This window comes from Streptomyces sp. NPDC048461 (assembly GCF_055587105.1).
This window is the reverse complement of the sequence record NZ_JBVJGW010000021.1, coordinates 1-111,051: the sequence shown is the minus strand read 5'-3', so window position 1 is coordinate 111,051 and position 111,051 is coordinate 1. Positions and strand designations below refer to the sequence as shown.

Genomic DNA, 111,051 nt, shown 5'->3' with positions numbered 1-111,051 from the left:
GTGAGGGTGTCCCCGGATCCCCCGGAGCCGCCGGACCCTCCGGGTATCACCCCGCACCCGGCGACGAGACACGCACCCATCGCGGTGGCGAGGAGGGTGCGGGAAAGCCTTGCTGCGCGGCGCCAGTCGGTCATGTCCACGCACCATTCCGCCCCACGGGGAACTGAAGTGTGAGGTGTACACAACATTCGGTGACGCCCAGGTGAATTGCCGGGGAAGCCGGCGGGTCCCGCGGTGCCGCGGGCGCCTCAAGATCGCGCTGATCAGGAACGTACGATCGAAAGCGTGACATTCGCCCAAGGTTCGAAGAACTCTTCCCGCCGCGGCGGCCGCTCCTCCACCATGGGCGGCATGCCCCTCAACGACATGCCGTGGTGGCGCTGGCGCAGCAACGTGCGCTCGGCGCTGCACATGCTCTCCGACCCGGTCTTCCACGAGGAGACCTGGCTCGCCGGCGCCGAAGGGTACGGGGACGTCACCGACGCCGTGTACCGGCTCGTGGAGGACACCTGGCTCGACAGCTGGTCGGCCGAGAAGTACGTCGGCACGATCTTCCGGGACTCGCAGGAGGCGGCCCTCGTCGACCTCTCCGTGCTGCGGGTGCTGCGGATCCTGCACCAGGTCGGCCCCGACGCACCCGTCTCCGCCTACCTGGAGCACCATGCGTGGCCCGAGGCGGTCCGCGCCGCGCGCGAGGCGCACGTACGGCTGGCCGCGGCGGACGGGGACGACCCCGACGAGCGGCCGCGGTCGCTCGAACTGCTGAGGATGGCGACCCGCGCGGTGTGAAAGGCTGTCGGGTCATGAGCGACCCGCAGCCCGAGGCCCCGGCCCAGCCCCTCCAGCAGTACGTCCTGACCGTGTCCTGCCCCGACAAGCAGGGCATCGTGCACGCCGTGTCGAGCTACCTCTTCATGACCGGCTGCAACATCGTGGACAGCCAGCAGTTCGGAGACCGGGGGACCGGGCTCTTCTTCATGCGGGTGCACTTCGAGGCCGAGTCCGCCCTGACCGTCGACAAGCTGCGCGCCAGCTTCGCCGCGATCGGGGACTCCTTCCGGATGGACTGGCAGATCCACCGCTCCGACGAGCGCATGCGGATCGTGCTGATGGTGTCCAAGTTCGGCCACTGCCTGAACGACCTGCTCTTCCGCGCCGGCATCGGCGCCCTGCCGGTGGAGATCGCGGCCGTGGTCTCCAACCACACGGACTTCGCGGAACTGGTCGGCTCGTACGGCATCCCGTTCGTGCACATCCCGGTGACGAAGGACACGAAGGCGGCCGCCGAGGCGGAGCTGCTGGAGCTGGTGCGCGCGGAGAACGTCGAGCTGGTGGTCCTCGCCCGGTACATGCAGGTGCTGTCGGACACCCTGTGCAAGGAGCTGAGCGGGCGGATCATCAACATCCACCACTCGTTCCTGCCGAGCTTCAAGGGTGCGAAGCCGTACCACCAGGCGCACGCGCGCGGCGTGAAGCTGATCGGCGCGACCGCCCACTACGTCACCGCCGACCTGGACGAGGGCCCGATCATCGAGCAGGAGGTCGAGCGGGTGGGCCACGAGGTCACTCCGGACCAGCTGGTGGCGATCGGGCGCGACGTGGAGTGCCAGGCGCTGGCGCGCGCGGTGAAGTGGCACAGCGAGCACCGGGTGCTGCTGAACGGCGCGCGGACGGTGGTCTTCGCCTAGGCGGCCGCCCGGGTGCCGCCGCCGGCGTCCGGGCAGGGGGAGGGGCGGGGCCGCGCGGCCCCGCCGTCGACCTCCCGGCCGCGCCGCGGACGTCAGGCGTCCGGGGCCTCCACGCCGCAGTACGACGCGAAGGCCGCCAGGATCTCGTCCTCCGAGATGCGGCCGTCGCCGTCGGTGTCCAGGGCGGTCGCCACCTGCGCGGCCTGCTCCGCGGGGGTGCCGAGCACGGTCAGCACCCGCGCCGTCGCCGGTGGGGTGGCTCCGGCGCCGTCCGGGTCCGCGACCGCGATCACGGCCCGCAGGAACGGCCGTGCGATCTCCGCGAACCGCTGCGGGCTGTCGCGCAGCCGCTTCGCCGCGCCGGTGATGAACTCCTCGCGGGACACCCGCTGGTCGCCGTCGACGTCCGCGATGCCCGCCATGCCCTGCCAGAAGGCCTCGGCGCCCGCGAAGACGGCCTGGCCCTTGTCGGAGCGTGCGGTGGTGCCGAATTCGGTCAGTACGGCCTTCGCGGCCGCGCTGAAGTCCTCCCGGTCGATATAGCCGGACCCGTCCTGGTCGAAGGTGGCGAATCGGGCGGCGATCTTGCGCTCGTATTCTGCGCTGTCCATGTTCGGCGTTCCGCCTTCACGTGTGCGGTGGGGTTCAGATCAAGACACTGCAGGAGCGTACGGCCTACGTGGCCTGCGCGTTAAGCGAAGCGGTCAAGGAGGTGGCGACATCGAACCCGCGCACGGGGAGCGCGGCGGGGCGCGTACACCTGTACCCATGTCCCCATGCTCGTACCACCGTTCACGCGGCGCCATGTCCTTATCACGCTCGGCGCATTTTCGGGGCGGGCTTCCCCCAAAACAGGCGCACAACGCCATGTGCCCACTACATTCGATGCGTCGACACACGGCTGGGGGCACTATGCCGAAGGACGCGCCACCGCGCTGGGACCGCCGCATGCAGCAGCGCCTCGCCCGCGGTGAGGCCGCCGCGCTCGGGGAGCTGTACGACCGCTTCGCCTCCCTCGTGCACGGCCTGGCGCACCGGGTGCTGGGCGACGAGAAGGCCGCCGACCGGACCACGCGCGAGGTCTTCGCGTACATCTGGGAGAACCCCGACGCCTACGACCCCAAGCAGGGCTCCATGCGGTCGTGGGTCGCCCGGATCACCCAGGGCCAGGCCGTGGCACGGCTCCGGCAGGCGGAGCGGGGCCGCGGCTCGCACGAGGAACTGGAGCAGAAGGTGCGCAGTGCCAGCGCCGCCGCCCGCGCCGACTTCATCGTCACCTCCATGCCCGCGCCCCTGCGCGCGGCGCTCGAACTCGCCTACTTCAAGCGGCGCGACTACCGGCAGGCCGCCGCCGACCTCCGGATCAGCGAGGACGAGGCGCGGCGCCGGCTGCGGCTCGGGCTGCAGCTCCTGTCGACCGCCCACACCCTCCCGCTGGACGACACCACCCCTCCCGGACACGGCCACCGCACCCATGGAACGCCCCGATGACCGGCCCCGCCGAGCGACCCGACGACGGGTACGAGCGGCCTGCGGGCCCCGCCCGGATACCGGGTCCGCGCGGCCCCGCCGACGACCTCGACCCGCAGTACGCGCCGCTGCCCGCGGAACCGCTGCCGGAGCCGTCGCCGCAGCCGCCCGTGCTCCCGGAGCCGCTCCCGGAACCCTTCCCGGAGCGGCCCGCGGCGTCCTCGGCGGCCGGGGAGCCGTGCGGTGAACCGGCGCCGGACCCCGCGGCGGCGGCCGTCCCGCCCACGCACGCCGTGCTGAAGTCCCTGCTCGGCGCGTGGGCGCTGGCCGCGTGCTCCGCGGAGGAGACGCAGGCGGTGGAGGAGCACCTCACCGAGTGCGCGCCCTGCGCCGAGGAGGCGCTGCGGCTGCGCGACGCGGTGGGCCTGCTGCACCCGGAGGAGACCCTCGACCTCAAGCCGCTGCTGCGGTCGCGGGTGCTGGAGGACTGCCTGGGCAAGCGGCCGGCCCGCATCCCGGTGCCGGTGTGGGCGAGCCCGTACGACACGGAGACGGCGCGGCTCGACGCGCTGCTCCAGGACTTCGGCGACTCGGAGTGGCACACCCCGGTACGGCTGAAGTGGTTCGAGGAGGAGGGGCGCCGCTCGCAGCGGACCACGGTGGCCGGGGTGATCGGGCACCTGCTGACGGTGGACGGCATGGTCGCGACGGCCCTGGGGCTGGACGATCCGCTGGGTCCCGACGCGCCGCCGGGCGCCGGCCCGGCCGCGCGGACGGAGCACTTCTGGGACGCGCCGGGGCACCCGACCACCCGGCGGGTCCGCGACCCGTGGCGGGAGCAGGGGCACACGCTGGTGCGCACGGTGTCCTTCGCCGGCGGGGGCGTGGCCGAACTGGCGGTGGACTACGGCGACTTCGCGCTGCCGCTCGGGGACGCGTTCCTGGAGCGGGCCTTCGAGTGCTGGGTCCACGCGTGGGACATCGCCGAGGCGGTGGACTACCCGTACGAGGCGCCTTCCGGGCCACACCTGCACCGCATGATCGACCTGGCGGCCCGGCTGCTGCCGGGGGCGCTGGCGCAGCGCCGCCGGGCGGGGCTCGCCGGTCCGGCGCGCGGCCTGGTCGAGGCGGGTGCGCCGGGGCGGACGCTGCACCTGGAGATCGAGGGCGCGGGCGGCGGGGGCTGGGACATCGCGCTGGACTCGCCGGCCGCGAAGCCGTCGGCGGAGCGGACGGTGGCGGAGATCGCGCTGGACGGCGTCGAGTTCTGCCAGCTGGCCGCGGGCCACATCTCGCCGGAGGAGGCGGCCGCGGGGCAGCACGGCGACCGGGAGGCGATCCGGGACGTCCTGTTCGCGGCGGCCTCGCTGAGCCGGCTGTAGCCGACGGTGCCGCGGCGGGGCCGTCCCCGGGACGCCCCGCCCCGGAGACGGCCCACGGCGCGGGTCAGGCGTAGCGTTCGCGCAGGCGGTACTTGAGGACCTTGCGCAGGGCCTCGTTGCGGGGGAGGGACTCCAGGAGCTCCAGCTGCTCGGGGAGCTTGTGGGTCGCCAGGCCCTCGGCGCGCAGGTACGAGGTCAGCTGCGGCAGGGTCAGCGGGGCCGCCCCCGGGGGCTGCTCCACGACGGCGCAGACGCGTTCGCCGCGCGCCGGGTCCGGGAGGCCGATGACGGCCACGTCGGCGACGCCGGGCAGCCGGTGCAGGAGGTCCTCGATCTCCTTCGCCGAGATGTTCTCGCCCTTGCGGATGATGACGTCCTTGCTGCGGCCGGTGAGGACCAGGTAGCCGTCCGCCGTCAGGTGCCCGAGGTCGCCGGTGATCAGGTAGCCGTCGGCGTCGAAGACCGCCGCCGACTGCTCCCGGTCGAGGTACCCGCGGCAGACGGCCTCGCCCTTGAGCCGGACCTCGCCGTCCGTGTCCGAGGGCAGCGGGGTGCCGTCGGGGGCGGTGACGCGGACGGACATGCCCGCCGGGGGGCGGCCCTCGGTCGTGGCCAGGTGGTCCGCCGTGTCGTCCGGCGCCCCCATGGTGATCATCGGGACCTCGGTCATGCCGTAGCCGTGGGTCAGCTGGCAGCCCATCTCGCGCACGACGGCGTGGTAGATCTCCGGCGGTTTGGGGGCGCCGCCGCCGGCGAGCAGCCGGAGGGTGGGGATGAGCTTCGTCGCGGGGTCCTTGCGCTGTTCCGCGAGGAACATGGAGTAGAAGGCCGTGGAGCCGCCGGCGACCGTGACGCCGTGGCGGCGGTAGCCGTCGAGCGCGTCCGGCATGGCGAACTTCTCGAAGAGGACGGCCGGGAAGCCGTACAGCAGCAGCATGACGGTGTAGTCGGGCCCGGCTATGTGCGCGAACGGGAAGGCCATCGAGCCCACGTCGGCCGGGCTCAGGTGCAGGGCGTGGGCGAGGCAGGAGCCGCCGGCGATCAGGGACCGGTCGGTGTGCAGGACGCCCTTGGGGTCGGAGGTGGTGCCCGAGGTCCAGTAGATCCAGCGGACGTCGGTGCCGGAGCCGGGCGGCGGGGGCAGGACGGCCGGGTCGCCGTCCGGGAGGTCCTCGTACGCCTCGAAGACCCCGCGGGCGCCGAGCCGTTCGGCCATTGCGGGGTAGTCGTGGCCGCGCCACACGCCCGGGACGGCGAAGAACTCCGCCTTGGACTCGCGGAGCGCGAAGCCGACCTCCCGGTCCCGGTAGAAGGGGATGACCGGGGACTGGACCGCTCCGAGGCGGGCGAGGGCGACCGACAGCAGCACGGTGCCGATGCGGGTGGGGAGCTGCCAGGCGACGACCGTGCCGGGGCGCACGCCCATGCCGTACAGGCCGGCGGCGACGCGTTCGGAGCGGTCGCGGAGCTCGCCGAAGGTCAGCCTGCGGTCGTCGGCGGGGTCCTCGGCGGCCTCGATGAGGACGGTGGTGTCCGGGGTGAGCGCGGCCCGGCGGTCGATCAGCTCCCACAGGGTGCGGGACCGGCTCAGTTCTGTCGCGGTGTCCGGCATCCCAGACCTCCCTTAGCTGACGGATAGTCAGATCCAGCGGAGAGCGTAGAGCGCCGGCGCTTGTCGGTCCAGGGGTGGCGGGGCTAGCTTGTTTCTGACGATCCATCAGATTGGGGAGACCTGTGGAACTGCCTCGGATCATCAGCGTCGACGACCACGTGATCGAGCCCGCACACCTGTTCGACGTCTGGCTGCCCGCCAGGTACCGCGACCGCGGCCCCAAGCCGCTCACCGCCGGCATCGGCGAGCTGCAGTACACGGGCGGCAAGTACGTCATCTCCATGGACCCCGACGGCCCGCCGACCGACTGGTGGATCTACGAGGACCTGAAGTTCCCGTACAAGCGCAACATCGCCGCCGTCGGCTTCGACCGCGACGACATGACCCTGGAGGGGATCACCCGCGAGGAGATGCGCCGCGGCTGCTGGGACCCCAAGGCGCGGCTGCTCGACATGGACCTCAACCACGTCGAGGCCTCGCTGTGCTTCCCGACCTTCCCGCGCTTCTGCGGGCAGACCTTCGCCGAGGCCCACGACAAGGAGGTGGCGCTCGCCTGCGTGCGCGCCTACAACGACTGGATGGTCGAGGAGTGGTGCGGCGACAGCGGCGGCCGGCTGATCCCCCTGTGCATCATCCCGCTGTGGGACATCGACCTCGCGGTGGCCGAGATCCGGCGCAACGCGGCCCGCGGCGTGCGGGCGGTGACCTTCTCCGAGATACCGACCCACCTCGGGCTGCCGTCGATCCACTCCGGGTACTGGGACCCCTTCTTCGCCGTCTGCCAGGAGACCGGCACGGTGGTCAACATGCACATCGGGTCCAGCTCCCAGATGCCCGCCGCCTCCCCGGACGCGCCGCCCGCCGTCCAGGCCTCGCTCAGCTTCAACAACGCGATGGCCTCGATGATGGACTTCCTCTTCAGCGGCGTGCTGGTGAAGTTCCCGACGCTCAAGCTCGCCTACAGCGAGGGCCAGATGGGCTGGATCCCGTACGCCCTGGAGCGCGCCGACGACGTCTGGCAGGAGCACCGGGCCTGGGGCGGGGTCCGGGACCTGATCCCCGAGCCGCCGTCCACGTACTACTACCGGCAGATCTTCTGCTGCTTCTTCCGCGACAAGCACGGCATCGCCTCGCTGGACGTGGTCGGCCGCGACAACGCCACCTTCGAGACCGACTACCCGCACGTCGACTCGACCTTCCCGCACACCAAGGAGGTCGCCCTCGACCACGTGAAGGGCCTCGACGAGGAGACCGTCTACAAGCTGATGCGCGGCAACGCCATCCGCATGCTCGGCCTCGACCTGGACCGCTGATGGACCTGACCTACACCGAGGAGGAGCAGGAGTTCCGGGCCCGGCTGCGCGCCTGGCTCGCCGTCGTGCTGCCCGGGCTGCCCGCCAAGCCGTCCCCCGACGACTGGCCGGGCCGCCGCGCCTACGACGCGGGCTGGCAGCGCCGGCTGCACGACGCCGGGTACGCGGGCCTGCACTGGCCGCTCGACGCCGGGGGCCGCGGGGCCACCCCGACCCAGCACCTGATCTTCCTGGAGGAGACGGAGCGCGCGGGCGCCCCGTACGTCGGTGCGAACTTCGTCGGCCTGCTGCACGCCGGCCCGACCATCGCCGCCGAGGGCACGGCGGAGCAGCGGGCGCGCTGGCTGCCGCCGGTGCTGCGGGGCGACGAGGTGTGGTGCCAGGGGTTCAGCGAGCCGGACGCCGGCTCGGACCTGGCGTCCCTGCGGACGCGCGCCGTCCGGGACGGCGACGACTACGTGGTCACCGGCTCGAAGGTGTGGACCTCGCACGCGGAGGTGGCCGACTGGTGCGAGCTGCTGGTGCGCACGGACCCGGACGCCCCCAAGCACCGCGGCATCTCCTGGCTGGCCATGCCGATGGACGCGCCCGGGGTGACGGTGCGGCCGCTGCGGACGCTGGCGGGGTCCACCGAGTTCGCGGAGGTGTTCCTCGACGAGGTGCGGGTCCCGGTCGCCAACCGGGTCGGCGCGGAGAACGACGGCTGGCGGGTCACCATGGTCACGCTCTCCTTCGAGCGGGGCACCGCCTTCGTGGGCGAGGTCGTCGCCTGCCGCCGGACCCTGGGCGAGCTGGCCCGCCGGGCCAAGGCGAACGGCAGCTGGGACGATCCGGTGCTGCGGCGCAGGATGGGCCGGCTGTACGGGGAGTTCGGCGCGCTGTGGCGGCTCACGCAGTGGAACGTCAGCGAGGCGGAACGCTCCGGCGGCGTCCCCGGCACCGGCGGCTCCGTCTTCAAGCTCGCGTACTCGCACGCCCGGCAGGAGCTGTACGACACGGCCGCGCAGGTGCTGGGGGCCGGGTCCCTCGTCCTGGACGAGGAGTGGACGCTGGACCGCCTCTCGTCGCTCTCGTACACGATCGCGGCGGGCACCTCGCAGATCCAGCGCAACATCGTCGCCGAGCGCATCCTCGGCCTTCCGAAGGGCCGGTGAGGGGCGTGCACTTCCAGCCGACCGAGGACCAGGAGGCCCTGCGCAGGGGCGTACGGGACCTCCTGGCGGGGCGGTACGGGCGCGGGGCGCTGCGGGCTTCGGCGGACGGCGCGGCGCCGGCCGGCGGGCCGGTGGTGGACCGGGGGCTGTGGCGGGAGCTGGGCGAGGCCGGGTTCTTCGCGCTGCGGCTCCCGGAGGCCGAGGGCGGGGTCGGGCTCGGGCTCCCGGAGGCGGTGCTCGCCTTCGAGGAGGCCGGGCGGGCCCTGCTGCCGGGGCCGCTGGTCGCCACGCACCTCGCCGCCGGGCTGGTCCCGGGGGCCGCGGCGGGGAAGGCCGTGGTCACCGCCTTCGACCTGGGCGGGGACCTGGTGGCGCACCTCGGGGAGGCGGACGCCGTCCTGGGGGCCCCCGGGGAGCCGGTCCCGGCCGGGGAACCGGTCCGCTCGGCGGACCCGCTGACCCCGCTGCACCGGGTGGCGGCGTACGGCGGCGGGGGCGCCGGCGTCTCGGAGCACCGCGCGACGGGGGCGCTGCTGACCGCCGCGCTCCAGGTCGGGAGCGCGCTGCGGACGCTGGAGCTGGCGGTGCGGTACGCGGCGGAGCGGGAGCAGTTCGGACAGCCGATCGGCGGGTTCCAGGCGGTCAAGCACCTCTGCGCGGGCATGCTGGTGCGGGCGGAGGTGGCCCGTACGGCGGTCTACGCGGCGGCGGTGACCGCGGACCCCGGGGAGATCGCGGCGGCCAAGCTCCTCGGCGACGAGGCGGCGGTGGCGGGCGCCCGGGACTGCCTGCAGGTGCACGGCGGGATGGGCTTCACCTGGGAGGCGGACGTGCACCTGCACCTGAAGCGGGCGTGGGTGCGGGCCGAGCAGTGGCGGACCGCGGCCCAGGCGGAGGAACTGCTGGCGGAGGAACTGCTCGCGTCGGGTCCGTAGCGCGCTGTGACGAAAACGGCCCGTGGAAAGCGCCGGGAGTACACGGTGAGTGCGCGGGGCAGGCGCGGGACGACGGAGGAAGGTACGGGAGAGACGGGGTGGGACGCATGTCCGATTACAGAGAGTTGATATCGGTTCGTGTCCTTCGTCCGACTCGTAACGGCCCGGAGTCGGGGGCCTGCTCCGGTACGCTCCCACGAATGCGAGCGGTTGAGCGGCGCGGGCGTCGCACAGTATGCACCACGCCTACTCCTTCGCGCGGGAATATGCCCGAAGCGCTTGTTGTGGTGACTGTACGTCAACCATGCTGCTCCGCAAGGGGATCACACTGGGTGATCCCGTCCTGTCGCGAGGCGAAGTGTCCGCCGGTTCGGATGGTGTGAGCGGTGCAGGTGCTTCAGGTTCAGCTGGAGGTAGGACCCGATCCCGCCGAGGTCGGCCGGGCGCGCCGGTGGGCCCGCTCCCGACTCGCGGGCTCGGGCATAGGGGACGACGAGCCGCTCGCCGAGACGCTGATCCTGCTGATCTCCGAGCTGGTGACGAACGCGGTCGTGCACACGGGCTGTCCGGCCGTGCTGCGGATGCTCTTCGGTGAACCGGGCGTGCGGGTCGAGGTCGCGGACGCGAGCGACCGGGCCCCGGCACCCCGGCAGGCCGCCGGGGACGACACGGGCGGGCGGGGCCTGGAACTGGTGGACGGCCTCGCGGACCGCTGGGGCTGGCAGCGCGAGGGCGCGGGCAAGCGGATCTGGTGCGAGATCGACCGTGCGGAGAAGGCGGCGGGGGACTGCGCCTCGGACGGACCGCCGGAAAATCACCCCTCCGGGCGGGAACCGCGCGTGTACCTCTAACGAGGTGTTGACGTTCCGTCACATCGTGATCACCCTGGTGGGGAGCGATTCGACGCGAGGGGACGCCAAGGACCTGCCTTGGCGAGTGCGGGTCGCGGGGTGGCGGCTGCCGTGCCGCGCTCGGGGCGTGCACGCGCGCCGCCGCCACCCGCAGTGCCTGCGGCTTGGTGGTCGCGTGCCGGGGACGACTGTCGCGGTCGCGCACTCCGCGTGGCGAGGTGTCCTCCGACCGCCGCATGGGGGGCGGTGCTACGGGGCGCACCCCTCCGCCTCGTACGGTGGCGGAGCTGCCGCCTCCATTGCCTTGAGGATCAGGTCCATGTCCTTGGCCGCCGCGATGCAGAACTCCTGATCCTTCTCCAGCTCGGACTGCGCCTTGCCGAAGTCGTCCCCGCTGTTTCTCGTTTCCCGAGTGAGGCGGGCGGGGACGACGAGCCAGTTCTTCGCGGCCTTGAACTCCCACTCGACATGCTGCGGGGCCTCGCGGACGAGCGCTTCGAACAGGGGCTTCAGTTCATCGCGTGGCTCGGCGAAACGCCAGCCCAAGTGTGCGACCTGCACATGGCCGAGGCGGGGATGGCGTTCGGGCTGCGATCTGAACCAGAAGAGAACGCCGAACCGGCTGAGTGCCTTCTTGGCCCGTGGGCCGCGCGCCGTGTCGGGTTGATTTCCCGCGGTGTTCTCGTTCATCTCCATGGCCTCGCTGTAGCCGGAGCGGTGCCACGGCATCGTGCGGTTTGGGTGCGGCGTGCGCGTCCCCCGGCGCGGGGTGGGGAGGGCCCGCGCCGGCGGACGGGGGGTCAGGCGACCGGCTGGGCCGTGAGGATGGTGAGGACCTGGTCCATCTCCGCGCGCCAGATGCGGTGCACGTTCATGCGCGTCGGCTTCGGGGTGTTCGGGAGCTGGAGGCGGAAGTAGCTCCAGAGGGTGTTCCGGTTGATGTCGGTGACCAGGCCGGTCGCCTCGCCCGCGGGGATGGCGAAGGCTATCTCCTGCGGGCGGTTGCTCCACCGGCTGGCCTTGTGGACCACGACGGCCTGCTCGGTGACGGTGACGAAGTAGTACGTGAGGAAGGCCTGGCCGATGAGGCCGAGCATGGACATCAGCCACACGCTGGGACCGGCGATGACCTGGACGGTGACCACGGGGCGGTCGGCCGGGTTGATCTGGGCGATGGCTTCCGCCACCTGCTGCTGCATGGTGGCCTTCTTGACGGCCATGGGGGACTCCTGAGCGGTACTGCGAGGCCCCCGGCGGTCGGGGGCACCGCAGGGTACCGGCCGGTCCCGGGGCCCGCCGGGGCGGGGCGGCGTACGGGAGGAGGAGCGGCGGGGCGGGTCAGAGGACGGCGACCGGGGCCACCGGGGTGCCCACCGCGCCGACGAAGGGCTCGGGCATCGCGGAGAGCAGGAACGCGTACCGGCCCTCTTCTGCACAGGCTGTGGACAACTTTTCGAGATTCCAGTTCTGGCCCTGGTGCATGCCCATCTCCACCAGGTCCAGCGCGTGGACCGGGAGCCAGAGGTCCTCGTTCTCCGGCGGGAAGATCTCGAAGGTCAGGGTGTCGTTCGCGACGGCCGCCACGTCCCGGGCGTGGAACCACTCCGGGGTGCGGATCGACAGGCCCGGGGAGGGGAAGCCGTACCCGTGCCTGTCGCCCGCCAGGTAGACCTGGACCTGGCCGGTGCGGACCAGGACGATGTCGCCCGCGCGGACGGTGATCCCGCCGAACTCCTCGGCCTCGGACAGGTCTTCGGGGGTCACCGCGTGCCCGCCCGGAAGCCGGTCCAGGCCCTTCGCGCGGGCGACGTCCAGCAGGACCCCGCGCGAGACGATCGGCCCGGCCTTGTCGATGCCGCTGAACTCGGCGCGGCCGTGCGCGGTGATCGAGGAGGCCGGGCGGCCGTTGTAGATCCGGCCCGAGTGGGAGACGTGGGTGAGGGCGTCCCAGTGGGTGCCCGCCTGGAGGCCCATCGTCACCGCGTCGTCGCTGCAGGCCACCGTGCCGGGCCCGAAGATCTCCTGGTTGATCTGCACCATCGTGTGGTGCGGGTTGATCCGGCCGGGGATCATGCCGACCTGTACGCCGTCCTCCTTCAGCGGCAGCGCCAGCGGGACGCGGCGGCCGGTGCGTATCTCGCCCGCGGCGGCCCGGACCACCTCGTCGGTGACGAGGTTCAGGGTGCCGATCTCGTCGTCGGCGCCCCAGCGGCCCCAGTTGTTGACGCGCTTGGCGATGTCGTGGAACTCGGGCGGCAGGGACATGGACCTCATCAGCTCCTTGCGAAGGCGGTGAACGCGGACCCCGACTGGGGCTTGTGCAGGGGCATCCGGCTGCCCCTAGAATCTAACGGTCCGTCAGAAATCGCGGGAAGGGGCCGGACGTGGGGAACTTCTTGGCAGGCAGGACCGTCGCCGTCACCGGCGCCGGCCGGGGCATCGGGCGGGCCGTGGCACTCGCCGCGGCCGCCGAGGGCGCCAAGGTCGTCGTCAACGACTACGGGGTGGGGATCGGCGGTGGCGAGCCCGCCAGCGAGATAGCCGAAGGCGTCGTGAAGGAGATCGTCGCCGCGGGTGGGGAGGCCGTCGCCGTCGCCGACGACGTCTCCACCATGGCGGGCGGCCAGCGCATCGTCGACACCGCGCTCGCCCGGTACGGGCGCCTCGACGGCGTCGTGTGCGTCGCCGGGATCCTGCGCGAGCGGATGCTGTTCAACATGTCCGAGGAGGAGTGGGACCCGGTGGTCGCCACCCACCTCAAGGGCACCTTCACCGTCTTCCGCGCCGCCTCCGCCGTCATGCGCCGGCAGGGGTCGGGCACCCTGATCGGCTTCACCAGCGGCAACCACCAGGGCTCGGTCGCCCAGGCCAACTACAGCGCCGCCAAGGGCGGGATCATCTCGCTCGTCCGCTCCGCCGCCCTCGGGCTCGCCAAGTACGGGGTCACGGCCAACGCCGTCGCGCCCGTCGCCCGTACCCGCATGTCGGCCAACGTGCCCATGGAGCTCAAGGAGATCGGCGAGCCCGAGGACGTCGCCGCGCTCGTGACCTACCTGCTCAGCGACCGGGCCGTGGCCACCGGCGGCGAGCGGATCACCGGGCAGGTCTACACGATCGCCGGACCGAAGATCGCCGTCTGGGCGCAGCCGCGGGAACTGCGCGCCGGATACGCCGAGGGCTCCTGGACGCCGGAGAAGATCGCCGACTTCCTGCCCGGGACGGTCGGCACCGACCCGATGCCCATGCTGGCGCAGCTGGAGGCCATGGCCAAGGCGGCGGCCGCCAAGGACCGCCCCAACGCGTAGGGAGCGCGATGGACTTCAGCTTCGGTACCGAGGACGAGGAGCTGCGCGCCCGGGCCCGTGCCTGGCTCGCCGAGCACCTGACGGGCCCGTATGCGGGCGCGGTGGGCCTCGGCGGGCCGGGCAGCGAGCACGAGGGCGTCCGGGAGCGCCGGGCGTGGGAGCGCGAGCTGGGCCGCGGCGGCTGGATCGGGCAGGGCTGGGACGCCCCGGCCGGGGCCTACGGGCAGCAGCGGCTCTCCCTGACCGGGCAGGTGGTGTGGGCCGAGGAGTACGCGGCGCTGCGCGCCCCCGGCCGGGTCGGCCACATCGGGGAGAACCTCCTCGCGCCCACCCTCCTCGCCTACGGGTCCCGGGAGCAGCGGGACCGCTTCCTGCCGGCCATCGCACGGGGCGAGGAGCTGTGGTGCCAGGGCTACAGCGAGCCGGGCGCCGGCTCCGACCTCGCGGGCGTCCGCACCGCGGCGGTGCGCGACCCCGCCGACGGGCTGTACCGGGTCACCGGGCAGAAGATCTGGACCTCCCTGGCGCAGGACGCCGACTGGTGCTTCGTCCTGGCCCGCACCGGCGCCGGCTCGCACCGCCACCGCGGGCTGTCGTTCCTCCTCGTACGGATGGACCAGCCCGGCCGCGTCGAGGTCCGGCCGATCCGGCAGATGTCGGGGACCTCGGAGTTCAACGAGGTGTTCTTCGACGGGGCCGTGGCGGCGGAGCTCGTGGGCCGCGAGGGGGAGGGCTGGACGGTGGCCATGGGCCTGCTCGCCCTGGAGCGGGGCGTGTCGACGCTGGTCCAGCAGATCGGGTTCGCCGCCGAGCTGGAGCGGGTCGTGGCCGCGTACGCCGGGTCCGCGCAGGCCGGGGACCCGGTCCTGCGCGAGCGCCTCGTACGGCAGTGGGCGGAGCTGCGCACCATGCGGTGGAACGCGCTGCGCACCCTGGGCGCCGAGGGCGGGCCGGGGGCGCCGAGCGTGGCGAAGCTGCTGTGGGGCGGCTGGCACCGGCGGCTCGGGGAGCTGGCGGTGGAGGTGCGCGGCGCGGCGGCCGCGGCGGGCCCGGGGGCCTGGGCGCCCGGGGTGCCGTACGAGCTCGGGCTCGACGAGGGACAGCGCCTGTTCCTGTTCACGCGGGCCGACACCATCTACGGCGGCTCGGACGAGATCCAGCGGAACATCATCGCCGAGCGCGTGCTCGGCCTGCCTAAGGAGTCCAGGTGAGAGGCGTCGTGTTCGACGGCAAGCAGGCCCGGGTGGTCGACGACCTGGAGATACGCGATCCGGGGCCGGGCGAGGTGCTCGTCGCGATCGCGGCGGCCGGGCTCTGCCACAGCGACCTGTCGGTGATCGACGGGACCATCCCGTTCCCGCCGCCGGTCGTGCTGGGGCACGAGGGCGCGGGGGTCGTCGAGGCGGTCGGCGCGGGCGTCACGCACGTGGTGCCGGGCGATCACGTGGCCCTGTCCACCCTGGCCAACTGCGGGGCGTGCGCGGACTGCGACCGGGGGCGGCCCACGATGTGCCGCAAGGCCATCGGCATGCCGGGGCAGCCCTTCTCACGGGGCGGGCAGCCGCTGTTCCAGTTCGCCTCGAACTCCGCCTTCGCGGAGCGCACCCTGGTCCGGGCCGTGCAGGCCGTCAAGATCCCCGACGACATCCCGCTGACGTCGGCGGCGCTGATCGGCTGCGGGGTGCTCACGGGCGTCGGCGCGGTGCTGAACCGGGCGAAGGTGGACCGCGGCGAGTCCGTGGTCGTCATCGGCACGGGCGGCATCGGGCTGAACGTCCTGCAGGGGGCCCGGATCGCGGGGGCCGGGACGATCGTCGCGGTCGACGCGAACCCGGCGAAGGAGTCGGTGGCCCGGCAGTTCGGGGCCACGCACTTCGTCGACGCCTCGGCCGTCCCCGACGCCCCGGCGGCGGTCCGGGAGGTCCTGCCGACCGGCGCGGACCACGTCTTCGAGTGCGTGGGCAACGTGAAGCTGATCCGCCAGGCGATCGACCTGCTCGACCGGCACGGTCAGGCGGTCCTGCTCGGGGTGCCCGGTTTCAAGGAGGAGGCCTCCTTCCTCGTCTCGTCTATGTACCTGGACAAGACGGTCATGGGCTGCCGGTACGGCTCCTCGCGCCCGCAGCGCGACATCGCCCTGTACGCCGAGCTCTACCGGCAGGGCCGGCTGCTGCTGGACGAGCTCGTCACCGAGGTCTACCCGGTGGAGGACTTCGCGAAGGCGGCGGACGACGCGCACCACGGGCGGGTGGCGCGCGGGGTGCTCACCTTCTGAGCCCCTTCCGAGCCGCCCGGAAACGGCTCGGCTCGTCCGGAAACGGCTTGGCTCGCCCGGAAACGGCTCGGCTCCCCCGTCGGCGGGTTCGCACCCGCCGGCGGAGGAGCCGGGTACCGCGTCACGGTCAGTCGAGGACGTCCGGGATCGGGTCGGTGTTGCTGCGCTGCAGCGCGGCGCCGGAGCCGGCGGCCGAACCGAGCGACCAGTCCATGAGCTTCATCGCGTCCGCGTAGCGCTCCTCGTCGTTCAGCAGGACGCCGATGACGGTCTTGCCGTTGCGGGTGCCGGAGAAGACGATGCACTTGCCCGCGGCCGTGCCGGTGCCGGTCTTGACGCCGATGGCACCGGGGTAGGCGTAGCCGGTGGGACGCTCCCGGATCAGCAGGTTGCTGTTGCCCCAGGTGGCGTCGGTGGACGTGCCGCCGGTGCTGTAGGTCGTGGCCTTCACGAGCTGCGGGAAGACCTTGCCCTTCATGGCGTACCGGGTGAGCTTCGCCAGGTCGCGCGGGGTCGTCAGGTTCTTCCCGGTCGGCGAGATGCCGTCGAAGGAGTCGTACGTGGTCTTGGTCATGCCGAGGGACTTCGCCTTGGCGTTCATCTGCGCGATGAAGTCCGCCGTGCGGGCCGACGTGGTCGCGCCCTTGCCGAAGGCGTCCGCGAGCGCGTAGGCGGCGTCGCAGCCCGACGGCAGCATCAGCCCGTACAGCAGCTGGCGGACCGTCGGAGTGGCCCCGACCTTGAGGTGGGCCGTGCTCGCGCCCTCGCGGACGACGTAGTCCGCGTACTCCTGCTTGATGGTGACCTTCTTGTTGAGGTCCACACCGGGCGTCCGCAGCACGATCTGAGCGGTCATGATCTTGGTGGTGCTCGCACCCTGCCGCTGGGTGTTGGGGGCCTTGCTGGTCAGCGTGGCCCCGGTACCGCCGTCGATCAGGATCGCGCCGGCGGCCGTGGTGGGAGGTGCGGCGACCGGCGCCGCCGACGAGACCGGCGAGGCGGCGACCAGGAGGGCCCCGGTGGCCACCGTGACGGCGACCGCGCCGCGGGTGCGGCGCATGAGGTTCAATATCAAGTCAAATCCCCGCGTATCCGAAGAATTTCCGAAGGGGAGGGACGCTGAGGTGTCCCTGCCCTCCCGGGAGCTTACGTAGCGGATGCGCGGAGGAACATCGGGCCTCGGGGTCAAAGCCCCTGCGGACCCGCCCGGTCGGCCCGTTCAGTCGCTGAAGCGGCCGAACCGGCCCTTGTGGAAGAGGAGCGGGTCGCCCTCCCCGGCGGCGCCCATGGCCTCGACGCGGCCCACGACGATCAGGTGGTCCCCGCCGGTGTGGACGGCGTGGATCCGGCAGTCGATCCAGGCGGGCACGGCGTCCAGCTGGGGCGACCCGGTGACGGGGGCGGGCGCGTGGGCGATCCCGGCGAACTTGTCGGCGCCGCTGACGGCGAAGGAGCGGCACAGCGCGCCCTGTTCGGCGCCGAGGATGTTCACGCAGAACACCCCGGCGCGGGCGATCCGCGGCCAGGTCGTCGACGTGCGGGCCACCATGAAGGTCACCAGCGGCGGGTCGAGGGAGAGCGAGGCGAAGGACTGGCAGGCGAACCCGGCCGGCCCGTCCCCGTCCCCTTCCCCGTGCGCGTCCACGACGGCCGGGGCCGTGATGACGGTGACCCCGCTGGCGAAGTTGCCCAGGACGGCGCGGAACTCGGCGGGGCTCACGGGCGCGCGCTCGTCGGCCCGGACCGCGCGCAGCTCGGGGCGCGGGTGGGCGTCGACGGGCTCGGGCCCCGCGCCCGGTCCGGCCGGGGCCGAGGTGGGTGAGCCGACTGACCTGAGGTATCGGACGACGGTGGCCGCCATCCCTGCATGTCCCATCACACCGTCGATTGAAGCTGACGGACCGTCAGATGGGAAGGGGTGCGGGCCGCCGTACGGGTGAACACCCGGGCCGGGTGGCGGCCCGTACACCATCGCCGTCGCGGGGCTGGGCATCGTGGCAGCGACCGCGTACCGCCGCACTCCCGGAGGACCCCATGCTCGGCACCGACTTCCGTACCGGATCGCCCAACTGGCTCGACCTCGGCAGCCCCGACGTCCCGGCGGCCACCGCCTTCTACGGCGCCGTCTTCGGCTGGCGCTTCGCCCCCGCCGGCCCCGACACCGGCGGCTACGGCTTCTTCCAGCTCGACGGCAGGACCGTCGCCGCGATCGGGCAGCTCACCGAGGAGGGCGCCTCGTCCGCCTGGATGCTCCACTTCATGACCCCCGACGTCCGGGCCACCGCCGCAGCGGTGCGGGAGGGCGGCGGGACGGTCCGGATGGAGCCGATGGACGTCATGGGAGAGGGGTGGCTGGCGCAGTTCACCGACCCGCAGGGCGCCCAGTTCGCCTGCTGGCAGCCCGGGCGGACCGCGGGCTTCGACCTCGCCTCGGCCGACAACACCCTCGTCTGGGCGGAGCTCCACGTACCGGACCCGGTCGCGGACCTCGATTTCTACGCCGGGCTCTTCGGCTGGCGCCACGCCGAGATGGACGCGCCGGGCATGACGTACCGGGTGCTGAGCATCGCCGACGGGGACCAGGAGGACGGCTCCTTCGGCGGGGCCGCGCCGCTGGCGGAGGGCGGCGCCGAGCAGGCGCGCTGGGTGCCGTACTTCAACGTGACGGACGTCGATGCCACCACGGAACGGGTGGAGCGGGGCGGCGGATCCGTGCTGATGCCGGGCGCGGACGTGCCCGAGGTCGGGCGGATCGCGTGGGCCGCGGACCCGGCCGGGGCCGTGTTCGCGCTGCTCAAGCCGGACCCCTCCCAGCGGTAGCGGCGCCCGGGCGCTGCCGGGCCCACGGCCTGGGCCGTGTCTAGGCCGTCTCTTTCGGATCTTGCCGGGCCCGCGACGCCTGGCACCGCGCCCGGCCGCACTGCCAGGGCAACCGAGTACGTCCAGTACACGGGCGCCCCGACAGCACGACCAGGCACGGCGCCAGACGCCGCGGGCTCGGCCGACAAGATCCGAAAGAGACGGCCTAGCGGCCGCGGTAGGAGGGCGTACGGCGTTCCACGAAGGAGGCGACGCCCTCGTTCGCGTCGGCGGTGGTCATGTTGATCTCCTGGGCGGCGGCCTCGGCGGCCAGTGCCGCCGCCCGGTCGCCGTCGAGGGAGGCGTTCACCAGCTGCTTGGTCAGGGCGAGGGCGCGCGTCGGGCCCTGGGCGAGGCGCTCCGCCCAGGCGCGGGCCGTCTTCTCCAGCTCGTCGGCCGGCACGACCTTGTTCACCAGGCCCAGCCGCTCGGCCTCGGCCGCCGGGACGGCGTCGCCGAAGAACATCAGCTCCTTGGCCTTCTGCGGCCCGACGAGGCGGGGCAGCAGGTACGCGCCGCCGCCGTCCGGGACCAGGCCGCGGCGGACGAACACCTCGATGAAGCGGGCCGGTTCGGCGGCGATCACCAGATCGCAGGCGAGCGCGAGGTGGGCGCCGATGCCGGCGGCGGTGCCGTTGACGGCCGCGACGACGGGCTTCTCGCAGTCGAGGACCGCCGTGATCAGGCGCTGTGCGCCGAGCCGGATCATGCGGGCCACGTCGCCGGCGACGCGTTCGCCGGCGGCCGGGGCGCCGCGCAGGTCGGCGCCGGCGCAGAAGCCCTTGCCGGTGGCGGTGAGGACGACGGCGCGCACTTCGGGGTCGGCGGAGGCCTCGCCGAGCAGCGCGATGACGCGCTCGCGCTGGTCCCAGGTGACGGCGTTCATGGCCTCGGGGCGGTTCAGGGTGATCCAGGAGACGCCGTTCTCCGCGCGGTGCAGGATCTCTTGGGACATGGGTGACTCCCGTTAGGGGCCGGCGGGGCCGGCGGGGCGGGTGGGCCGGGGTGGGCCTGGGTCAGCGGCAGATGGCCAGGGCGTCCAGTGCGACCGCCCCCTGTCCGCGCGGGAGCACCATCAGCGGGTTGATGTCCAGCTCGGACAGGTCGTCGCCCAGCTCCAGGGCCATCCGCTGGATCCGCAGGATCACCTCCACCAGGGCGTCCACGTCGGCCGGCGGAGCGCCGCGGACCCCCTCCAGCAGTGCGTGCCCGCGCAGTTCCGTGAGCATGGCGCGGGCCTGGTCCTCGCCGAAGGGCGGGACGCGGACCGCCGCGTCGTGCAGGACCTCCACCAGGACCCCGCCGAGACCGACGGTGACGGTGGGGCCGAACAGGTCGTCCCGGGTGACGCCGACGACCATCTCCACGCCCCGCTCGATCATCTGGCAGACGAGGATGCCGTCCAGGGGGACGTCCTCGTAGCGGGCGATGTCCGTCAGCTCCCGGTACGCGTCGCGGATCTGGCTCGCGGAGGTCAGGGCGACCTTGACGAGCCCGAGTTCGGTCTTGTGGGCGAGCTGCGGGCCCGACGCCTTCATGACGACGGGGTAGCCGACCAGCCCGGCGGCCCGGACGGCCGCCGCCGCGCTCGTCACGAGCTGCTCCCGCGGCACCCGGATCCCGTACGCCCGCAGCAGCTGCTTCGCCGCGTGCTCGCTGAGCTGCTGGCCGGGCCGCATCAGGGCCTGGGCCTTGCGGAAGGAGGGGGAGGGGGTGCGGGGGGCCTCGTCGAAGGGGGAGCGGTAGGCGGCGGTGAAGCGGTGGTGGCCGAGGTAGGCCCGTACGGCGGTGATGCAGTTGCCGAAGGTGCGGAAGGTGGCCACGCGGGAGGATCCGAGGAGGGTGGTGCGGTAGGCGTCCTCGGTGCCGACGGGGGAGCCCCAGATCACGCAGACGAGCTTGTCGGTGGCCTCGGCGGCGTCCACCAGGTCCTGGGCGAGCCGGTCGCTCATCGGCGGGAAGGGCCCGGTGATCGGACAGATCAGCACGCCGACGGCCGGGTCGGCGAGGATCGCGTCGATGATCTTGCGGCCGCGCCAGTCGCCGACCGGGTGGCCGCCGTTGTCGACGGGGTTGGCGACGTTCAGGTACTCCGGTATCCACTGGTGGAGCTCGTCCTGCTTGGCCGCGTCGAGGGTGGGCAACGTGAGGCCCGCCTCCGTGGCGAGGTCGGAGAAGTGGGCGCCGGTGCCACCGGAGATGGAGTACACGACGACCCCGTCGGCCTGCGGTTTGCGGGCGCGGGCGAGCAGGGCGGCCGTGTCCTGGAGCTCGTCCAGGCCGTCGACGCGGATGACGCCGAACTGCCGCATGGCGGCGTCCACGACCGTGTCGGCGCCGGTCAGCTTCCCGGTGTGGGAGGCGGCCATCCGGGCGCCGGTCTCGGTGCGGCCGACCTTGACGGCGACGACCGGTACGCCGGCCCGCGCGGCCCGGTCCGCGGCGAGGAGGAAGGACCGGCCGTCCTTGAGGCCCTCGACGTAGCAGGCGATGGCTCCCACCTCGGGCTGCTCGGCGAAGTAGGAGATGAAGTCGGAGGTCTCCAGGTCCGCCTCGTTGCCGGTCGGCGCCCAGTGGGAGAGGCGGATGCCCAGTTCCTGGAGGGTGTAGACGGGACGCCCCTGGTGGCCGGACTGGGTGATGAGGGCGATGGCGGGCCCGTCGAGGTCCTGGCGGAACTCCTCGAAGGCGTTGAGGTTCGTGTTGGGGCCGAGCAGGCGCACGCCCGAGCGCCGTACGGCGGCCGCCAGCCGGTCCTGGGCGGCGGCGCCCGCGTCGCCGGTCTCCGCGAAGCCGGAGGCGAAGGCGACGGCGAACTTCACCTTCGTCTCCGCCAGTTCCTCGATGACGGGGACCGGGTCGGCGACGAGGAGGACGGCGAGGTCGACCTGCTCGGGCAGGTCGGCCACGGAGGCGTGGCAGGGGAGGCCGAACACGGTCGTCCGGGTCGGGTGGACGGGATGGAGCCGGGCGCCGACGCGCTCCGCCCAGGCGATTAGCTGGCGGGTGATCCCGGTGTTCGGTCTGCCCTCGGCGTCCGAGGCGCCGACGACGGCCACCGACTCGGGCCGGAAGAACCGGTCCAGGTCGGGGACGTCGGAGTGCAGGGGCCGCCCGCTGACGTCCAGCGCGACCGCGTCCTCGGCGGACGGCGCCGCCGAGGAGTGGACGGCCGTCCTGGGGGTCTCCCCGCAGGCCTCGACACGTGCGCGGAAGTCGGTGGTGAGGGTGCCGTGAGTAGATCCAAGCATCGTTCCGCCCGCTCCTGCTCGATGAACCTCAATAACTGACGCGTAGTCAGATTACTGAACTGACGTGCCGTCAGGAACAGGCCTGCGCAGGAAAGTGGTGGAGGTGGTGTGTGGAACGGTGTCAGACACCCGCGCGCCGGGTCCAGAGTGCGGTTCCGGCCTAGGCCGTCTCTTTCGGATCTTGCCGGGCCCGCGACGCCTGGCACCGCGCCTGGCCGCACTGCCGAGGCGACCGCGTACGGCCCAGTACGCGAACGCCCCGACAGCGCGCCCAGGCACGGCACCAGACGCCGCGGGCTCGGCCGACAAGATCCGAAAGAGACGGCCTGGGCGCGCGGTTCAGGCCGGGGGTGGGACCCGGTGCGGGCGGGGCGGTCCGGCGGCGGGGTGCGGGGCACCTGCCCGGCGACGGCGGGCCGGGGTCCGGCGGGGCGGCGCGGGTCAGGTCCGGGTGCGCAGGTGCCGGGCGACGGCCTTGGCGATCCGGTCGGCGTCCAGGGCCATCTCGCGGAAGGCGCCGCTGATGGGGTTGGTGAACCCGGTGAAGTGCAGGCCGGGTGCCCCGGCCGCCGTGCGTCCGCCGCTCGTACGGGGCCGGCCGCGCTCGTCGAGCACGTCCAGGTGGCCGACGGTGCCCTCCAGGGCGCGCCGGTAGCCGGTGGCCGCGACCACCGCGTCCGGGGTGATCCGCGAGCCGTCGGCGAGCACGACCTCGCCGCCGTCGAAGGCGTCCACGGCGGCGACCGGCTCGACCGCGCCCCGGCGGACCGCGTCGATCAGGCCGACGTCCTGCACGGGGATGGCCCCCTGCCGGACCCTGCTGTACAGGCCGGTGGAGGGGCGGGGGAGGCCGTACGCCGACAGGTCCGGGACGGAGGCCCGCGCGACGAGCGCGCCCAGCCGGTCGACGAGCCGGACGGGCAGCCGGCGTACGAGGATCCCCGTGCGCTGGGCCGGCCAGCCGGCGGTGGAGCGGCGCACGATGTGCGGGGCGGTGCGCACGGCGAGCCGCACGCGGGCGGCGCCGCCCTCGGCGAGGTCGACGGCTATCTCGGCGCCGGTGTTGCCGACGCCGACCACGAGCACGTCCTGCCCGGCGTACGGGGCGGGGTTGCGGTACTCGGCGGCGTGCAGCAGCCGCCCGGTGTAACCGTCGCGGCCGGGCCACTCGGGCAGGGCGGGGGTGTGGTTGAAGCCGGTGGCGACGACCACGGCCGCGGCCGTGAGCACCCGGCCGCCGCTGGCGTGCAGGGTCCAGCCGTCGTGCTTCCCGTCCTCGCCGGCGGCCGGCTCGATCCGGGTCACCTCGACGCCGGTGACCAGCTCCAGCTCGTGGAACTCGGCGTACTTCTCCAGGTACCGCACGACGTCGTCGCGCGAGACCCACCGTCCGAAGCGGCGCGGCATGGCCAGGCCCGGCAGGGAGGAGAGGCGGCGGGTGGTGTGCAGGTGGAGCCGGTCGTAGTGCCCCCGCCAGGAGGAGCCGACCGCGTCGGACCTCTCGACGACGACGGTACGGACCCCGCGGGCGCGCAGCGCGGCGGCGGCTGCGAGGCCGCCGGGGCCGGCGCCGATGACGTACACGGGGCGCGGCTGGGTGGACATGTCGGGTGCTGTGGGGGGTCCGGGCATGGGGAGTGATCGTATCGCCACGCTGGGTTGATGGGTCTCGGACAAGGAGGGAATCGATTGCGACTCGATCACGGAAGGGGGTGCGGGTGCGGGCGGGCGGGGGCGGGGATGCGGCGGGGGCGCGGCGGGCGGCGCGGTCGGCGGCGCGGGCAGGTCCGGCCGGGGCCTTGCGGGAACGCTCCGGATCCGCTGAACTGACGTACCGTCAGATCGTATGCCCGGCGGGGCCGGCGTACTCGTCGTGCTTGTCGTGCTCGTCGTGGTGGAGGGGTGGAGGCTGCCGATGCAGACCATCTGGCTCGGTGGGGCCGAATGGATCGCCGTGCTGCGGATAGGCCTCGGCCTGTGGTGGCTGGAGAGCTGGCGGCACAAGGACAAGAAGGGCTGGTTCGAGCGAGGGACCGGCATCGCGTGGGCCGCCGACGTCGCGGGCAAGCACCGCTGGGGGTTCGTGAAGGGCGGCTTCGAGAAGGTGGTGCGGCCGCGCCCGAAGGCGATGGCGTACCTCGTCGTCTACGCCGAACTCGCCCTGGGGCTGGGCCTGGTGTTCGGGTTCCTCACGCCGGTCGCCCTGGTCGGAGGGCTGCTCCTGAACCTGCTCTACCTGGTGCTGATGATCCACGACTGGGCCGAGCAGGGGCAGAACGCCATGATGGCGCTCATCTCCCTCGTCGCGCTCTTCGCCATGGGCTGGCAGGCCTGGTCCCTGGACGCGGCCCTCGGACTCTTCCTGTGACCGCCCGGTACGACCTTCCGGAGGCGGACGACTTCACCCGCCCCTACTGGGACGCGGCGGCCCAGGGTCGGCTGCTGCTGCGCCGCTGCGCGGACTGCGGGCGGGCGCACCACTACCCGCGCGAGTTCTGTCCGTTCTGCTGGGCGGGGGAGGGCCGGGTGGCGTGGGAGGCGGCGAGCGGCCGCGCGACGCTGTACACCTGGTCGGTGATCCACCGCAACGACCTCCCGCCGTTCGGGGAACGCGTCCCGTACACGGCGGCAGTGGTCGACCTGGCGGAAGGGCCGCGCATGATGACGGAGGTCGTGGACTGCGAGCCGGCGGACCTGACGATCGGCATGCCGCTGACGGTGACGTTCCGCGAGGCGGCGGCCGGTGTGTCGGTACCGGTCTTCCGCCGCACGGAGGCGGGGTAGGCGGGGCGGGTGGGTGCCGGGGCGGCGGGGTGCCGGTGGCCGGGGCGGCCGCAGTGTGGCGGAACCTGCGGCCGCGCCTGCCGCGTGCGCGGCGGTTAGGGCCAGAGGAGGTCGCGGGTCCAGGTGCCGTTCGGGGTGGCGCGGTAGCGGAGGCGGGTGTGGCGGCGGGCGGCGTCGCCCTGGAAGAACTCGACCTCGACGGGGGCCAGGACGTACCGCGTCCACGTGGGCGCCGGAGCGTCCGGCTCGGCCCCGGCCCGCTCCCAGGCCGCCTCCGACGCCCGCACCAGCTCCTCCGTCGAGCCGAGGACCGCGCTCTGCCGGCCCGTCAGCGCGGCGGCCAGCGCACCGCGCGAGCGGACCGCCAGATCGGCCCGGCTCTCCTGCGGGCCGCAGGCGGTGACCGGGCCCCGGAGGCGGATCTGGCGGGCCACGGCGGGCCAGTAGAACCCCAGAGCGGCCTCTGGCTGGCCGGCCAGCTGCTCGCCCTTCGTGCTGGTGGCGTGCGTGGCGAAGTGCCAGCCGCGGGCGTCGGCGTCGTGCAGCATCAGCGTCCGCACGTCGGGCCGGCCCTGCGCGTCGACCGTCGCCAGGCTCATCGTGTGCGGCTCCGGCTGCCCCGCCTTGGCGGCGTCCGTGAGCCACTCCCGGAACAGCGGCAACGGCCCGTCCGGCGCCGTCGCGGGGTCGAACGTGGGGAGCGGTCCGTCCCACACGCGCAGGGAGTGCAGGATGGCGCGGAACTCTTCGTCGCCGGTCGCTTCATCGCCGGTCTCTTCGCTGCCGAACTCACCAGTCATCGCCCCAGGCTAGGGGGTCGTCCCCGTCGGGTCCTGCCGGGCCGCCCGGGCGCGCTGCCGCGCCCGGGAGAGCGTCGCCAGACCTCGCACCGGCCCAGGATGCAGGAGCCGCCCGTGCGGAGCGTCGCCTGGGCCGGTACGCCGTCGTGGAGCGAGCGCAGGTGCCTGGCGTTGGGAAGCGTCACCCATGCCGCGTACGCGCCCAAGAGCAGGGCGAGCAGCACGGCGAGGGACGGGTGTGCCCTGAAGCCACCTCCGGTCGTGCCGGTGGTGCCGGTCGTGCGGGGGCGCCGGACTCGCTTCCGTACCGCTGGAAACGCTATGCGGGGGCCGGTGCGGGCGCATGTGCCGATGTCGGCACCCCGGGGGCCGGGCCCGCTGCCCGCTGTCGGCAACGACGGTCCGGCGCGCGGCGGGAGACCGTCGGGGCGCCCCGAATCGCCGGCGTGCGCAGGGCCCTTGGTCACGGTTTGGCCGAAAAGCATCCGCTACGGGCGTCCGTTCATATGATGTGCCTCCTTCGAACGGCTTCTGGTGGGGGTACCGATGGTCAGAGATGGAAGACGGCGTACGAACGGCCCCGTGCGGCGGGCGCTGGTCGCCCTGCTCGTGGCGGGCGTGGCGGTCGCCTGCGGACCGGCGGACGGCGGGGCTCCCGCCGTGACGCCTCCGCCGGTTTCCTCGTCGGCGGTTGCGACCGCGAGCCCGACGCCGACGCCGACACCCACGCCCGAGGCGGCGTCCCCGACGCCCTCCCCGACGGCGTCCCCCTCGGCCGCCGCGGCCGCGCCGAGCCCCTCGCCCACCCGGGCGGCCGCCACGCGCGCCGCCGCCCCCGCCGCCGACCCGAAGCCGCCCGCGACTACCCAGGCGCCCCGGCCCGCGACGAAGCCGGCGGTCCGGCCGACGACGCAGGCGCCGACGCGTCCGGTGCCCGCCGACTGCGAGATCGTCTCCAACGCCGGCAACTGCTACAACGCGGGCCAGTTCTGCCGCAAGGCCGACCTGGGCCGGTCCACGCACGCGGGGAACGGGCGGCTGATCCACTGCCGCCTGGACGGCAGCCAGCCGCGCTGGCAGTACTGAGGGATCCGGCCGCCGGCCGTCCCAGGCCGGCGGCCGGCGGCCTAGGCCGTCTCTTTCGGATCTTGTCGGCCGAGCCCGCGGCGTCTGGTGCCGTGTCTGGGCGTGCTGTCGGGGCGTTCGCGTACTGGGCCGTACGTGGTCGCCTCGGCAGTGCGGCCAGGCACGGTGCCAGGCGTCGCGGGCCCGGCAAGATCCGAAAGAGACGGCCTAGCGGCCCAGCAGGATCGTTCCCGAGGAGCAGAACCAGCCGCCCGTGCCCGAGGCCAGGGCGACCTCGGGCAGGCGGCCGCCGGCCTTCACGACCTGGCCGGCGCCCGCCTCGCCGCGCAGCTGGCGTACCGCCTCGACCAGCAGGAACAGCCCGCGCATGCCCGGATGGCAGGCGGAGAGGCCGCCGCCGTCGGTGTTGACCGGGAGTTCGCCGTCGCGCAGCAGGCGGCCCTTCTCGACGAAGGCGCCGCCCTCGCCCTTGGCGCAGAACCCGAGGTCCTCCAGGGTCACCAGGGTCATGTACGTGAACGCGTCGTAGATCTCGGCGAGGTCCACGTCCGCCGGGGTCAGGCCCGCCCGCTCGAAGGCCAGCCGGCCGGAGACCGCCGCCGGGGAGACGGTGAAGTCCTCCCACTCCGACATGGTGGTGTGGGAGACCGAGGCGCCCGCGCCCAGGACCCAGACGGGGGCCTTCGCGGTGTCCGGTACGTAGTCCTCCGCCGCCAGCAGGACGGCGCAACCGCCGTCCGAGCGGATGCAGCAGTGCAGTTTGGTGAACGGGTCGGCGATCATCTCGCCGGACAGCACCTCGTCGACGGTGATCGGGTCGCGGAACATCGCGTCGGGGTTCGTGGCCGCGTTCGCCCGCGCCTGCACGGCCACCGAGGCGAGCTGCTCCAGCGTGGTGCCGTACTCGTGCATGTGGCGGCGGGCGGCCATCGCGTACTTGGAGATCAGCGTGTGGCCGTACGGGACCTCGAACTGCAGTGGTCCCCGCGCCCCGAACGAGAGGTTCGCGGTCCGGCGCCGGGCCTTGATGTCCGCGCGGGCGGTGGATCCGTACACCAGCAGGACGGCGTTGGCGTGCCCGGCGGCGATCGCGTCCGCCGCGTGGGCCGCCATGACCTCCCAGGTGGAGCCGCCGACCGAGGTGGAGTCGACCCAGGTGGGACGCAGTCCCAGGTACTCGGCCACCTCCACCGGGGCGAGGGTGCCGAGGCCGGCCGAGGCGAACCCGTCGATGACGGAGCGGTCCAGCCCGGAGTCGGCCAGAGCGCGGCGCGCGGCCTGGGCGTGCAGGGCGTACGGGGTCGGGCCGTCCACCCGCCCGCAGTCCGAGAGGGCGACGCCGACGACCGCGACCCGGCGGCGCGGTGCGGGGGAGGGCAGGGGGCGGGGCTGTCCCGTCGGTCCAGGCATGGAGAAGACGGTATATCTGACGATGCGTCAGACGCTAGTGCCCGTCCGTCCGTCCGTGCGCCCATCCGCCCATCCGTCCATCCGTCCATCCGTCCACGCCTGGCCGTCCGTCCGTCCGTCTGTCCGCTCGCACGGGAACGGACCGCGCCGGAACGCCCCGCTGTCCGCCCCCTGTGCATCTGGCGTCCGTCGCCCTAACATGACGGCCCGTCAGATACGGGGAGGAGCCCGACGATGGATGCCGCCTTCACCGCGGAGCAGGAAGAGATACGCCGCACCCTGCGCGAGATCCTGGGCAAACGCTGCGGCCCGGACGAGGTCAAGGCCGCCGTCCGCACCGACGCCGGACACGACCGCGAGCTGTGGCAGCAGCTCGCCCAGCGGCTCGGGCTGCCCGGCCTCGCCGTCGCCGAGGAGTACGGCGGCGTCGGCTGCACCCCCGCCGATCTGGCCCTGGCCTGCGAGGAGGCCGGGCGGGTGCTGCTGCCCTCGCCGCTGTTCGCCACCGCCGCGCTCGCCGTACCGCTGATCACCGCGCTCGGCACCGGGGCCCAGCGCTCCGAGCTGCTGCCGCCGCTCGCCGCGGGCGGGCTGACGGCCGCCCTCGCCGTACCCGGCCCGGTGCTCGCCACCGCCCTCGGGCTGACCGGCGACAACACCTCCGGCGAGTGGGCGGGCGGCGGCCGGGCGGGCGGGGTCCAGGCCCGCGCCGACGCGGACGGCGGCTGGCGGCTCTACGGGGAGGCGGCCCAGGTCCTCGACGGCCACAGCGCGTCGGTGCTGCTGGTCGCCGCCCACACCGGCGGTTTCGCGCGCGCCCGCACGCTGCTGTTCCTCGTACGGCAGGACGCGCCCGGCCTCGTGCGCCGGCGGCAGGCCGTGCTCGACGAGACCCGGCCGCAGGCCGCCGTCCAGCTGCGGGACGTCCCGGCGCAGCTGCTCGGTGACGAGGGGGCCGATGTCGCCGCGGCCCTCGCCGCCACCGGGCGCACGGCCGCCGCCGTGCTCGCCGCCGAGGCGGTCGGCGCGGCCGACCAGGCGCTCGCCCGCACGGTGGAGTACGTCCGCGGGCGCGAGCAGTTCGGCCGGGCGATCGGCTCCTTCCAGGCGGTCAAGCACCGGCTCGCCGACCTCTACGTCCAGGTGCAGGCGGCCCGCTCGGCCGCCTACTACGCCGCGTGGGACCCGGCGCAGGGCGGACTCGCCCTCGCCCAGGCCCTGGAGGCCCTGCGGGTGACGGCCGGCGAGTCCGTCCAGCTGCACGGCGGCATCGGCTTCACCTGGGAGCACGACGCGCACCTGTACTTCAAGCGGGCGGCGGCCGACGAGCTGCTGTTCGGCCCGGTCCACCGGCTGCGGGCGCACGCCGCGCACCGGGCCGGTCTCTTCAGCCCGCCCGCGGGGGCGGAACCCGAGAAGGAGAAGGTGGCCGTCTGATGGCTGTGGATCCCGGAGTCGGCGTCAAGCTGATGCAGAAGGTCTCCTCGACCAGGCTGTTCGCCAAGGTCGCACCGCACTTCATCCCCGCCGTGGACAAGGCGGTGCACAAGCTGACCCGCGGCAGGGTCATCCTCAGCGCGCAGATGCTGCCGGGCGTGATCCTGACGGCCAAGGGGGCCAGGACGGGTGCGCCGCGGACCACCCCGCTGGCCTGCATGCCGGAGGACGGCGGGGCGACCTGGCTGCTCATCGGTTCCAACTTCGGCCGGCCCGGGCACCCGGCGTGGACCGGGAACCTGCTCAAGCACCCGGACGCGGACGTGAGTTGGAAGGGCCAGGACATCGCGGTACGGGCCCGGCTGCTGGAGGGGGAGGAGCGGGCGGAGGCGTGGGCGGCCGCCCTGGTGTTCTGGCCGCCGTACGCGGCGTACCAGGCGCGCATCGAGCGCGAGATCCGGCTGTTCCGCCTGGAGCGTCGCTGATCACAGGCGTGCGGCGGCACGAGACCGCCCCGGGACGGCGGACCCTGGAGGGGTCCGCCGTTACTTGGTGGGCTTCTTGCCCGTGATGCCGAGGTGGACGAGCAGCGCCAGGTTCGGCTTGAGCTCGGCCTGCTTGACGCCCCAGGTCTGGAACCCCTTCTGGTGCGAGGCGACCGCGGCCAGCATCGCGACGAGGGAGCCGGCCATGGCCGCGGGGCTGACGTCCTTGTCGACCTTGCCCTTGGCCTGGAGGTCCTTCACCGACTCCGTCAGGGAGTTGGTGACGGAGTTCAGGATCTTCATGCGGATCTTGTAGAAGCGCTTGTCGCCCTCGGCCGCGCCGAGGTCGACGACCCGCAGGATCGCGTCGTTGCGCCGCCAGAAGTCCAGGAAGCCCTCGACCAGTTCCTCCGCCGCCGACCACCCGGCCTTGCCGACCCAGGTGCGGCCCTCGACGAGCGACGTCAACTGGGCGCCCTCGGTGGCCATGTGCTCGGCGATCTCCAGGACGGCGCCCTCGACGTCCGGGAAGTACTGGTAGAAGGTCGCGGGGGAGGTGCCGGCCTTGCGGGCGACGTCGATCACCTTGACGTCGCGGTACGGCGAGGAGCTGAGCATCTCGCTGAGGCAGTCGAGCAGCTTCTGCCGCGTCGCCTGGCCGCGCCGGCCGGCGACACGCCCGTCGACGGTGCGTACTTGTCCTGTCATGCCGTCAGCTTACCGAGGGGTGATCGGGGCGCTATTCGGCCGCCTGCAAATGGGGTGACGAGGCCTCCGGCCAGGCCCGGAGCCGGTCCTGAGCGGCCGTGGGGCCGGGTTTCGGCCCGCGCCGGCGGCCCCGGGCGGCCGCAGCGGGCCCCCGCGCCGCCCGCGCCGGTCCGCGCGGCCCCGTACGGGTCTGTGCACAGCCCGCCCCCCCGTGCCCGCCCGGTCCCGCGCACGGGCGGCGCCCGCCGGTTACCCGAGGGTGTCCCCCGAATAGTCTTATCAACAGGCTGTGGACAAGTTTTCGGGCTGAACATGGCGGGGAGGGGCGAACAGGGCACGAACCGCCGCACAACGGAAGGAACCGGGCTCATGGCCGCATTCGCGGAAGGTGCACCCTGCTGGGTCGACGCCTCGCTTCCGGACGTGGAGGCGGGCAAGCGCTTCTACGGTGAGCTCTTCGGCTGGACCTTCGCCGACGGCGCCGGCGACCGGTACGGCCACTACACGCAGGCCTACAGCCGCGGCCGCAACGTCGCCGCCCTCGCCCCCAAGCCCGACGGCCGCATGCCCACCGTCTGGGGGATCTACCTCTACACGACCGACGCCCACGCCTGCGCCCAGCGCATCCGGGCCGCCGGCGGCCAGATGGTGATGGACCCGATGCCCGTCGGCCCGTACGGGACCGCCGCCCTGGCCGCCGACCCCGGCGGCGCCGTCTTCGGGCTGTGGCAGCCGGGCACCCACCACGGCTTCGACGCGCAGCAGGAGCCGTACACGTACTGCTGGACCGAGGTCTACACGCGGGCCCGCGACGCCGTGGACGCCTTCTACGCCAAGGTCTTCGGCTACGTCCCCGAGGACCAGGACGACGCGGGCGTCGAGTACCGCATCTGGTCCCCGCCCGGCAGCGCCCCCGGCACGCACACCGCCGTGATGGGGCGCAGCCTGATCACCGACGCCTTCCCGGAGGCCATGCCGGCGCACTTCCTGGCCTACTTCGCCGTACCGGACTGCGACGCCTCCGTGGCCGCGGTGCAGCGGCTGGGCGGCCGGGTCACCGCCGATCCGTTCGACACCCCGTACGGGAGGATCGCGGTCGTCGCCGACAATCAGGGGGCGGTCTTCGGGCTGCTCTCGGAGCCGCGGACCCGGCCCGCGGGCTAGCCGCGCGCCGCCGCGGGGCCGTCCCGGGGCCGGACCGGGCGCGGGCCTGACAGAATCGGGGTTGCGCGACCCCGGGCGGCGCCCGGGGGTGAGACGCTGCACGGGGCTCCGGCCCCGGGCCGGACTCGCGCGCTGGTGGAAGCGGACCCGGCGAGGGCCCGTACGGGGAGGTGTGGAGGCGAGTGGTGGAGCAGCTGACGCAGCACGACCCGAGACGGATCGGCCCCTTCGAGGTGCTGGGACGGCTCGGCGCCGGCGGCATGGGGCTGGTCTATCTCGCGCGGTCCGCGTCCGGACGGCGGGTCGCGATCAAGACGGTGCGCACCGAGCTCGCCGAGGACCAGCTGTTCCGGGTGCGCTTCACCCGCGAGGTCGAGGCCGCCCGCGCCGTCTCCGGTTTCTACACCGCCGCCGTCGTCGACGCCGATCCGCGCGCCGCCGTGCCGTGGCTGGCCACCGCCTACGTCCCGGCGCCCTCCCTGGAGGAGATCGTCAACGAGTGCGGGCCCATGCCCGCCCAGGGCGTGCGCTGGCTCGCCGCCGGGATCGCCGAGGCGCTCCAGTCCATCCACGGCGCCGGCCTCGTCCACCGCGACCTCAAGCCGTCCAACGTGCTCGTCGTCGAGGACGGGCCGCGCGTGATCGACTTCGGCATCGCCAGCGGCGTCTCCAACACCCGGCTGACAATGACGAACGTCGCCGTCGGCACCCCGGCGTACATGTCGCCGGAGCAGGCGAAGGACTCGCGCAGCGTCCGCGGCGCCAGCGACGTGTTCTCGCTCGGCTCCACCCTCGTCTTCGCCGCCACCGGGCACCCGCCGTACCACGGGGCGAACCCGGTGGAGACGGTCTTCATGCTGCTGCGGGAGGGCCCCAACCTGGAGGGGCTGCCCGACGAGCTGCGGCCGCTCATCGAATCCTGCATGCAGATGGACGCCACGCAGCGGCCGACCCCCGCCGATCTCCAGGCGCAGCTCGCCCCGCACCTCTTCGACGGCGGTGACGACAGCGGCACCGCCTCGGCGTGGCTGCCCGAGCGGGTCGTCGCGATGATCGAGACCCGCCGGTCGGGCAACCGCACGCCCCCCGCCGCCGTGGTCCGGGCCCCCGCGCCCCGCCCCGGCGGCTCCCGCGGCCCGGACTCCGGGGCCGCCACGCACCGCCGGCCGCGCGGCGCCGAGCCGTGGGTGGACCCGCGCACCGGGCACGCCGTACCGCAGCGCCCCCACCACCCGCCGATGGCCCCGGTGCCGTCCGGCGAGCCCGTACGGCTCGGCGGGTCCCCGGTGCCGATCGGGCCCGGGCCGCGCGCGACCGCGGCGGCCCCCGCCCCGCAGGCCGGCGCCGCCGACTCGGCCACCGGCTGGATCCGCCCGCCCGGCGGCTCCACCGCGGCCCCCTCCGTGGCGGGATCCGTGCCGAACCCCGGTCCGGCCCCGGACAGCGGCCGCTGGCGCCCGTGGCGCTTCCGCATGTCCAACGAGGTGTGGGGCACCCCCACCGTGGCGGGCGACCTGCTGTACGTGACCTCCTTCGAGGTCCACGCCCTGGACGTGGCCAGTGGCCGCCGCCAGTTCAAGACCCGCGACGTGGCGTGGTCCATGGCCGTCTCCGAGGGCCGCATCCACGCCTCCGACGGCCCCTCGCTGTACGCGCTCGACGCCACCGACGGCTCCGAGCGGTGGCGGCTGTCCACCGACGCCTGGGTGTACGCCCTGAGCGCGGAGCGCGGCACCGTCGTCACCGCCACGCGCGGCGGCGGCGTACAGGGCTGGGAGGCGGCCGGCGGGCAGCGGCTGTGGGAGCTGTCCGGCGCCCAGACCGACTTCGAGACCCCGGAGGCGGCCCCCGTCCTCCACGACGGCACCGTGTACGTGTGGCAGGACGCCCGGCTGCGCGCCGTGGACGCCCGCAGCGGCCGCGAGTCCTGGTCGTACCCCGTCGGCGACGCGGCCTCCTGCGGGAACGTCCCCGTACGGGTCACCCCCGCCCCCGACGGCAACGTCTACGTCAGCGCCGGCACCCGGGTGCTGTCCGTGGACCGGTCCTCGGGCCGGGTCCGCTGGCACTTCGAGGCCCCCGCGGTGTTCCTGGCCGCCCCCGCGTTCGCGCCGGGTCCCGCGGTGACCGGCGGCGGCGTGTACCTCGCCGACTACCTCGGCACCGTCTACGCCCTCGACGCGGCCACCGGCAAGGACCGCTGGCGGATCGCGACGGAGTCGCGGTCCTCCGCGGACCCCGTGCTGGTGGCGAACGGCAACGTGCACCTCGGGGCCGGCAGCGCGCTGTACACCCTCGACGCGGTCACCGGCACCCCGAAGTGGCGCTTCGCGGCGGGCGGCGAGATCACCGGCCTGCCGGCGGTCGCGGACGGCCGGGTGCACTTCGGATCGGCCGACCACTGCCTGTACACGCTGGACGCCGCGGGCGGCCAGCTCCGCTGGAAACTGGCCACGGGCGGCGAGATCACGGGCGCCCCGGTGGCGGAGGCGGGCGTGGTCTACGCGTGCAGCAAGGACCGCTGCGTGTACGCCCTGGACGCGGCGAAGGGCACCGGAACCCGTACGGCGGGCTGAGGCGACTCGGCCCCTCCCGGTAGCGGAACGCACCGGGAGTGACAGGATGGACCCCATGAGCAACGTTTTCTTCGACATCAACATCAACGGCGCCCCCGCGGGCCGCATCGTCTTCAACCTCTTCGACGAGGTCGTCCCGAAGACCGCGCGCAACTTCCGCGAGCTGGCCACCGGCCAGAACGGCTACGGCTACGCGGGCTCCGGCTTCCACCGCGTCATCCCCCAGTTCATGCTGCAGGGCGGTGACTTCACCAACCACAACGGCACCGGCGGCAAGAGCATCTACGGCGAGAAGTTCGAGGACGAGAACTTCACGCTGAAGCACGACCGCCCGTACCTGCTGTCGATGGCGAACGCCGGCCGCAACACCAACGGCTCGCAGTTCTTCATCACCACCGTCGTCACCTCCTGGCTCGACAACAAGCACGTCGTCTTCGGCGAGGTCGTCGAGGGCCAGGCGCTGGTCGACCAGATCGAGGCCCTGGGCTCCCAGTCCGGTGCCCCCAAGGGCAAGGTCGAGATCGCGGCCTCGGGCGTCGTCGACGCCGCCTGACCCCCGCACCCCGGTGCCGGCCGGCCCCGCCCCCTCCGAGGGGGCGGGGCCGCCGTCGTTCCCGGGCCGGTGCGCGGCGTGCGAACCGGACGTCTACGGCTGGTTCGTCGGAGGCCTCGGGCCCCAGCCGGTCGGGCCGGTCGGGCCTGTGGGGCCTGTGGGGTCCGAGGGGGGCGCGGAGTCCGGGGGGTAGGTGCCGGACGGGTCCCGGTGGTCCGGGGGGTAGGCCCGCGGGTCGTGGTGGGACGGCCGGTCCTCGTGGGACGGCCGGTCCTCGTGGGACGGGGGGTACGGGGTCGGCGGGGTCTGGTGAGCGGGCGGGTACGGGGTCTCGTACGGTGCCCCGTCCCGGTCGGCGGGCCCGTCCGCGCGGTGACGGCGGCGGGACGGGCGGCCGCTCATCACGGCCGCGCCCAGCAGCAGCAGCGCGCCTCCGCCGAAGGCGTTGGCGAGGCCGTCCCCCAGGCCCTGCCCGTCACCGCCGACCGAGAGGCCGTCCTGGGCCTGACCCTGGCGGACCATCCACAGCACGGCGAACCCGAGGACGACGACCCCCGCCAGCCCCATGAGCAGCCGCGACCGGAGCACGACCGCGACCAGCGCGAGCAGGGCGGCGAAGAGGAAGGGCAGCAGGATCGACCCGAAGAGGGAGGCGCCGTCGTCGGTGATGCCGGCGCCGGAGAACAGCTCCTCGATGCGGTAGTCGCGCCCCTGGCGGCTGTCGTACCAGGCGCGGAACGGGCTCCACACGGCGGCGGCCGCGCCGATCAGCCCCAACAGCGAACCGAGTGCGTTGCGGATCATGCCAGGCCCTTCCGGAGAGCGGCCCCGTCCCGACGCTACGCCCGGGCACCCGCCGCCGCACGCGGGCGGAGGCGGGCACCGGAGGTTGCGGAGATGCCGTGCTCACCGGGCTGATCCGGTCCGGTGGCTGGTACCGTGACCCGCCGTTGTCCAGGGGGAGAGGTGGGGCCATGGTGGCCGTACGTCATTTGCGGTTCACGGCCGTGCTCGTCGCCGTCGTCTTCGCGCTGACCGGCTTTTCGTCGACCGGCGGGAGCGGCAGCAGCGGGAAGAGCAAGAGCAAGAGCAGCGGTGGCGGCTGCTCCAGTTCCAAGAGCAGCAAGAAGAAGACGCACAGCGGAAGCGGCGGCAGCGGCAGCTCGGCGAGCGCCACGCCGTCCGCGAGCCCGAGCGGCGACCCGGCCACGGCCGTGGTGGTCGCCTGCGCCGGTGCGACCCCGCCGGTGACCACCGTCAGGGTGACCTCCCGGCTGGACCGCAGGGCCACCTTCGAGGTGGAGCTGTACCGGGAGACCGCCTCCGGCTCCGTCCTGGAGGCGAGCACCGCCCGGGTGACCCTGGAGGCGCGCGCGGCCGGCACGGTCGAGGTCGCCCTCAAGGAGCCGGCGCGCGCCGCCGAGGTCAAGACCTGCCGGACCGGCACGGTCTCCGTGGTGTCCTCCTCGGCGTCCGCCACCAGCAGCCCCGCGCCGACCTCGTCCTCGGGCACCTCCACGAGCGGGTCCACGTGGAAGCCCAAGCCGAAGGCCACCAAGCGGCGCTCCTGAACCAGGACGGCCCCGGACGGCGCCGGCGGCCCGGCCGGGCCCTCCCGGCGGTCAGCGCAGCCGGTAATCGCCTCCCGGCCGCCGGGAGGCGAACAGCTCCGCCTGCCGCTCGGGCGCCAGGTTCCCGAGCGTGATCAGCGCCGGGGCCTGGTCCAGGGCCTGCCGGAGCGCCGCCCGCTTCGCGGACCACAGCGCGCGCACGGTGCCCTGCACGGCCTCCGTCGGGAAGCCGGCCAGGGTCCGCGCCGACCGGAGCGCCGCCGGGAGCAGCTCCCCGGGCGCCGTCAGCTCCGAGACCAGGCCGATCTCGTACGCCCGCCGGGCGGAGAGCCGTTCGGCGGTGCCCATCAGGGACATCCGGGCGGCCTCCCCGAACGGCATCCGCTGCGCCATGTAGACGGCCTCGTACGCGCTGACCATGCCGTAGGCGGTGTGCGGGTCGAAGAACGTCGCGCTCTCGGAGGAGACGATGAACTCCGACTCGCCCAGCAGGTAGAAGGCCCCGCCGCACGCCATGCCGTTGACGGCGGCGATCACCGGTTTCCACAGGTCGGCCGCCTTGGGGCCGATCGCCACCAGCGGATCGTCCACCGAGTACGGCGACCCCGGCTGCGGCACGTCCACGCCCCGGTCGATCCCGGTGCAGAACGCCGCCGTCCCCGCGCCCGTCAGCACGACCGCCCGGACCGCGTCGTCGAAACGGAACTCCTGCCACACCGCCATCAGTTCGTCGGCCGTCTCCAGATCGATGGCGTTGTGCCGGCGTTCCCGGTCCAGGGTGACGACCGCGACCCCGGTGGACGCGTCGCGCTCCACCCGCAGCGTCACGGCTTCTCCAGGACCCAGCGCGGCACGGCCATCCCGCCCGTCTCGGTGAACACCACCTGGACGCGCGCCCCGATGCGCAGCCGCGCCGGGTCCACCGAGTCCAGCGCAGCGTCGGCGGAGGTGACGAGGTTGCCGGCCAGCCGGATGTGCGGGGCGTCGGCGAGTTCCACGAGGATCACGTTGTACGGGGCCTGCGCGGCGTACGCGGGCAGCAGCGGCGGGTGCGGGCGCACCCAGGACCAGATGCGGCCGCGGCCGCTCATGGGCCGCCACTCGCTCGCGAACGACCGGCAGTGCGGGCAGCAGGGGCGGGGCGGGAAGCGGGGCCTGCCGCAGTCGGCGCAGGCCTGGACGCGGAGCTCGCCCCGGGCGGCGTACTCCCAGAAGGGCGCGCCGTCCTCGTCGGGCACGGGGAGCAGCAGCGCGTCGGCGGGCGGGGCGGGCGGGGAGCCCGGCCCCGTCACGGGCGCGGGCGCGCTCACGGGCGCGGGTGCGGAGGCGGCGGGCGCGGAGGCGGGCGCGGGCGCGGTCGCGGGGGTGGTCCGGGGCGCGGTCATGGGGCGGCTCCTCAGGCTCTCAGCAGGATCGCGGACGTCGGGACACCCTCGCCCGCCGTCACCAGACAGGTCGCGGCGTCCGGCACCTGGGCGGTGGAGGTGCCGCGCAGCTGCTTGACGCCCTCGTTGATCAGGTTGAAGCCGTGGACGTAGGCCTCGCTCAGCCCGCCGCCCCCGGTGTTGATCGGGAGCCGGCCGCCCATCTCCAGCGCACCGCCCTCGGTGAAGGCGGCGCCCTCGCCGCGCCCGCAGAAGCCGTAGCCCTCCAGGGAGAGCGGGATGAGCGGGGTGAAGGCGTCGTAGATCTGGGCCACGTCCACGTCCTGCGGGCCGAAGTCGGCCTGCTTCCACAGGTGCCGGGCGGCCGTCCAGGCGGGCCCGCTCAGCGGGTCGTCGTTCCAGTAGTTGACCATCCCGTGGTGCTGGGCGGGCAGGCCCTGGGCGGCGGAGTGGACGTAGACGGGCTTCTGGCGGCAGTCCCGTGCGCGTTCGGCGGAGACGATCACGCAGGCCAGTGCGCCGTCGGTCTCCAGGCAGTTGTCGAACAGGCAGAGCGGGTCGCTGATCATGCGGGAGGTCATGTACATCTCGCGGGTCAGCGGGCGTTCGTACATCATCGCGGCCGGGTTCTCGTTGGCCCGGTTGCGGCAGGCCATCGCCACGTTGAAGAGGTGGTCGCGGGTGGCGCCGTACTCGTGCATGTAGCGGCGGGCCAGCATGCCGATCTCGTCGGCGGGGCGCAGCAGGCCGAAGGGCCGGGTCCACTGCCCGGGGGTGGGCAGCTGGACGGCGGTGTTCTTCCAGGGGCGCGGTCCGGAGCCGCGCTTGCGCGAGCGCCAGGCGACGCCGACGGAGGCCTGTCCGGTGGCGACGGCGGCCGCGAGGTGGCCGACGGTGGCGCAGGAACCGCCGCCGCCGTAGCCGATCTTGGAGAAGAAGGTGACGTCGCCGGCGCCGATGGCCTTGGCCACCTCGACCTCGTCGGTCTCCTCCATGGTGTACGAGGAGAACGCGTCGACCTCGGCGGGGTCTATGCCCGCGTCGGCCAGTGCCGCCAGAATGGCCCGGCAGGCCAGTTCCTTTTCGGACTGCGGCAGTTGTTTCGCAAAGGCGGTCTGGCCGATGCCGACTATCGCCGTAGCGTCCTTGAGCGTTGCCGCCATCGCCACCTCCGGGTGCACCAGTACTGACAGCCGCGAAGGCTACAGCTAATCTGACGGATAGTCAGCTAGTGGTGTCGGGGAGGGCGGACGATGGACGAGGGCGCGAACGAAGAGCTGCACGGCGGGCGGGGCGGCGGCCCGGGCGACTGCACCGACGGCCGCGGCGGCTACGCGGGGCCTCCGGGCCGGTCCGCCGCCCACCCGGGCGAGGACGCGGTGCACCCGGACGGGGACGCGGTGCGCCCGGACGGGCACGCCGCCGTCCCCGGCGGGGATCCGCGGGGCGACCTGCGCTGGGGCAGCATCGCGCGGCTGGTCAGGGAATCCGCCGCCCGGTACGCCGACCGCGAGGCCGTCGTCGACGGCCGCGTACGGATCAGCTACGCCCAGCTCGGCGAACGCGTCGAGCGCGCCGCGGCCGCCTGCGCCGCCGCCGGGGTCGAGCCCGGCGACCGGGTCGCCGTCTGGGCGCCCAACACCCTCGAATGGATCGTGTCCGCCCTCGGCGCCGTCTCGGCGGGCGCCGTGCTCGTCCCCCTGAACACCCGGTTCAAGGGCGCCGAGGCCGCGTACGTCCTGCGGAGCAGCCGCGCCCGGCTGCTCTTCGTCACCGGCACCTTCCTCGGCACCTCGTACGTCGCCTCCCTGCGCCGCGCCGCCGCGGACGGCCCCGGCACCGGGCCGCTGCCCGGGCTGCCGCACCTGGAACAGGTCGTCGTCCTCGCCGACGACGCCCCCGACTCCTTCCGCACCTGGAAGGACTTCCTCGCGGGCGGGGACGCCGTGGCCGCGGAGGCCGTCCGCGCGCGCGCCGAGGCGATCCCCTCCGACGCCGCCTCCGACATCATCTTCACGTCCGGCACCACCGGCAGCCCCAAGGGCGCCGTCATCACCCACGCCCAGTCCCTGCGCTGCTACGCCGTCTGGAGCGAGCTCGCCGGACTGCGCGAGGGCGACCGCTACCTGATCGTGAACCCCTTCTTCCACACGTTCGGCTACAAAGCCGGGATCATCGCCTGCCTGATGCGCGGGGCCACGATGGTCCCGCAGCCCGTCTTCAACGTGGACACCGTCCTCGCCAACGTCGCCGCCGAGCGGATCTCCGTGCTCCCCGGGCCGCCCACGCTCCACCAGTCGCTCCTCGACCACCCCCAGCGCGACCACCACGACCTGTCCGCCCTGCGCCTCGTCGTCACCGGAGCGGCCGTGGTCCCGCTCCAGCTCGTCGAACGGCTCCGCAGCGAGCTGCACATCGCCACCGTCCTCACCGCCTACGGGCTCTCCGAGGCCAGCGGCATCGTCACCATGTGCCGCCGCGCCGATCCGGCCCGCGTCATCGCCGAGACCTCCGGCCGGCCCATCCCCGGAACCGAGCTGCGCATCGCCGGCCCCGACGGCACCCCGCAGCCCGCCGGCACGGCCGGCGAGGTGTGGGTACGCGGACACCACGTCATGCGGGGCTACTTCGAGGACGCCGCCGAGACCGCGGCCGCCGTCACCTCCGACGGCTGGCTGCGCACCGGTGACGTCGGGGTCCTGGACCGCGCCGGGAACCTGCGCATCACCGACCGGATCAAGGACATGTTCATCGTCGGCGGCTTCAACGCCTACCCCGCCGAGATCGAGCAGCTCCTCGGCCTCCACCCGGACGTCGCGGACGTCGCGGTGATCGGCGTGCCCGACCCGCGCCTCGGCGAGGTCGGCAAGGCGTACGCCGTCCGCCGCCCCGGTTCCACCCTGACCTCCGACGACCTGATCGCCTGGTCCCGGCGCGAGATGGCCAACTACAAGGTCCCGCGCGCCGTGGAGTTCGTCACCGAACTGCCCCGCAACGCGAGCGGAAAGGTCCTCAAACGCGAACTGCGCACCCGCCGGGCGCCGGGAGTGACGGCCTAGGAAACCGGGGTGCGGGCCAGGACCAGGCGCCAGCGCGGGGCGCCGGAGGGGAGGCGGCCGAAGGGTTCCAGCGCGGCCGTCTCCACGGTGAAGCCCGCCGCTTCCAGATCGGCGCGGACCGGTCCCAGGGGAAACGTCCGGTAGTACATGACGAACGGCGGCCGCCAGAACGCGTTGCGCACCCGCATCGCCGCGTCGAAGCCCGCCACCGCCCACCACGCGGGGTGGCGGGGCGGGATCGGCGCGCCGATCGGGAAGGCGAACAGCCCGCCCGGGCGGAGCGCGGCCCGCACCCCGGCGAACAGGGCCGGCCGCTCGGCCGGCAGGAAGTGCCCGAAGGCCCCGAAGCTCACCGCCAGGTCGTACGCGTTCCCGAGCCCGGGCGGCAGCGCCAGCGCGTCGGCCCGTACGAAGTCCACCCGGTCGTCCGGGTGGGCCCGCCGGGCCTGCGCCAGCATGCCCGCGCTGAGGTCGACCCCGGTCACGCGCTCCCGGCACAGCCGGCGCAGCATGCCGATCGCGGCGCCGGTCCCGCAGCACAGGTCCAGCCCGGCGCCGAAGGAACCCTCCCGCGCGGCGAGGGCCTCCTCGACGGCGTCGAGCATCCGGTCGGGCGTGCGGAAGGGGGTGTGGTCGAACTTCGGCGCGAGCAGGTCGTAGCCGCGCTCGACGGAGGAGAGGGCCTGCACGGCCAGTTCGCGGACGCTCGGCCCCTGGGAGGTGAACACGCCCCCAGCGTAGTGACCGGCCCGCCCGGCGGGTCCGTGGCCGGGCGCGGCAGGGCGCGGCGCCGGCCGGGTTCAGGCCGCCGTCATGCGTCAGCCGTCATGCGTCAGGCGTCAGGCGTCAGCCGTCAGGCGCCCGATTCCGGGTCCGGGTCCGGACATGGGTGTGCGGCGGTCGCGATGGCTCCCCCTCCGGGCCACCGCGACCGCCGTCCCCCCGTTGTCCCCCGTAAGTCTTCGTGCTGCGTCCGTGTCCGCCCGGGTTACGGGCGGGGGCCGGACGCGTGGTTGTCCAGCGTCTGGATCTGCTCCTCCGCGGGCTGGTTACCGTCGAGCGGTACCTCCGCGGGCTTTTCCGCGGGCTTCTCCAGCGGCTTGATCTCGACGCCCGAGGCGTGGTTGTCGAGCGGCACGATGTTCTCGTTCGTCGTCATCGGATCTCCTGGTGGGTGGGTAGGGCCCGTTCGGCGATTCCCCCGCGGACCGCCGAACGGGTAGTCCTCCGACCGACCCTCCAGTCCCCCCGGTGCGGCGGGTCGATGCACTTATCGTGCCGGGCGGCGATAAACGAACGATGAACGTCCCGTTCATCGCCCGGCGGCCCAGGTCAGGGCCGCCTCCGGGCGTACGGGGCCGCCACCGGACCGTGTCAGGCGGCGATCTCGGGGTCCAGCAGCGCCCGTACCTCGGACAGCTCGGCGGAGTCCAGCTGCGCGAAGACCGCCTCGGCGTCGCGCCAGCAGGCCCGCGCCCGGTCCGACTGGCCCAGCCGCAGCAGCGCCTTGCCCAGCACCGTCAGCACGGTGGCCCGGCGCCACTCGCCGCCGATCCCGCGCAGCGCGATGGCCTGCTCGGCGTGCGAGGCGGCCAGCGTCGGACGGCGCGCCGCCAGATGGGCCTCGGCGAGCCGGAAGTGCGTCACGCCCTCCCACAGGGGCTGGCGGTTGTCGTGGAACAGCGACAGCGCCTCCGTGAGCTGCGCCAGGGCCTCGCCGAGCCGCCCCGCCTGGGTCAGCGCGATGCCCAGCGCGTACCGGCCGTTGGCCAGGCGCAGGGTCAGGCCCATCCGGTCGTAGACGGCGATGCCCTGCCGGGCGAGGTCGATGGCGCTCGTCAGGCGGCCCAGCTCCACGTGGATGCGGGAGAGGTTGCACAGGGCGCTCGCCTCGCCGATGTGGTTGCCGTCGGCGCGGAAGTTCTCTATGGCCTCCAGCAGGTAGCGCTCGCCGTCCGCGTGCCGGCCCTGGTAGAGGGCGATGATCCCGCGGTCGTTGGGCGCCCAGCAGCTGGGCAGCGGGTCGCCGGCCTCGCGGGCGAGCGCGGTGGCCCGCCGGGCCTCCTCGTCGGCTTCGGTGAACCGGCCCGCGACGAGGTGGGTGTTGGTGAGGGTGGTGCGGGCCCGGCCCTCGGCGCGGGGATCGCCTGCGCCGTGCGCGGCGTCGCGCAGGGCGGTCGCGGCCGACTCGTACTGCTTGGAGTTCGCGCCGGACTCGGCGAGGTCCTTGGCCGCCCACAACAGGTCCACGGCCCGGCGCAGGACCCGCGTCCCGTCGCGGTCCTGGCGTACGGCGCCCTGCCGGACGCAGGCCAGCAGCGGGTCGGCCTCGGCGAACAGCCAGTCCAGCGCGGCGCGCGGATCGCCGAAGACCAGCCCGGGGTGGCGGGTGGCGGACAGGTGCGCGGGCAGCCGGTCGCCGGGACGCTCCAGGGCGTACACCCCGGAGGCGGTGGCCAGGTAGAAGTCCAGCAGCCGGTCGAGGGCGGCCTCGCGCCCGCCCGGGGGCTGCTCGTCGCGCTCGGCGCACGCACGCGCGTAGAGGCGTACGAGGTCGTGGAAGCGGTAGCGGCCGGGCGCGGCGGATTCGAGCAGGGAGCAGTCGACCAGGGCCTCCAGGAGGTCCTCGGTGTCCTGCTCGGGCAGGTCGAGGACGGCGGCGGAGGCGGCGAGGGAGATGTCGGGGCCGTCGGCGAGGCCCAGGAGGCGGAAGGCGCGCTGCTGGGCGGGCTCCAGCTGGCCGTAGCCCAGCTCGAACGTGGCCTTGACGGCGAGGTCGCCGGCCTGGAGCTCGTCGAGGCGGCGGCGCTCGTCGGCGAGCTTCGCGGCGAGGACGGACACGGTCCAGGTGCGGCGGGCGGCGAGGCGGGAGGCCGCGATGCGGATGGCGAGCGGCAGGAAGCCGCAGGCGCCGACCACGTCGAGGGCGGCCTGGCGTTCGGCGCCGACGCGTTCGGCGCCGACGATCCGGGTGAAGAGTTGCAGGGCCTCCTCCGGGCTCATCACGTCGAGGTCGACGAGGTGGGCTCCGGCGAGGCCCGCCATGCGGACGCGGCTGGTGACGAGCGCGGCGCAGCCCGCGGTGCCGGGCAGCAGCGGGCGGACCTGGGCGGCGTCGCGGGCGTTGTCGAGGAGGACCAGGACGCGGCGGCCGTCGAGGGTGGAGCGGTAGAGCGCGGCCCGCTCGGCGGGGGAGTCGGGGATGGCGGTGTCGGGGGTGCCGAGCGCGCGCAGGAAGGAGCCGAGGACGGCGACGGGTTCGGCGGGGCGCGGCTCGGTGCCCTGCAGGTCGACGTAGAGCTGGCCGTCGGGGAAGTGCGGGCGGGCGGCGTGGGCCACGTGCACGGCGAGGGTGGTCTTGCCGACGCCGCCGATCCCGGCGAGCGCGGAGACGGCCATGACCTGGCCCGCCCCGGCGCTGCCGGCCAGGATGCTGCCGAGCTCGTCGACGAAGCTGCTGCGGCCGGTGAAGTCGGCGACGGTGGCGGGCAATTGGGCGGGCCTTACCTGGACGGAGGCCGCTGCGGGCGCCGGGTCCTCGGCGCGGGCGAGGTCGGCGTCGGCGTTGAGGATGCGCTGCTGGAGCGCGGAGAGTTCGGCGCAGGGGTCGACCCCGAGCTCGTCGGCGAGGAGCCGGCGGGTGTCGGCGTACACGGCGAGGGCCTCGGCCTGGCGGCCGCTGCGGTAGAGGGCGAGCATCAGGAGTTCGCGCAGCCGCTCGCGCAGCGGGTGCGCGGCGGTCAGCGCGGTGAGCTCGGAGACCGCCTCGGCGTGCTGGCCGACCTCCAGGTCGAGGTCGAGCCGGGTCTCCACGAGCTGGAGCCGCCATTCCGCGAGCCGGGTCCGCTCGGTCTCCGCGTGCGGCCCGGGGACCGCGGCGAGGGGCTCGCCGTCCCACAGGTCCAGGGCGCGGGCCAGCAGCGTACGGGCGAGGCCGCGGTCGCCGGCCGTGCGGGCCGTCTCGGCTTCGGCGGCCAGGGCTCGGGCCACGCCGAGGTCGAGGGTGGCGGTGGAACGCAGGCGGATGGCGTAGCCGCCGGACTCGGTGACGAGCAGCCCCGGGTCGAGGACCTTGCGGAGGCGGGAGGCGTACGTACGGATGGTGGCGAGGGCCTGCTGGGGCGGGTCCTCGCCCCAGATGGCGTCGATCAGCTCGGGCGCGGTGGCGGTACGGCCGTCGCGGAGCAGGAGCGCGGCGAGCAGGGCGCGCTGCTGGGGGGTGCCGGAGGGCAGCGCCTCGGCGCCGCGCCAGGCCCGGACGGGGCCGAGGACGGCGAACCGGGAGCCGGGTACGGGCCCGTGGGGCGCCTCGGGGCCGCCGGCCCGCGGGGCGTCGGCGGGCGCGGCGTGCGGTCCCGAGGCGGCGGCGACGGCGGGCCGGGGTGCGGTGGCGCCGGGCGTTGCCGCTCCGGGGCCGGAGGGGCTGGTGGGTCCGGCGGGGCTGTTGGGTCCGGTGGGGCGGTGCCCGGCTGCTCCGGGCGCGGGGTCCCCCGGTGCGGCGGGCACGGCGGGGACCGCTCCGGCCGTCGCGGGGCCGGATCCGGGGAGGAGGGCTCTGCCGGCGGCGGGCCGGGCGGCTTGGGAACGGGCGGCGGCATGGGTGGCGGCGGCCGTGGTCCTGGCGCCGGTGGCCGCGGTGCCGGTGCCCGCGGAGCTGGTCCGGGCTGCCTCGGGGTGGTTCCGCGGCTGCGGGATGGCCGGTACGCCGTCCATCTGTCGTCCCCCCTGCCTTCCGTGGTTGTAAGGGTCAGTCTGCCCTGTGTCGCGCGTACACGTCAGCCCGTCAGGTGCCGATCCGCGCCCAACTAGCTGACGGTTCGTCAGATCGGCGCTACCGTAGGGGTCATGGAGACCTTCCCGAAGATCATCTCGGTGGACGACCACACGGTTGAGCCCCCCCACGTCTGGCGGGACCGGCTCCCGTCCAAGTACAAGGACACCGGTCCCCGGGTCGTCCGCGCCCCCCTGAAGGAAATGACCTTCCTCGGCGGGAAGTTCGCCCCCGTCATGGGAGCCAGGGGCGACGACGGCCCGATCGGTGACTGGTGGGTGTACGAGGACCTGCACCGCCCGCTCACCCGGCTGGACACGGCCGTCGGGTACGACCGCGACGAGATCAAACTGGAAGTCATCACCTACGAGCAGATGCGCCCGGGGTCCTTCTCGGTTCCCGAACGGCTCGCGGACATGGACGTCAACCACGTCCAGTCGGCGCTCTGCTTCCCCACCTTCCCCCGCTTCTGCGGCCAGACCTTCACCGAGGCCAAGGACCGGGAGCTGGGACTCCTCGGCGTACGGGCCTACAACGACTGGATGGTGGAGGAGTGGTGCGGCCCCGACGCCCGCGGCCGGCTCATCCCCCTCACCCTGGTCCCGCTCTGGGACGCCCGCCTCGCCGCCGCGGAGGTCCGCCGCAACGCCGCCCGGGGCGTGCGCGCCGTCGCCTTCTCCGAGATACCCCCGCACCTGGGCCTGCCGTCCATCCACACGGACGACTGGGACCCCTTCCTGGAGGCGTGCAACGAGACCGGCACGGTCATCGCCATGCACATCGGCTCCTCCTCCCGCATGCCGTCCACCTCGGCGGACGCCCCGCCGGCGGTCGGCTCCACCATCACCTTCGCCAACTGCTGCTTCTCGATGGTCGACTGGCTGATGAGCGGCAAGTTCGAGCGCTTCCCGAACCTGAAGATCATGTACGCGGAGGGCCAGATCGGCTGGATCCCGTACATCCTGGAGCGCGCGAACGTGGTCTGGGAGGAGAACCGCGGCTGGGGCGGGGTCGCCGACAAGGTCCTGCGGCCGCCGTCGGAGCTCTTCGCCGAGCACGTCTTCGGCTGCTTCTTCGACGACGCCTTCGGCCTGAAGAACCTGGACGCGATCGGCGTCGGCAACGTCCTGTACGAGACGGACTACCCGCACTCGGACTCGACGTGGCCCAAGTCCCGCGAGGTCGGCGAGGCCCAGATGGGCCACCTCGCCCCGGACGTGGTCGACCGCATCGTCCGCGGCAACGCGATCGACCTCCTGGGCCTCACCCCGGCCGGCCTGTGGCCGGGCCCGGGGGCGTGAAACACCCCTGACCCGGCGCAGCGGCCGCCGCTGCCCGCGAGCGGCTCGCAGCAGGAGACCTGCTCCTGCTGCGGCCGTCCGCTCGCCGACGAGGTCGTGATGACCCGCTGTCGAGAGTCGGCTGATCGTGCGTGGATCCGGCGGCTTGTGACGCCTTTTGACCAACGGCCTCGTACAGGTCGTTCTGTACGACCCCGGCTCCTGGACTGGCAGGGGCGCGCCCCCGAACATGGCGCTGAGGCGCGCAAGCCGAAGGTGTCAGGGGGTGGAGTACGTGAACGACGGCGACTTCGAGTCCGAAGAGTCAGACGACTCGAACGGCGCCCTGAGGGGCTTCGCCGAGGTCGCGAGGGCCTTCCGCAGGAGGGCGGGCCTGACTCAGGAAGAGCTGGCTCCGCTCATCGGCTATTCCGCCCAGTACGTCGGCTCGGTGGAGCAGGCCCGCAGGTATCCGAGCGACCGGTTCGTGGAACAGCTGGAACTGCACCTCGACTGCTTCGGCGTGGTGCGGGGCGCCGCGAAACACTTGACGAAGCCGAAACGTGTGGCCTCATGGTTCAAGAAGTGGGCACTGCTCGAGCCGTCGGCGCTCAGCCTCTATACCTACGAGTGCCGGATGGTGCCGGGTCTGCTGCAGGGGGAGGCGTACGCGCGGGGCACGTTCGCCGAGCGGGTCCCGCCACTGGAAGACGAACGGGTGACGGCCCAGGTCGCGGGCAGGACGGAGCGTCAGCAGATCCTGCGCACCCTCCCCCACTCCTCCTTCAGTTTCGTCATCGAGGAATCGGTATTCGATCGGAAGTTCGGCGGGGACGGGGCGGTCCGTGAACAGATCGACCACATTCTTTCGGTGGTCCGGCTGCGCAACGTGACCGTCCAGATCATGCCGAGGACCCAGACCGAGCATGCCGGCTTGGCAGGCCCCATCTGTCTCCTTGAGACGCCCGACCACCAGTGGCTCGGCTATAGCGAAGGACAGCGGACCGGCACGCTGATCTCGGATGCCAAAGAGGTCAGCATCCTCCAGCAGCGGTATGCCAAACTGCGCTCACAGGCCCTCAACCCGGCCGATTCCCGTGGCCTGTTGGAGCAACTGCGAGGGGCGTTATGAGCAACCCGGATCTGCGCTGGTTCAAGAGCAGCCACAGCAGCAATGACGGTGACAACTGCGTCGAAGTGGCCACCTGTGCCGAGACCGTCCACGTACGGGATTCCAAGGTGGCGGCGGGGCCCGAGCTGGCAGTGGCCCCCGGGGCCTGGACGCGTTTCCTGAGCGGGGTCGCGTCGCGGAGGGCTTGAGTGGCCGGCCTTGCACCGGGTGGGGGGTGCGGGGCATGCTTCGCCGGGGCAAAGGGGAGTGATCATCGTGCCGGTGGACAAGCGGTCCGTGGTGACGGCGGTGTTGTGTGCCGTGGCGGCGTTGGGCGCCTCCGCGGCCGTGGCCGAGCTGGTGCCGCCGCCCGAGGGCGTCGCTCCCGTACGGGCGAAGGCCGCGCCGACCGCGACCCCCGGCGAACCGTCGCGATCGCAAGTGGCGAAGCCGCAGCTCTCGGCCCCGCCGGCGACGACGCTGCCGCCCGCCGTGGTGCCGAAGCCGGGCGGGCCCGCGGCGTTCACCGGGGCGCTGTTCACCAAGGGCCTGGACGGCGACCACTTCTGCACCGCAACCGTCGTGCAGAGCCCCGGCCGCAACCTCCTCGTCACCGCCGGGCACTGCCTGCTCGACGGGGAGCAGGGTGAGGGCGGCGCCGTCTTCGCACCCGCGTACGCGAACGGCGTCGCGCCGTACGGCACGTGGAAGCTGGAGCGGGTCTTCGAGGACGACCGCTGGGCGCAGGGCACCGACGACGACTACGACCTCGCCTTCGCCCGCCTCGCCCCCGACGACCGGGGCCGGAACATCGAGGACGTGACCGGCGCCGCGCCGCTGGACACCAGCGGCCGGGCCGGCGAGGAGGTCACCGTCACCGGCTACCCCGCCGACCGCAAGGTGCCCCGTACCTGCACGGCGGTCGCGGTCCGCGAGAGCGCCACCGAGCAGCGCTTCGACTGCGCGGACTTCCCCGGCGGCACCAGCGGCAGCGCCTGGATCGCCCGCGACGGGAAGATCATCGGCATTCTGACGGGCGGGGACACCGACGACGTGTCGACCAGCACCGTCCTCGGTCCGTACGCGGCCGCGCTGTACGCCAAGGCCACCGCCGGCCGTTAGGGGGTGTCGGCGGGAGCCGGGTGCGCGCCCGGTTCAGGCGAGCAGCCCCAGGTGGACCGGCTGTGCGGGGATGTCCGCGAGGAGCTCCGGGAGGCGCGGGGGCCACAGCGGTTCGCCGAGGGCGGCCAGGCGCTCCGGCGAGAGCCACTGCCAGTGGATGCCGGGGGACTCCAGGACCGGTTCGCGCCGCGGGCCGGTGGTGACGTAGATGTGCTCGTGCTGGCGGACCGGGATCCCCTGGTGCGTGAAGTCGTGCTCCCACGTGCACATCAGCCGCCCGGGCGTCAGGTCGGTCCACCCGGTCTCCTCGCGCAACTCCCGCAGCACGCAGTCCTCGGGGCTCTCGCCCGGGTCGATCCCGCCGCCCGGCGGCAGCCAGTGGATGCCGACCTCCACGTTGTTCTCGCGGAAGAGGAACACCGACCCGGAGGGGGAGACGATGACAACGCGCGCGGCGTGGCGGGGAGTTCGCATCAGATCATCGTACGCCGGACCCCCGCGCGGGGGCCCGGCCCGCCGCGGGGCACGGCAAGGGCAGGGGCAAGCACCTGCCCCCGCCCCCGCCGCCCTCAGCCCGCCGCCAGGGCGAGCGTCGGCGAGAGGCGGGCGGCGCGGACCGCGGGGTAGAGCCCGGCCACCGTGCCGATCGCCAGGGTGGCGGCGAAGCCGCCCGTGACCGCCCAGAGGGGGACCACCCAGGGGAGGTCGCCCGCCGCGGCGTACACGGCCGTGGCCGCGCCGCCCAGGGCGATGCCGGCCAGACCGCCCAGTCCGGACAGCAGCAGGGACTCCGTCACGAACTGGATCCGGATCTGCCCCTTCGTGCCGCCCAGGGAGCGGCGCAGGCCGATCTCGTGCCGTCGCTCCAGCACCGAGATGATCATGGTGTTGGCGACACCGACCCCACCCACCAGGAGCGCGATCCCGCCCAGGCCCAGCAGCAGGGTGCTGAACGCGCCCTCCGTCGCCGCCTTCGCCTGGAGGGCCGCCGAGGGGTCGGTGACCTCGACGGCGCTCGGGGTCTGCGGGTTGGCGGTGTGCGGGATGAGACCGCGGACGTCCGCCACCCGCTCGTCGGCGGACCGCTCGTACACCGCCGTCGGATGGCCGTCGAAGCCCAGCAGCTGCTGGGCCGCGTCCCACCCGATCAGGGCGGAGCGCTCGATCTCCGGGGCCAGCGGGATCGGTTCCAGGATGCCGATCACCGTGAAGTACCGGCCGCCGATGAAGACCTGCTGCCCGGGTCCCGTGATGCCGAGCCGGCGCGCGGAGACGTCGCCGAGGACCACCGAGGGGTAGCGGCCGGTGGCGTCGTTGAGCCAGGTGCCGCTGGCCGTCCGGGCCCGAAGGGTGCCGAGGAGGTCGTCCTTGGCCGCCTTCAGCACGATGCCGCCTGTCTCCTCCGCCGGGATGTTCTCGGACCGGCGTACGGACTCCGCCACGTCCCCGGTGGTGCCGACCGACTCGACCCCCCGGATGCGGGAGATCATGCCGGGGGCGTCCTCGGGCAGTTTGGTGTCCTGGCCGGAGAACATGCCCTTGCCGGGCGTCGCGACCAGCATGTTGGTGCCCAGGGCGTCGAGTTCCCGCAGCAGCTTGGCCTGGCTGGACGAGGAGATGCCGACCACCGCGATCATCGTCGCGATGCCGATGGCGATGCCGAGTGCGGACAGGAACACCCGCATGGGGCGCGAGCGCAGGCCGGCCGACCCGACGTGCAGGACGTCCCGGGGGGACAGGCGCGGCGGCGTCAGCCTCCGCGCCCCCGCGACCGCGCCCGTACGGGTGCGGTGACGGCGGCGCGTACGCGCCCCGCCCTCGCCCCGCCCGCCGCCCGACCGGTCCTCCGTACGGGCGGCGTCCGCGCCGCCGTCCGGTTCGCCGTCCGCGCAGCCGTTCGCGCCGCCGTCGGGGTCGCCCCGGCAGTCGGCGCCGTCCGCGTCCCGCGTGCTGCTGCCCGTCATGCCGCCCCCGCCCCGGCCGTGCCCGTGGTGTCCGCGGCCACCCGGCCCAGGGCCACCGTGTCCGCCGGCCCGGGGCTGCGGACGTCCGCCACGACCTCCCCGTCCCGGATGCGCACCTGCCGCGGCAGGCTCGCCGCGATCTCGTGGTCGTGGGTGATGACGGCGATGGTGGCCCCGTCCGCGTTCAGCTCCCGCAGCAGGTCCATCACCGACTCCCCGGACGCGGTGTCCAGCGCGCCGGTCGGCTCGTCGGCCAGCAGCAGGTCCGGTGCGCCCGCCACCGCCCGCGCGATCGCCACGCGCTGCTTCTGCCCGCCGGACAGTTCGTGCGGCCGGTGGTCCATCCGGTCGCCGAGGCCGACCCGCTCCAGGGCCGTCGCCGCCCGGCGCCCGCGCTCGGCCCGCGAGAGCCCGCTGTACAGCAGCCCCTCGGCGACGTTCGCCCGCGCGCTGATGCCCGGTACGAGGTGGAAGGACTGGAAGACGAAGCCGACGTGCCGCGACCGCAGCGCCGACAGCGCGCGGTCCGACAGCGCCGCGACGTCGTACCCGGCGATGGCGACCCGCCCGGCCGTCGGCCGGTCCAGGGTGCCGACGATGTGCAGCAGGGTGGACTTGCCGGACCCGGACGGCCCGACGATGGCGAGCAGTTCGCCGCTCGCGACGGTCAGGTCGACCCCGCGCAGGGCCGCCACCCCGCCCGGATACTCCTTGGTGACCCCGGCCAGCTCGACCACCGGCCGGGCGGGGGCCACCGGGCCGCGGTCGAGCCGGCCGTCGGGGCGTGTCGTCATGGCCGTCACAGTTTCGGCACCCCCACCTGCATGCCCTCCGTGAGGGCGTCGCCGGTCACCTCGACCCGGCCGTTGCCGAACAGGCCCAGCTCCACGCCGACCTCGCGGACCCGGCCGTCCTCGACGACCTGTACGCCGAAGCCGCCGCCCGCCAGGGCGAGCAGCGCGGACACCGGCACCGAGAGGACGCCCTTGCGGGTCTCGCCGGTCAGGCCGACCGACACCGGGGACCGGTCGGGAGCGGTGACGGCGGAGGGGTCGTCGAACACCACGACCACCTCGACCTCCGCCTTCTTTCCGCCGCCCGCGCCACCGCCTCCGCCGCCCGAGCCGCCCGCGCCTCCACCGCCGCCCGAGCCGTCGTCGTCGCCCGCCGTGCTGCCCACCGACTCGACCTTCCCGTTCGCCGCGGCCCCGCCCGGCAGCCGTACGGTCACCTTCTCGCCGGTCTTCGCCGCGCCCGCCTTCCCGGCCTCCATCCGGAACCGGACGACCCGCTCGGTACCGGTCACCGTGAGCACCGGTTTGCCGGGCGCCGCCTCGTCGCCGACCGCCGCGTCCCGCTTGCGGATCCGCTGCGGTCCGGACGCGAACGCGACGTCCTCCTTGGCGACCTCGCCGGTCTCCTTGGCCTTGTGGGCCTTCTGCCACCGCTTGACGGCCGTCGCCGTGCCCTCCGTGAAGGTGCCGTCCGTCGCGTCGAGGCCGGTGCCGTGGCCGAGGGCCTGGAGGTTGCGCTTGAGCTGTTTGACGTCCTCGCCCTTGTCCCCGGTCTTCAGCGGCCGGTACATGGGCGTGGACCCGTACAGCAGCCGCACCGGCCGGCCGCCGACCTCGTACAGCCTCCCGTCGCGCTCGACCGTCGCGCCCTCGTCCGCGATCCACGTCAGGACGCCCGGTCCGCCGGCGTTCAGCCTGCGTTCCTGCGCGTAGCCGAGGGTGCCCTCCGCCTGCACGGCCGCGCCGAGGTCCCCGCGCGTCACCGGGGCCGTGGCCGGCGGCAGACCGGCCTCGCTGTGCTCGCCGCCGCCGCCGTCGTGGCGCGGCTGGGCCATGACCGCGTAGCCGCCGCCGGAGGCCGCGAGCACCGCGGCCAGCGAGGCCAGGAGCCACTTCCCGCGCCTCTTCACGAGCGGGCCGCCTCGCACTTCTTCTGGGCGTCCTCGAACGTCTTCTCCTGTCCCGCGGGTATCTCGATCGCGGACTTCATGCCGCCGTTGTACTCGGGGTCCTTGAGCTGGATGCCGTTCTCGCGCATGCAGCGGACCCACTTCAGCTCCTTGTCCTTCTCCTCCTGGGTGGGCTCCTTGCCCGAGCCGGGGCCGCCCATCCCGCAGGTCTTCATGGCCTCCTGCATCTTCTGCGGGTCCGCGCCGCCGCCCAGCGTCATGCCGCGGGGGTCCTGGCCCGGCTCGGGATCGGGGGCGTCGACGCTGTGCTCGCGCAGGCACTGGCGCAGCTTCACCGCGCGGTCGGCGTCCGCGCCGGACCCGGAGGCGGACGACGACCCGGACGAGGACCCGCCGCCCGAGCCCTTGTCGGAGCCCGCCGCGTCCTTCTTCCCGTCGGACTTCCCGTCGGAGTTCCCGTTCGCGCAGCCGGTGACGGCGAGGGCCAGCCCGGTGATGGCCGCGGCCGTGGTCATGATCAGGGATCGCTTCATGGGCCCGAGCCTGCGCGGGAAGGGGGTTTCGCTTCCCTCTCCGCCCCTGCTTACAACGGCGAAATGTCGATCTCCGGTAAAGAGGACGGCATGCGCGTACTGGTGGTGGAGGACGAGGAATTCCTCCGGGAGATGATCGCCGAGGGGCTGCGCCGCGACGCGCTCGCCGTCGACGAGGCGGGCGACGGCATGGAGGCCCTGCGGCGGCTGCGCCTGGGCGAGTACGACGTCCTCGTCCTGGACCGGGACCTGCCCGGGCTCCACGGCGACGAGGTCTGCCGCCAGGTCGTGCGCGAGCGGCTCCTGACCCGGGTCCTGATGCTGACCGCCTCCGGCACCGTGCGGGAGCGCGTCGAGGGCCTGGGGCTGGGCGCCGACGACTACCTCACCAAACCCTTCGCGTACGACGAGCTCCTCGCCCGCGTCCTGGCCCTCGGCCGGCGCGCCCGCCCCGCCCTGCCACCCGTACTGGAGCAGGCCGGCGTCGCCGTCGACACCGCCCGGCGCAGTGCCACCCGGGACGGGCGCCGGCTCGCCCTGTCCCGCAAGGAGTTCGCCGTACTGGAAGCGCTGCTGCGCGCCGAGGGCGCCGTCGTCGGCAACGACGACCTCATCGAGCAGGTGTGGGAGGACGGCACCAGCTACTCCACCAACGCCGTCCGGGTCACCCTCAGCAAGCTCCGCGCCAAGCTGGGCGAGCCGCCGCTGATCGAGACCGTGTCCGGCGCGGGCTACCGGATCCCCCGGTGAGGCGGCCCGACCCGGTCAGGCGCCCGCGCCCGGTGACGCGCCCTCACCGGGTGACGCGCCCGCACCCCGTGACGCGCCCTCACCCGGTGCGGCGCCCGTCCCGCCTCCTGCCGCGGACCGAGCGCGGCCGCCTCACCGCCCTGTACGGGTCGCTGCTGCTGCTCGCGGGCGGCGGCCTGGTGGCGCTGGTCTACGTCCTGGTCGGCCAGGGCCTGTACTCCAGCGTCACCGGGGTCGTCCGCACGGCGAGCCCCGCCTACCTGGACCTCACCAAGGGCTACCCGGCTGAGCCGGAACGCCCCTGGGTGCCGGCGCAGCGGCTCCCCCCGGGCGCGGCCCCCACCGCCGACCAGCTGAAGAGCTACGCCTTCACGCACGACGTCTCGGACGCCGTCACCGACGCCACGCAGCACCGGCTGCTGGTGTACTCCCTGCTGGCCCTGGCGGTGTTCGCGGTGCTGTCGATCTGGCTCGCCTGGTGGATGGCCGGCCGGGTGCTGCGCCCCGTCGGGGTGATCACCGAGACCGCGCGCCGCCTCTCCGGCGAGAACCTCGACGAACGGATCGCCCTCGACGCGCCGCCCGGCGAGCTCAAGGAACTCGCCGACACCTTCGACGCGATGCTGGGCCGGATGGAGCACCTGGTCTCCGCCCAGCGGCGGTTCGCGGCGAACGCGGCGCACGAACTGCGCACACCGCTGGCGGTGCAGCGGGCGGCCGCCGAGATCGGGCTGGCCGGGGACCCGCCGCCGGAGAAGGTAGCCCGCATCCGGGACCGGCTCATCGGCGTCGCCGAGTCGAGCGAGCACCTCGTCGAGTCGCTGCTGCTCCTCGCGGTGTCGGAGGAGGGTCTGGAGGCCACCGGTCCGGTGGACCTGGCGGAGCTGGCCGCGGCCGAACTGGCGGCCTGCCCGCAGGAGGGCCTGACCGTCGTACCGACCCTCGCGCCGCTGACTGTACGGGGCGACCGGGCCCTGTTGGGCCACCTGGTGCGCAACCTCCTGGCCAATGCGGTGCGTCACAACCGCCCGGACGGCCGGATCGTCCTGGAGGTGTCCGGGGACGGGGAACTGACGGTGTCGAACACGGGCCCGGTGGTGGATCCGGCGGACGTCCCGCGGCTGCTGGAGCCGTTCCGGCGGAGCGCCGAACGACGGCACACCGCAGGTGAGGGGGCCGGACTGGGGCTGTCGATCGTCGCCTCGGTCGCCCGGGCGCACGGGGCCGAACTGGTGGCGCGGGCCAACCCGGAGCCGGAGGGCGGGCTGACGGTCCGCGTCCGGTTCCCCGTGTTCCGCGGGCCACGGGGGGCGGCGGTTCAGCGCCGCTGAAGACCTGCTGCTGTACGGTCGGTTCAATGAGCAAGCACGCCCGGGCCCGCTCCCGCCGACCCCGTACCCCCCGCGCCTCCCGCCGGGTGGTGCTGGCCGCCACCCTCGGCCTGCTGGCCTCCGGGGCCTGCTGGGTCTACCTCGCCCAGGGCCCGGACAAGGCGGCCGCCGCGGCCACCGCCCGTTCGGACGCCCGCCCGCAGTCCGCCGTCCGCGCCGCGCGCGACGCCCAGCGGGACCTCCTCCAGGGCCTGTCCGGCATCAGCGAGGAGACCCGCGACCGCATCCCGGCCGACTCCCGCCAGCTCATCCTGGTCACCGGGAAGGGCCGCGACTCCTCGGAGTCCACGGCAGCCCTGTACACCCGTCCGGCGGCCGGCGCCGACTGGGTCCGGGCCGAGAGCTGGCCGGCCCGCAACGGCGCCAAGGGCTGGTCCACGGAACGCACGTACGGCGATCTGACGTCCCCGCAGGGCGTCTTCGCGCTCACCGACGCGGGCGGTCTGCTGGCCGCCCCGGCCGGCACCCGCCTCCCGTACGACAAGGACGCCTCCTTCGTGGCCTCGGGCCGCGGGGTGAACGGCGAGTCCCTGGCGGGCTCCTTCGACTACGTGGTCGCCATCGACTTCAACCGCACGCCGGGCACCTCGCCGCTGGACCCGTCCAAGCCGGAGGGCGAGGAGAAGGGCGGCAACATCTGGCTCCACGTGGACCACGACGGCCCCTCCCAGGGCTGCGTCGGCATCCCCAAGGACGCCATGAAGAAGGTCCTGGAGACCCTCGACCCGGCGGCGAAGCCGTTCATCGTCATGGGGCCGGAAGGCTTCTGACCGCACCCGGCCCGGCGGAGCACGCCGCCCGGCCCCGGGGCGGCCGCTTTCCGGCGTCTCCCTCCTCCCGCTCCACCCCCACGAGCTCCGGCGCGCCCCCGGGCGGCCGGTGCCTGGTGGTGTTCGTTTTCCTCATGGCATCTCGCCCGAAAATCTATGACGGCCGGAGTAGACATTGGGTGGTGGGGTGGTTATGGTTTCTCTCGTAGCCCAGAGAGACCGCAGGGCCCGGCAGAGACGAACTGCCGGGCAGTGGTAAAGGCAGTACCCGTATGACGGTGCGGTGGTGGAGTGTCGAAGCCAGGTGTGTGCAGGTCGGCGACGGGACTGATCACCGGACCGGGTGGCCCGCAGTCATCAGGGGCGACCGCGAGCAGTTGACGCAGTGGTGCAGTACCCGCAGTTCGCAGTACCCGGCAGTACCTCGGTCCGGGCGTCGAAGGTGGACGTCCGCGCCGGGAGGTCCGGTAGTGGGGTTCCAAGCCAGAGCAGATGCAGGACGGGCGACGGGGCTGGCTGCCGGAGCGCGGTGCACGATCAGGCCGCGAGCAGTACGAGCAGTTCGCATCACCGGCAGTATCGGCAGTATCGGCAGTATCAGCAGTTCCCCGTGGTAAGCAGTTGATCATCCGAGGGATGAACGGAGGGATTGGGCCATCAGGATCGCCCGGACGCGACACGAGGTCCGGGTACCGCAGGACATCGTTGGTGAGGTGGTCTCCGGTCGAGCAACCGCGATCCCCGCACCCCGGCGCAGCTCAGGTCGGGCAGGCGGGCAAGTAGGCCGGCGCAGTACCAAGGCCGGCAGATGGTGTAGCAGTTCCTTCGGGGCCCTGGTGCCATAGGCACCAGGGCCCCTCCGCATGCTCCACGGCACCCGGCGACGGCGGGTTCGGGTACGCGGGCATGCCGGTGGCCTGGACCCCCGATCGGGACGGGGGTCCAGGCCACCGGCATGCAGCGTTCTGGCTGCGGTGTTGTCGTAGGGCTACCAGCGGTACCAGCGGCCGCTGCTGCCCTTGGGGCGGGCGACGAAGCCGACCAGCCACAGGACCAGGACGGCGATGGCGACCCACCAGAGAATCTTCACCGCGAAACCCGCGCCGAAGAGGATCAGTGCCAGCAGAAGAACGAGAAGCAGGGGAACCATAGTTATCAACCTCCGAGGCACCGTGTGCCCGACCCCGCCCCCGCCATGCACGTAGATCTTATGTGTTTCTTATCAGCCCAGGCGGGCACAAGCGTCCACCCGTTCCAGGCATGGTCGGGCTCGGGGGGCCTGCGCCCGAGCTGATCCACGGCTGGCTCTGCCCGCTGCTGGTCATCGGGCCAGTGTGGAGATGTCCTGCACGAGGCGGGAAATGCCGTCCTGCTGTCGTAGCCGGGCTTGGACGCGGCGGGTGTTGTGGCCGTATTCCTCGTTGAGGAGGGTCTGCCGGAGGGAGTGGGTGAGACGGGCGGTGGTGACCTGGCGTACGGGAAGGGAGGTGGGGGACAGGCCGAGCGCGGTGAGCCGGGACGCCCAGAAGGGCTGGTCGCGGCCCACAGGGACGGGGAGGGTGGGCGTTGCTGCTGCGAGGGATGCGTGGGTCGTTCCGGGTCCGGCGTGATGGACAGCGGCGCGCATATGGGGGAAGAGCCAGTCGTGGGGGCATTCCGCGATGGTGAGGAGGTCGTCGGATTCGGCGTGGATCCCGGCCCAGCCGGCCTGAACGACAGCGCGGACCCTCAACTTCTTCGCGGTGTGGACGATGGTGCGGGCTAGGTGTTCGCCGTTGACCTCGTCCATGCTGCCGAAGCCGAAGTAGACCGGGGCGGGACCGCTGTCGAGGAAGTCCTGCAGGCGTGGGTCGGGTGACCAGCCGGGCGGGCGGGCCGGTGGCCAGTGGCCGGTGGTGCTCTGGCTCAGGGGCAGAGTGAAGCCCGGGGGCAGCAGGGCGTCGCTGATGCCGTAGCGGACCGGCTGGTGGCGCAGCGTGCCCACGAGGTCGTGCATCCGCCGCATGCGCATGCCGAGCGTGCGGCGCAGGCAGGACAGGGCCGGTGCGTACATCGGACTCATCAGCAGCCTGACGGTGAGGTCGGCGACGCTGTGCCGTCTCCAGGGCAGTGCGGCCATGAGCCGGGGAATCATCATGGCGTGGCTGACGGTGTAGACGCCGACGCACGGGAGGTGCAGTGCTTCGGCGATGACGGCGGCCAGGGGGTGGAGCAGGGGGTGGGTGAGGAGGATGTCCTGGCCCTCCGCTGCGGTGCCGAGCATGACGGAGGCGGCCTCGGTGCTGATGGCCTGTCCGTTGCGGACGCGTTCGAGCCAGGGTTTGGCCTGGCTCGCCCGTTCTTCGAAGTGGTCGAGCGGGATGGCGCGTACGGCGATGCCGTGGTCGGTGAAGCGTCTGGCGTAGCGGTTGGAGGTGACGACGGTGACGCGGTGGCCGGCGGCCTTGAGCGCGACGGCGATTCCGGTGTACGGGGCGATGTCGCCCGCGGTGCCCCAGGTGGCCACCAGCACCCGTAGGGCCGGGTTGTCAGTGGTTGTCGGGAGCACGGCGCGGCCTCCTGTGGTGGGGGTGATGTGCTGATGCCGCCGGGTCCGGATGGCACGGCCGGGTGGGCGGTGTGGTCGGCGCTGTGGTGATGACCACGGTGTCGGGCGTGGTGAGGGGCCGATGGTGCAGGAAGCGGGTGATGACGTCGGCGAAGTCGGCGTCGCGTTCCATGTGCAGGAGGTGGTCGGCGTTCTTCATGACGATGAACGTGGCGTTGTCGATGGTGGCGGCGACGGCTCGGTTGTCGTCGACGGGTGTGACGGTGTCGTGTTCTCCGGCGCCGACGAGCGCGCGGACGGACCTGATGCCGCCGGGTGGCAGGGGAGTGGTGAGGAGGAGGTGCCCGCGGTCGGCGATGTAGCGGACGAGGGGGTCCTGCGAGGAGGCGGTCAGCTGGGTGAGCATCACGCGGGCGGCGGCGCGGATCATGAGACAGTGCCGGCCTGCCTCTGGGTTGGTCAGAACGCTGACGAGTCGTTCGGCGGCCTCCCGGTGAGCGCCTGGAACCGTGGTCGCCCCGTCGCCGGGAGCTGCTTCCGTTGCCGGCCTGCGGTTGCGGTCGGGCGGCATCAGACCCGTCTCGCGGCGCAGCCCTTCGTGGATGAGTGCGGTCAGGCGGGGCCCCGGGTGCGGTGCGGCGCCGAAAAGCACCAGGTCACTGACGCGGTCGGGGTGCTGTTGTGCCAGGCGGTAGGCGATGGGGAAGCCGGAGGAGACGCCGAGGACGGCGAACTGCTCGATACCCAGGTTGCCGGTTGCGTGGAGGGCGGCGTCGGTGAGGTCGTCCCAGGTGAGGGATTGCGTGCCCGGCAGGGTGCCGGGACTGCGGGCGGGGGGCAGATCGGGGATGACGAGGGGATGGAGGGGCGCGAGGTGGCGTTCCAGGCGCGCCCATGAATGCCGGGTCTGCAGCCCGCCGCTGAGGATCAGCAGGGGCGTCGCCGACGCCGGGCCCTGCGGCATCACTGTGCGGCAGGGGTAGGTGCGGCCTCGCCACCGGACGGGATGGTCGGCCGCGACGGGCGGGGCGTCGGCGGCGCAGGTCATGCTGTGGCCGTTTGGTGCGTTTCGATGAAGTCGGCGAGGTCGGCGATGGTACGGACGCCGGAGAGGTCGGTCTCGGTGACGGCCAGGCCGTGGTCTTCCTCCAGGATCATCGCCAGGACGGCGATGGCCATGGAGTCGACGCCCGCGCCGGTGAGCGTGGCGTCGGGGGTCACAGGCTCCGGAGGCAGACCGGCGTTTACGGTCAGGATGTCGATGACGGTCGTGAGCATGTCGGGCACGATCAGGGTTCTCCCGTTGGACGGTCAGGTTCGCGGGTCGAGGTTCTCCGGCCAGACGCAGGTGGTCGCGGCCCAGGAGAGACCGCTGCCGAAGGCCACCAGGACCGCGCGCTGGCCCGGCTTGAGCGTTCCCTCGGCGGCGGCGTGGACGAGCAGCAGGGGGATCGAGGCGGCTGCGGTGTTCCCGACCGTCTCGATGTTGGAGGGCATCCGGGCGGCGGGGAAGGCGAGGGCTGCGGCTACGGCGTGGGTGATCGCCGCGTTCGCCTGGTGGGTGAGGAGCACGTCGACATCGTCGAGGGTCCAGCCCGCGGCACTGACAGCCTGGCGTACCGCGTTGCTCATGCGGCGCACGGCGTGGCGCAGGACCTCGCTGCCGCGCAGGTGCAGGAAGAGTTCATCGCCCGTGACGTCGGGGGTGCGGCGGCGGGCACCGCCCGCGGGGATGGCGATGATGTCGGCCCGGGTGCCGTCGCTGCCCCACACCCCCGGTCCGAAAGTGGGTGCCTCCGCGGGGCGGGCCGCGCGCAGGACGACGGCGCCGGCGCCGTCGCCGAAGATGGGCGCGGTGTCGGGATCAGCGGGGTTGACCATCGCGGAGGCCGTCTCGGCGGCGATGACCAGGACGCTGCGCGTGCTCCCGCCGGCGATCAGACCACGGGCGAGTTCGCAGGCGTACAGGAAACCGGAACAGCCGGCGTTGATGTCGAACGCGGGAATCCCGGTCATGCCGAGTTCGCTGGCGACCTCGGGGGCCCCGGCAGGGCAGAGACGGTCGGGTGTCGTCGTCGCCACGATGAGCGCGTCCACCGCCGGCATGCCGCTGCTGAGCAGGGCGTGTCGCCCTGCCTGAGTGGCGAGGTGGACAGTCGCACTGCCCGGCGCGACCCGGTGGCGACTGGCGACGCCGATGCGGCGCCGGACGAAGGCGGCGGTGGCGGGGGCCATCATCTGCTCGTTGTCCACGACGGTCGGGGGCAGCCAGCCTCCCAGACCGCACAAGACCGTCTTGGTCACGCGCTCTCCTCGTATCCGTGCCGTCGCCCGCAACATCGGGCCGGCGACGTGTCAGCCGACCCTCACGTCGGTGGCGTCGTGCGCCGCGCGGCTGACGGAGTCCTGGCCGACGAGATAGGGCAGACCGGCCACCGGACGACCGGTGAAGAACCGCATCACCAGATCGGTGGCGGCCTCCCGCCGCTCGAGGAACACCCAGTGGTCCGCCTCGCCGATCGCGGCGAACCGGCAGTCCCCGATGCCGGCGGCGAAGTCCCGCTGCTCGGCCAGCGAGCTGATGGTGTCGTGCTCACCGCAGAACACGAGCGTGGGCACACCGTCCAGCCCGCCCACGGGGTCGAGGTTCTCCAGGACCGACCGCTCCATGGTGGCGAAGCCGTACGCATTCTCCGTCAACGCACGCAAGGTGATGCGCCGCACCAGTCTGCGGACGATGTCACCGTTGTGCACGCGCGCCCGGCCCGCAGGGCACAGGAACATCTCCATGAGGATGTCCACCATGCCCTGGGGATCGCCCGCACCCATGCTCTGTGCCGCACGCGTCCACAGGGCCACGAGCCGATCGCTGATGCGCACCGGGACCCCGCCCAGCACCAGCCGGGCGACCCGCTCGGGCCGCCGCTGCGCGCAGCGGTACGCGATCGCGGAGCCGAACGAATAGCCGAGGAAGTTGACGCGGTCGACGCCGAGGTCGTCGAGGATCACCTCCACGGCCCGGCACATCACCTCCATGCCCTGCTGCGGCCGCAACGGTGTCGAATCGCCCGCACCGGGAAGATCAACGGAAATCAAGTCGGCCCGGGGAAGAACGTGCTGCTCCATGATCGACCAGCCGTGCATGCCCTGCAGCACGCCCCCGATGACCAGAACCGGCTCGATCGACGGGCTCGGGCTGCGCACCAGCTGGTAGGACAGGGACAACCCGTCGAATCGCAGCGTACGGGCGATCACTTCACTCATCGTTCTCCCTACGAACCGTCACCGTCACCGTCACCGTGGACCGGACCGGACCGGACCGCCTGCCGTCGCCGTCCTCAGCCCTGCGCGGGACGTCCGCCCTGGCCGGCGTCGGCCAGTCCGGTCACCACCAGGTCTGCCGTCTGCTGCAGCGTGAGCTCGCCGTCGGCCCGGGAGTCGTCCAACTGGATGCCGAAGTGGTCGGACAGGGTGACGAACAGCTCCACCTGGGCGATCGAGTCGAGTTCGAGGCTGGAGAACGTGGCCTCCGGGGCCAGCCTCTGGGCCGGCAGACTGAAGGTCCGCGCGAGGAAGTCGGTGACGAAGGCCAAGGGCTCCTGGCTGCGTGCGTCCATGACAGTGCTACTCCTTCTGCTTCAGGGGGAAGGCTGAACATCGGGCCAGGTCAAGGCGACGGCTCCCCACACCGCCCCACCGCCGAACGCCGTCAGAAGCGTTCGGGCGCCGGGAGCCACGGCTTTGTCCCGCACCGCCTCGTCCATGACGAGCGGGATGGAGGCCGATGAAGTGTTCCCGACCCTGCGAATGTTGCCCAGGCAGCGCCCGGCAGGCACGCCGACGAGGTCGGCCACCTTGTCGAGGATGCGCTGGTTGGCCTGGTGACCGATGAACGCCTCGACGTCCTCGACCTGCCAGCCGACGTGATCCAGCACCCCGCGGGAGACCTCCGTCATCCGGCGCACCGCGTGGGCGAACATCTGAGGCCCCTGCATCCGCAAGCACCGCTCTCCGGGCTCCGCATCCCGTTGTGCATCCGGCCACCGCGCCCCGCCCGCGGCGATCACCGCCAGATCCTTCTGCGTGCCGTCACTCCCGAGCCGCACGGCCAACACCGCGCCGGCCTCCTCGCGCGTGCCGCGTCGCAACACCGCCGCCCCCGCACCGTCGGCGAACACCACAGCGGTGCCACGGTCGGACATGTCGGTGATCGTGGACAGCGTCTCCGCACCGATCACCAGAACCCGCTGCGCCGTGCCGGACCTGATCCACGCGTCACCGGCAGCGAGCGCGTAGACGAAGCCCGAACAGGCAGCCGCGATGTCGAAGGCCGGCACCTGCCCGAGGCCCAGCTGCGCGGCGACCCACGGAGCCGTGGCCGGAGAGTGATGGTCGGGGGTCGTCGTCGAGAGCACCACCAGGTCCACGCCGTTGACGCCGGCGCTTTCCAGAGCCCGACGACCCGCTTCCACGGCCAGGTCACCCGTGCTCTCCCCCGGCCCGGCCCACCGCCGCCTCTCGATCCCCGTTCGCGAACGGATCCACTCGTCAGTCGTGTCGAGCAGCGTGATCGGCTCGTCCGTGTTCTGCACCACCCGATCCGGCAGGCGACAGCCGATCCCCGCCACCACGGCGGCGACGGAACGATCAGACATGGAGCCTCCCCTGGGACAGAAAGAGCGTGGTCAACGGTCCAGCGGACACCCCGTGCCCAATCGGTCTGGACCGCACAGACGCCGGGATGCTGCCGCGGCGCCTAACGAGGGTCGCGGAAATCTGGAAACGGCCACGGCGCAGCGGTCCCACTTCCGAGGGATCAGAACCTTCCGGACGTGGAAGCAGCCTCGCGGTTTGGTGACCGCGGACCGTGCTACGAGGGGAACGCCGAGGAACACGGAACGGACCGGGGCGCCCCGTACGTTGAGCAGGGCGGGGCCACGCCGTGCGCACCCGGCGAGCACCGGAGGGACGGGGGGACGCGTGCCGCAACCGAGCCGCTCCGCGCGCCTGGCCGCGTCCGCGCTGACCCTCGTCGTCACCGTCCTCGCGCTGTTCGTCCCGGTGGCCGGGGCGCAGGGCATGCCCGTGCCCGCCGACAGGCCGCTCGCCCAGCACGCGGTGGCGGGCCACGCCGGACCGGGGGCACGGCCGGACGACGTTCCGGCGCGGTACGTCGCGGTCACGCCCCGACCCGACGCCCACATCCCGGGACCGCAGCCCGCGGGACCCGCGCGTGCGGCCGTCGACACGGCCCCGCGCCGCGCCCAGGGCGGGCCCGACGCGGGCCCCGCCGCCGGACTCGCGCCGCCGCCCGGGCCGGCCGGGTCCGCCGCCCCGCGCGGCCCGCCCCACCGATGAGCACGCAGACCGTCATCGACGCCTGACCCTTCCGACCCGCCGCACACCGCGCGGGGCCGGTCACGCGTCCCTCCGTCCTGCCCTCATCGTGGAGTACGCATGTCTCGCGCACCCTTGTCCCGCCCACCCCTGTGGAGGGCGGTCGTCGCGCTGGCAGCCGTCGCGCTGTCCCTCTACATCGCCCTCACCCAATCCGCCCGCCTCGGCCTCGATCTGCGCGGCGGCACCCAGATCGTCCTGGAGACCCGGGACTCACCCACCGTCAAGGCCGACGCCGCATCCACCGACCGCGCCCTGGAGGTCCTCAGGCAGCGCGTCGACGCCCTCGGCGTCTCCGAACCCGGCATCGCCCGCTCCGGCGAGAAGCGGATCATCGTCGAACTGCCCGGAGTGCAGGACCCGCGCAAGGCCGCCGAGGTCATCGGCCGCACCGCGCAGCTCACGGTCCACCCGGTGACGGGGGCGACGGCCGACCAGGGCTCGGCGCAGCCCGAGGCCGACGGATCGCGCACCCTGCCCGACCCGGACCGGCCGGGCAGCCACCTGAAGCTGGGCCCCACCGCCCTCACCGGCGAGGGGGTCGAGGACGCCGAGGCGGCCTTGGACCAGCAGTCGCTCAGCGGCTGGACGGTCTCCCTCGACTTCCGCAAGGGCGCGGGCGACACCTGGGCGAAGATCACCTCGGACGCGGCCTGCGCGCCTCCGGGCGCTCCGGAACGCCGCATCGTCATCGCCCTCGACAACAAGATCATCTCGGCGCCCGGCGTCACCGCGGACGTGGTGTGCGGGACCGGCATCACCGGCGGCTCCACGCAGATCAGCGGCGGCTTCGACCGGGCCGGGGCCCGGGAGCTGGCGGCGCTCGTGAAGGGCGGCGCGCTGCCGGTGCCCCTCGACGTCGTGGAGCAGCGCACGGTCGGCCCGACGCTCGGCGCCGAGGCGATCGAGGCGAGCACCAGGGCCGCGCTCATCGGGATCGCCCTGACCGCACTGTTCATCACCGTCGTCTACCGGCTCCTCGGCGCGCTCGCCGCCGTGGCCCTCGGGCTGTACGGCCTCATCTCGTACGCCGCTCTGGTGGCGCTCGGCGCGACGCTCACGCTGCCGGGTCTCGCCGGGTTCGTCCTGGCGATCGGCATGGCGGTGGACGCGAACGTCCTGGTCTTCGAACGGGCCAGGGAGGAGTACCTGGGCGTCCGTTCGAAGGACGTGGCGAAGCCGGTGAAGACCGGCTTCGCGAAGGCGTGGAGCGCGGTGATCGACTCGAACGTGACGACGCTGCTCGCCGCGGGACTGCTGTTCTTCTTCGCCACGGGCCCGGTCAAGGGCTTCGGGGTCACCCTGTGCATCGGCGTCCTGGTGTCGATGCTCACGGCGCTCGTGATCACCCGCACGCTCGCGGACTTCGCCGTCGCCCGCAGCTTCGTGCGCAAGCGCCCCGGTCTGACGGGGATCGCCTCGACGGGCCGGGTCCGCACCTGGCTGTCCCGCCGCAACCCGAACCTGGTCCGCCACCGTCGCCGGTGGCTCGGCGCGAGCGCGCTCCTGGTGACGGTGGCCGTCGCGGGAATCCTCATCCGCGGCCTGGACTTCGGCGTGGAGTTCACCGGCGGCCGCCTCGTCGAGTACGGCACCGCCAGGTCCGTCGACGCGGACACGGCCCGCAGCGCCGTGTCCGACGCGGGGTTCCCGCGCGCGGTGGTGCAGGAGTCCGGCGACGGCGACATCACCGTACGCACGGAGGAGCTCACCGACGACGAACAGCAGCGCGTCAAGGCGGCCTTGGAGGAGCCCGGCGGAACCGTCACGGTGGAGCGTGACGAACGGATCGGCCCGAGCCTCGGCAGCGAACTGCGCCACAAGGCGCTCCTGGCCCTGGGCATCGCGGTGGCCGCCCAGCTGATCTACCTCAGCGTGCGGTTCCGGTGGACCCTGGCGGCAGCGGCGGTCTCCGCGATGGTCCACGACGTCCTGCTCGTGGTGGGCCTGTTCGCCTGGCTGGGCAGGCCGGTGGACAGCGTCTTCCTGGCGGCGCTGCTCACGGTGATCGGCTACTCCGTGAACGACACGGTGGTCGTCTTCGACCGCGTCCGCGAAGCGCGCCGCCGAGACCCCCGGGGCGACCTGGAGAAGACGGCCAACCACGCGGTGGTCCAGACGCTCCCGCGCACGCTGAACACGGGTATGGGGGCCCTGTTCATCCTGGCCGCGCTGGCGGTACTGGGCGGCGACTCGCTGGCGGACTTCTCCGTGGCGCTGATCGCGGGCGTCCTCATCGGCATCGCCTCGACCCTCTTCACCGCGGTCCCGATCGCGATCGCCCTGGAACACCGCAACCCGACGCCCCCACCGGCACGGGACCGTCGCGCCGCGAAGGACGCGCCCGGCGGGTACGGCAGCCCGGCGGAGGCGCGGAGGAACCAGGAGAGGGGGACGGGGGCGGTCGTCTGAGTCGAGGCCCAGGTCACCCGGCACGACCGCGGGATCGGGCCACCGCGGTCGGACCTACCCCTTGCCTGACGGACCGTCAGCTACGACGATGGCCCGGCACCGGTATGACGAATCGGCGGCGAATCGGCAGACGAAGGCGAGGCGGGTCCGGCATGGCGCGCGTGTTTCCGGAAGGTCGGCTGGTCTACGGGATGCAGCTCCCGATCCAGTCGCAGAGCACCATCTACGCCGAACCCTGGGAGGCGTCGGCCACCGCCGCCGACCTCGCCGAGGTGGCCCGGGCCGCCGACCGGGCCGGCTTCGGGTACGTGGCCACCTGTGACCACGTGGCCATCCCGCGGCGGCTCGCGGGGCCCATGAGCACGGTCTGGTACGACCCGGTCGCCACCCTCTCCTTCCTCGCGGGGATCACCGAGCACGTGCGCTTGCTCAGCCACGTCGCGATCCTCGGCCTGCGCCACCCCCTGATCAGCGCCAAGCAGTACGCCACGCTCGACCACCTCTCCGGCGGCCGGCTGATCCTGGGGGTGGGCGCCGGGCACGTCGAGGAGGAGTTCGGGATCCTCGGCGTGGACTTCGCGCGGCGCGGGGCCGTCCTCGACGAGACGCTGGACGCCCTGCGGGTGGCGCTGGGGCCCGAGGAGTACCCGGAGTTCGAGGGCGAGCTGTTCTCGTTCAAGGACCTCGGCCAGCTGCCCCGGCCGGCGCAGCAGCGGATCCCCGTCTGGGTCGGCGGTTCCTCGGGCCCCGCCGTGCGCCGGGCCGCCGTCCGCGGCGACGGCTGGCTCCCGCAGGGCGACCCGCGCCACGCGCTGCCCGCGCAGATCGCCCGGATCCGGGAACTGCGCGCGGCGGCGGGGATCGGGGAGCCGATCGAGATCGGCGCGATCACCGAGCCGCTGTACGTCGGCGAACCCGGCTGGGACACCGGCCGCCGGACCCTGAGCGGCAAGGCGGAGGCGCTCGCCGAGTCGCTGCGGGAGTACAAGGCGCTCGGCGTGGACCAGATCCAGGTCCGCTTCCGCAGCCGGGACCGGGCCGAACTGACGGACCAGATCGCCGCGTTCGGCGCCGACGTCGCGCCGCACCTCAACGACTAGGAGACACCGGCATGGGCAAGCTGGACGGGCGCGTCGTCATCATCACCGGAGCGGCGCGCGGCCAGGGCGAGCAGGAGGCCCGCCTGTTCGCGGCCGAGGGCGCGAAGGTGCTGCTCGGGGACGTACTGGACGAGCAGGGCGCGGCCGTGGCCAAGGAGATCGGCGAGGACCGGGCCCGGTACGTACGGATGGACGTGAGCCGGGAGGAGGACTGGGCGGCCGCGATCGCCGCCGCCAAGGAGTCCTTCGGCCCGGTCGACGGACTGGTCAACAACGCGGGAATCCTGCGCTTCAACGAGCTGACCGGGACCCCGCTGGAGGAGTTCCGCCAGGTGGTCGAGGTCAACCAGGTGGGTGCCTTCCTCGGCATCAAGTCGGTGGCCCCGGAGATCGAGGCGGCCGGCGGCGGCACCATCGTCAACACCTCGTCCTACACCGGCCTGACGGGCATGGCGTACGTGGGCGCGTACGCGGCGACCAAGGCGGCGATCCTCGGGCTGACGCGGGTCGCCGCCATGGAGCTGGCGGGCCGGGGGATCCGGGTCAACGCGATGTGCCCGGGCGCCGTGGACACCCCGATGGCCAACCCGGGGCTGCTGGATCCGGCCGGGATGACCGACGAGGCCCGGGAGGCGATGGCCGAGCTGTACCGGCGGGTCGTGCCGATGGGGCGGGTCGGGCGGCCGGAGGAGGTCGCGAAGCTGGCCCTCTTCCTGACCGGCGAGGACTCCTCGTACATCACCGGCCAGCCGTTCGTCATCGACGGCGGCTGGATGGCCGGCGTCAGCATCGCCTGAGGCCCCGGCCGCATCATCTGATGGGGCGTCAGGTATTGACGCTCCGGCCCCGGCGGTGGAACAGTCGGGGCATCGAATCTGACGGAACGTCAGAAGTCAAAGGACGGTGAACCCCCTTGGAATTCGGGCTCTTCGTGCAGGGATACGTGGCCGAGTCACGGTCCAAGGTCGACCCCGAGGCAGAGCACAAGGCGCTGATCGAGGAGACCGAGTACGTCATCCAGGCCGACAAGTCGGGCTTCAAGTACGCCTGGGCCTCCGAGCACCACTTCCTGGAGGAGTACTCGCACCTCTCGGCGAACGAGGTGTTCCTCGGCTACCTGGCCCACGCCACCGAGCGCATCCACCTCGGCTCCGGCATCTTCAACCCCCTCGCACCGGTGAACCACCCGGTGAAGGTGGCCGAGAAGGTCGCCATGCTCGACCACCTCTCCAAGGGCCGCTTCGAGTTCGGCACCGGGCGCGGTGCGGGCAGCCACGAGATCCTCGGCTTCCTCCCCGGCATCGAGGACATGAACGGCACCAAGGAGATCTGGGAGGAGACCATCGCGGAGTTCCCCAAGATGTTCCTCCAGGAGGAGTACGAGGGGTTCCAGGGCAAGCACTGGTCCCTGCCGCCGCGGAAGATCTTCCCCAAGCCGTACGGCAAGGCCCACCCGGCCATGTGGTACGCCGCCGGGTCCCCCTCCTCGTACGCGATGGCGGCGAAGAAGGGCCTGGGCGTGCTGGGCTTCAGCGTGCAGAAGGTCTCCGACATGGAGTGGGTGCTGGAGCAGTACAAGACGGCCATCCAGGAGGCGAAGGCCATCGGCGCCTTCGTCAACGACAACGTCATGGTCACCTCGACCGCGATCTGCGCCGAGACCCACGACAAGGCGGTGGAGATCGCCGTCAACGCCAACATGAACCGCTTCCAGTCGCTGGTCTTCCGCTACCACGACACCTTCCCGCGGCCCGAGGCGATCCCGCAGTGGCCCGAGCTGCTGCCCGAGTACAACGCGGAGATCATCGAGCTGCTGATCGCCGAGGAGCTGATGATCTGCGGCGACCCGTCCGAGGTGCGCGCCCAGTGCAAGCGGTGGGAGCAGGCCGGCGCCGACCAGCTGTCCTTCGGGCTGCCGACCGGCGTCTCGCCCGAGGACACGCTGAACACCATCAAGCTCATCGGTGAACACGTCATCCCGCACATCGACACGGACCCGGTCCACCGCACGACCCGCTTCCGCCAGGCCGTCTGACCCGGCGGGGGAAGAGGGGCGGCGTCTTCCCGGACCGCCGTCCCGCACCGGCCCCGGCCGGGCGGCCTCCGGCCGGGGCACGCGGGGGATCCGCCCCCGCACCCTCCGCGCCCCGAACGCCGGCGGAGCCGGTTCCTCCGGCTCCGCCGGCGTCGGGGCGCGTGCCCCGGGCGCGGCCCCCCGGGCCCGGCCCGCACCGCGAACTCCGGCAGAAGGGACGTCATGCTCGACCACCTGATCAAGGGCGCGACCGTCGTCGACGGGACCGGCGCGCCCGCGCGCGTCGCCGACGTCGGCATCCGGGACGGCCGGATCGTCGCCGTCGGCGACCCCGGCACCGTCACCGAAGAGGCCCGCACCGGCGAGGACGCCACGGGCCTCGTCCTGACGCCCGGCTTCGTCGACCCCCACACGCACTACGACGCCCAGCTGTTCTGGGACCCGTACGCCACCCCCTCCATGAACCACGGCGTCACCACCGTCGCCGGAGGGAACTGCGGCTTCACCCTGGCGCCCCTGCACCCGGACCGCCCCGAGGACGCCGACTACACCCGCCGCATGATGAGCAAGGTCGAGGGGATGGCCCTCAAGGCCCTCGAAGAGGGCGTCGACTGGACCTGGTCCACCTTCGGCGAGTACCTCGACGCCCTCGACGGCCGCATCGCCGTGAACGCCGGCTTCATGGTCGGCCACTGCGCCCTGCGCCGGCACGTCATGGGCGAGGCCGCCGTCGGCGGACAGCCCACGCCCGAGCAGCTGGACGAGATGCTCGCCCTCTTCCACGACGCCATGAACGCCGGTGCCTGGGGCCTGTCCACCACCCAGTCCTCCACCCACTCCGACGGCGCCGGCTCCCCGGTCGCCTCCCGGCACGCGAAGCCGGAGGAGCTGCTCGCGCTCTCCCGGGCGGTCGCCGAACACGAGGGCACCCAGCTCGAAGCCATCGTCGCCGGCTGCCTCGACCAGTTCTCCGACGAGGAGATCGACCTCTTCGTCGACATGAGCGCCGCCGCCGGCCGGCCCCTGAACTGGAACGTCCTGACCATCGACGCCTCCGTCCCCGAGCGCGTCCCGCGCCAGCTGATCCCCAGCGAACGCGCCCGCAGGGCCGGCGGCCGGATCGTCGCGCTCACCATGCCGATCCTCACGCCCATGAACATGTCCCTCGGCACCTTCTGCGCGCTCAACCTCATCCCCGGCTGGGGCGAGGTCCTCTCCCTGCCCGTCCCCGAACGGATCGAGAAGCTCCGCGACGCGGACGTACGGGCCGAGATGCTGCGCCGCGCCGACAGCAAGGAGGCCGGCGTCTTCCGCCGCCTCGCCCGCTTCGGGCGGTACGTCATCGGCGACACGTACAGCAAGGAGAACGAGGGCCTCTCCGGCCGCGTCGTCGACGACATCGCCGCCGAGCGCGGCCAGGACGCCTTCCACTGCCTGGTCGAGATATGCGCCAACGACGACCTGCGCACCGTCCTGTGGCCGATGCCCACCGACAACGACCCCGCCAGCTGGGCCCTGCGCCGGGAGACCTGGCAGCACGAGGACGTCATGCTCGGCGGGTCCGACGCGGGCGCGCACCTGGACCGCATGTGCGGCGCCCCGTACACCACCCGCTTCCTCGGCGACTGCCTGCGCGGACGCCGGCTCGTCCCGCTGGAGCAGGCGGTGAAGATGCTGACCGACGACCCGGCGCAGCTGTTCGGGCTGCGCGAACGCGGCCGGATCGCCGAGGGGTACCACGCCGACCTGGTCCTCTTCGACCCGGAGCGGATCGAGGCCGGCCCGGCGACGCTCGTCCACGACCTGCCGGGCGACAGCCCGCGGCTGGACGCGCGGGCCATCGGCATCGTGTCCGTACGCGTCAACGGGGTCGAGACCATCCGCGACGACGAGGTGACGGGGGCGATCCCCGGGATCGTGCTCCGCTCGGGCCGGGACACGAGGACGGTGAGCACCCGTTGAGCACGCACCAGCCGGGCGGCCCCCAGCGGCTCTACATCGGCGGCACGTGGGTGGAGCCCGACGGCGGCCACTACGAGGTGGTCGACCCGGCCGACGAATCGGTGGTCGGGCTCGCGCCCGAGGCCTCCCGCGGCCAGGTCGAGGAGGCGGCGCGGGCCGCGGCCGACGCGTTCGCGTCCTGGTCCCGCACGGCGCCCGAGGAGCGGGCGGCGATCCTGGACCGCGCCGCCGACATCATCCAGCGGGAGTACGAGCCCTGGTCCGAGCTCGCCCGCGCGGAGACGGGCGCGCCGACCGGGATCGCCCGCGGCATGCAGGTCGGCGTCGGGGTCGCCCGCTTCCGGCGGTACGCGAAGGGCGCCCTGGAACCGGTCGAGCGGGGCCTGCCCCCGCAGGTGACGGACGCCGGGCCGATGGGGCGGGCGAGCGTGCTGGGCGCGCTGGAGGTGCGCCAGCCGGTCGGGGTGGTCACGTGCATCACCTCGTACAACAACCCGTGGGCGAACCCGGCGGGCAAGGTGGCGCCGGCCCTGGCCATGGGCAACACGGTGGTGGTCAAGCCGGCCCCGCAGGACCCGCTGTCGGTGTTCCGGATGGCGCAGGCGCTCGACGAGGCCGGTGTGCCGGCGGGCGTGGTGAACGTGGTCTCGGGCACCTCGGTCGAGGTCGGCGAGGCGGCGGTGGACTCGCCCCACGTCGACATGGTGTCCTTCACCGGCTCCACGGGCGTCGGCCAGCGCATCGCCGAGGTGTGCGGCCGGACGATGAAGCGGCAGCTGATGGAGCTCGGCGGCAAGGGCGCGGCGATCGTCCTGGAGGACGCCGACCTGGACGCGGCCGTGATGGGGATCGGCACGACGTTCTCCTTCTACTCGGGGCAGATCTGCACGGCCCCGACCCGGGTGATCGCGCACCGGTCGGTCTACGACCGGCTGGTCGAGAAGCTCACCGGCTACCTGACGTTCATGACGGTGGGCGATCCGGCCGAGCGCGGCACGGTGGTCGGCCCGGTGATCTCGGCGGCGCACCGCGACCGCGTGGAGTCGTACGTCGAACTGGGCCGCAAGGAGGGCGCGCGGATCGCCTACGGCGGCGAACGCCCGGTGGTGGGCGGCGGCCGCGGCTTCTACGTGGCGCCGACCCTGCTCGTGGACTGCACCAACGACATGCGGGTGGTCCGGGAGGAGATCTTCGGCCCGGTGGTCGTGGTCGTCCCCTTCGACGGGGATGAGGACGAGGCGGTGGCGCTGGCCAACGACAGCGACTACGGCCTGATCAGCTACGTCTGGTCCGGGGACTCGGCGCGCGCGTTCCGCGTGGCGCGGCGGCTGCGGGCGGGCGGGGTTGGGGTGAACACCATCGGCCGGAACATGGAGGCGCCGTTCGGCGGCTTCAAGCGGTCGGGCGTGGGCCGGGACGTCGGTTCGTACGCCCTGCACGCGTACAGCGAGGTGCAGTCGATCGTCTGGACCGGCTGACCCCGGGCCGGCCCGTGCCCCCGCACGCCCCGCCGGGGGACGGGGGCGGGGGCACGGCGCGTGTCAGTCGGCGGCGTCGAGGGGGAAGTCGGCGTCGCGGGTGGAGTCGGCGTCGAGGGTGAAGGCGGCCTCGCCGCGCACCCGGCCGTTGACCTGGAGCTGCACCAGGTGCTCGCCGGAGTGGTAGCGGCGGGTGGTGATCGGCTTGAAGGAGTGCCGTTTGGTGCCGGTGAGGGTCTCGCCGGGGGCCATGCTGCGGGTCGTGAGCTTGAAGACCTTCGGGGTGCGGGCGCCGTTGGCCTTGACGTGCTGGACCACGTAGTCGACGACCAGCTCGGCGGGGAGCGGGCCGGTGTGGGTGACCTCGTAGTCGAAGACCAGGTACGCACCGACGACGACGTGCGGGGTGGTGACGACGGGGCCGTGCACGGTGACCTCGACGTCGGGGGAGTGGCCGAGCAGGGTGAGCGCGTCGGGCCGGCCGGCCTTGATCAGCGTGCGCAGTCCGTGCCGGACGACGCGATCCGTCGTCGGCGCGGGGTCCGTGCGCCACTTCGCGGCGATCTCCACGGCGAGCGCGGGGTGGTCGCGGCTGATGTCGTTGAGGTGGTTGGCCACGGAGCGGCGCACGTACTCGGACCCGTCGCGGTGCAGGGCGTCGAGCAGGGGCACGGCCGGCCGGGGATCGGCGATGAACGCGGGCAGCTGCGGCGCCCACGGCAGGCGCGGCCGGGTGCCCTCGCTGACCAGGCGCCGCACGTGCGGATCGGGGTCCCCGGTCCAGCCCCCGACCACGGCGAGGGCGCGGGCCGGGTCGGCGCGCAGGAAGGGGCGTACGGCGGATTCGGCGGTCAGCCGGGGCGTGAGGTCGCGCAGGAGCGCCAGGCCCGGCTCGAAGGCCGCGAGCCCGCGGACGCCGACCGCCTCGTTGACGGGGAACGTCATCCAGCCGGCGAAGTCCGGGTCCTCCAGGGCGGTGCGCAGGACGGCCTCGAAGGCGGGCCAGTCCTCCGGGAGGTCGGCGAGGACGGCGTCGCGGACGGCGGCGACCCGGCCGCTGAAGGCGAGGCCGCCGAGCGTCGCGGCGCGGGCGCGCAGCGCCGGGGAGTCGGGTCTGCGGGCCGCGCGGGCGAGCAACCGGGCCAGGTTACTGACGGTATCCGCGCTGAGGAGCTCGTCGGCTGTGGGCATGGGGCCAGTCTGGCGGACCGGGCCCGGGTTTCGAGGGCCCTCGAAATTGGTACGGGAAACTTTTGAATGGTGCAAAACGGACACACCTGCGGTTTCCGCATGCCGGAAGCTTTGCTCTCAGGCCTTCCGAACCATGAATAGATGCCTGAGTGAACCTTGTATTGCGGGAGTGTGAACAGGATCGGCCTCGGGATTCCAAGGATTTTAGGCCTGTGGAGTATCGGACTTAAGCCCTCCGTATGAGGAAACCGCACCCTCTAACGTCCTGACCCATGACTCAGCTGGACGTCCGGCCTCAGGTCGGAGACACGGTAAGCGGCGTCGCCGAGGGCGATGTTCGCGGCAAGGGCCTCGGCAAGGGGTCCGTCGGACTGGTGGGAAGCGCCGTCATCGGCATCTCCACCGTCGCCCCCGTCTACTGCCTGACCTCGACCCTCGGCTCCACCGCCGGCGAGGTCGGCGTCCAGATGCCGGCGGTCTTCCTCGCCGGGTTCCTCCCGATGCTCCTGGTCGCCTTCGCCTACCGCGAGCTCAACAAGGCCATGCCGGACTGCGGCACCTCCTTCACCTGGACCGTCAAGGCCTTCGGCCCGCGGATCGGCTGGATGTGCGGCTGGGGCCTGGTGATCGCCACGATCATCGTGCTCTCCAACCTGGCCGGCGTCGCCACCTCCTACTTCTGGCTGCTGGCCGGCGAGATCACGAACAATCCGTCGATCGCCGCCCTGGACGACAACAAGTTCGTCCACATCGCCACCTGCCTCACCCTGATCGCCGTCGCGACCGCCATCAGCTACCGCGGCATGACCGCCACCAAGGGCGTCCAGTACGCCCTGGTCGGCCTCCAGCTCGTCGTGCTCGCCCTCTTCGTCGCGATGGCCTTCCAGAAGGCCTCCGCCGGCAGCTTCGACACCGGCCTGGACTTCTCCTGGTCCTGGATGAACCCCTTCGCGGTCGAGTCCATGGCGGCCTTCACCGCCGGCCTCTCGCTCTCGATCTTCATGTACTGGGGCTGGGACGCCTGCCTGGCGACCAACGAGGAGACCACCGGCTCCACCAAGACCCCCGGCCGCGCCTCGCTCATCGCGATGGTCGTCCTCGTCGGCTCCTACCTGGCCACCGGCATCGCCGCCCAGATGGCCGTCGGCTCCGGCGGTACCGGCCTCGGCCTCGGCAACCCGGAGACCTCCGACAACGTCTTCGCCGCCCTCGCCGGCCCGGTCATGGGCCCGATGCTCGGCATCCTGCTCTTCGTCGCGGTCCTGGCCTCCGCCACCGCCTCCCTGCAGACCACCTTCATCCCGGTGGCCCGCACGGTCCTGGCCATGTCGACGTACGAGGCCCTGCCGCCCTCGTACGCCAAGGTCCACCCGAAGTTCAAGACCCCGGGCCGCGCCACCGTGATGGCGGGCATCGCGACCGGCGCCTTCTACACCGTGATGACCCTGCTCAGCGAGAACGTCCTCACCGACACGATCTTCGCGCTCGGCCTGATGATCTGCTTCTACTACTCGCTGACCGCCTTCGCCTGCGCCTGGTACTTCCGCGGCGAACTGCGCCGCTCGGCGCGCGACCTGTTCTTCAAGGGCGTCTTCCCGGTCCTCGGCGGCCTGCTGCTGGCGGCGGTCTTCTGCAAGACCCTGATCGACATGTGGGACCCGTCCTACGGCTCCGGTTCCACCGTCCTCGGCGTCGGCAGCGTCTTCGTCATCGGCGTCGGCCTGCTGGCCCTCGGCCTGGTCGTCATGTTCGTCACCGAGCGCCGCAGCCCCGCCTTCTTCCGCGGCCAGGTCCTGACGAAGTCCACCCCGGCCCTGGTGGTCGAGGACTGACCCCACCCGCCCCACCCGCCCGGCTGAGTCACCCGGGCCCCGCCCCCGGCCCCGGATCCCCCGATCCGGGGCCGGGGGCGTTGCGGGCCGGGAGCTGCACCCCGTCGCGATCGCGCCGAAGTCGGCAGCGCGTACCTCGTTGGGGTGGTCCACGTGGGCACTGCTCCCCAAAAATATGCCTCTTGCGTAATATGCCGCACATGGCATACTCGGGGGGGCGCTCGTGGACTGGGAAGTGATTGTTGTGGAGCCTGCGCTTTCCTGGCTGCACGAGCTCCGCAAAGACGACCGGGATACGCTCGTGCAGATCAGCAAGGCCATCACCGCTCTGCGGCGGGAGGGACCGGCCACGGGCCGCCCTCTCGTGGACACGGTGAAGGGGTCGCGGCTCGCCAACCTCAAGGAACTCCGGCCGGGCTCGGCCGGAGGCGGCGAGGTCCGGTTGCTCTTCCTCTTCGACCCCCTGCGGCGCGCGGTGTTTCTCGTCGGCGGGGACAAGTCCGGCGAGTGGCAGGGTTGGTATCGCACTGCGATCCCGGTCGCGGAGCGGGCGTACGAGGACTATCTGACAGATCTTGAGGAGGGCACACCGTGAGCCAGGACCAGGGCCCGACGCCGGGCGGTCGCGCCAAGGCCGCAGCCCGCTGGGACGACCTCGTCCAGGAGTTCGAGTTCTCCCCTGCCGAGCAGGTCGAGATCGACCGCGGTGCCGCGGAGATGATCGCGGCGGTCCGCGCCCACCGCCTGGCGGAGGTCCGCAAGCGACAGCACACGACCCAGGTGCAGGTTGCCGAAGCCATGGGAGTCACCCAGGCGCGGGTCTCCCGGATCGAGAACGGTGAACTGGAGCGCAGCGAGGTCGAAACGCTGGCCGCCTACGTTCGCGCCCTCGGCGGCAAGCTGAAGATCGTGGCCGAGTTCGGTGACGAACAGTACGTACTGGGCTGACCGTTCCTGCTCCGCCGTGTTGCGAAGGGGTACGGGTGAGAGGAAGGGCGTCGACGCATCGCTGCGGCCATGGAGGATGCCGGGCTGCCGTACTGAGGGCGCGGCCGGCGGCCGGAGGGGGTCATTCGGGGGCGAGTGGTGACCCGGGGTGCGGGCGGGTCGTTGGGCGGGGCATGAACGTCATGAAGCGCACCCTGTCCGCCCTGGTCCTCACCGGCGGCGCCGCCCTCGCCCTCACCCCCGTCGCCGCGCACGCCGCCGACGAGCCCGCCGTCCAGGGGCCGCCGATCACGCAGCGCGTCACCGACATCGTCGACCACCCCGGGCAGGCGATCCAGGACACGAAGACGGCCGTCGAGGTCACCGGCTCCGCGGCCGGTTCCGCCACGGGCGCCATGGACAGCTCGCTCGCCGGCGCCGGCGGCGCCCTCGCGGCGGGCCTCCCGAAGGCCCCCAAGGTGGGCTGACCGGCCTACGGGCCGGCCGGCCCGCCCCGGGCAGCGGTCAGGGGTTCGCGGGCGGCACGTCCAGGGCCGGCCCGGGCTTGATCTTGAACGAGTGGAGCGGCGCGCCCGTCACGACCATGCCGGGCGAGAGCGGCGTCGGGTCCCACGCGGCTCCCGAGCAGTTCTCGCCCTCGTAGAGGAACACGGACGTGGAGGTCTGGTTGGCCACCGAGCCGAACGAGCTGCCCGCGGGAGCGTCGGGGAAGACCTCCTGGAGCGTGTAGCAGCGGCCGTCCCCCGGGGACTTGATGACCTTGATGGGGGCGCCGATCAGCCGCCCCCCGTCCCCGGGCGACTTCAGCGTGACCTGCACGTCGCCGACGACGGCCGCGGGGGCGGCGCCCGGCGGGGCCGCGGCGAGCATCAGCGCGGACGCCGCCGCGAGCGAGAGACCGGCCCAACGGGCGACTGGCCGACGGAGCATGGCAACCTCCAGGGCGCCGGGAACGGGGTGCTCCTACCCCGCCCAGTATCCGCCGGGCCCCCCACCCCCGCACTCGCGCCCTAGGCCGTCTCTTTCGGATCTTGCGGGCCCGGCAAGATCCGAAAGAGACGGCCTAGCCCCAGGTGCGGGAGCACAGCACCAGGCGGTACCCGTCGGGGTCGGCGACCGTGACCCCGTGCTCGTCCCAGTACGGGTTGTGCGAGGCGACGCGGGTCCCGCCGTGCTCCAGGAGCCGCCGGACGAGCGCCTCGTCGGGCACCTCGCCGAGGTACACCACGAACAGGTCGTCCACGGTGGGCGCGGGCGCCACCGGGTTCTCCGCGTCCCGGGTCAGCTCGAAGTGCCACCCGCCCCCGGCCGGACCCACCATCAGCAGGGCGTGCTCCCCGGGGCCCGTGCCGGTGCTGCGCCACTGCACGTCGAGCCCGAGCCCGTGCACGTAGAACCGCTCGGCGGCGTCCAGGTCGAGGGACGGGCGGGCGACGCGGATGTGGGTACCGGCGTGGATGACCATGGCGGAAGCCTAGGCGGGGCCCTGCGCGGGGCCTGCACGGGGCCCGCGCGGCGCCGGAAACAGCGAAGGCAAGGAGTAGGGAGCTCTCCTTGCCGTTCTCAACTTATAACCCGGCGGGGGGCTTGCCGCAAGGCCCCGGTGACGGCGCAGAATCGTCGGGCTGTGCCACCACCTGCGGAAAACGGGGCTTCACCATGCTTGAGCAGTACGTGCTGGACCTGCACGAGGTCGACGCGACACAGGTCGCGCGCGTCGGCGGCAAGGCCGCGCACCTGGGCGGGCTCACCACGATCGACGGCATCCGCGTACCGGGCGGCTTCTGCGTGACGACGGACGCCTTCCGGCGGGTCCTGGCGGACTCCCCGGCGGCCCACGACCTGCTCGACCGGCTGTCGCGCCTGGACCCGGAGGACCGGGACGGCATCCGCACGCTCAGCGCGCGGCTGCGCCGGACCGTCGAGGCGATCCCCGTCCCCGACGAGGTCGCCGCGGCGGTCACCGGCGCGCTCGCCCGCCTCGGCGACGGGACCGCCTGCGCCGTCCGCTCCAGCGCGACCGCGGAGGACCTGCCGACGGCCTCCTTCGCCGGCCAGCAGGACACCTACCTGAACGTCGTGGGGCCCGAGGAGGTCCTCCGGCACGTCAGCCGCTGCTGGGCCTCGCTGTTCACCGAGCGGGCCGTCGTCTACCGGCGGCGGGGCGGCATCGACGACCGCACGGTCCACATGGCCGTCGTCGTGCAGGAGATGGTCTTCCCGGACGCGTCCGGCATCCTGTTCACGGCCGACCCCGTCACCGGCAACCGGAAGCTCGCCACCGTGGACGCCGGCTTCGGCCTCGGCGAGGCCCTCGTCTCCGGCCTGGTGAACCCGGACGTCTTCACGGTGCGGGGCGGGAAGGTCGTCGCCCGGACGATCGCCGCGCAACAGCGCGCCGTCCACGCCCTGCCGGGCGGCGGCACGCACGAAGTGGCCGTCGACGCGCGGCAGCAGGAGGAGCCGGCGCTGACGGACGCGCAGGCCGTACGGCTCGTGGAACTCGGGCGGCGGATCGAAGCGCACTTCGGCAGCCCGCAGGACATCGAATGGTGCCTCGTCGACGACGGCTTCCACATCGTCCAGAGCCGCCCGATCACCACCCTGTTCCCCGTCCCCGTCTCCGCCGGCGGTGACCGGGACAACCGCGTCTACGTCTCCGTCGGCCACGGGCAGATGATGACCGACCCGATGAGGCCCCTGGGGCTCTCCATGTGGCAGCTGACGGCCATGGTCCCGATGCAGGAGGCCGGCGGGAGGCTGTTCGTCGACGTCACCGCGCGCCTCGCCGCGCCCGCGGGCCGCGACGCCTTCCTCGACGCCATGGGCAAGGGCGATCCGCTGGTCAGGGACGCCCTGGAGACCGTCCTCGACCGCGACGACTTCCTTACGCCGCCCCCGGCCGCCGCCCCCGACGGGCCGCCGGCCGCCGCGCCGCCCGCCCCGCCCGCGCCCCTCGCGACCGATCCGGCCGTCGTCACCGCGCTGATCGAGCGCAGCCGTACGTCCGTCGCCGCCCTGGAACGCGACATCGCGACGAAGAGCGGACCGGCGCTGTTCGACTACCTGACGGAGGCCTTCGAGGAGCACCTGCGGGTCCTCTCCGACCCGCTGAACATCCAGGCGATCATGGCGGGGATGGACGCCACCTGGTGGCTGAACGACAGGCTCCAGGAGTGGCTGGGCGAGAAGAACGCGGCCGACACCCTCACGCTGTCCGCCCCCGACAACATCACCTCCGAGATGGGACTGGAGCTGCTCGACGTCGCGGACGTGGTCCGCAGGCACCCGGAGGTGGTGGCCCACCTCCAGGCCGTCGAGGACGACGGCTTCCTCGACGGCCTGGCGAAGGTCGAGGGCGGGCCCGAGGCGCGCGACGCCATCGAGGGCTACCTCGACCGGTACGGGATGCGCTGCGTCGGCGAGATCGACATCACGAGGCCGCGCTGGCGCGAACGCCCCTCGACGCTCGTGCCCGTCATCCTCGACAACGTCCGGAACTTCGCACCGGGCGCCGCACGGCGCCGCTTCGAGGAAGGCCGGCAGAAGGCGTTGCGGAAGGAACAGGACGTGCTGGCGCGCCTGGTGGCCCTGCCGGACGGGGAGCGGAAGGCCGACGAGACCCGGCGGATGATCGACCGCGTCCGGACCTTCATCGGGTACCGGGAGTACCCGAAGTACGGCATCGTCAGCCGCACCTTCCTCTACAAGAAGGCCCTGCTGGCGGAGGCCGACCGCCTCGTGGCGGCCGGCCTGATCGCGGAACGGGAGGACGCCTTCTATCTCACGTTCCAGGAGCTCCGCGACGCCGTGCGCACGCAGCGGGTGGACGAGGGACTCGTCCGGGAGCGCAGGGAGGCGTTCCGGTCGTACCACGCGCTCACCCCGCCCCGGGTGCTCACCTCGGACGGCGAGGCCCTCACCGGGGCGTACCGGCGCGACGACGTGCCGGAGGGCGCCCTGACCGGCGTACCGGTCTCCGCCGGGACCGTCGAGGGACGGGCCCGCGTCGTCCTCGACATGGCGGACGCCGACCTCGAAGCGGGCGACATCCTGGTCACGGCCTTCACGGACCCCAGCTGGTCACCGCTGTTCGTCGGCATCGCGGGCCTGGTGACGGAGGTGGGCGGCCTGATGACCCACGGGGCGGTGATCGCCCGGGAGTACGGCCTGCCGGCCGTCGTGGGCGTGGAGCGGGCCACCCGGCTGATCCGGGACGGGCAGCGGATCCGCGTGCACGGCACGGACGGGTACGTCGAGATCCTGTCCTGAGCTCAGTCCCGCCCGGACGCGACCCCGCTCACGAAGGCGCTCCAGGTACGGGGGGCCACCGCCAGCTCGGGGCCCGCCGTCACCTTGGAGTCCCGGACGTGGACGGCGTCGGCGCAGGCGGCGACCTCGACGCAGTCGTCGCCCTCGCTGCCGCTGTAGGTGGACTTGTGCCAGGAGAGGGCGACCTCGACGCAGTTGTCGCCGTCACCGCTGCTGTAACTGCTCTTGAACCACCGGAGTCGGGAGCCGTTCACAGGGAACCTCGCATTCGCGTCAACAGGCCCGAACTACTCGCCGGGTTGAGGGCCTGGATGCGAAGTTTGGCATATCGCTGGTGGAGGAGGCTGAGGTCTTTCGGCTCGGAAAGCACCCTGCCCGACTGCTGCCCCTCGCTGTACCCCACCCATTCGTGGTCCTCGGTTTCAAGGAGGCAGAAGGGGCCACCGAGGCCCGCGTGCTCGGGGCTGATCAGAGGCATGATCTGCAGGTCGACGTTGGGTAGCCGGGCACACTCCAGCAGGTGATCGATGAGCTGCGAGGTCACCGACGGCCCACCGGTCTGCCGCGCCACCACCGCCTCGTCGATGATGAAGCTGAAGACCGTGTACGGCGTCCGGGACAGCAGGCGCTGGCGGTCCAGTCGAGCGGTAATGCGCGCCTCCACCTCCTCGACCGTGGGCGGCGGCAGGACGTCGCCGACGAGCGCCCGGGCGTATGGCTCGGGCTGGAGCAGGCCCGGTACGGACCGGCACTCGTACGTGTTGAGGGTGACCGCGCCCTCCTCCAGCTCCGCCCACCGCCGGAACCACGACGCCAGACCGCGCCGCCGGGTCAGCTGCTTCGCGGCGATGCCGATGACACCGAAGGTGTCGAGGACCGCCTCCGTCTTGTTGACGAACTTCTGCGACGGGTGGCGGCGGCCCTGCTCGACCGAGCCGACGTACTGCACCGAGTAGCCGATCAGCGGGGCCAGCTGTTCCTGCGTCAGGCCCGCCCGTTTGCGCGAGGCCTTGACCGTCTCCCCGAAGGAGCGCAGGTTGTCGTCGGGCTCGACCTCGCCGTCACCGCTGTCGTCGGCACTCACCATGGCGGTCACCTCCCGAGGGGAATGTTCACGCGCCGTGACTCCGCGTGTCCAGGGAGAGAACTCGTACAGATGGTTTGTACGAGTTCCGTTGGTGTTGAACGCCCCTGTTCACGCGGGACGTTGAGGACATGACCGCACCCTTCGGGCCGTCCGCGACCCTCGTACGTCTGTTCACTCAGCGTTTCAGCGCGACCCGGCGCGGCGCCCGCCTCGCGCGGATGCTCGCCCTGCACGAGCTGCACGCCTGGGGGTATCCGCTCTCGGACCCGCTCGCCGCCGATGCCGGGCTGGTCATCGGGGAGCTGGCCGCCAACGCCGTGCTGCACGGCAGGGTTCCCGGGCGGGACTTCGAGCTGCGGCTGGTCCTGCTGGACGCCGTGCTGCGGATCGAGGTGTCCGACGCGCGGGCCGACCGGCGGCCCGTGGAGGGGCCGCCGGCCGAGCAGGCCGAGTCGGGGCACGGTCTGCGGATCGTCGCCGCCGTCGCCGCCGGGTGGGGGGTGGTGGACCGGCTGGTCGGCAAGACGGTCTGGGCCGAACTGCCGCTCGCGGGACCCTCAGCCGGGGAGGTCCCGCCAGCGGGGGGACTCGTATCCGGGCTCGTCGGGGGCGCCGAAGTGGAAGGGCACGCCGAGGTGGGCGGCCAGGTCGGTGCCGGAGGCGGCGGCCGCGTCGGCGCCGCCCATCCGGGAGTAGACCGTGGCCAGGTGGTGTTCGCCGGCCGGGTCGTCGGTGACGGCGTGCAGCACCACGAACCAGTCGTGCACGGTGTCCCCGTCCCAGACGGCCTCGACGGCGAGGATCCGGCCGGGCAGGCCGGCAGCCCGTACGGCGAGCGAGTCGAGGTCGAGGGGGGAGTCGGGAGTGCGCGCCACCCGGTCGCCGAAGTGCACGTACCGGTCGTGGACGATCGACTGGGCGTCCGGCAGCCCGATGCCGAGGGTCCGCCCGGACTGGCAGAGGGTACGGAGCGCCTGGAGCCGGGCGTCCTGGAGGACGTACCCGTCGACCTGCGTGCGGATGCCCGCCGGGAGCGCGTGCCAGGCGGCCGTGGTCATGATCCGGCCCGGGTGGACGGGGCGGACGCGCCGACGAGGTAGGCGACCCGGTCGAGCAGGCGGCCGTACAGCGCGTCCACGCGCGCCCGCTGCGGGCCGGTGACGGCGGGGCCGGGCCCGCGCATGGCCCGCAGGTGCGCGTGGAACTCCGCCTCGTCCTCCGTGGCGATCAGCCGCTCCCAGCGGCCCGGGGTCCCCGTCGGGGACGGCGCCTGCGCCTTTCGGGCGCTGCGCGTGAACTGTCCTGGCATGCCGCCATGGTCGCCCGCGGCGGCCCGCGCGGTCGAACGGATTTCTCCCCGGGCCGGGCGGGTCAGAGGTACTGGGCGAACGCGTCCAGGGTGCGCAGGATCTCCGGCTCCGGTGCCGAGGGCAGCTGGAGGACGACCTCCTCGATGCCGAGGTCGGCGTAGTGGCCCATCTTGCCGGGGCTCGGCTGGACGGCGTACGGCACCACCTGAAGGGACTTGGGGTCGCGCCCGGCGGTCTCCCACACCTGGCGCAGCACCGGGAGGGACTCGGTGAGGCCGCCCCCGCCGATCGGGAGCCAGCCGTCGGCGTGGTCGGCGATGGCGGCGAAGAGCTTCGGGCCGGCCTGGCCGCCGATCAGGGTCCTGGGGCCGTACAAGGGCACGCCGGGCGCCAGTTCGCGGGGGGCCTGCACCGGCTTGGGGTGGGCGGCGCTGGCCCGGACGGAGGAGAACGCGCCGACGTACGCCGTGGGTTCGGGAGCCCACAGGGCGCGCATCAGGGCCATCCGGTCCCGGACCAGGTCGCGTCGGGTGTGCCACTCGACGCCGTGGTCGGCGGCCTCCTCGACGTTCCAGCCGTAGCCGATGCCGAGGGTGACGCGGCCGCCGGAGAGGTGGTCGACGGTGGCCACCTGCTTCGCGAGGCCGATCGGGTCGTGCTGGGCGACCAGGGTGATGCCGGTGCCGAGGTGCAGCCGCTCGGTGACGGCGGAGGCCTGGCCGAGGGCCACGAAGGGGTCGAGGGTGCGCCCGTACATCTCGGGAAGCTCGCCGCCCATGGGCGCGGGGGTGTCCCGGGCGGCCGGGATGTGGGTGTGCTCCGGCAGGTAGAGCCCGGAGAACCCGCGCTCCTCCAGGCTGCGGGCGAGGCGGACGGGCGAGATGGTGCGGTCGGTGAGGAAGACGGTCGTGGCGATCCGCATGGGCGCTGGCACCTCCGAGACGTGGGACCGGCCACGGTACGGGCTCGGCGCACGAATGTTGAGGGGGCGTCAGGTCGCTGCGCGGGCGGGCGGGGGTCAGCCGAGGGGGTAGCGGGCCAGCCAGCCGGGGGCCTGGCCGGCCGGGCCGTGCAGGGACGGGCCCTGGGTCATCTCCAGGGAGAAGTCGTCGGCGAGTTCCAGGATGGTGGCGCGGCCCTCCAGCTCGGTGAGCCAGGCGGCCGGGAGGGCCGTCTCGCCGTGCTGGGCGCCGAGGAGGGCCCCGCACAGGGCGCCGGTGGCGGCGGAGTCGCCGCCGTGGTTCACGGCGAGGCGCAGGCCGTGCGGGACGTCCTCGGCGACCAGGGCGCAGTACACGGCGGTGGCCAGGGCGGTGGCGGCGTCGTCGGTGCCGGCGGAGGCGTCGGCGCCCGTTCCGCCGGCGAGGGCGGCGAACGTCTCGGGGCCGGGCCGGCCCTGGGTGACGGCCGCCGTGGCGCGCTGGAGGGCGTCCGTGACGGGCTGGTGGCCCGGGCGGGCGCCGAGCAGGCCGAGGGCGCGCTGGACGGCGGAGTCGAGGGAGTCGCCGCGCGTCAGGCCGTGCACGATGACCGCGTACGCCCCGGCCGCGAGGTAGCCGGTGGGGTGGCCGTGGCTCTGCGCGGCGCACTCGACGGCGAGTTGGAGGACGAGGGCCGGCTCCCAGCCGACCAGCAGCCCGAAGGGGGCCGAGCGGGTGGCGGCGGCCGCGGTCCTCGCGGTCGGGTTCTTGGGCTGCTCCAGCGTGGCGAGGGTGCCGTCGGCGAAGCCGGTCAGGCAGGCGCGGTCCGGGCCGCGGCGGGCGTACAGCCACTCCTCCTGCGCGAGCCAGCCGTTGTCCTTGCGGCGCTCGTCCGGGCCCCAGTCGCTCTGCGTGGCGGCCCAGCGGAGGTAGGCGCGGTGGACGTCGGTGGGCGGGTGCCAGGCGCCGGTGTCGCGGCGCACGTGGGCGCGTACGAGGCCGTCCACGGTGAAGAGGGTGAGCTGGGTGCGGGCGGTCACCGTGCCGCGGCGTCCCTGGACGGGGGTGGGCGCGAGCAGGCCGCTCGGGCCGTGGGCCTCGCGGATGGCGTCGAGGGAGAGCCCGGCCACGGGGGCGCCGAGGGCGTCGCCGATCGCGGCGCCGAGGAGGGTCCCGCGGACGCGGCTGCGGAAGTCCTGCTGCTCGGCGCGGCCCCACAGCCCGGTCACGATCCCGCGGCCCGAGGTCCGCCCGGCGGCGGGAGCGGCGGCGGTGGCGGTGGCGGTGGCGTCCGGGCCGCGGTGCGGGGCCTGCGGGGCGCGGGCGGCGGCCGGGTGGGGTGCGGTGGGGGGCGGGGTCAGGGGGGTCTGAGGGCTCTGCGGGTTGTGAGGGCTCTGCGGGTTCTGAGAGCTCTGCGGGGGCAGGCCGGGGGCCGCGTCGGCGGCGGGCGGTATCGGGACCGCGGGTATCGGGACCGCGGGTATCGGGGCGCCGGTACCGGCGCCCGTACCGGGCAGGACCGGCACGGGTGGGTGCGCGGCGAGCGGGCCCGCGCCGAGGTCGAGACCCGGGGGAGTGTGGTCGGGGCCCAGCCCGGACCGGACGGCGGGACCGAGCACGTGCATGGCGCCGGTCGCGGGTGCGGGCGGTACGGGTGGGACCGGGGGTACGGGGGAGGGGGCGGGGTGCGGGCCCGGGGCGCCCGTACCCGGAGCGTGGCCGGTTCCGGCCGCCCGCTCGTCCGGGCTGCCGCCGCCCGTAGGGACCTGGCTCGTATCCATCACTTCGTCCACCCCCGCCACCGTGTCCCGTCAACGCAACCGCTTCACCCGCGTCGCCCGCACGCAGGTGAACCCGAACTGTAGTGGACAGCATCGGTCAATTCCGGAAGGTGTCCGGCATGCGACCCGGAGGTACACGGCCCGCGTCCGGAAAGCGAATGCCCAGCTCGGACCGGACGGTTCGGCTCCGGCCCCGGGGTTCAGGGGCAGCGCTCCTCCAGCTTCACCGTGCCGAAACCCTCACCCCTTTACCACGTTGCGGCCCTTGTACAGCGCCTTGGGAAGGAAGGTCGAGGTGGGAATCCCGGTCCGCTTGCAGTAGTCGGCCACCATCTCGCGATTGGCCCCCGGCTTCCCCTCCGGCGCGGGTACCTGCTCGTCGGTCAGGTACGGGATGTAGACGAAGGCCCCCCGGCGCTGCACCTTGTTGAGGGGCTTGCCGTTGAACTCGAAGCCGCCACCCGTGGCCGCCTCGGTGAGGTAGCGGTGCTTCTTCTCGGCGATGTCGCTCGCGTTGAACCTGAAGTGGGTGTAGCCGGTGATGTGCGCCCGGTCCAAACCCTCGTCGGCGGCGAGACGGTCCACCCCCTCGTGGCTGTCGACCTCGGTCCACATGTCGGAGTCGAAGGCGGCGACCTTCTCGTTGCGGGTGAGAGCCACGATCTTCATCAGAGTGGCAGCGGTCTCCTTGCGCGTCCGCTCCTTCCGCTGCTCCGGGGTCTCCGACTGCTGGTCGGCCAGGGCACTCGCTCCGGAGTTCTTCAGCGTCTTGAGCTGGTCACCGAGACCGGTCAGCTGGTCGAACTTCTTTCTGCCCATGGAGGCGAAGTACTTGCCGTCGTAGTCGATGTCGTCCTTCGCCTCCGAGGGCTCGGCGCGGATCGACGTGCTGGGGCCGATGAACTGGTTTCCGGCCTGCCATTCGAAGAAGGAGCGGCGGATGTCCTTGAAGGAGATCTCCGAGACGGTCTCGGTGTGCGGCACGTTCTTGTCCCTGAGCCGCTGGCGCAGCTCCTTCCTGAACCGTTCGCCTTCCCTGCCCGACGGGAACGTGACCTTGAGGTTCTTCAGCATCTCCTCGGTGATCTCGGTGGGGACGGCGGCGGTCAGGACGTCCATCTGGTCGGCCTCCCCGAGACCGTCCAGGGCGCCGACCAGTGTGGAGTGCGCGATGACGTGGTGCGCGGTCGTGTCCCAGCCCTGGTGGACGTTGGGCTTGGCATGCGGGTTCTCCCCGCGTCGCTGTACGGCCCCTGCCGCCGGCGCCACCGCTGCGGGGCTCCGCCCGGCCGCCGCCTTCTCGGGTACCGGACCGGACAGGACACGGGTGGCGTTCTCCTCCGCCGCCCGCTCGAAGGCGTCGGAGGGGTCGCTGACGCGCAGCCCGGAGCCGTTGTCCGTCCCGGTGACGGGGCCCGACCGCTGCTGGATGACGTGGGTCAGCTCGTGGGCGAGTGTGTGTCGGTCGTTGCCGCCGGCGCCGATGACGATGTGGTTGCCGCTGGTGTAGGCGCGGGCGCCGATCTCGGCGGCGGACGCCTCGGCGGCGGCGCCGGTGTGGATGCTGACATCGGAGAAGTCGGCGCCGAGCCGCGCCTCCATCTCGGTGCGGGTGGCATCGTCCATGGGACTGCCGGGCGAGCGGAGCACGTCGTGGACGGCTGAGCGCTGGACGGGTTCCAGTGGCGACTGCCCGGCTGGCCGATGGCCGCACCCCGCGCCGTGCTGGTGCGGTGCCTGCGCCCAGGGGTGACCGGCCTGGCGGAGCAGCTGGACGACCGCGGCGTTCCCGGCCGAGCCCTGCAGGGCCCGGAGCAGTCCTGCCGGCGGAGCCTGGGGCGTACGGGCGGGCGCGGGGGTGCGGTCGGGGGGCCGGGTGTTCTCGTGATCGTGCACGGGAGCCCTCTCTCGGGGAGTGGTGACTCGTCCTGGTTACCGAACGAGCCCGCTCGCGCGCGAGGTACTCCGGGGCAGCGTCGGCCGACCGGACGGGCAGTCGGCCACGGCCACCGACTTCGCCGGGTCGGCCGGACCCCGGCAGCGGCGCCCGGCCGGGCTCCCGGCCGGGCGACCGCGCGCCGTCAGTCCAGTACGGGCAGCAGGGCCGGCAGGTGCCCGTCCGAGGCGCGCGCCGCCTCCTGCCGCTCCTGCGGGACCTCGCCGTACAGGGTCGTACGGGCCCGCGCGGGCCGGCCCGCGGACTCCGCCACGGCGATCAGGTCCTTGACCGACTTGTACGAGCCCCAACCCGAGCCCGCCATCCGGGAGATGGTCTCCTCCATCAGGGTGCCGCCCAGGTCGTTCGCCCCGGACCGGAGCATCTCGGCCGCGCCCTCCGAGCCCAGCTTCACCCAGCTCGTCTGGATGTTGGTGATGTGCGGGTGCAGCAGGATCCGCGCCATCGCCGTCACCGCCCGGTTGTCCCGCGCCGTCGGGCCGGGCCGCGCGATGCCCGCCAGGTACACCGGCGCGTTGGTGTGGATGAACGGGAGCGTCACGAACTCGGTGAACCCCTCGACGCCCTTGGCCCGCGCCTCCTGCTGCATGCGCGCCAGCGTCCGGAAGTGGCCGAGCCAGTGCCGCGGCTGGTCGACGTGGCCGTACATCATCGTCGACGAGGACCGGATGCCCAGCTCGTGCGCCGTGGACACCACGTCGATCCAGTCCGCCGCCGGCAGCTTGCCCTTGGTCAGGACCCAGCGCACCTCGTCGTCCAGGATCTCCGCCGCCGTGCCCGGGATGGAGTCCAGCCCGGCCTCCTTGGCCGCCGTCAGCCAGTCCCGTACGGACATCCCTGTGCGCGTCGCGCCGTTGACGACCTCCATCGGCGAGAACGCGTGCACGTGCATGCCCGGAACCCGCTCCTTCACCGCCCGCGCGATGTCGAAGTACGCCGTCCCCGGCAGGTCCGGGTGGATGCCGCCCTGCATGCACACCTCGACCGCGCCCACGTCCCAGGCCTGGGCGGCGCGGTCCGCGACCTGGTCCAGGGAGAGCGTGTACGCGTCGGCGTCGGTGCGGCGCTGCGCGAAGGCGCAGAAGCGGCAGCCGGTGTAGCAGACGTTGGTGAAGTTGATGTTGCGCGTGACGATGTAGGTGACCTCGTCGCCCACCACCGACTTCCGCAGGTCGTCGGCGACCCGGCACAGCGCGTCCAGCGCCGGGCCGTCCGCGTGCAGCAGGGCCAGCGCCTGCGCGTCGGTCAGCCGCGTCGGGTCGTCGGCGGCCTGCGCCAGGGCCGTCCGTACGTCCGTGTCGATGCGCTCCGGGACCATGCCGGGCGCGGCCGCCTCGCGCAGGGCCTCCCAGTCGCCGTAGACGTGGTCGAAGTCGTCGCGCCGGTCGCCGGTGCGGCCCTCGGTGTCGATGGTGGCGTGCAGGTCGGTGCGCCCGTACGCGGTGAACCCCTCGTCCGGCTCCTGCCACGGCCGGCCCTCCACCGTCGCGGACGGGTCGGCGAGGCCGGTCTCCGGATCGGCCAGCGCCCGTACGTGCGGCAGCAGCCGGGGGTCCAGCCACGGCTCGCCGCGCTGCAGGAACTCCGGGTAGATCGTGAGGCGTTCGCGCAGCTCGAAGCCGGCGGCGGCGGTCCGTGCGGCGAGCTCCTCGATGTGCGGCCAGGGGCGTTCCGGATTGACGTGGTCGGGGGTCAGCGGGGAGACCCCGCCCCAGTCGTCGATGCCGGCGCCGATGAGGAGGGCGTACTCCTCGTCCACCAGGTTCGGCGGGGCCTGGATGCGGGCGCTCGGGCCCAGGATGTGCCGGGCGACGGCGATGGCGGCGGCCAGCTCCTCCAGCTCCGCGTCCGGCATGCCGCGCATGGCGGTGTCCGGCTTGGCGCGGAAGTTCTGGACGATGACCTCCTGGACGCCGTGGTAGCTGCGCTGGACGCGGCGCAGTTCGAAGAAGGCGTCGGCGCGCTCCTCGTAGGTCTCCCCGATGCCGATGAGGACGCCGGTGGTGAACGGCACGTTCGAGCGGCCCGCGTCCTCCAGGACGCGCAGCCGCACGGCCGGCTCCTTGTCGGGCGAGCCGTGGTGCGGGCCGCCGGGCTCGGACCACAGGCGGGTCGCGGTGGTCTCCAGCATCATGCCCATCGACGGGGCGACGGGCTTGAGGCGCTGGAGGTCGGACCAGGTCATGACCCCGGGGTTGAGGTGGGGGAGCAGGCCCGTCTCCTCCAGCACGCGGATGGCCATGGCCCGTACGTAGGCCAGGGTGTCGTCGTACCCGTGCGCGTCGAGCCACTCGCGGGCCTCGGGCCAGCGCTCCTCCGGGCGGTCGCCCAGGGTGAAGAGGGCTTCCTTGCAGCCCATCGCGGCACCTTGGCGGGCGATGTCGAGGACCTCGTCGGGAGACAGGTACATCCCGTGCCCGGCGCGGCGGAGCTTGCCCGGGACGGTGACGAAGGTGCAGTAGTGGCACTTGTCGCGGCAGAGGCGGGTGAGGGGGATGAAGACCTTGCGCGAGTACGTGATGACGCCCGGCCGGCCGGCGGCGGCCAGCCCGGAGTCTCTTACCCGTGCGGCGGACGCGGAGAGGTCCGTGAGGGCCTCCCCGCGCGCCTGGAGGAGTACGGCCGCCTCGGTCGCGTCGAGCGCGACGCCGTCGCGGGCCCGCCGGAGCGCGCGGCGCATCGCGTTTTCGGTCGGAGCGTCACTCGGAGTGGTCATGCGGTGAGCATACGATCCGGTGGTAGGTGCACGGGATGGTGCGCCGGACGGTGCACGGGCCGGTGCCCCGGCCGGTGCGCGCACCGGCTCATCGCATCAGCTCACCGGCGTTGACCAGCAGTGACTGGCCGGTTATCGCCCGCGCCCGGTCGGAGGCGAGGAACACGGCGGCGTCGGCGACGTCCCCGTCGGTGGCGAGGTCGGGCAGCGCCATCCGCTCGGTGAGACGGGCGTGCACCTCGGCCTCGGGCACGTTCTCGGTGTGCGCGGTGAACGTGACGAACGCCTGGACGGGCGGGCCCCACATCCAGCCGGGGAGCACGGTGTTGACCCGGATGCGGTCCGGGCCGAGCTCGCGGGCCATCGAGTACATGGCGGAGGTCAGCGCCCCTTTGGACGCGGCGTACGCGGCCTGCTGGACCTCGTTGGGGGCGGCGACGGCGGACTGCGTGCCGATGATCACGACGGAGCCGCCGCCGGCCTTGAGGGCGGGCAGGCAGGCCCGGGTCATCCGGAGCGTGCCGAGCAGGTTCACGTCGAGGATCTGCTGCCAGGTGCCGAAGTCGGCGTCCTGGAGGCCGCCGAAGGAGGAGTCCCAGGCGGCGACGTGCACGACGGCGTCCACCCCGCCGAACCGCTGCTGCGCGAGCGCGGCGAGGGCCTCGCACTGGGCCTCGTCGGTGATGTCGGTCGGCAGGTACGCGGTGTGCGCGCCCTCGGGGTCGATCTCGGCGGCGGACTTGGCGAGGTTCGCCTCGGTCCGCGCCCCGAGCACGGCGTTGCCCCCGTCCCGCACGACGGCGGCGGCCACCTGGTGCCCGAGCCCGGCCCCGACGCCGGAGACGATGACGGTCTTCCCTTGCAGCAGCATGACGGCCCTCCGCGCGACGCACCGATCTGACGGGGCGTCAGGCTACGGCGCCCGGCGGGGCTTGTGAAGGGGCGGTGCGGCGCTGCCCCGCCCCTCCCGCGCCGGACGTCAGGCGCGGCTGCGGGACGCCCGGCCCAGGCGGTCGAGGCCGGTGCCGATCTCCTGCGGGGTGTGCGTCGTGAACGACAGGCGCAGCGTGCGGGGATCCGGGGACGCCGCGTAGAAGGGGGCCCCGGGGACGAACGCCACGTCGTGGGCGATCGCCGCGGTGAGCAGGGCCGCCGCGTCGTGCCCCTGCGGCAGGCGCGCCCAGACGAACATGCCGCCCTCCGGCCGGTTCCAGGACGACCCCTCCGGCAGGGCCCGCCCCAAGCCCGCCAGCAGGGCGTCGCGGCGGACCCGGTAGGCGTCCCGGACCCCGGCGACGTGGGCGTCGAGGTCCGCGCCGGCCAGGTAGTGGGCCGCGGCCAGCTGGTCCACCGTGGAGGTGTGCAGGTCCGCCGCCTGCTTCGCGACCACCACGGCCCGGCGCAGCGACCGCGGCACCCGCAGCCAGCCGAGCCGGAGCCCCGGCGCCATGACCTTCGAGAAGCTGCCGAGCAGTGCCGTACGGTCCTCCGCCCCCGGATGCGCGGCGAGCCACGGGACCTCGGCGCCCTCGTAGCGCAGTTCCCCGTACGGGTCGTCCTCCACCAGCCACAGGCCCCGGCGCGCGGCGACGGACGCCACCGCCGCCCGGCGGGCCGCGGGCAGGGTGCGGCCGGTCGGGTTCTGGAACGTCGGGACGGTGTACAGCAGCTTGGGCCGCTCCCGCACGACGGCGTCCTCCAGGGCGTCGGGGAGGATCCCCTCGCCGTCGCAGGGCACCGGCACCACCCGGGCCCCCGCCAGCCGGAACGCCTGGAGCGCGGCCAGGTAGGTGGGGTTCTCCACGAGGACCGCGTCCCCGGGCTCGACCAGGGCGGTGACGGCGAGCGCCAGGGCCTGCTGGGAGCCCGAGGTGACCAGGACGTCTCCGGCGTCCGTCGCCAGCCCCCGCGCCGTGGCCCGGCCGGCGACGGCCCCGCGCAGTTCCGGCACGCCCTCGGTGGTCGAGTACTGCAGCGCCCTCCCGGCGGAGGCCGCGAACACGGCCTCGTACGAGGCCCGCAGGCCGGCGGCGTCGAAGAGCCCGGGCGCGGGGAGGCCGCCGGCGAAGGAGACGACCCCGGGGCGCTCGGTGAGCGCGAGGATCTCGCGCACGGGGGAGCCCCCCGTCGACGCGGCCCGGGCGGCGAGGGCGGGCGGCGGGACGGTGTCGGCCCGGGCGGGGGCGGGGACGGATGCCATGGGCACGGGGGCTCCTCGGGGAGGCGGGTGCGGGCATCGTAGCCAGAGAAAGGTGCAGAGGGCATGTATGTGTCACATGCTGAACTGCCGCGGCCCCCTCGTCATCTGACGCGGCATCAGCTAGACCGGTGTCATGACGACAGGAGAGCAGGACACCCGGCCCGAGGACTACGCCGAGCTCGCGGCCGTCGGCCCCTACGGGGTCCGGCCGGGCCACGCGCTGATCACCATGGTCGAGCCGCACCCGGGCCACGAGTTCGCGTACAACCGCTGGTACGAGGACGACCACTACTACGCCGGCGCCATGGCCATGCCCTGGATGTACGCCGGCCGCCGCTGGGTGGCCACCCGGGACCTCCAGGAGCTGCGCTACCCGGAGAAGTCGGCCGTCGCCCAGCCGGTCACCGCCGGGTGCTACATCTCGACGTACTGGGTGACCGAGGGCCGCTACGACGAGCACATGAAGTGGACCGTCGGCATCAACAAGCGCCTCAACCGGGACGGCCGGGTCTACCAGGACCGGACGCACGTCTTCACGGCCTTCCAGGACCACGCGGCGACCGTCTACCGCGACGGGGCCGCCGGGCCGCGGGACTTCCACGCCCTCGACCACCCGTACGCCGGGCTCGTCGTGCAGGTCGTGGACGCCGACGGTCCCGAGCAGCGGGCCGGGCTGCTGGAGTGGCTGCGCACGCGGTCCCTGCCGAAGCGGCTGCACGGCTCGCCCGCCGCGATGGTGACGGTCTTCCGGCCGACGCCGCTGCCGGGCGACCGGATGACGTACGTCAAGCAGGTCGAGGGGGTCGACACCCGCCTCACGCTGCTCTGGTTCCTGGAGGAGGACCCCCGGACCTGCTGGGACCGCTTCCGGGGACTGGACGCGGAGGTCGCGGAGGCGGGGCTGGGGCGGGTGGAGCTGGTCGCGCCGTTCGTCCCGACGGTGCCGGGCACCGACCGGTACGTCGACCAGCTCCGCTAGGCCGTCGGACGGCCGCGGCGGACGTGCCGTACGCGGACGTGCCGTACGGGGACATGGCCGAGCCCCCTCGGCCAGGACGGCGGGCCGGTCGAGAGGGCTCCGGACGGTGGTGCGGGTGAAGCGGGTGGTGCGGGTGGAGCGGGTCGTGCAGGGGCTGTCGGCCGTGCAGAGGAGACGGTCGGGACGTGCGCCGTAACGTTCAGGCGAGGCGCCCGAGGCCGCCCTCGGTCACGTCGGCGACGAAGGAGGTCCAGGATCCGGGCGCGAAGGTGAGGGACGGACCGTCCTGCACCTTCGAGTCGCGGACCGCGACGGCCTCCGTGACGGGTGACTTGACCTCGACGCAGGCGCCGTTGGCGGAGTAGGAGGACTTGGTCCAGTTGTGCGTGGCGCCCTGGCGAATAGCCATGTTTCTCTCCGGTTCAGCGAGTAGTTCCCGTGTCTGTCGACCACTTTTCCGGCCGACCTGATCGACGCTACCGGCAGCTCCGGAGACGTGGACGGGCCATTCACCCGACCGAGTGGCATATTCCATTCAGGCCTTCTGTGGCCGGGGAGTGACGGTGTACCGTACCGTCCCCTCCCGCGCCACCCGCGCCACCCGCGCCGTTTCGCACGGCTTTATCCGGCCTTGCCCGCGTATTGGCTGATGATGTCGGAGATGAAGTGCCGTGTCTGGTCCACGTTCAGGGCCTGGGCGCGCAGGTGCTCGTACATCACGCTGTACTTCTGCACGTCGTTGGCCTTCTCCAGGTACAGGTCGCTCGTCACGCCCTCGATGTAGACCACGGTCGAGTCGGAGGCGTCCGGGAACTCCAGGATCGCGTACTGGCCGTTGACGCCCGGGTGCGCGCCCAGCGAGAACGGCATCACCTGCACGGTCACGTGCGGCTGGTCCGACTGCTCTATCAGGAACTCCAGCTGCCGGATCATCAGCTGGGCGTCGCCGACCTGCCGCCGCAGCGCGGCCTCGTCGATGACGGCCCACAGCCGCAGCGGCCCGAGCTCCGGGTTGTTGTTCTCGGTCTCCGACAGCCGCTTCTGCCGGTGCATCCGGACCTGCACGCGCTTGTCCACGTCGGCGGGAGCGGTCTCCGGCCACGCGCCGCGGACCAGGGACTGGGCGTACTCCGTGGTCTGGAGCAGCCCCGGGATCACCAGCGGCTCGTACGTGCGCAGGCTGGCGGCGTCCGTCTCCAGGCCGATGTAGACGCTGTACGGGATGTCCCCGAAGGCGTGCCACCAGCCCTGCTGGCGGGAGTCCTTGGCCATCTGCATGAGCGAGTCCACGAGGCGGCGGTCCTCCACCTCGTACACGTCGCACAGGTCGCGGACGTCGCGCTGGCTGATGGAACGGCGGCCGTTCTCCAGCCGGCTGATCTTCGACTGGGAGACGAGCAGGCGTTCGGCGACCTGCTCGGCCGTCATGCCCTTGTCCTCGCGGAGCTTGCGCAACTCCATGCCCAGTCGGCGGCGTCGGACGGTGGGATTGACATTGGACGCCACGTGAACGGCACCTCCGCCTTCTTCTGTTGCTGTCCCTCTGCGTGTCTGATGTTGAGCAGACTGCCACCGAAGCGTGCGCTGCCGCTGGGGAACGGCAGGGAAAACAGACGCGGGGGGGGGGGGGGCGGCCCGCGCCCCCCCCCCCCCCCCCCCCCCGCGTCGGCGGTTCCCGGGCCGGGGCCCCTGGGGGCGCCGGTCACGGCGGTGGCGTTGCGATGGAGCGGTGGATCAGTGCGCGGCCGCGCGGGCCATGGCACCGGTCCGGCGCGGCTGGAGCGGGACACTGCTCGCCGTGGCCCGGACCGGCGGTGCCGGTGCGCGGTCACGGCGCGGCTGTGCCGCCACACCGTTCTGGACGTCCATCACGGCGTGCGCCACGAGTCCGCCCATGGGGTCGTGCCGGATCAGGTCCCGAAGCCGGGATCTGGACGACCGCCCCTCGTTGCCGGGGTACAGGTGCTTGCCGAGTCCGACCGCGTGGGCCAGTGCGGCAAGCGCCGCGGTCCGCGGGTCCGGCGGTACACCGGTGCGGATCGCACTGTCGAGCCGGGCACGGATCTCCCGGCTGATCGCCGTGTCGGTCGCCTGGTAGCGAGTCGTCGGCAGCACCCCGCACATCTGTCCCGCGACGGCATGGACCATGCCGCAACGCTCCAGGTGAGCGAGGTAAATCTGGCGGAGCCCCAGCCGGGGTCCGCCGATCCAGTGGACGGCCCGAACCGGGCTGCCGCGCCTGCGCAGCAGTTCCAGTGCGGAGTCCAGAGTCGGATCTCCTGTCGGCCGTGGCATCACCACGGCGATACGATCCCCGTCAGGGGCTATCCGTCCTGCCAGAGCCAGCTCCACTAGCTGTGCCCCGGCCAGGCCGAGGTCGAGCGACTGCGGCTGCGCCGTGGTACCCGTGGCCGGGTCCAAGGCGAGCAGCAGAAGCTCCTCCGGAATTGTTCTGCGGCTCCTGCCCATCCATGCCTCCCCGCGTGGATGAGTGACAGGGTGACGCCTCTCACATTCATCTGTCGAGAGCGCCTGACCGCTTTGCGGGGGAACTCGCAACTATGTCGTTCTCGTCTAGCACGGGGGCGATGCCCCCAGACGGGACACTGTTAGACATTCGGACAGCCGGACGTGGCGGCGATCGAGGAGGAACTGGTGGCGGGCGAGTCCCCCGAGAAGTCGGTAGATGCAGGAGCGCCGGGGGCGGCGGAGTCCTCCGCGGAGCGTGATCCGAGGCTGTCGGTGTTCCGGCCGAGGGAGCCCGAGGACGCCTCGGGCGGTGCCGGCGACAGCCCGGAGCGCGATCCGCTGCGCGAGGCCGTCGCGGCGTGGGTCGCCACCGCCGAGGCGCCCGCGGGTTCCGACGGGTCGCCCGCGGGGGCGGAACCGGCAGCCGAGGTTCCGGCTGCTGCGGATCCGGACGCTGTGGACCCGGTTGCTGCGGACCCGGACGCCGCGGGTGCGGCTGCCGCCGGATCGAAGCCGGGCGCCGGAGCGGCCGCTGCCGCGGCCGGGTCGGGTGCCGATGCCGATGCCGATGCCGATGCCGAGGCCGAGGCGGACTCCGGGTCCGATGCCGGGTCCGGTTCCGGGAATGGGTCCGGCTCCGGCTCTGGGTCTGACGCTGCCGAGGGCGGGCCCGAGGCCGCGTCCGGCTCCGACGCCGAGTCCGAGTCCGATGCCGATGCCGACGCCGACGCCGACGCCGACGCCGACGCCGACGCCGACGCCGACGCCGAGGTCGAGTCCGAGTCCGCGCCCGCCTCTGCTGCCGAGGCGGAGCCCGCGTCCGAGGCAGGGTCCCCGAGCGGGTCCGAGTCCCGCTCCGCGTCCGGTGGCGGGTCCGCCGGGAGTGCGGGGGGTGCGCGCGGCGCCGAGGTGCCGAAGCCGTCCTCCGACGCCGACGCCGCCGACGCCGGTTCGGGATCGCCGGCCGAGCCCGCATCCCGCTCCGGGGCCCCGTCCCCGGCGGCGCCCCCGTCCGCCGAGGCGCCTGCCGACAGTGAGCGCACCGCGGTGTTCCGTGCGGTGAAGCCGCCGGCGGCTGCGGGTTCCGGTTCTGCCGGTGAGCGGGGTGCCGAGGGGTCGCGGGTCGACTTCTTCCGGCGGCCCCAGCCGGTGTCCGGCCGGGACGGTGCCGAGGAGGGTGCGGGTGGGCCGGAGTCGTCTCCGGCCGGGTCCGGCGGGGACAGTGAGCGCACGGCGGTGTTCCGTGCGGTGACCCCGCCCGCGCCGGCCGCGCCCAAGGCCACGCCTCCCGCCAAGGATTCCGCTTCGGTCGAGGAGCCGGCCGCTGACGCCGCCGATTCCGTTCGCCCGTCCGCCGCGGTGCCTGCCGACAGTGAGCGCACCGCGGTGTTCCGTGCGGTGAAGCCGCCGGCGGCTGCGGGTTCCGGTTCTGCCGGTGAGCGGGGTGCCGAGGGGTCGCGGGTCGACTTCTTCCGGCGGCCCCAGCCGGTGTCCGGCCGGGACGGTGCCGAGGAGGGCGCGGGTGCGCCGGAGTCGTCTCCGGCCGGGTCCGGCGGGGACAGTGAGCGCACGGCGGTGTTCCGTGCGGTGACCCCGCCCGCGCCGGCCGCGCCCAAGGCCGCGCCTCCCGCCAAGGATTCCGCTTCGTCCGGCCGCGCGGACGCCGGCGGGCCGGCCGCGGCCGACTCCGCCGCCGCGGACAGCGAGCGCACCGCCGTGTTCCGCGCGGTCAAGCCGCCGGTCGCGCCGGCCGGGGACGCGGGTACCGCCGACCGGGCCGCGCCGCCGAAGGCCAGTACCTTCGTACCGCTGCGCACCGACGGGGCCCCGGCCCCGGCCGTGACCCCGAAGCCGGCCCCCAAGCCCGCCGCGGCCACGCCCACGCCCGCGTACGAGTCGCCCGAGCGGACCACGCAGCAGCCGCTGCCGCCGAAGCCGCCGCTCGACATGCTCGCGGACCTCACCAACAACCCGCCCCCGCCGCCGAGCCCGCTGCGCACCGCCGTACGGCGGTTCAAGATCTACGCGCCGGTCGTCGTGCTCCTGGCGATCATCGTCTCGGTCGCGCAGCTGGTGCGCCCGCTGCCCGAGCCGACGCTCGTGATGACCGCGAAGTCCTCGTACACCTTCGAGGGCGCCAAGCCGCAGCTGCCCTGGCCCGGGGAGGGCCAGGCGTACATGGCGGCCGCCGGCCTCGGCACGCTCGGCCAGTCCGGCGAGCAGAAGCCGGTGCCGATCGCGAGCGTCACCAAGTCGATGACGGCGTACATCATCCTGCGCGACCACCCCATCAAGAAGGGTGAGAAGGGCGAGGTGATCGACGTCGACAAGACGGCCGAGTCCGAGGGCAAGAAGAACAACTCCACGGACAACGAGTCGACGCTCGACACGGTCAAGGAGGGCGACAAGCTCACCGAGTACGACGCGATCGCCGCCCTCATGATCCCGTCGGCCAACAACATCGCCCGGCTGCTGGCGCGCTGGGACTCCGGTTCCCAGGAGGCGTTCGTCAAGAAGATGAACGACACCGCCAAGGACCTCGGCATGAAGAACACCACGTACACGGACCCCTCGGGCCTGGACGCGACCACGGTCAGCACCGCCGAGGACCAGGTCAAGCTGGGCCTGAAGCTGGTGGAGATCGAGACGCTGCTGGAGATCACCAAGAAGCCCAGCTGGCAGGACCCGTCGGGCAAGGTCTGGCGGAACTGGAACGGCCTGGTGCCGTTCAACGAGTCGCTCGGCATCAAGACCGGTACGACCACCAAGGCGGGCGGCAACCTGCTCTTCGCCGCCTACAAGGACGTCGGCAAGACCCGGCAGCTGATCGTCGGCGCCGTCCTCGGCCAGCACAAGCCGCCGATCATCGACAGCGTGCTCGCGGCGAGCAAGCAGCTCATGACCGCCACCCAGAAGTCCCTGAACGGGGCGCCCGTCGTGAAGAAGGGCGACGTCGTCGGGTACGTGGACGACGGGCTCGGCGGCCGTACGCCGGTCGTCGCCACCGCCGACGTCCAGGCCGTCGGGTGGGGCGCGCTGACCGTCGGCATCGAGCTGGCGCAGGGCGACGGCGCCAAGATCCCGCAGACCGCGAAGGCCGGCACCGAGATCGGCGTGCTGACCGTCGGCGAGGGCGCGAGCCAGGTGAAGGTGCCGGTGGCGCTGAAGGACGACCTCGCCTCGCCGGGCATCGGGAGCAAGCTGACGCGCGTCGGCTGACCGCCGCCGCGAGCGCGCGGCCGGCGCCCCGGGCAACCCCGGGGCGCCGGGGCGCGTCTTGGGATCCGGGACGTGCGTCCGGGCAGGGAACTCATGTGTGGGGGAGTGGGCAGTGACCACCGCTGAGCAGCAGGGACGGCGTCGTGCCGCCGCTGCGCCGGTGCACCGGGACGGTTCCGGGACCTCCGCGCCCCCCGCCGCCGCGGGACGCGCCCCGCAGGAGGGCCCCGCCGCGCCGCAACCCGGCGCTCCGGGCCGCCGCGGCCCCGGCCTCGGCTGGGCGCGCCGCCACCCGGTGGCGGTCGCCACCGTCCTCGCCGGGGTGCTGCACGTCCTGTGGTTCTTCAGCTTCGCCAACAGCGGCGGCGACCTCGCCGCGCAGGACGCGTGGGCCGAGTTCGTCGGGCGCCACCCCGACTCCGCGTACAACCTCGCCTGGTACGGCGGGATGCACCCGGTCTCGTACAGCGTGGTCTCGCCGTACCTCATGCACGTGCTCGGCGTGCGCACCACGATGATGGTCGCCGGCACGGTCTCGGCCGGTCTGCTCGCGCTGATACTGACCCGCTGCCGCGGATCGGTGCGCGAGCCGCTGTGGCCCGCGCTCGCCGGGGTGTACGGGCTGCTCTGCAACGCCCTGTCGGGCCGGGTCACCTTCGGCCTCGGTGCGATGTTCGCGCTCGCCGCGGTCGCCGCGGTGTTCTGCTGGCCCCGCAAGTGGTCGCGGCGCCGCTGGGCGAAGGCCGCCGTGGCGGCCCCGCTGGCGGGGCTGGCCACCGCCTCCAGCCCGGTCGCCGGGCTGTTCCTGGGGGTGGTGGCGGCGGCCCTGTTCCTGACCCGGCGGCGCCCGGGTGCGTACGCGCTGGGGCTGGCGCCGGTCGCGGTGGTCGGGCTGTCGGCCTGGCTGTTCCCGTTCTCCGGGACGCAGCCGATGCGGCTGGGCTCGGCCTGGCTGCCGTTCGTGTTCGCGGTGGCCGTGTGCGTGCTCGTGCCGAAGCGCTGGAGGACGGTCCGTGTCGCGGCGGCCGTCTACGCGCTGGGCACCTTCCTGACCTGGGCGGTCGATTCCCAGGTCGGCTCCAACGTGACCCGGATGATGATGCTGTTCGGCGGGGCCGTGCTGCTCGCGGCCCTCCCGTACTACGCCCCGCGGTCGCGGCGCTGGTACGCGGTGCTGCTGGCGTTCGCCGGGCTGACCGCCTGGATCACCACCAACAGCGTCACGGACATCATCCGCACCACCCCGCTGGCCGCCTGGAACCGGGAGCTGGCCCCGCTCGTCGACCAGCTGGACAAGGTGGGCGCCGACCGGGGCCGGGTCGAGGTGGTCCCGGCGAGCAGCCACCGCGAGTCCTCGGCGTTCCCCTCGTACGTGAACCTCGCGCGCGGCTGGAACCGGCAGGCCGACCTGGAGCGCAACCCGCTCTTCTACGACGACACCCTCAACGACGTGACCTACCGGGAGTGGCTGGACCGCTGGGCCGTGCACTACGTGGTGCTGCCGGCCGACCGGCCCGACGAGGGCGGCAAGGACGAGGCGCGGCTGGTGCGCGCCGGGCTGCCCTACCTCCAGCAGGTGTGGGGCGACGCGAACTGGCAGCTGTTCAAGGTCCAGGCGCCGACCGACCTGGTGTCCGGCCCGGCCCGCGTGGTGCGGGCGGGCGCCGACCAGCTCGTGGTGAACGTGCGGCAGGCGGGCCGGGTCCTGGTGCGGGTCCCGCACTCCCCGTGGCTGGGGCTGGTGGGCGCGGACGGCAGGGCCGTGGTGCCGCCGCAGGAGACCTTCGCCTCGAAGGCGCGGGGCGGCGGCGGGACCGGGGTGCCGAAGGAGTACGCGAACACCGCCGGGTGCCTGTTCAAGGCCGCCCCGGACCCGTCGGGCGACGTGTGGACGGAGCTGCTGGCGCCGGGGCCGGGGGAGTACCGGGTGACGGCGAAGTACCAGCTGCCCCGGGGGACGCCCTGCCCGGACGAGCTCGTGCAGAAGGCCCTGGGGCACCCGGCCCCGCCGCGCGGTCCTTGATCCCGAATTCTTTGCTTCCGGCCCGGGTGCGTCGGCCGGTATATGTGCATACGATCCCAGTAGTCCGATTGGGTGCTTCCCGAGGGAGTTGACGACGGGATGAGCAAAGAGCAGATGCAGGACGGCCGCGCCGCCATGGCGAAGGCGCAGGAGCAGTCCCAGGTGCCGTGGGCGCAGGGACACGGCTTCGAGGGCCCGCTCCGGAGCAAGGTCAAGGGCGGGGCGCACACGAAGGCGGCCCTGAAGCGGGCCGGCACTCCGCAGGGTGACCGCATCGGCGAGCGCAGCCGGGGACTGAGCTGACGCGGGCACCGCGGCCCGCGCCCCCGTGAGGGGGCGGGAGTGGGCGGGCGCCGTGGTGGTCACGGCTCCCGCGGGTGCGACACCGCGTGACCGCGTGACCGCGTGACCGCGTGGCCCTTCCGGTTCCGGACCGGGAGGGCTTCCGTGTGCCGTGACGGTGCCGTGACGTCATCGCGCGCCGGTTTCCGGGCAACCGTTACGCCGTCGAGGGACGGCCCACACATGACTGCCGTACCGTCGGCCTGTCGCCGGGGCGCACGGCCGGAGCCCCGCCCCGCCCGTGGTCCCCGGGGCCTGCCCCTGTCCTCCCGCACGCCCGCCCGGAGCGCCGATGCCCCGCCCACGACCCCCGCGCGTCCGCTCCGGCGGTCCCCGCCGCTCCGCCGGTCCCCGCCCGGGCACAGGTCCCGCGCTCACCGCCCGCGGGCACGCGCTGCCGGCGCTGCCTCCCTGGACCTCGACGCTGACCTGGAAGGCCGCGGTCTTCATCACGCTCATGTGCTGCGGGCTCGCCGCGCTGCTCGGCGTCCTCGTGCACCGGATGATGACCGAGCAGACCGAGCGGGCCGCCCGCACCAGCGCGATGGACCGGCTGGAACGGACGATCGTGGCGTACGAGGAGGGCGGGCGCCTGCCGCGCGGCGAGGGCGTCGAGCCCGCCGGGCTGCCCCCGCGGCTGCACGCCCTCGCCCTGCGGGGCAAGCGCGGTACGGCCTTCGGCACGCACCGCGGACGGACCGCCGTGTGGGCGGCGGGGCCGGCCGCCGACCGGACCGCGATAGCCGTCGCCGTGGACTTCACCAGCGCCGAGGCGACCATCGTGAGCCTGGACCGGGCCATCCTCGGCTCCTCCGCCCTCGCGATCGGAGGCACTCTCCTCATCGGCGCCTTCGGCGTCACCCGCGTCACCCGGCGGCTGCAGCTGACCGCGCAGGTGGCCCGCCGGATCAGCGCGGGCGACCTGGACGCCCGCGTCGGGGACCGTACGCGCAGCCAGGACGAGGTGGCGGCCGTCTCCCGGGCCCTGGACACGATGGCCTGCACCCTCCAGCGCAAGCTGGAGGCCGAGCAGCGGTTCACGGCGGACGTCGCCCACGAGCTGCGCACCCCGCTGACGGGCCTGGTGGCGGCCGCGGAGCTGCTGCCGCCGGGCCGCCCGGCCGAGCTCGTACGGGACCGGGTGCAGGCGATGCGCGCGCTGACCGAGGACCTGCTGGAGACGTCCCGGCTGGACACGGGCAGCGAGCGCGTGGAGCTGGACTCCTACGACCTGGCCGAGCTGACGGCCCGGACGATCCGCGCCTCCGCCACCGACACTGCGCTGGTGGTGGCCGCCGGCGCCCGGCTGGAGACGGACCGGCGGCGACTGGAGCGGATCATCGGCAACCTCGTGCTGAACGCGCACAAGCACGGCGCGACGCCCGTCACGGTGACCGTCGACGGCCGGACCCGGAGCGTGACGGTCACCGACGCGGGGCCCGGCTATCCGGCGTACCTGCTGGAGGCCGGGCCGCAGAGGTTCCGCACGGAGGGCATGAACAAGGGCCACGGCCTGGGCCTGACGATCGCCGTGGGCCAGGCCCGGGTCCTCGGCGCCGCCCTGGCGTTCCGCAACCGCGCGGAGGGCGGCGCCGAGGCCCGCCTCAGCCTTCCAGCGCCCGCAGCACCGGGAGCAACTGCGCCTCCTCCCGGTCGAGATGGGCCTCCAGCTCCCGGCTCAGCCGCTCCACACGCCCGCTGAACCCGTCGTCGGGCCCCTCCAGCGCCCGTACGAGGTCCTCCTGGAGCCGGGCGACGGTGCGGTGGTCCTCGGCGATCCGCAGGAAGAACTCCCGCATCTCCGGGTGGCGTTCGGCGAGGAACGGGAACAGCCCGGCGTCCTCGGCCGTGTGGTGGAACTCCAGCGACCGGCAGAACGCGAGGCAGTGCTGGCGCAGTTGCAGCCCGAGCGAGGCCGGACCGCCGCCGCGGGACTCCTCCCGTACGTGGGCCAGCTGGGCCCGCAGCCAGCCGTGCACCTCCAGCAGTTTCCCGGCGATCCCCGTCTCCCCGGACGGCGGGACGTCGTGGGTCCGCTGCAGGGCGACGACGGGCAGGAGCCGCGCGGTCCGCTCCTGGTAGGCGCCGTATCCGGGCTCGGCGCGGACGACGTGCGCGAACAGGGCCTCCCGCCGGGCCCCTTCGGCGGGCACGGCGACGGCCTCGTAGGCGTCGGCGCCGGTCTCGACCTCGACGAGGGGGTGGGCGAGCAGGTTGTGGTACCAGGCGGGATGCCGGTCCGCGCCGGCGGCGGACCCGACGACGAGCAGGTGCCCGCCGTCGGCGGCCTCCTGCCGCACGAAGCCGAGTGGCACGGTGTGCGGCTTCCCGGACCGGGCGCCGGTGGTGGTGAGCAGGACGAGCGCGGAGCCTTCGAAGGGGCCCCCGACGCGGCCGGAGTTGGCCCGGAACTCGTCGATGACGGACTGGTTGAACGAGGCGAACGAAGCGGATGACACGGAGTGTGGGTCCTCACGGTGTGTGTGCGTGCGACGGCAGCGGAACAACCGAGGGGAATCACCCGTAGCCGGTGGCGTGGAAGCCCATGGGCCCGGTCCTTCAGGTACGGGTGCCTGCCCAACCACCGCCCGGCCCACAGCTCAGTGGACGGTGTCACGCGACACGCGGGCCATGTAACCACATGGACCCCGTGACGCCGAAGACCCCCGGTCGCATGCGACCGGGGGTCTTCGGATCGTGCCCTCGGCAGGATTCGAACCTGCGACACCGGCTTTAGGAGAGCCGTGCTCTATCCCCTGAGCTACGAAGGCGGGGGCTGCCTCTGGGGCAGCTCAGGGACAGCGTAGCGGATGAGGCAGGGGCGCCGCGGCTCGGTTCTCGCCGCCGGAACGGCGTCGTGGGGCGGGTGCGCGGCGGGGTCGGGTCAGGCGGGCGGGGCGGTGTCGTCGGGGGGCGTGCCGGGTTTGGTGTGGAGCACCTCGCGGGCCTGTTCCGCGGCGCGGACGATGCCCTCGGAGACGAAGTCGAGGAAGCGGGCGATGTTCTCCAGGCGCCCCGCGGCGGGGGTGTCGGGGCCGAGGACGCCGACGCCCTGCTGCGCGGTCTCGATGATCCGGGCGTTGGCACGGGCGCTGGCGATCATGGCCTGGTACCAGACGTCGTCGTCGACGACGTAGCGCTCGCGCCGGCCCTCGGCGCGTTCCCGGCGGACGAGGCCCTGGCCCTCCAGGAACGCCACCGCCTTGGAGATGGACGCCGGGCTGACCTGGAGGCGCCGGACCAGCTCGGACGCGGTGAGGCTGCCTGCGTCGGTGGTGTAGAGGCAGGTCAGGACGCGGGCCATCATCTTCGGCGTGCCCGCCTCCATGAGGACGGTGGTGAGCTTCTCCTCGTACGCGTGCACGTCCTCGGCGTTCCGCCCGTGGGGCTGCGGGGCTGCCTGCGGGTCGCGGGTCGGCGTCTGCGTACGCCGGTGGGCGCGGCGCTCGGTGGCGCGGTGGGCGAGGTCGGCGCGGTAGGCGGTGGGGCCGCCGTTGCGCATCACCTCGCGCGTGACCGTCGAGGTGGGGCGGTCGAGGCGTCGGGCGATCTCCGCGTAGGCGAGGCCGTCGGCCACCCCCAGCGCGATCTGCTGGCGTTCCTGCTGGGTGAGTCTGCCTCCCGGCACCGTGATCTCCCTCCGTGCGTCACCGATGCCTCCACTGTAGCGTTCACCGGCTGATCATTGCAACGGTAGGAGGGTGGTTGTTGCATTCGTTCGTAGAATCATTGCAATGAAATAGGCCTCGTGAGCTGCATTGATGGTGCTGGTTCGCAACGTGAACATTGAAGGAATCTTGAATGCAACGTAGCGTTTGCGATGTCAGAAACAACGAGCAGACAGGTGAACGCCATGCAGACCTTCGACACCACCGCCCCCGTCACCGCCGTCCTCGACCTCCCCGCCGGGCGCGTGCGGTTCATCGCCGCCGACCGGGCCGACACCACCGTCGAGGTGCTGCCCGCGGACGCCTCCAAGGGTCGCGACGTGAAGGCCGCCGAGCAGGTCACCGTCGCGTACGCCGACGGCGTCCTGCGGATCGGGACCGCACCCGCGAAGAACCGGGTCCTGGGCACCTCCGGGTCCGTCGAGGTGACCGTCCGGGTCCCCGTCGGCTCCCGCGTCGAGGCGAAGGCGGCCAGCGCCGAGTTCCGCGGCGTCGGACGCCTCGGCGACGTCACCTTCGAGGCCGCCCACGGCTCCGTCAAGCTCGACGAGACCGCCTCCGCCCGCCTCACCCTCCTCTCCGGCGACATCACCGTCGGCCGCCTCGGCGGCCCCGCCGCCATCAGCACGCAGCAGGGCGACCTCCACATCGCCGAAGCCGTCCACGGCACCGTCGAACTCGCCACCCAGTCCGGCGGGATCACCGTCGGCGCCGCCCGCGGAGTCTGCGCCTCCCTCGACGCAGGCACCGGCCACGGCCGCATCCACAACGCCCTGCGCAACGCCGACGGCGCCCCCGCCCTCACCATCCGCGCCACCACCGCCCACGGCGACATCACCGCCCGCAGCCTCTGAGGCCGCGGCGGCGGTCCGGCCTACCGGCGGGCGGCGAACGGGAGGTGGACCTCCACGCGCGTGCCCTCGCCGGGGGCGCTCGCGACGCGCAGCCGCCCGCCCAGGTCCTCGATGCGGCCCCGCATCGACCGCAGGCCGTTTCCGGCACCCGGCTCCTGCGGGGCGCGGCCCGGGCCGGCTTCCGCGGCGAAGCCGGCGCCGTCGTCCTGGACCCGGGCGTACATCCAGCGCCGCGTGGTCCGTACGGTGACCTCGATCCGCCCGGCCCCGGCGTGCGCCAGGGAGTTGCGCACCGCCTCGCGCAGGACGAACGACAGCTCGCGGCGCCAGCGTTCGCAGGCCGCGGTCTCGTCGCCCGTCACCGTCACGGTGACCGGGGCGTGCGGCGCCACGTCGGCGAGCCAGCGCAGCAGGGACTCGCGGATCGGCGGGGTGCGGGAGCTGCGGTGCAGGGAGCCGATCAGGGTCCGGTTCTCGCGGGCGGCCTCGTCCAGGGCCCGCTTCGCCGCGGTCAGGTGGGCGGCGGCGCCCTCGGGGTCGTCCTCGCCGAGCCCGATCCGGTGCTGCGCGAGGGCCAGCGCGCCGCCGATCTCGTCGTGGAGGCGGTGGGCGAGCTGCCGGGACTCGGCCCAGTCGCCGTCGCCGCTGCCGTCGCCGTCGCTCCAGAGGCCGGGGCCCGCGGCCCGCACCGCGTCGCCGAGCAGGCGGACCACCGCCAGGCCCCGCGCCAGCGCGGCGTGACCGTCGGCTCCGCTCTCGGTGACCTGGAGCAGGGCGCATTCGAGCAGCAGGGTGCCCGCGGCGACCAGGTGCCGCGGTGTCGCGGCGGCGGACGGCGTGACCGCCGGACCCTCCCCGGGGGCCGGATCCTGGGCGAGGAGCAGGACGTCGCGGGCGTACGCCAGGCAGGACGCGTCGCGGCGGGGCAGGCCGGCCCCTCCGGCCGGCCGCAGGGAGGGGAGCGCGAGGGAGAACCGGCGCAGGATCGCGGCGGCTTCGGTCCGGAGCAGGACGGCCGCGGGCGCCTCGTGCGCCTCGTGCACCCCGTGCGCCTCGGGGTCCTGGTGTGCCCGGTGTTCCCCGGGCGGCGGCGCCGCTTCCAGGACCGGGGCCTGCGGCGCGGACGGGGGCGAGGCCGACGCCGGAGCGGGGAGGGCCACGAGTCGCGGTTTCCGCGGGGGGCGGGAGTGCCGGACCGCCGCCGCCCGGACGAGGCCTTCCCGCAGGGCTTCGGCGAACACCGGGGCGGTCGAGCTGTTCATCGGACTCCTCAACGTCACTGTCACTCAGCTGCCACGGGCCTTCCCGTGAGGCATCCGGACCATAACAAACAGACCTGTCGGATTGTCAACGAGGGATGTCACCTCACGGGAGGGGTGGTCGGTCGAGGCGTGGAGGGGGTGTCGTCCCGGTAAGTGCGGTGTATCGATGCCTGTTTGTGGGGAATCCGGCCGACGGGATTCGGTCGCGATGCAACGGAGGTGGCCGAACGGGTCGACTCAAAGACAGACAGACTTGTATGTTGCTGTCTCTGGGTGATTCACTGACGCACCGAGCCCAGGCTCTGCAAACCCGTTCCCGGAACCAAGGAAGGGCGTAGCGCCGGATGCAGAAACGCGCCGAGCAGACACGTCGGGCGCTCATCCGCGCCACCGCCGAACTCATCGGCAACGGAGGCGTGCGCAACGCAGGGCTGGTCAACATCTGCCGCATGGCGGGAGTGAGTCGGGGCGCGCTGTACCACCACTTCGACACCACCGAGGCACTGGCCGCGGCCGTGCACGGCCAGGCGCACCAGGAGCTCACCGCGCTGGTCGACGCCGCCTTCGAGGCGCCCGCCCGCCGGGGTGCGGCCCGGTTCAGCCTGTTACTGGTGCGGGCCCTGCGCGAGGACGCGACCGTACGGGCGGGCCTCCAGCTGGACCCCCACGGGTCCGACGGCAGTCCGCGGCTCCTCGAAGAGGTGCTGGGCCTGGTGCGCGACCGGATGAAAAGGCTGCACGAGGACGACGTGGCGGACCTGGCCGTCGTCGTGACGGCGGGCCTGGAATCCCTCGGCCGCAGGGACGCCGCGTGGTGGGACCCGGCGACCGCCGAGCGCCTCTGGGCCCTGCTCGGGCCCCTGTTCGACCCTTCGGTGCACGAGGTGCACGAGGTGCACGAGGTGCACGAGGTGCGTGGGGTGCACGCGGCGCGTGAGACGTGCGCGGCGCCGGGGGAGCGCTGAGGGCGTCCCCGGGGGGCCGTCGCCGCGTGCACTTGTCCTGCGCGTGACGTTCTCCGTACCGCGAATTGCCCATGTTCCGGTCCGATCATCCTCAACAGGGGCAATCAGGTGGATAGCGTGAATGGCATGGACACGATCTCCCTGCCCGAACGGGCCGGACGCCACTGCCAGAAGACACTCAACTCCTTCCATTCGATGGCCTACTTCGGACCCGAACTCGCCCGAGACCTGGCGGAGCACGGGGTCGAGGACCCGATGACGGTCTATCTCGCCGCCCGGACCGCGGCCCTCGGCTCCGTCGGTCCGGGGGCCGTCACCGCGGCGCTCTACGGCTTCGCGCACGGGCTGGTCTCCCGGCACGTCCCCCGCGTGTGGACCCTCGTCGCGCCCGGCACCGTACGCGAACTGCGCCTGCGCGCCGCGGACGCGGTCCTGCGCCGGCACCTCGGCGCAGCGGCCCTCGCAGGGCCGGAGATGGCCGAGGCGGCGGACCTGGCGCTGCGCGCGGCCGGGGCGGCGGAGCGCTCCGGGCGGGTGATGTTCTCGGCCCACGCCGACCAGCCCGTGCCGCGGGAGCCGCACCTCGCGCTCTGGTACGCGGCCACGCTGTTGCGGGAGCACCGCGGTGACGCCCACATCGCCGCCCTCCAGCACGCCGGGCTGGGCGGCCTCGACGCCCTGGTGGCCGACTCGGCGAGCGAGCACGGCATGCCCAAGGAGATGGGCCTGGCCAACCGCGGCTGGACCGCGGAGGAATGGGACGCGGCCGAAGCCCGGCTGCGCGGCCGGGGGCTGATGGACACCGAGGGCCGCCTCACCTCCCACGGGGTGGAGCTGCGTGCGGACCTCGAAACGCAGACCGACCGGCTGGACCGGGCGCCGTACGAACGGCTGGGCGCGGCCGGCGTGGCACGCCTGACCGAGCTCACGGGCGGGTTCACGGCCGCGGCCGCCGCCGCGGGCGCCTTCCCCGCCGACCTCCGGGAGTTCTTCGCCCCGCGCTGAGGCGCGCCCCGGCGCTGCGCCTGCGCCTGCGGCGGGGGCATTCCCCGCCCCCGCCGGGCCGGAAATGCAGATCCCGGTGGCGTTTCTCCTGGGAATCGCGGCGGTGAAAGGGAAAGGCCAGCGGAACGTCAGGGGAGGGAAAGAAACGGAATGCAGGTGGCCGGTTCCGGTCCGGGAGGCGGCGGGAAATTCACCAAAGTCTGAACAGCGTTGAGTTGATCTCTGACGGTGGCTGTGGGGAAACTGGGTCCGATCTCTCGGTCGTCAGGAGAAACGAGCCATCGTGCGCAAGGTACTCATCGCCAACCGTGGCGAAATCGCTGTCCGCGTTGCCCGGGCCTGCCGGGACGCCGGGATCGCGAGCGTAGCCGTCTACGCCGATCCGGACCG

Annotated in this window: 103 protein-coding genes, 1 tRNA gene and 1 pseudogene (1 of these 105 only partly in view); 51 read left to right on the top strand and 54 right to left on the bottom strand. The window is 73.4% G+C overall.

Annotation, left to right across the window (positions count from 1 at the left end; translation table 11 throughout):
- Window positions 1–134: the 5' portion of an ABC transporter substrate-binding protein gene (locus tag ACZ6S8_RS29665; protein WP_469460482.1), read on the bottom strand. 1,150 nt of this gene lie to the left of the window's left edge; 134 of the gene's 1,284 nt are visible here — the first part of the coding sequence; it begins with the start codon at window positions 132–134; the stop codon falls past the left edge of the window.
- Window positions 135–342: 208 nt separating this feature from the next.
- On the opposite strand from ACZ6S8_RS29665, the gene ACZ6S8_RS29660 reads away from it, so the two are divergent.
- Entirely contained in the window at window positions 343–789 is a 447-nt protein-coding gene (locus ACZ6S8_RS29660; protein WP_469460504.1) for an SCO4402 family protein, read from the top strand.
- Window positions 790–803: 14 nt separating this feature from the next.
- Window positions 804–1,688, top strand: a complete 885-nt coding sequence (gene purU / locus ACZ6S8_RS29655) for a formyltetrahydrofolate deformylase (RefSeq protein ID WP_469460481.1) — start codon at window positions 804–806, stop codon at window positions 1,686–1,688.
- Between the two features lie 92 nt (window positions 1,689–1,780).
- Here purU and ACZ6S8_RS29650 read toward each other — a convergent pair whose 3' ends face one another.
- The gene (locus ACZ6S8_RS29650; RefSeq protein ID WP_469460480.1) at window positions 1,781–2,299 is read right to left on the bottom strand and encodes an EF-hand domain-containing protein; all 519 of its coding nucleotides are present in this window, start codon (window positions 2,297–2,299) and stop codon (window positions 1,781–1,783) included.
- 301 nt (window positions 2,300–2,600) lie between these two features.
- Between ACZ6S8_RS29650 and ACZ6S8_RS29645 the strand changes: the two genes are divergently transcribed.
- Together ACZ6S8_RS29645 and ACZ6S8_RS29640 are read left to right on the top strand one after the other, a co-directional pair.
- Window positions 2,601–3,179 carry a sigma factor gene (locus tag ACZ6S8_RS29645; RefSeq protein ID WP_469460479.1) on the top strand — a complete coding sequence of 193 codons (579 nt, stop codon included), beginning with the start codon at window positions 2,601–2,603 and terminating at the stop codon, window positions 3,177–3,179.
- Window positions 3,176–4,540: a zf-HC2 domain-containing protein gene (locus ACZ6S8_RS29640; RefSeq protein WP_469460478.1), complete on the top strand. Its 1,365-nt coding sequence runs from the start codon at window positions 3,176–3,178 to the stop codon at window positions 4,538–4,540. Before ACZ6S8_RS29645 ends, ACZ6S8_RS29640 begins: the two co-directional genes overlap by 4 nt.
- Window positions 4,541–4,604: 64 nt before the next feature.
- Here ACZ6S8_RS29640 and ACZ6S8_RS29635 read toward each other — a convergent pair whose 3' ends face one another.
- A complete protein-coding gene (locus tag ACZ6S8_RS29635; RefSeq protein ID WP_469460477.1) occupies window positions 4,605–6,152 on the bottom strand; it encodes an AMP-binding protein in 1,548 nt (515 codons plus the stop codon).
- Window positions 6,153–6,274: 122 nt separating this feature from the next.
- Between ACZ6S8_RS29635 and ACZ6S8_RS29630 the strand changes: the two genes are divergently transcribed.
- The 4 genes from ACZ6S8_RS29630 (at window position 6,275) to ACZ6S8_RS29615 (ending at window position 10,405) form a co-directional block, all read left to right on the top strand.
- A complete protein-coding gene (locus ACZ6S8_RS29630) occupies window positions 6,275–7,465 on the top strand; it encodes an amidohydrolase family protein (RefSeq protein WP_469460476.1) in 1,191 nt (396 codons plus the stop codon).
- Window positions 7,465–8,619 (top strand): acyl-CoA dehydrogenase, encoded by a 1,155-nt coding sequence (locus ACZ6S8_RS29625; protein WP_469460475.1) that lies wholly within the window; start codon window positions 7,465–7,467, stop codon window positions 8,617–8,619. The genes ACZ6S8_RS29630 and ACZ6S8_RS29625 overlap by 1 nt, the downstream gene beginning before the upstream one ends.
- A 5-nt stretch (window positions 8,620–8,624) precedes the next feature.
- On the top strand, window positions 8,625–9,554 hold the full coding sequence (locus tag ACZ6S8_RS29620; RefSeq protein ID WP_469460474.1) for an acyl-CoA dehydrogenase family protein: 930 nt from the start codon (window positions 8,625–8,627) through the stop codon (window positions 9,552–9,554).
- Between the two features lie 386 nt (window positions 9,555–9,940).
- Complete coding sequence (locus tag ACZ6S8_RS29615) at window positions 9,941–10,405, top strand: ATP-binding protein (protein ID WP_469460473.1); 465 nt, start codon at window positions 9,941–9,943, stop codon at window positions 10,403–10,405.
- Window positions 10,406–10,654: 249 nt separating this feature from the next.
- Here the strand turns inward: ACZ6S8_RS29615 and ACZ6S8_RS29610 are convergent, their stop codons facing one another.
- From ACZ6S8_RS29610 to ACZ6S8_RS29600, 3 genes are all read right to left on the bottom strand, one after another.
- Entirely contained in the window at window positions 10,655–11,101 is a 447-nt protein-coding gene (locus ACZ6S8_RS29610) for a hypothetical protein (protein WP_469460472.1), read from the bottom strand.
- A gap of 104 nt (window positions 11,102–11,205) precedes the next feature.
- Entirely contained in the window at window positions 11,206–11,625 is a 420-nt protein-coding gene (locus tag ACZ6S8_RS29605) for a hypothetical protein (RefSeq protein ID WP_469460471.1), read from the bottom strand.
- Window positions 11,626–11,743: 118 nt separating this feature from the next.
- Window positions 11,744–12,670, bottom strand: coding sequence for a cyclase family protein (locus ACZ6S8_RS29600; RefSeq protein WP_469460503.1), 927 nt, complete (start codon window positions 12,668–12,670; stop codon window positions 11,744–11,746).
- A gap of 119 nt (window positions 12,671–12,789) precedes the next feature.
- Here ACZ6S8_RS29600 and ACZ6S8_RS29595 point away from each other — a divergent pair, with 119 nt between their 5' ends.
- From ACZ6S8_RS29595 to ACZ6S8_RS29585, 3 genes are read left to right on the top strand one after another with little or no spacing between them, the layout of a single operon-like run.
- The gene (locus tag ACZ6S8_RS29595) at window positions 12,790–13,710 is read left to right on the top strand and encodes an SDR family oxidoreductase (RefSeq protein WP_469460470.1); all 921 of its coding nucleotides are present in this window, start codon (window positions 12,790–12,792) and stop codon (window positions 13,708–13,710) included.
- Window positions 13,711–13,718: 8 nt separating this feature from the next.
- Window positions 13,719–14,921 carry an acyl-CoA dehydrogenase family protein gene (locus tag ACZ6S8_RS29590; RefSeq protein ID WP_469460469.1) on the top strand — a complete coding sequence of 401 codons (1,203 nt, stop codon included), beginning with the start codon at window positions 13,719–13,721 and terminating at the stop codon, window positions 14,919–14,921.
- Window positions 14,918–15,985, top strand: a complete 1,068-nt coding sequence (locus ACZ6S8_RS29585; protein ID WP_469460468.1) for a Zn-dependent alcohol dehydrogenase — start codon at window positions 14,918–14,920, stop codon at window positions 15,983–15,985. Before ACZ6S8_RS29590 ends, ACZ6S8_RS29585 begins: the two co-directional genes overlap by 4 nt.
- A gap of 127 nt (window positions 15,986–16,112) precedes the next feature.
- Here ACZ6S8_RS29585 and ACZ6S8_RS29580 read toward each other — a convergent pair whose 3' ends face one another.
- Both ACZ6S8_RS29580 and ACZ6S8_RS29575 read right to left on the bottom strand, forming a co-directional pair.
- Window positions 16,113–17,045, bottom strand: coding sequence for a D-alanyl-D-alanine carboxypeptidase family protein (locus tag ACZ6S8_RS29580; RefSeq protein WP_469460467.1), 933 nt, complete (start codon window positions 17,043–17,045; stop codon window positions 16,113–16,115).
- 159 nt (window positions 17,046–17,204) lie between these two features.
- Window positions 17,205–17,846 (bottom strand): flavin reductase family protein, encoded by a 642-nt coding sequence (locus tag ACZ6S8_RS29575; RefSeq protein WP_469460502.1) that lies wholly within the window; start codon window positions 17,844–17,846, stop codon window positions 17,205–17,207.
- 173 nt (window positions 17,847–18,019) lie between these two features.
- On the opposite strand from ACZ6S8_RS29575, the gene ACZ6S8_RS29570 reads away from it, so the two are divergent.
- Entirely contained in the window at window positions 18,020–18,805 is a 786-nt protein-coding gene (locus tag ACZ6S8_RS29570; RefSeq protein ID WP_469460466.1) for a VOC family protein, read from the top strand.
- 205 nt (window positions 18,806–19,010) lie between these two features.
- On the opposite strand, the gene ACZ6S8_RS29565 is transcribed toward ACZ6S8_RS29570, so the two are convergent.
- From ACZ6S8_RS29565 to ACZ6S8_RS29555, 3 genes are all read right to left on the bottom strand, one after another.
- Window positions 19,011–19,799, bottom strand: a complete 789-nt coding sequence (locus ACZ6S8_RS29565) for an enoyl-CoA hydratase/isomerase family protein (protein WP_469460465.1) — start codon at window positions 19,797–19,799, stop codon at window positions 19,011–19,013.
- Between the two features lie 61 nt (window positions 19,800–19,860).
- On the bottom strand, window positions 19,861–22,095 hold the full coding sequence (locus ACZ6S8_RS29560; protein WP_469460464.1) for an acetate--CoA ligase family protein: 2,235 nt from the start codon (window positions 22,093–22,095) through the stop codon (window positions 19,861–19,863).
- 441 nt (window positions 22,096–22,536) lie between these two features.
- Window positions 22,537–23,727: a flavin-containing monooxygenase gene (locus ACZ6S8_RS29555; protein ID WP_469460463.1), complete on the bottom strand. Its 1,191-nt coding sequence runs from the start codon at window positions 23,725–23,727 to the stop codon at window positions 22,537–22,539.
- A gap of 283 nt (window positions 23,728–24,010) precedes the next feature.
- On the opposite strand from ACZ6S8_RS29555, the gene ACZ6S8_RS29550 reads away from it, so the two are divergent.
- A complete protein-coding gene (locus ACZ6S8_RS29550; RefSeq protein ID WP_469460501.1) occupies window positions 24,011–24,463 on the top strand; it encodes a DoxX family membrane protein in 453 nt (150 codons plus the stop codon).
- Window positions 24,460–24,879, top strand: coding sequence for a Zn-ribbon domain-containing OB-fold protein (locus tag ACZ6S8_RS29545; protein ID WP_469460462.1), 420 nt, complete (start codon window positions 24,460–24,462; stop codon window positions 24,877–24,879). The genes ACZ6S8_RS29550 and ACZ6S8_RS29545 overlap by 4 nt, the downstream gene beginning before the upstream one ends.
- A 95-nt stretch (window positions 24,880–24,974) precedes the next feature.
- On the opposite strand, the gene ACZ6S8_RS29540 is transcribed toward ACZ6S8_RS29545, so the two are convergent.
- Complete coding sequence (locus tag ACZ6S8_RS29540; RefSeq protein WP_469460461.1) at window positions 24,975–25,679, bottom strand: pyridoxine/pyridoxamine 5'-phosphate oxidase; 705 nt, start codon at window positions 25,677–25,679, stop codon at window positions 24,975–24,977.
- A 582-nt stretch (window positions 25,680–26,261) separates the two neighbouring features.
- Here ACZ6S8_RS29540 and ACZ6S8_RS29535 point away from each other — a divergent pair.
- A complete protein-coding gene (locus tag ACZ6S8_RS29535; protein ID WP_469460460.1) occupies window positions 26,262–26,765 on the top strand; it encodes a hypothetical protein in 504 nt (167 codons plus the stop codon).
- Between the two features lie 207 nt (window positions 26,766–26,972).
- Here ACZ6S8_RS29535 and ACZ6S8_RS29530 read toward each other — a convergent pair whose 3' ends face one another.
- Window positions 26,973–28,175, bottom strand: a complete 1,203-nt coding sequence (locus tag ACZ6S8_RS29530; protein ID WP_469460459.1) for a thiolase C-terminal domain-containing protein — start codon at window positions 28,173–28,175, stop codon at window positions 26,973–26,975.
- 234 nt (window positions 28,176–28,409) lie between these two features.
- On the opposite strand from ACZ6S8_RS29530, the gene ACZ6S8_RS29525 reads away from it, so the two are divergent.
- Complete coding sequence (locus tag ACZ6S8_RS29525; RefSeq protein WP_469460458.1) at window positions 28,410–29,612, top strand: acyl-CoA dehydrogenase family protein; 1,203 nt, start codon at window positions 28,410–28,412, stop codon at window positions 29,610–29,612.
- Window positions 29,612–30,097, top strand: coding sequence for a nitroreductase family deazaflavin-dependent oxidoreductase (locus tag ACZ6S8_RS29520; RefSeq protein WP_469460457.1), 486 nt, complete (start codon window positions 29,612–29,614; stop codon window positions 30,095–30,097). The genes ACZ6S8_RS29525 and ACZ6S8_RS29520 overlap by 1 nt, the downstream gene beginning before the upstream one ends.
- 60 nt (window positions 30,098–30,157) lie before the next feature.
- Here ACZ6S8_RS29520 and ACZ6S8_RS29515 read toward each other — a convergent pair whose 3' ends face one another.
- Window positions 30,158–30,805 (bottom strand): TetR family transcriptional regulator, encoded by a 648-nt coding sequence (locus ACZ6S8_RS29515; protein WP_469460456.1) that lies wholly within the window; start codon window positions 30,803–30,805, stop codon window positions 30,158–30,160.
- A gap of 369 nt (window positions 30,806–31,174) precedes the next feature.
- On the opposite strand from ACZ6S8_RS29515, the gene ACZ6S8_RS29510 reads away from it, so the two are divergent.
- From ACZ6S8_RS29510 to ACZ6S8_RS29500, 3 genes are all read left to right on the top strand, one after another.
- Window positions 31,175–31,969 (top strand): VOC family protein, encoded by a 795-nt coding sequence (locus ACZ6S8_RS29510; RefSeq protein ID WP_469460455.1) that lies wholly within the window; start codon window positions 31,175–31,177, stop codon window positions 31,967–31,969.
- A gap of 182 nt (window positions 31,970–32,151) precedes the next feature.
- Entirely contained in the window at window positions 32,152–34,545 is a 2,394-nt protein-coding gene (gene afsK, locus ACZ6S8_RS29505; protein ID WP_469460454.1) for a protein serine/threonine kinase AfsK, read from the top strand.
- A gap of 55 nt (window positions 34,546–34,600) precedes the next feature.
- Entirely contained in the window at window positions 34,601–35,098 is a 498-nt protein-coding gene (locus ACZ6S8_RS29500; protein ID WP_469460453.1) for a peptidylprolyl isomerase, read from the top strand.
- 93 nt (window positions 35,099–35,191) lie between these two features.
- Here ACZ6S8_RS29500 and ACZ6S8_RS29495 read toward each other — a convergent pair whose 3' ends face one another.
- Window positions 35,192–35,902 carry a hypothetical protein gene (locus ACZ6S8_RS29495; RefSeq protein ID WP_469460452.1) on the bottom strand — a complete coding sequence of 237 codons (711 nt, stop codon included), beginning with the start codon at window positions 35,900–35,902 and terminating at the stop codon, window positions 35,192–35,194.
- Window positions 35,903–36,072: 170 nt separating this feature from the next.
- Between ACZ6S8_RS29495 and ACZ6S8_RS29490 the strand changes: the two genes are divergently transcribed.
- Window positions 36,073–36,669, top strand: coding sequence for a hypothetical protein (locus ACZ6S8_RS29490; RefSeq protein ID WP_469460451.1), 597 nt, complete (start codon window positions 36,073–36,075; stop codon window positions 36,667–36,669).
- A gap of 51 nt (window positions 36,670–36,720) precedes the next feature.
- Here ACZ6S8_RS29490 and ACZ6S8_RS29485 read toward each other — a convergent pair whose 3' ends face one another.
- The 3 genes from ACZ6S8_RS29485 to ACZ6S8_RS29475 all read right to left on the bottom strand — a co-directional run bounded on the left by ACZ6S8_RS29485 (window position 36,721) and on the right by ACZ6S8_RS29475 (window position 39,217).
- Window positions 36,721–37,497: an enoyl-CoA hydratase/isomerase family protein gene (locus ACZ6S8_RS29485; protein ID WP_469460450.1), complete on the bottom strand. Its 777-nt coding sequence runs from the start codon at window positions 37,495–37,497 to the stop codon at window positions 36,721–36,723.
- Window positions 37,494–37,919, bottom strand: a complete 426-nt coding sequence (locus tag ACZ6S8_RS29480; protein ID WP_469460500.1) for a Zn-ribbon domain-containing OB-fold protein — start codon at window positions 37,917–37,919, stop codon at window positions 37,494–37,496. Before ACZ6S8_RS29480 ends, ACZ6S8_RS29485 begins: the two co-directional genes overlap by 4 nt.
- Window positions 37,920–38,065: 146 nt before the next feature.
- A complete protein-coding gene (locus tag ACZ6S8_RS29475) occupies window positions 38,066–39,217 on the bottom strand; it encodes a lipid-transfer protein (protein WP_469460449.1) in 1,152 nt (383 codons plus the stop codon).
- A 90-nt stretch (window positions 39,218–39,307) separates the two neighbouring features.
- Here ACZ6S8_RS29475 and ACZ6S8_RS29470 point away from each other — a divergent pair, with 90 nt between their 5' ends.
- Window positions 39,308–41,113, top strand: a complete 1,806-nt coding sequence (locus ACZ6S8_RS29470) for a FadD3 family acyl-CoA ligase (RefSeq protein WP_469460448.1) — start codon at window positions 39,308–39,310, stop codon at window positions 41,111–41,113.
- On the opposite strand, the gene ACZ6S8_RS29465 is transcribed toward ACZ6S8_RS29470, so the two are convergent.
- The 3 genes from ACZ6S8_RS29465 to afsR form a co-directional block, all read right to left on the bottom strand.
- A complete protein-coding gene (locus ACZ6S8_RS29465) occupies window positions 41,110–41,841 on the bottom strand; it encodes a class I SAM-dependent methyltransferase (RefSeq protein WP_469460447.1) in 732 nt (243 codons plus the stop codon). The genes ACZ6S8_RS29470 and ACZ6S8_RS29465 overlap by 4 nt on opposite strands.
- Before the next feature lie 260 nt (window positions 41,842–42,101).
- Window positions 42,102–42,272: a hypothetical protein gene (locus ACZ6S8_RS29460; RefSeq protein ID WP_469460446.1), complete on the bottom strand. Its 171-nt coding sequence runs from the start codon at window positions 42,270–42,272 to the stop codon at window positions 42,102–42,104.
- 215 nt (window positions 42,273–42,487) lie between these two features.
- A complete protein-coding gene (gene afsR, locus ACZ6S8_RS29455) occupies window positions 42,488–45,826 on the bottom strand; it encodes an SARP-family global regulator AfsR (RefSeq protein ID WP_469460445.1) in 3,339 nt (1,112 codons plus the stop codon).
- 132 nt (window positions 45,827–45,958) lie between these two features.
- On the opposite strand from afsR, the gene ACZ6S8_RS29450 reads away from it, so the two are divergent.
- From ACZ6S8_RS29450 to ACZ6S8_RS29435, 4 genes are all read left to right on the top strand, one after another.
- Complete coding sequence (locus tag ACZ6S8_RS29450) at window positions 45,959–47,185, top strand: amidohydrolase family protein (RefSeq protein WP_469460444.1); 1,227 nt, start codon at window positions 45,959–45,961, stop codon at window positions 47,183–47,185.
- 265 nt (window positions 47,186–47,450) lie between these two features.
- Window positions 47,451–48,296, top strand: a complete 846-nt coding sequence (locus tag ACZ6S8_RS29445; protein ID WP_469460443.1) for a helix-turn-helix domain-containing protein — start codon at window positions 47,451–47,453, stop codon at window positions 48,294–48,296.
- On the top strand, window positions 48,293–48,484 hold the full coding sequence (locus ACZ6S8_RS29440; RefSeq protein WP_469460442.1) for a DUF397 domain-containing protein: 192 nt from the start codon (window positions 48,293–48,295) through the stop codon (window positions 48,482–48,484). The genes ACZ6S8_RS29445 and ACZ6S8_RS29440 overlap by 4 nt, the downstream gene beginning before the upstream one ends.
- A 73-nt stretch (window positions 48,485–48,557) precedes the next feature.
- Window positions 48,558–49,397, top strand: a complete 840-nt coding sequence (locus tag ACZ6S8_RS29435; RefSeq protein ID WP_469460441.1) for a trypsin-like serine peptidase — start codon at window positions 48,558–48,560, stop codon at window positions 49,395–49,397.
- A gap of 33 nt (window positions 49,398–49,430) precedes the next feature.
- Here ACZ6S8_RS29435 and ACZ6S8_RS29430 read toward each other — a convergent pair whose 3' ends face one another.
- The 5 genes from ACZ6S8_RS29430 to ACZ6S8_RS29410 all read right to left on the bottom strand — a co-directional run bounded on the left by ACZ6S8_RS29430 (window position 49,431) and on the right by ACZ6S8_RS29410 (window position 53,818).
- Window positions 49,431–49,871 (bottom strand): NUDIX hydrolase, encoded by a 441-nt coding sequence (locus tag ACZ6S8_RS29430; RefSeq protein ID WP_469460440.1) that lies wholly within the window; start codon window positions 49,869–49,871, stop codon window positions 49,431–49,433.
- Between the two features lie 95 nt (window positions 49,872–49,966).
- Window positions 49,967–51,361 carry an ABC transporter permease gene (locus ACZ6S8_RS29425; RefSeq protein WP_469460439.1) on the bottom strand — a complete coding sequence of 465 codons (1,395 nt, stop codon included), beginning with the start codon at window positions 51,359–51,361 and terminating at the stop codon, window positions 49,967–49,969.
- Window positions 51,358–52,155, bottom strand: coding sequence for an ABC transporter ATP-binding protein (locus ACZ6S8_RS29420; protein WP_469460438.1), 798 nt, complete (start codon window positions 52,153–52,155; stop codon window positions 51,358–51,360). The genes ACZ6S8_RS29425 and ACZ6S8_RS29420 overlap by 4 nt, the downstream gene beginning before the upstream one ends.
- A 5-nt stretch (window positions 52,156–52,160) precedes the next feature.
- On the bottom strand, window positions 52,161–53,285 hold the full coding sequence (locus tag ACZ6S8_RS29415; protein WP_469460437.1) for a peptidoglycan-binding protein: 1,125 nt from the start codon (window positions 53,283–53,285) through the stop codon (window positions 52,161–52,163).
- On the bottom strand, window positions 53,282–53,818 hold the full coding sequence (locus tag ACZ6S8_RS29410; protein WP_469460436.1) for a hypothetical protein: 537 nt from the start codon (window positions 53,816–53,818) through the stop codon (window positions 53,282–53,284). The genes ACZ6S8_RS29415 and ACZ6S8_RS29410 overlap by 4 nt, the downstream gene beginning before the upstream one ends.
- 90 nt (window positions 53,819–53,908) lie before the next feature.
- Between ACZ6S8_RS29410 and ACZ6S8_RS29405 the strand changes: the two genes are divergently transcribed.
- The 3 genes from ACZ6S8_RS29405 (at window position 53,909) to ACZ6S8_RS29395 (ending at window position 56,729) form a co-directional block, all read left to right on the top strand.
- Window positions 53,909–54,568 carry a response regulator transcription factor gene (locus ACZ6S8_RS29405; RefSeq protein ID WP_469460499.1) on the top strand — a complete coding sequence of 220 codons (660 nt, stop codon included), beginning with the start codon at window positions 53,909–53,911 and terminating at the stop codon, window positions 54,566–54,568.
- 86 nt (window positions 54,569–54,654) lie between these two features.
- The gene (locus ACZ6S8_RS29400; RefSeq protein ID WP_469460435.1) at window positions 54,655–55,899 is read left to right on the top strand and encodes a sensor histidine kinase; all 1,245 of its coding nucleotides are present in this window, start codon (window positions 54,655–54,657) and stop codon (window positions 55,897–55,899) included.
- Window positions 55,900–55,925: 26 nt separating this feature from the next.
- Window positions 55,926–56,729: a L,D-transpeptidase family protein gene (locus ACZ6S8_RS29395; RefSeq protein ID WP_469460434.1), complete on the top strand. Its 804-nt coding sequence runs from the start codon at window positions 55,926–55,928 to the stop codon at window positions 56,727–56,729.
- Between the two features lie 988 nt (window positions 56,730–57,717).
- Here the strand turns inward: ACZ6S8_RS29395 and ACZ6S8_RS29390 are convergent.
- From ACZ6S8_RS29390 to ACZ6S8_RS29355, 8 genes are all read right to left on the bottom strand, one after another.
- Window positions 57,718–57,879: a hydrophobic protein gene (locus tag ACZ6S8_RS29390; protein WP_267726032.1), complete on the bottom strand. Its 162-nt coding sequence runs from the start codon at window positions 57,877–57,879 to the stop codon at window positions 57,718–57,720.
- Between the two features lie 171 nt (window positions 57,880–58,050).
- Window positions 58,051–59,277 (bottom strand): glycosyltransferase, encoded by a 1,227-nt coding sequence (locus ACZ6S8_RS29385; protein WP_469460433.1) that lies wholly within the window; start codon window positions 59,275–59,277, stop codon window positions 58,051–58,053.
- Complete coding sequence (locus ACZ6S8_RS29380; RefSeq protein WP_469460432.1) at window positions 59,258–60,325, bottom strand: alpha/beta fold hydrolase; 1,068 nt, start codon at window positions 60,323–60,325, stop codon at window positions 59,258–59,260. Before ACZ6S8_RS29380 ends, ACZ6S8_RS29385 begins: the two co-directional genes overlap by 20 nt.
- Window positions 60,322–60,555 carry an acyl carrier protein gene (locus tag ACZ6S8_RS29375; protein WP_469460431.1) on the bottom strand — a complete coding sequence of 78 codons (234 nt, stop codon included), beginning with the start codon at window positions 60,553–60,555 and terminating at the stop codon, window positions 60,322–60,324. Before ACZ6S8_RS29375 ends, ACZ6S8_RS29380 begins: the two co-directional genes overlap by 4 nt.
- Window positions 60,556–60,588: 33 nt before the next feature.
- Window positions 60,589–61,581, bottom strand: a complete 993-nt coding sequence (locus ACZ6S8_RS29370) for a 3-oxoacyl-ACP synthase III family protein (protein WP_469460430.1) — start codon at window positions 61,579–61,581, stop codon at window positions 60,589–60,591.
- A gap of 51 nt (window positions 61,582–61,632) precedes the next feature.
- Window positions 61,633–62,541, bottom strand: a complete 909-nt coding sequence (locus ACZ6S8_RS29365; RefSeq protein WP_469460429.1) for an alpha/beta fold hydrolase — start codon at window positions 62,539–62,541, stop codon at window positions 61,633–61,635.
- A 74-nt stretch (window positions 62,542–62,615) separates the two neighbouring features.
- Window positions 62,616–62,894, bottom strand: a complete 279-nt coding sequence (locus tag ACZ6S8_RS29360) for an acyl carrier protein (protein ID WP_469460428.1) — start codon at window positions 62,892–62,894, stop codon at window positions 62,616–62,618.
- 21 nt (window positions 62,895–62,915) lie between these two features.
- A complete protein-coding gene (locus ACZ6S8_RS29355; protein ID WP_469460427.1) occupies window positions 62,916–63,932 on the bottom strand; it encodes a beta-ketoacyl-ACP synthase III in 1,017 nt (338 codons plus the stop codon).
- A gap of 325 nt (window positions 63,933–64,257) precedes the next feature.
- Between ACZ6S8_RS29355 and ACZ6S8_RS29350 the strand changes: the two genes are divergently transcribed.
- The 7 genes from ACZ6S8_RS29350 (at window position 64,258) to ACZ6S8_RS29320 (ending at window position 73,661) form a co-directional block, all read left to right on the top strand.
- Window positions 64,258–64,635, top strand: a complete 378-nt coding sequence (locus ACZ6S8_RS29350) for a hypothetical protein (protein WP_469460426.1) — start codon at window positions 64,258–64,260, stop codon at window positions 64,633–64,635.
- A gap of 99 nt (window positions 64,636–64,734) precedes the next feature.
- Window positions 64,735–67,086, top strand: a complete 2,352-nt coding sequence (secD, locus tag ACZ6S8_RS29345) for a protein translocase subunit SecD (RefSeq protein WP_469460425.1) — start codon at window positions 64,735–64,737, stop codon at window positions 67,084–67,086.
- 152 nt (window positions 67,087–67,238) lie between these two features.
- Window positions 67,239–68,186 carry an LLM class F420-dependent oxidoreductase gene (locus ACZ6S8_RS29340; RefSeq protein ID WP_469460424.1) on the top strand — a complete coding sequence of 316 codons (948 nt, stop codon included), beginning with the start codon at window positions 67,239–67,241 and terminating at the stop codon, window positions 68,184–68,186.
- An 11-nt stretch (window positions 68,187–68,197) separates the two neighbouring features.
- A complete protein-coding gene (locus ACZ6S8_RS29335; RefSeq protein ID WP_469460423.1) occupies window positions 68,198–68,983 on the top strand; it encodes an SDR family NAD(P)-dependent oxidoreductase in 786 nt (261 codons plus the stop codon).
- Between the two features lie 116 nt (window positions 68,984–69,099).
- On the top strand, window positions 69,100–70,221 hold the full coding sequence (locus ACZ6S8_RS29330) for an LLM class flavin-dependent oxidoreductase (RefSeq protein WP_383921656.1): 1,122 nt from the start codon (window positions 69,100–69,102) through the stop codon (window positions 70,219–70,221).
- Between the two features lie 222 nt (window positions 70,222–70,443).
- Window positions 70,444–72,183, top strand: a complete 1,740-nt coding sequence (locus ACZ6S8_RS29325) for an N-acyl-D-amino-acid deacylase family protein (protein ID WP_469460422.1) — start codon at window positions 70,444–70,446, stop codon at window positions 72,181–72,183.
- Window positions 72,180–73,661, top strand: coding sequence for an aldehyde dehydrogenase family protein (locus ACZ6S8_RS29320; RefSeq protein WP_469460421.1), 1,482 nt, complete (start codon window positions 72,180–72,182; stop codon window positions 73,659–73,661). The genes ACZ6S8_RS29325 and ACZ6S8_RS29320 overlap by 4 nt, the downstream gene beginning before the upstream one ends.
- 63 nt (window positions 73,662–73,724) lie before the next feature.
- Here ACZ6S8_RS29320 and ACZ6S8_RS29315 read toward each other — a convergent pair whose 3' ends face one another.
- On the bottom strand, window positions 73,725–74,852 hold the full coding sequence (locus ACZ6S8_RS29315) for a DNA alkylation repair protein (protein WP_469460420.1): 1,128 nt from the start codon (window positions 74,850–74,852) through the stop codon (window positions 73,725–73,727).
- A 272-nt stretch (window positions 74,853–75,124) separates the two neighbouring features.
- Here ACZ6S8_RS29315 and ACZ6S8_RS29310 point away from each other — a divergent pair, with 272 nt between their 5' ends.
- From ACZ6S8_RS29310 to ACZ6S8_RS29295, 4 genes are all read left to right on the top strand, one after another.
- Window positions 75,125–76,684: an APC family permease gene (locus ACZ6S8_RS29310; protein ID WP_469460419.1), complete on the top strand. Its 1,560-nt coding sequence runs from the start codon at window positions 75,125–75,127 to the stop codon at window positions 76,682–76,684.
- A gap of 223 nt (window positions 76,685–76,907) precedes the next feature.
- Entirely contained in the window at window positions 76,908–77,279 is a 372-nt protein-coding gene (locus tag ACZ6S8_RS29305) for a type II toxin-antitoxin system RelE/ParE family toxin (protein WP_469460418.1), read from the top strand.
- Window positions 77,276–77,632 (top strand): helix-turn-helix domain-containing protein, encoded by a 357-nt coding sequence (locus tag ACZ6S8_RS29300; protein WP_469460417.1) that lies wholly within the window; start codon window positions 77,276–77,278, stop codon window positions 77,630–77,632. Before ACZ6S8_RS29305 ends, ACZ6S8_RS29300 begins: the two co-directional genes overlap by 4 nt.
- Window positions 77,633–77,805: 173 nt before the next feature.
- Window positions 77,806–78,099, top strand: coding sequence for a hypothetical protein (locus ACZ6S8_RS29295; RefSeq protein ID WP_469460416.1), 294 nt, complete (start codon window positions 77,806–77,808; stop codon window positions 78,097–78,099).
- 37 nt (window positions 78,100–78,136) lie between these two features.
- Here ACZ6S8_RS29295 and ACZ6S8_RS29290 read toward each other — a convergent pair whose 3' ends face one another.
- Window positions 78,137–78,562 (bottom strand): hypothetical protein, encoded by a 426-nt coding sequence (locus tag ACZ6S8_RS29290; protein ID WP_469460415.1) that lies wholly within the window; start codon window positions 78,560–78,562, stop codon window positions 78,137–78,139.
- Between the two features lie 133 nt (window positions 78,563–78,695).
- The gene (locus tag ACZ6S8_RS29285; protein ID WP_469460414.1) at window positions 78,696–79,097 is read right to left on the bottom strand and encodes a VOC family protein; all 402 of its coding nucleotides are present in this window, start codon (window positions 79,095–79,097) and stop codon (window positions 78,696–78,698) included.
- Between the two features lie 194 nt (window positions 79,098–79,291).
- Here ACZ6S8_RS29285 and rph point away from each other — a divergent pair, with 194 nt between their 5' ends.
- Window positions 79,292–81,904 carry a rifamycin-inactivating phosphotransferase gene (gene rph, locus ACZ6S8_RS29280; protein ID WP_469460413.1) on the top strand — a complete coding sequence of 871 codons (2,613 nt, stop codon included), beginning with the start codon at window positions 79,292–79,294 and terminating at the stop codon, window positions 81,902–81,904.
- Window positions 81,905–81,906: 2 nt separating this feature from the next.
- Here rph and ACZ6S8_RS29275 read toward each other — a convergent pair whose 3' ends face one another.
- Both ACZ6S8_RS29275 and ACZ6S8_RS29270 read right to left on the bottom strand, forming a co-directional pair.
- Window positions 81,907–82,158: a DUF397 domain-containing protein gene (locus tag ACZ6S8_RS29275; RefSeq protein WP_469460412.1), complete on the bottom strand. Its 252-nt coding sequence runs from the start codon at window positions 82,156–82,158 to the stop codon at window positions 81,907–81,909.
- Complete coding sequence (locus ACZ6S8_RS29270) at window positions 82,155–82,991, bottom strand: helix-turn-helix domain-containing protein (protein WP_469460411.1); 837 nt, start codon at window positions 82,989–82,991, stop codon at window positions 82,155–82,157. The genes ACZ6S8_RS29275 and ACZ6S8_RS29270 overlap by 4 nt, the downstream gene beginning before the upstream one ends.
- A gap of 128 nt (window positions 82,992–83,119) precedes the next feature.
- Here ACZ6S8_RS29270 and ACZ6S8_RS29265 point away from each other — a divergent pair.
- Window positions 83,120–83,467, top strand: a pseudogene (locus ACZ6S8_RS29265) (ATP-binding protein); the annotation flags it as partial.
- Between the two features lie 81 nt (window positions 83,468–83,548).
- Here the strand turns inward: ACZ6S8_RS29265 and ACZ6S8_RS29260 are convergent.
- The 8 genes from ACZ6S8_RS29260 to ACZ6S8_RS29225 form a co-directional block, all read right to left on the bottom strand.
- Entirely contained in the window at window positions 83,549–84,049 is a 501-nt protein-coding gene (locus ACZ6S8_RS29260) for a hypothetical protein (RefSeq protein ID WP_469460410.1), read from the bottom strand.
- Window positions 84,046–84,300: a hypothetical protein gene (locus tag ACZ6S8_RS29255; RefSeq protein ID WP_469460409.1), complete on the bottom strand. Its 255-nt coding sequence runs from the start codon at window positions 84,298–84,300 to the stop codon at window positions 84,046–84,048. The genes ACZ6S8_RS29260 and ACZ6S8_RS29255 overlap by 4 nt, the downstream gene beginning before the upstream one ends.
- Window positions 84,301–84,362: 62 nt before the next feature.
- The gene (locus tag ACZ6S8_RS29250) at window positions 84,363–85,223 is read right to left on the bottom strand and encodes a TIGR03619 family F420-dependent LLM class oxidoreductase (protein WP_469460408.1); all 861 of its coding nucleotides are present in this window, start codon (window positions 85,221–85,223) and stop codon (window positions 84,363–84,365) included.
- A 96-nt stretch (window positions 85,224–85,319) separates the two neighbouring features.
- Window positions 85,320–86,453: an ADP-ribosylglycohydrolase family protein gene (locus ACZ6S8_RS29245; protein ID WP_469460498.1), complete on the bottom strand. Its 1,134-nt coding sequence runs from the start codon at window positions 86,451–86,453 to the stop codon at window positions 85,320–85,322.
- Between the two features lie 789 nt (window positions 86,454–87,242).
- A complete protein-coding gene (locus ACZ6S8_RS29240) occupies window positions 87,243–88,898 on the bottom strand; it encodes an eCIS core domain-containing protein (RefSeq protein ID WP_469460407.1) in 1,656 nt (551 codons plus the stop codon).
- A gap of 185 nt (window positions 88,899–89,083) precedes the next feature.
- Window positions 89,084–91,675, bottom strand: a complete 2,592-nt coding sequence (locus ACZ6S8_RS29235; protein ID WP_469460406.1) for a bifunctional FO biosynthesis protein CofGH — start codon at window positions 91,673–91,675, stop codon at window positions 89,084–89,086.
- A gap of 88 nt (window positions 91,676–91,763) precedes the next feature.
- Window positions 91,764–92,546 carry an SDR family oxidoreductase gene (locus ACZ6S8_RS29230; RefSeq protein ID WP_469460405.1) on the bottom strand — a complete coding sequence of 261 codons (783 nt, stop codon included), beginning with the start codon at window positions 92,544–92,546 and terminating at the stop codon, window positions 91,764–91,766.
- 108 nt (window positions 92,547–92,654) lie between these two features.
- Complete coding sequence (locus ACZ6S8_RS29225; RefSeq protein ID WP_469460404.1) at window positions 92,655–93,875, bottom strand: aminotransferase-like domain-containing protein; 1,221 nt, start codon at window positions 93,873–93,875, stop codon at window positions 92,655–92,657.
- 133 nt (window positions 93,876–94,008) lie between these two features.
- On the opposite strand from ACZ6S8_RS29225, the gene ACZ6S8_RS29220 reads away from it, so the two are divergent.
- A complete protein-coding gene (locus ACZ6S8_RS29220; protein WP_469460403.1) occupies window positions 94,009–94,854 on the top strand; it encodes a hypothetical protein in 846 nt (281 codons plus the stop codon).
- A gap of 199 nt (window positions 94,855–95,053) precedes the next feature.
- Here the strand turns inward: ACZ6S8_RS29220 and ACZ6S8_RS29215 are convergent, their stop codons facing one another.
- The 3 genes from ACZ6S8_RS29215 to ACZ6S8_RS29205 form a co-directional block, all read right to left on the bottom strand.
- On the bottom strand, window positions 95,054–95,263 hold the full coding sequence (locus tag ACZ6S8_RS29215) for a DUF397 domain-containing protein (protein ID WP_383933390.1): 210 nt from the start codon (window positions 95,261–95,263) through the stop codon (window positions 95,054–95,056).
- 212 nt (window positions 95,264–95,475) lie between these two features.
- Window positions 95,476–96,360 carry a helix-turn-helix domain-containing protein gene (locus tag ACZ6S8_RS29210; RefSeq protein WP_469460402.1) on the bottom strand — a complete coding sequence of 295 codons (885 nt, stop codon included), beginning with the start codon at window positions 96,358–96,360 and terminating at the stop codon, window positions 95,476–95,478.
- A 228-nt stretch (window positions 96,361–96,588) separates the two neighbouring features.
- On the bottom strand, window positions 96,589–97,323 hold the full coding sequence (locus tag ACZ6S8_RS29205) for a GOLPH3/VPS74 family protein (RefSeq protein WP_383913328.1): 735 nt from the start codon (window positions 97,321–97,323) through the stop codon (window positions 96,589–96,591).
- A 162-nt stretch (window positions 97,324–97,485) separates the two neighbouring features.
- On the opposite strand from ACZ6S8_RS29205, the gene ACZ6S8_RS29200 reads away from it, so the two are divergent.
- From ACZ6S8_RS29200 to ACZ6S8_RS29185, 4 genes are all read left to right on the top strand, one after another.
- The gene (locus tag ACZ6S8_RS29200; RefSeq protein WP_469460401.1) at window positions 97,486–100,542 is read left to right on the top strand and encodes a D-alanyl-D-alanine carboxypeptidase family protein; all 3,057 of its coding nucleotides are present in this window, start codon (window positions 97,486–97,488) and stop codon (window positions 100,540–100,542) included.
- 112 nt (window positions 100,543–100,654) lie between these two features.
- Complete coding sequence (locus tag ACZ6S8_RS29195) at window positions 100,655–102,565, top strand: MFS transporter (protein ID WP_469460400.1); 1,911 nt, start codon at window positions 100,655–100,657, stop codon at window positions 102,563–102,565.
- Window positions 102,566–102,664: 99 nt separating this feature from the next.
- A complete protein-coding gene (locus ACZ6S8_RS29190; RefSeq protein ID WP_469460399.1) occupies window positions 102,665–102,868 on the top strand; it encodes a hypothetical protein in 204 nt (67 codons plus the stop codon).
- Window positions 102,869–103,364: 496 nt separating this feature from the next.
- A complete protein-coding gene (locus ACZ6S8_RS29185; RefSeq protein ID WP_469460497.1) occupies window positions 103,365–104,609 on the top strand; it encodes an ATP-binding protein in 1,245 nt (414 codons plus the stop codon).
- Here the strand turns inward: ACZ6S8_RS29185 and ACZ6S8_RS29180 are convergent.
- The 3 genes from ACZ6S8_RS29180 to ACZ6S8_RS29170 all read right to left on the bottom strand — a co-directional run bounded on the left by ACZ6S8_RS29180 (window position 104,512) and on the right by ACZ6S8_RS29170 (window position 106,535).
- Window positions 104,512–105,366 carry a nitroreductase/quinone reductase family protein gene (locus tag ACZ6S8_RS29180; protein WP_469460398.1) on the bottom strand — a complete coding sequence of 285 codons (855 nt, stop codon included), beginning with the start codon at window positions 105,364–105,366 and terminating at the stop codon, window positions 104,512–104,514. The genes ACZ6S8_RS29185 and ACZ6S8_RS29180 overlap by 98 nt on opposite strands.
- Before the next feature lie 239 nt (window positions 105,367–105,605).
- A tRNA-Arg gene (locus tag ACZ6S8_RS29175) sits at window positions 105,606–105,678 on the bottom strand.
- Between the two features lie 113 nt (window positions 105,679–105,791).
- The gene (locus ACZ6S8_RS29170) at window positions 105,792–106,535 is read right to left on the bottom strand and encodes a helix-turn-helix domain-containing protein (RefSeq protein ID WP_469460397.1); all 744 of its coding nucleotides are present in this window, start codon (window positions 106,533–106,535) and stop codon (window positions 105,792–105,794) included.
- Window positions 106,536–106,760: 225 nt separating this feature from the next.
- Here ACZ6S8_RS29170 and ACZ6S8_RS29165 point away from each other — a divergent pair, with 225 nt between their 5' ends.
- Window positions 106,761–107,429 (top strand): DUF4097 family beta strand repeat-containing protein, encoded by a 669-nt coding sequence (locus tag ACZ6S8_RS29165; RefSeq protein WP_469460396.1) that lies wholly within the window; start codon window positions 106,761–106,763, stop codon window positions 107,427–107,429.
- A 20-nt stretch (window positions 107,430–107,449) separates the two neighbouring features.
- On the opposite strand, the gene ACZ6S8_RS29160 is transcribed toward ACZ6S8_RS29165, so the two are convergent.
- Window positions 107,450–108,691: a sensor histidine kinase gene (locus ACZ6S8_RS29160; protein WP_469460395.1), complete on the bottom strand. Its 1,242-nt coding sequence runs from the start codon at window positions 108,689–108,691 to the stop codon at window positions 107,450–107,452.
- A gap of 344 nt (window positions 108,692–109,035) precedes the next feature.
- Between ACZ6S8_RS29160 and ACZ6S8_RS29155 the strand changes: the two genes are divergently transcribed.
- From ACZ6S8_RS29155 to ACZ6S8_RS29145, 3 genes are all read left to right on the top strand, one after another.
- Entirely contained in the window at window positions 109,036–109,656 is a 621-nt protein-coding gene (locus tag ACZ6S8_RS29155; protein ID WP_469460394.1) for a TetR family transcriptional regulator, read from the top strand.
- Between the two features lie 126 nt (window positions 109,657–109,782).
- Window positions 109,783–110,661, top strand: a complete 879-nt coding sequence (locus tag ACZ6S8_RS29150) for an SCO6745 family protein (RefSeq protein ID WP_469460393.1) — start codon at window positions 109,783–109,785, stop codon at window positions 110,659–110,661.
- Between the two features lie 283 nt (window positions 110,662–110,944).
- On the top strand, window positions 110,945–111,051 hold a 107-nt coding region (locus ACZ6S8_RS29145; RefSeq protein WP_324787317.1), incomplete at its 3' end, for a biotin carboxylase N-terminal domain-containing protein.

What these genes read in the sequence shown, in the direction of transcription:
- ACZ6S8_RS29230 (WP_469460405.1), bottom strand. Translation starts at nt 92,546, where the DNA reads ATGCTGCTGCAAGGGAAGACCGTCATCGTCTCCGGCGTCGGGGCCGGG.
- ACZ6S8_RS29530 (WP_469460459.1), bottom strand. Translation starts at nt 28,175, where the DNA reads ATGCCTGGACCGACGGGACAGCCCCGCCCCCTGCCCTCCCCCGCACCG.
- ACZ6S8_RS29495 (WP_469460452.1), bottom strand. Translation starts at nt 35,902, where the DNA reads ATGATCCGCAACGCACTCGGTTCGCTGTTGGGGCTGATCGGCGCGGCC.
- ACZ6S8_RS29460 (WP_469460446.1), bottom strand. Translation starts at nt 42,272, where the DNA reads ATGACGACGAACGAGAACATCGTGCCGCTCGACAACCACGCCTCGGGC.
- ACZ6S8_RS29570 (WP_469460466.1), top strand. Translation starts at nt 18,020, where the DNA reads ATGCTCGGCACCGACTTCCGTACCGGATCGCCCAACTGGCTCGACCTC.
- ACZ6S8_RS29325 (WP_469460422.1), top strand. Translation starts at nt 70,444, where the DNA reads ATGCTCGACCACCTGATCAAGGGCGCGACCGTCGTCGACGGGACCGGC.
- ACZ6S8_RS29285 (WP_469460414.1), bottom strand. Translation starts at nt 79,097, where the DNA reads ATGGTCATCCACGCCGGTACCCACATCCGCGTCGCCCGCCCGTCCCTC.
- ACZ6S8_RS29380 (WP_469460432.1), bottom strand. Translation starts at nt 60,325, where the DNA reads ATGACCTGCGCCGCCGACGCCCCGCCCGTCGCGGCCGACCATCCCGTC.
- ACZ6S8_RS29470 (WP_469460448.1), top strand. Translation starts at nt 39,308, where the DNA reads ATGGACGAGGGCGCGAACGAAGAGCTGCACGGCGGGCGGGGCGGCGGC.
- ACZ6S8_RS29500 (WP_469460453.1), top strand. Translation starts at nt 34,601, where the DNA reads ATGAGCAACGTTTTCTTCGACATCAACATCAACGGCGCCCCCGCGGGC.
- ACZ6S8_RS29295 (WP_469460416.1), top strand. Translation starts at nt 77,806, where the DNA reads ATGAACGTCATGAAGCGCACCCTGTCCGCCCTGGTCCTCACCGGCGGC.
- ACZ6S8_RS29405 (WP_469460499.1), top strand. Translation starts at nt 53,909, where the DNA reads ATGCGCGTACTGGTGGTGGAGGACGAGGAATTCCTCCGGGAGATGATC.
- ACZ6S8_RS29220 (WP_469460403.1), top strand. Translation starts at nt 94,009, where the DNA reads ATGACGACAGGAGAGCAGGACACCCGGCCCGAGGACTACGCCGAGCTC.
- ACZ6S8_RS29540 (WP_469460461.1), bottom strand. Translation starts at nt 25,679, where the DNA reads ATGACTGGTGAGTTCGGCAGCGAAGAGACCGGCGATGAAGCGACCGGC.
- ACZ6S8_RS29515 (WP_469460456.1), bottom strand. Translation starts at nt 30,805, where the DNA reads ATGACAGGACAAGTACGCACCGTCGACGGGCGTGTCGCCGGCCGGCGC.
- ACZ6S8_RS29640 (WP_469460478.1), top strand. Translation starts at nt 3,176, where the DNA reads ATGACCGGCCCCGCCGAGCGACCCGACGACGGGTACGAGCGGCCTGCG.
- ACZ6S8_RS29425 (WP_469460439.1), bottom strand. Translation starts at nt 51,361, where the DNA reads ATGACGGGCAGCAGCACGCGGGACGCGGACGGCGCCGACTGCCGGGGC.
- ACZ6S8_RS29600 (WP_469460503.1), bottom strand. Translation starts at nt 12,670, where the DNA reads ATGTCCCTGCCGCCCGAGTTCCACGACATCGCCAAGCGCGTCAACAAC.
- ACZ6S8_RS29565 (WP_469460465.1), bottom strand. Translation starts at nt 19,799, where the DNA reads ATGTCCCAAGAGATCCTGCACCGCGCGGAGAACGGCGTCTCCTGGATC.
- ACZ6S8_RS29165 (WP_469460396.1), top strand. Translation starts at nt 106,761, where the DNA reads ATGCAGACCTTCGACACCACCGCCCCCGTCACCGCCGTCCTCGACCTC.
- ACZ6S8_RS29475 (WP_469460449.1), bottom strand. Translation starts at nt 39,217, where the DNA reads ATGGCGGCAACGCTCAAGGACGCTACGGCGATAGTCGGCATCGGCCAG.
- ACZ6S8_RS29340 (WP_469460424.1), top strand. Translation starts at nt 67,239, where the DNA reads ATGGCGCGCGTGTTTCCGGAAGGTCGGCTGGTCTACGGGATGCAGCTC.
- ACZ6S8_RS29375 (WP_469460431.1), bottom strand. Translation starts at nt 60,555, where the DNA reads ATGCTCACGACCGTCATCGACATCCTGACCGTAAACGCCGGTCTGCCT.
- ACZ6S8_RS29270 (WP_469460411.1), bottom strand. Translation starts at nt 82,991, where the DNA reads ATGGTGAGTGCCGACGACAGCGGTGACGGCGAGGTCGAGCCCGACGAC.
- ACZ6S8_RS29440 (WP_469460442.1), top strand. Translation starts at nt 48,293, where the DNA reads ATGAGCAACCCGGATCTGCGCTGGTTCAAGAGCAGCCACAGCAGCAAT.
- ACZ6S8_RS29635 (WP_469460477.1), bottom strand. Translation starts at nt 6,152, where the DNA reads ATGCCGGACACCGCGACAGAACTGAGCCGGTCCCGCACCCTGTGGGAG.
- ACZ6S8_RS29490 (WP_469460451.1), top strand. Translation starts at nt 36,073, where the DNA reads ATGGTGGCCGTACGTCATTTGCGGTTCACGGCCGTGCTCGTCGCCGTC.
- ACZ6S8_RS29335 (WP_469460423.1), top strand. Translation starts at nt 68,198, where the DNA reads ATGGGCAAGCTGGACGGGCGCGTCGTCATCATCACCGGAGCGGCGCGC.
- ACZ6S8_RS29355 (WP_469460427.1), bottom strand. Translation starts at nt 63,932, where the DNA reads ATGTCTGATCGTTCCGTCGCCGCCGTGGTGGCGGGGATCGGCTGTCGC.
- ACZ6S8_RS29645 (WP_469460479.1), top strand. Translation starts at nt 2,601, where the DNA reads ATGCCGAAGGACGCGCCACCGCGCTGGGACCGCCGCATGCAGCAGCGC.
- purU (WP_469460481.1), top strand. Translation starts at nt 804, where the DNA reads ATGAGCGACCCGCAGCCCGAGGCCCCGGCCCAGCCCCTCCAGCAGTAC.
- ACZ6S8_RS29590 (WP_469460469.1), top strand. Translation starts at nt 13,719, where the DNA reads ATGGACTTCAGCTTCGGTACCGAGGACGAGGAGCTGCGCGCCCGGGCC.
- ACZ6S8_RS29260 (WP_469460410.1), bottom strand. Translation starts at nt 84,049, where the DNA reads ATGACCACGGCCGCCTGGCACGCGCTCCCGGCGGGCATCCGCACGCAG.
- rph (WP_469460413.1), top strand. Translation starts at nt 79,292, where the DNA reads ATGCTTGAGCAGTACGTGCTGGACCTGCACGAGGTCGACGCGACACAG.
- ACZ6S8_RS29390 (WP_267726032.1), bottom strand. Translation starts at nt 57,879, where the DNA reads ATGGTTCCCCTGCTTCTCGTTCTTCTGCTGGCACTGATCCTCTTCGGC.
- ACZ6S8_RS29520 (WP_469460457.1), top strand. Translation starts at nt 29,612, where the DNA reads ATGGCTGTGGATCCCGGAGTCGGCGTCAAGCTGATGCAGAAGGTCTCC.
- ACZ6S8_RS29560 (WP_469460464.1), bottom strand. Translation starts at nt 22,095, where the DNA reads ATGCTTGGATCTACTCACGGCACCCTCACCACCGACTTCCGCGCACGT.
- ACZ6S8_RS29430 (WP_469460440.1), bottom strand. Translation starts at nt 49,871, where the DNA reads ATGCGAACTCCCCGCCACGCCGCGCGCGTTGTCATCGTCTCCCCCTCC.
- ACZ6S8_RS29625 (WP_469460475.1), top strand. Translation starts at nt 7,465, where the DNA reads ATGGACCTGACCTACACCGAGGAGGAGCAGGAGTTCCGGGCCCGGCTG.
- ACZ6S8_RS29420 (WP_469460438.1), bottom strand. Translation starts at nt 52,155, where the DNA reads ATGACGACACGCCCCGACGGCCGGCTCGACCGCGGCCCGGTGGCCCCC.
- ACZ6S8_RS29525 (WP_469460458.1), top strand. Translation starts at nt 28,410, where the DNA reads ATGGATGCCGCCTTCACCGCGGAGCAGGAAGAGATACGCCGCACCCTG.
- ACZ6S8_RS29190 (WP_469460399.1), top strand. Translation starts at nt 102,665, where the DNA reads ATGAGCAAAGAGCAGATGCAGGACGGCCGCGCCGCCATGGCGAAGGCG.
- ACZ6S8_RS29360 (WP_469460428.1), bottom strand. Translation starts at nt 62,894, where the DNA reads ATGGACGCACGCAGCCAGGAGCCCTTGGCCTTCGTCACCGACTTCCTC.
- ACZ6S8_RS29610 (WP_469460472.1), bottom strand. Translation starts at nt 11,101, where the DNA reads ATGGAGATGAACGAGAACACCGCGGGAAATCAACCCGACACGGCGCGC.
- ACZ6S8_RS29225 (WP_469460404.1), bottom strand. Translation starts at nt 93,875, where the DNA reads ATGGCATCCGTCCCCGCCCCCGCCCGGGCCGACACCGTCCCGCCGCCC.
- ACZ6S8_RS29450 (WP_469460444.1), top strand. Translation starts at nt 45,959, where the DNA reads ATGGAGACCTTCCCGAAGATCATCTCGGTGGACGACCACACGGTTGAG.
- ACZ6S8_RS29575 (WP_469460502.1), bottom strand. Translation starts at nt 17,846, where the DNA reads ATGGCGGCCACCGTCGTCCGATACCTCAGGTCAGTCGGCTCACCCACC.
- ACZ6S8_RS29160 (WP_469460395.1), bottom strand. Translation starts at nt 108,691, where the DNA reads ATGAACAGCTCGACCGCCCCGGTGTTCGCCGAAGCCCTGCGGGAAGGC.
- ACZ6S8_RS29650 (WP_469460480.1), bottom strand. Translation starts at nt 2,299, where the DNA reads ATGGACAGCGCAGAATACGAGCGCAAGATCGCCGCCCGATTCGCCACC.
- ACZ6S8_RS29605 (WP_469460471.1), bottom strand. Translation starts at nt 11,625, where the DNA reads ATGGCCGTCAAGAAGGCCACCATGCAGCAGCAGGTGGCGGAAGCCATC.
- ACZ6S8_RS29555 (WP_469460463.1), bottom strand. Translation starts at nt 23,727, where the DNA reads ATGCCCGGACCCCCCACAGCACCCGACATGTCCACCCAGCCGCGCCCC.
- ACZ6S8_RS29215 (WP_383933390.1), bottom strand. Translation starts at nt 95,263, where the DNA reads ATGGCTATTCGCCAGGGCGCCACGCACAACTGGACCAAGTCCTCCTAC.
- ACZ6S8_RS29315 (WP_469460420.1), bottom strand. Translation starts at nt 74,852, where the DNA reads ATGCCCACAGCCGACGAGCTCCTCAGCGCGGATACCGTCAGTAACCTG.
- afsR (WP_469460445.1), bottom strand. Translation starts at nt 45,826, where the DNA reads ATGGACGGCGTACCGGCCATCCCGCAGCCGCGGAACCACCCCGAGGCA.
- ACZ6S8_RS29155 (WP_469460394.1), top strand. Translation starts at nt 109,036, where the DNA reads ATGCAGAAACGCGCCGAGCAGACACGTCGGGCGCTCATCCGCGCCACC.
- secD (WP_469460425.1), top strand. Translation starts at nt 64,735, where the DNA reads ATGTCTCGCGCACCCTTGTCCCGCCCACCCCTGTGGAGGGCGGTCGTC.
- ACZ6S8_RS29395 (WP_469460434.1), top strand. Translation starts at nt 55,926, where the DNA reads ATGAGCAAGCACGCCCGGGCCCGCTCCCGCCGACCCCGTACCCCCCGC.
- ACZ6S8_RS29580 (WP_469460467.1), bottom strand. Translation starts at nt 17,045, where the DNA reads ATGCGCCGCACCCGCGGCGCGGTCGCCGTCACGGTGGCCACCGGGGCC.
- ACZ6S8_RS29205 (WP_383913328.1), bottom strand. Translation starts at nt 97,323, where the DNA reads ATGGGCAGGAGCCGCAGAACAATTCCGGAGGAGCTTCTGCTGCTCGCC.
- ACZ6S8_RS29410 (WP_469460436.1), bottom strand. Translation starts at nt 53,818, where the DNA reads ATGAAGCGATCCCTGATCATGACCACGGCCGCGGCCATCACCGGGCTG.
- ACZ6S8_RS29185 (WP_469460497.1), top strand. Translation starts at nt 103,365, where the DNA reads ATGTGCTGCGGGCTCGCCGCGCTGCTCGGCGTCCTCGTGCACCGGATG.
- ACZ6S8_RS29365 (WP_469460429.1), bottom strand. Translation starts at nt 62,541, where the DNA reads ATGAGTGAAGTGATCGCCCGTACGCTGCGATTCGACGGGTTGTCCCTG.
- ACZ6S8_RS29250 (WP_469460408.1), bottom strand. Translation starts at nt 85,223, where the DNA reads ATGCGGATCGCCACGACCGTCTTCCTCACCGACCGCACCATCTCGCCC.
- ACZ6S8_RS29550 (WP_469460501.1), top strand. Translation starts at nt 24,011, where the DNA reads ATGCAGACCATCTGGCTCGGTGGGGCCGAATGGATCGCCGTGCTGCGG.
- ACZ6S8_RS29510 (WP_469460455.1), top strand. Translation starts at nt 31,175, where the DNA reads ATGGCCGCATTCGCGGAAGGTGCACCCTGCTGGGTCGACGCCTCGCTT.
- ACZ6S8_RS29660 (WP_469460504.1), top strand. Translation starts at nt 343, where the DNA reads ATGGGCGGCATGCCCCTCAACGACATGCCGTGGTGGCGCTGGCGCAGC.
- ACZ6S8_RS29290 (WP_469460415.1), bottom strand. Translation starts at nt 78,562, where the DNA reads ATGCTCCGTCGGCCAGTCGCCCGTTGGGCCGGTCTCTCGCTCGCGGCG.
- ACZ6S8_RS29255 (WP_469460409.1), bottom strand. Translation starts at nt 84,300, where the DNA reads ATGCCAGGACAGTTCACGCGCAGCGCCCGAAAGGCGCAGGCGCCGTCC.
- ACZ6S8_RS29150 (WP_469460393.1), top strand. Translation starts at nt 109,783, where the DNA reads ATGGACACGATCTCCCTGCCCGAACGGGCCGGACGCCACTGCCAGAAG.
- ACZ6S8_RS29310 (WP_469460419.1), top strand. Translation starts at nt 75,125, where the DNA reads ATGACTCAGCTGGACGTCCGGCCTCAGGTCGGAGACACGGTAAGCGGC.
- ACZ6S8_RS29235 (WP_469460406.1), bottom strand. Translation starts at nt 91,675, where the DNA reads ATGACCACTCCGAGTGACGCTCCGACCGAAAACGCGATGCGCCGCGCG.